Genomic DNA, 102,501 nt, shown 5'->3' on the forward strand with positions numbered 1-102,501 from the left:
ACCAGCCCGATCGATTCGTAGTGCCGGATCATCTTGGCCGACACGCCCGAGGCCTGCGCCGCTTCGCCGATATTCATCATTTCCCTCCCTGCGCCGTGGCAGCCCCGGCCTGCGGGCGCCAGCGGCGCAGCAGCAGCGCATTGCTGACCACGCTGACGCTGGAGAATGCCATCGCCGCACCCGCCACCACCGGGTTCAGCAGCCCGGCCGCCGCCAGCGGAATGCCTACCACGTTGTAGAAAAACGCCCAGAACAGGTTCTGCCGGATCTTGCGCACGGTGCGGTGCGAGACCGCCAGCGCATCCGCCACCAGCGCCGGATCGCCGCGCATCAGCGTGATGCCGGCCGCATGCATGGCCACGTCGGTGCCGGTGGACATGGCGATGCCCACGTCCGCCGCGGCCAGCGCCGGCGCATCGTTGATGCCGTCGCCCACCATCGCCACCACCGCGCCGCCCCGCCCCAGCGCCTGTATGCGCGCGGCCTTGTCCTCGGGCAGTACCTCGGCCTGCACCTCGTCCAGGCCGAGCGCCTGCGCCACGCGCGCCGCCGCGCCGGCGTTGTCGCCGGTCAGCATCACGGTACGCACGCCGGCGGCCCGCAGCCGTGCAATGGCTGCCGGTGCGCCGGGCTTGATGGCGTCGCCAAATGCAACCAGGCCGATGACGCGCGGCGGCGTGGTTTCGACCAGCCACGAGACGGTGCGGCCTTCTTCGCGCAACTTGTCAGCCACTGGCGCCAGCGTACCCGCTTCAGCACCCAGCGTTTCGCGCAGGCGTTCGCTGCCGAGCTGCAGCGCCTGGCCCGCCACCACGCCGGCGATGCCGCGCCCGGGCAGGGCCTGCACCTCGGTGGCCGGCGCCACGGCAATGCCGCGCGCCTGTGCCGCGGCCAGCACCGCGCGGGCCAGCGGGTGCTCGCTGCCGGCCTGCAGCGCGGCCAGGCGCGTCAGCAGCGCGCTGCCATCGCCATCTGCCGGGTCTGCCGCGTGCAGCGCCACCACGTCGGGCTTGCCCACCGTCAGCGTGCCGGTCTTGTCGAACGCCACGACGCTGACGCGGTGGGCAATCTCCAGCGCCTCGGCGTCCTTGATCAGAATGCCCGCGCGCGCGCCGGCGCCGGTACCGGCCATGATCGCGGTGGGCGTGGCCAGCCCCAGTGCGCACGGACAGGCAATCACCAGCACCGCCACCGCATTGAGCAGCGCCGCTTCCCAGTCGCCGGCAAAGAGTCCCCACCCCAGCACCGTCACCAGCGCGATGCCCAGCACCACCGGCACGAATACCGCGCTGACCTGGTCGACCATGCGCTGGATCGGCGCCTTGGCCGCCTGCGCGTGCTCGACCATGCGGATGATGCGCGCCAGCACGGTCTCGGCGCCCACCGCAACGGTGCGCGCGACCAGCAAGCCTTCGAAGTTGATGGCGCCGCCGGTGATGCGGTCGCCGGGCTTCTTCGGCACTGGCACGCTTTCCCCGGTCAGCATCGACTCGTCGGCGTGGCTGTTGCCTTCGATCACCTCGGCGTCGACCGGAATGCGTTCGCCGGGGCGCACCACAACCTCGTCGCCCACGCGCACCGACGCCAGCGGCACGCTCTGCTCCTGCCCGCCGCGGCGCACGCGCGCGGTATCCGGGCGCAGCGCGGCCAGCGCGCGGATGGCATCGGCGGTGTGGCGCTTGGCGCGCGTCTCCAGCCACTTGCCCAGGCGCACCAGCGTGATCACCACCGCGGCGCTCTCGAAGTACAGGTGTGGCATGGCATCGGCCGGCGTGCGCCACATCAGCCACAGCGACAGCCCGTAGGCCGCCGTGGTGCCGAGCGCCACGAGCAGGTCCATATTGCCCGCACCCGCGCGCACGGCCTTCCAGCCCGCCTTGTAGAAGCGCCAGCCGAATACGAACTGCACCGGCGTAGCCAGCAGCCACTGCACCCAGGCCGGCAGCATCCAGTGCACACCGAACCATTCCAGCACCATCGGCGCCACCAGCGGCAGCGACAGCGCCGCCGAGATCGCCACCGGCCACGGACCGTCCCGGAACGCAGTGGTGCGCGCGGCCTGCACTGCCTGCGGGGCCGCTTCTGTGACCGGCGTGGCACCGTAGCCGGCGCGCGCGACCGCGGCCGCCAGCGCCGCGGTGTCCGCCGCGCCGCGCAGCACGGTGACGCTGGCACGTTCGGTCGCCAGGTTGACCTGCGCGTCCATCACGCCGGGCACGGCGCGCAGCGCTTTCTCCACGCGCGCCACGCACGAGGCGCAGGTCATGTCGGCAATATCCAGTTCGATGGTGTCCTGCGGCACCGCATAGCCGGCATCGGCCACGGCGCGGGCGGCGGCGGGCAGCACCGCGCCGGAGTCGGCGCGCAGCGTAGCGGTTTCGGTCGCCAGGTTCACGGCCACGTCGTGCACGCCCGGCACGCGCGCCAGCGCGTTCTCCACGCGGCGCACGCACGAGGCGCAGGTCATGCCATCGACCGGCAGGCGCCACTCGGGCGCATCAGCCGCCGGGCGCACGGGCTGGGAAGGAAGGACAGCGCTGGAACTTGGCATGGTTCTGGATCATCGGCAGTGGCTATGACTGCATGATGGACCTTACCATCATAGGAAGGTCAAGGCCGGATGCCATGCCGCGGGCGCCATTTTCGTCCATAGCAGATTCCGCTTGCGCTTCCCACGATAGGAAGGTTCAAACTATGTCTGTCGCGGCGTCCTGCCGCCCTTCCATCTTCTTCAGGAGATTCCAGCCATGATCCAGTTCCAGGTCGAAGGCATGTCGTGCAGCCACTGCATCGGCGCCATCACGCGCGCGGTGCAGGCAGTCGACCCGGCCGCGAAGGTGAGCGCCGACGTACCCACGCAGGCGGTGCGCGTGGAAAGCGGCGCCGATACGCTGGCCCTGCGCCAGGCCATCGAGGAAGCCGGCTACCCGGTCAAGTCCTTGGCGTAAACCGCAAGCGTTGCCGAAGCAAAAAGGGCGCCCGGGCGCCCTTATGCTTTGTCCGTGTGTCGCGCTCAGAAGCGGTAGCCCACATTCAGGAAGGTCACCACCGGATCGATCTTGATCTTGGTGTGCGACACGATCGTTACCGGGCCCGCCTGCGTGGTGAAGGTGGCGCGGGTCGACAGCGGCAGGTACGACACCGACAGGCCGACGAACCAGTTGTCGTCGATGGCGTAGTTGGCGCCGATATTGAACACCGGGTTCCACGACGGCTTGGCGCTGGCGGTCATGTTGGCGCCGGGCAGGAACTCGTGATTCACGAAGTTCTGGTTGGTGATGGTCTCGTCGGTGAACCAGGTGTAGTTCACGCCGATGCCGACGTAGGGACGGAATTTGGTCTTGGCGTCGAAAAAGTGGTACTTGACCAGCAGCGCCGGGCTCCACTGCTTGACCGAACCCAGCTTGCCATACTGGGCGTAGTTGCCGGTGCCCTTGACGTCATGCTTGGGCGGAATGCCGGCGACGATTTCGCCCGAGATGTTGTCGGTGAAGTAGTGCGTAAAGGCCAGGCCCACGGTGTCGGCGGATTCGATATCGGCGCCGGTGTTGGGGCGGGTCATGCCGACCGGGCGGCCGTTGATGCTGTCAACGGTCAGCGGATCGGCCGAGCTGTTCGGCATCACGCGGAACCAGCCCATGCTGACGATATTGCTGCCGGCGGACTGTGCTTGGGCGGCGCCAGCCAGGGCCATGACAGCGCCAGCCACCAGCATCTTCTTATTGGTCGATTTCATAGTCCTCTTACTCCTCATTCGGTTACTGCGGCATGCATTATCCGACTTGCGGGAGCAGAACTGTTTCACCAACGATACAGAATCGTAGAGGCCGAGCCCTAAAGAAAGGGTTAACCACTAAGTAAACACCCGAAAACCGGCGCGAAGGCCAGTGCTGCGCTGCATCGACGCAACGGCTTGTATCGCACGCCGGAAAAAACCCCTCATGTCGATGAGGTTTTATGGGGCAAGCATGCGATCGACCGCCTGCCCCATCGCAATGCACTCAGGGCGTCACGATGCCGAAGTTCGGCTCGAACTTGTCCATCAGCGCCACCCACGCACCCAGCGCCTGCGGGTCGCCGTCCACGCGTGCGCGGCCGGCCTGGGTCTCGCGCACCTGCGCGCCGCGGATGGTGTACAGGTTGTGGGTGGCGTCCTCGGCGGCGCACAGCGCTTTCCACTGCGGCAGGTACAGCAGCATCTCGGCCGGGGCTTCGGTGCCGGGCGCCATCAGGAACTCGATCTGCACACCGTCGATGGTGCGGGTCTCCGTCGCGGTGAGCGGATCAATCAGGATCAGCCCGGTCTCGCCCTCGATGATCGTCATGTTGGAGATGTCGAAGCCGCGTACCTGGTAGATGCGGTCCGTCACCTGAAACCGCGAGTTCGGCCAGGAGCTCGCCCTGGACCGGCATGCCGGCAAGACGCCGGCGCAGCGGCTGGAAAACATATTCGACGAGGTGGCGGCGTACTTCGCCGCGAATCCGGAAGCCAAGGGCGTGGTGCTCGCGCAGCTGTTCTCGGGCAGCGTGCGCCAGGAAATCCGGCGCAGCTGGGACGCGCACGTGCAAGCGCTGGCCGAGGCGCTGTCAGAGCCCGGCCAGCCAATGTCCGCGGACATGGCGCGACTGATGGTGGCGACCATCCACGGCTGCTACTGCCACTGGTACGCCAGCGACCGCAGCGAACCGATGGCCAGCTTCCTGGCGCCGGCGAGCGAGCTGTTCAACGGCTGGCTGCGCGGCCGCGAGCCACACGAGGCTGAAGGCAAGGCCGGCACCACGCGCCGGCGCTCATCAATCTAGTGGTTCAGGCGGCGCCAGCCCGGCTGGCCAGCACGCAGGCCGCCAGGTCCCACAGCGCATAACCCACGCTCTTGAACACCAGCGGGCTGCCGGCGCGGGCGCGGATCGCATCGGCCTGCAGGATCGCGGTCTCGAACGGCTGCACCGTGGCCCAGTCGATGCCAGCCTGCAGCAGGTCCCCCGCCTCGTCTTCGATGCCGAACAGCGTATCGGCCAGCAGCCGGCCGTTGTCCGCAGCGGCATGGCACAGTGCCGGCGGCAGTTCGCACATATCGGGCCGGAAGGCGCCGACCGCGGCGACGAAGTGATGGTCGCGCCAGAGGCCGCTGTCGAGATCCGGCAGCACCGGCGTGCGGCTGGACGTGACCGTCACCACCATCGACACGCGCGCGAGCACCGCCGCGACCGCATCGGTCACCTCGGCTTCGACACCCAGCGTGCGCGCGTGCGCCGCCAGCGCCTCCACCTTGTCGCGCGTGCGCGAATGCAGCCACACCTTGCGCACGCCCAGCCCCGCCACGAAGGCCTCCAGGTGCGTCAGCGCCTGCACGCCGGCGCCGACGATCAGCAACTCGCCCTCCGGCCGTGCGGCAAAGCGCTGCGCCGCCAGCAGCGAGACCGCCGCGGTGCGCCGGCCCGTCACGGTGGGACCGTCGAGCATGGCAACGCGTTCGCCGGTGTGCGCATCGGCCACCACCACTTCGCCGAGGATATTGGGCAGCCCACGCTGCGGGTTGCCGGGATGGACGGTGATGTTCTTGGTCATCACCAGGTCGCGGTTGCGCGCCGGCATCACCAGCAGCGTGCCCTCGCCGCGCTCGGCATCGCCTACCGGCAGTGCGATGCGCGGCGGCGCCATGGCGGTGCCGTCGCGTAGTTCGGCCAGCATATCGGAGATGGCCTGCGCCAGTTCGGGATATGGCAGGCGCGCCGCGGTGCTGGCGGCATCGAGGGGGACCAGGGACATGCGCTCACTCCGGCAAGACGTTGGCGAAGCGCCATTATTGCGCAGCCCCGCCCCCTCAGCGCGCCAGCAGGCTCATCACTTGCGCGGCGTAGCGCGTACCCGCCGCTGCGCCGGCCGGGAACACCGCGGCGATCCCGGCCAGGTCCCGCGCATCGAGCCGCACCGCGAGCGCGCCCAGATTGTCTTCCAGGTTGGCCACGCGGCGCGTACCCGGGATCGGCACTACCTGCGGCCCGCGCGCCAGCACCCAGGCCAGCGCCAGCTGTGCCGGCGTGCAACCCTTGTCGGCCGCCAGTGCGCGCACCTTGTCGACCAGCGCCAGGTTGTGCGCGAAGTTCTCGCCCATGAAGCGCGGATTGGTACGGCGGAAATCGTCCTCGGCGAAATCTTCCGGGCTGCGGATGGCGCCGGTCAGGAAGCCGCGCCCCAGCGGGCTGTACGGCACGAAGCCGATGCCCAGGCGCTCGCAGGTGGCGAGGATGCCGTCCTCGTCGACATCGCGGCTCCACAGCGAGTATTCGCTTTGCAACGCGGTAATCGGGTGGACCTTGTGTGCGCGCTCGATAGTCGCAGCGCTCGCTTCCGACAGCCCCAGCCAGCGCACCTTGCCGGCCTTTACCAGCTCGGCCATCGCGCCCACGGTTTCCTCGATCGGCACTTCCGGGTCGACGCGGTGCTGGTAGTACAGGTCGATATGGTCCGTGCCCAGCCGCTTCAGGCTGGCCTCGCAGCTGGCGCGCACATACTCGGGGCGGCCGTTGACGCCGCGCGCGATCGGGTTGGCGGGGTCGCGCACGATGCCGAACTTGGTCGCCAGGACCACCTGTTCGCGCCTGCCGGCAATGGCGCGGCCCACCAGTTGCTCGTTGGTGTGCGGGCCGTAGATATCGGCGGTGTCGAGCAGATTGATGCCGCGCTCGAGCGCGTGGTGGATGGTGCGGATCGATTCGGCATCGTCACGCGCGCCGTAGAAGTCGCTCATGCCCATGCAGCCGAGGCCGAGGGGGAAAACCTTGGGGCCGGTATTGCCGAGCTGGCGATGTTGGACGGATATGGCGCTTGCGGTCATCGAGAGGCTCCTGTTGGCCGGCAGCCTGCCGGCGTGTACGTCGGATGCAGGCAAGTATGGCCACTCGACCCGCGCGGAAACAGCGTGGTACGCTGCATGCATCATGAAGCCAGACTTCACAATCGACGCCGATTCACTGCCCGCCATGGCCGCATTCACCCGCGTGGCGCGGCTGGGCAGTTTCACCGCCGCCGCAACCGAGCTGGCGGTGAGCCCGTCCGCGATCTCGCAGACCATCCGCCAGCTGGAAGCGCGGCTGGGCGTGCGGCTGCTCCAGCGGACGACCCGCAGCGTGGGGCTGACAGAAGCCGGCGCCGCGCTGCTGGCACGCGTCGAGCCCGCGCTGGCCGAGATCGGCGCCGCCACCGACGATATCCGCCAGCAGCGCGACATGCCCGCCGGCACGCTGCGCCTGACCACGCCGACCACCGCCGGCGCGCTGGTGCTGCGTCCGCTGCTGGCCGAATTCATGCGCGCCTGCCCCGGCATTACCGTCGACGTCGTCACGGACGACCGCTTTGCCGACCTGATCGCCGAAGGCTTCGACGCCGGCCTGCGCCTGGGCGAAGCGCTGCAGCGGGATATGGTGGCCATCCCCGTCACCGGCCCGCTGCGCATGGTGGTGGCTGCCGCACCCGCCTACCTGTCGCGCCACGGCACGCCGCGCCATCCGCGCGAGCTGCACGCGCACGCCTGCCTGCAGTACCGCTTCGGTCCGCACGGCAGCGTCTACCGCTGGGAGTTCGTGGAGGACGGTCGCACCTTTACCGTCGATACGCGCGCCGCGCTGATCGCCAACGACAAGACGCTGCTGCACCAGGCGGCGCTCGATGGCATGGGGCTGATCTACGAGTTCCCGGTCCATATCCAGGCCGCGCTCGACAGCGGCCGGCTGGTCACCGTGCTCGATGCCTGGCTGCCGCCGTTCGACGGCTTCTACCTGTACTACCCGGGCCGCGTGCTGATGCCGACCAAGCTGCGGGTGTTCGTCGACTTCCTGAAAGCGCGCGCGCCGGTTTCAGCGCTTTGAGGCAGTGGCCGGCGCGCGCACCGATGCGCCGCGCACTTCGATGCCGATACGGTCCACCACCTTGCCCGCGGCATCGAGCAGTTCCACCTGGTGCCGCCCCGGCCACGGGAGCCAAGCCACCTCGCCGCCGCGGCCCAGCGGCTTGCCGTCCATGCGCCAGCTGACCGCGCGCGCGGCCTGCCCCGCCACGCCCTCGGCCTGGAACCACACGCGCTGCGACGCGGGCGGCATGTCGGGATCGAGGGCAAACACGGTGCCGTCGGCCGGGTTGGCGATCACCGGTGCGCTCGGGCGCGCGGCGGGGGCGCCGACGCTGACGCGCGTGATCGCGGTGCCGGTCAGGAAGACTTCTTCGCGCGAGGGTTCGAGGCCATCGGCAAAAGTCAGCGCCGCGCGCTCCACGCCCGCGGGCGCCGCGGGCGCGCGGCTGCCTTGCGCGCGGTGCAGCGCTTCCATGACGTCATGCCACACCGGCGCCGCGCCCGACACGCCCGAGACATCGTGCATGCTGGCACCGCTGGCATTGCCGACCCACACGCCCACCGTATAGCGCTGCGACCAGCCGATGCACCAGTTGTCGCGCATGTCCTTGCTGGTGCCGGTCTTGACCGCGGTCCAGAAGCGCGTGGTCAACGGGCTGTCGAGGCCGAAGGTGCGCGCACGCGCGTGGCGATCGGACAGGATATCGGCGATCACGTAGCTCGCGGCCGGCTGCATCACCGGTATCATCGCCGGCGCGGGCATGCCTTGCCTGAGCCGCGGCGGCGCGTAGCGCCCGCCGTTGGCCAGCGCGCGATAGGCATTGGTCAGCGCCAGCAGCGATACATCGGCGCTGCCCAGCGCCAGGCTGTAGCCGTAGTAGTCGCCCGCCTCGGTCAGCGGCAGCCCGAGCGCCACCAGCCGCTTGTGGAAGCGGTGCGGGGTCACCATCACCAGTGTGCGCACCGCCGGCACATTCAGCGACGCGGCCAGCGCCGCGCGCGTGCTGACCCAGCCGGCGTAGCGGTGGTCGTAGTTCTGCGGCACGTAGAGCCCGCCGCCAACCGGCAGGTTGACGGGCCGGTCGTCCAGCAGCGATGCCGCGGTGATCCGCTTCTCTTCCAGCGCCTGTTCGTACAGGAACGGCTTGAGCGTCGAGCCCGCCTGCCGCAGCGCGGCAGCATGGTCCACCTGCGCCGCAGCCGACAGCGCGCCAGACGAGCCCACGTAGGCCAGCACATCGCCGCTGGCGTTGTCGATCACCACCACCGCGCCGTCTTCGACATTGCGCCCGGTCAGTTCGCGCAGGTGCCGGTCGAGGCTGGCCATGGCCGCGCGCTGCAGGCGGGCGTCGAGCGTGGAGGCGATGCGCGCGGGCATCGGCGCACCGGGCGCCAGTTGCGCCCGCGTTTCGCCGACCAGCCGGCGCGACAGGTGCGGCGCAAACTGTGGCGATGCCGAGGTCGCCATCGCTGCCGCCGCGCGCTGTGCCACCGGGCCGGTACGCAGCAGCGCGAGCTGCGCGAAGCCTTCCAGCCCGTCGCACTCGCGCGGCACCCGCATCTCGCGCAGGATGCCGCAGGCGCGGCTCGCCACCTGCGCCGCCTTCGCATTGGGCGCGCGCACCAGCGCCACTGCCAGCGCCGACTCGCGCGCGTTGAGCCCTTCCGGATACTTGCCGAACAGCACCTGCGACATCGCCGACAAGCCCACCAGCTCGCCGCGGAAAGGCACCAGGTTCAGGTAGGCCTCCAGGATCTGGTCCTTGCTCCAGCTACGCTCCAGCGCGGCTGCGCCCGCGGCCTGTCCCAGCTTCTGCGTGAAGCTGCGCCCCTGCCCCGCCGCGCCGGGCCGGCGCAGGTCGTCGTCGAGCAGCCCCGCCAGCTGCATGGTCAGCGTCGAGGCGCCGCGCGTGCGCGTGTTCCACAGGTTGGCCCACGCGGCGGCGGCCACGCCCTGCCAGTCCACGCCGCTATGCGCATAGAAGCGCCGGTCCTCCGACAGCACGATGGCAGTGCGCAATGCCGGTGAGGTATCCGCCAGCGCGACCCAGTCGCCGCGGCGCGCGCGGAAATCGTCGCGCACGCGGCCCACGGTATCGCCGTGGCGGTCCAGCACCACCACGTCGGCACTGCGCCAGTCGGTGCGGACCTGTTCGAAGGAAGGCAAGGCCTCAGCCGGCGCGGACCAGGCCACTACCGCGATCAGCAAGGCGCGACGGCAATGTGGCCTCATGCCTGCGCGCGTCCCGACACGATGCCCGCTACCAGCAACAGCTGCGCGGCGGCGTAGGTCCACCAGATGCTGAGGTGGAAGTTATCGAACGGCAACAGGAAGCGCGCGATGCCGATCATCAGGTCCGATGCGGCAAAGCACAGCGCGCCCAGAGCCGCCAGTGGCGTAGGCAGCCGCGCCACCAGCGCGCTGCACACCATCGCCGTGAGCACGATCACGTACACCACCACAGGCAGCATCAGCGCGCCCAGGTTGGGCCAGAAGCGGCCGAGCATGGTGCCGGCCACGCCCATGATGGCGCCGCACGCGATCAGCCGGTGCGCACGGTAGTCACCCGCACGCGGCACCAGCACGCACATGTAGGCCAGGTGCGCGAGCAGGAAGGCACCCAGGCCACCGACAAACGAGACCGACAGCGACGGCACCGCCAGCAGGAAGTCGCCCTGCGCCGAGAACACCAGCGCCGCCACCATCCAGTTCCGCTCGGCCACGGGCCGGTGGAACCACGCAGCGCGCGCCAGCAGCAGCGCCATCGCGCTTTTCCATATCGGCTGCATGGCGATCTGCCCGGTCAGCGGCGCGCCTTCGGGCAGTTCCATCGCCACCTGCACCAGCAGCGCGCCGTAGACCACGCCGGCGACCGCCCCCGCGAGCCACCACTCGCGCACGCGTGTCGGCATCCTCAGCGCCTGCCAGCTCATGGACGCGCCCCCACCACCAGCCGCGCGTTCGGCGCCACGCCGAACACGTCGGGGGCATACAGCGCTTCGACGCGCGTGGGCGGCAGCGCGAAGTCGCCGGCGTTGTTGAGCCGCACGGTGTATTCGACCGAGGCCGTGCCCTTGGGCAGATAAGCGAAGTACTCGCGATAGGCCTGCGGCGTGCGTTCGGTATAGGCCGGCCAGGCCATGCCCTTGCGCTTCTCGCCGCGCGTGGCAATCTGGGAATCCCGCCCCAGGCCGCTGCCAAGGATGGTCGCGCCGGCCGGCACCGGATCGCTGACCACCACCCAGGTCATCTCGGCCTGCGCATCGATCTCCAGCTTGACGCGGTACACATCGCCGCGCGACCACTTGCCCGCCACCGCCTGTTCCTGCGGCGTCACTGTGCGCTTGATGCGGTAGCCGGCGGCCAGCGGCGCGGTCACCGGCACTGCGGCCTGCGCGCGCACCGTAGTCCAGGGATGGCCGGCACCGGCGTGGTCGACCTGCAGCGTGCCACCGTCAGCGCCACCCGGCCAGGGCAGGTCGACGCCGCCCTGCGCCACGCCATCGGTACGCTGCGCGCGCGCCCAGTCGAAGCTGCGCGTGGCATCGGCGGCATTGCTGACGCTCACGCGCGTGCTGCCCGCCACCGGCGTCTTCTCGAACACCTGCGCGAAGCGCGTCACCGCCAGCATGCCCCACGCGTTGGCTGTGGTGGTACCCCAGGCGCCGCGCACTTGCCGGCCCAGCAGCCCGGTCGCAAGTTGCGGTGCGTCGTCCTTCCAGCCCGGCAGTTCGGCAGCCAGCGCCAGCAGGCGCGCGGCGTTGGTGTCGCCGCCGGCCATCATCCACCACCAGTCGTCATTGCGCTCGGTAGAGAAGGCCAGCCGCGTGCCCTGCACCGTCAGGCGCGAGCGCAGCAGTTGCTGGGTTTCGGCCAGCCGTTGCTCGCGCTGCGGGATGTCCTGCATGCGCGTCAGCAGCAGGGTCCAGTCGAGCAGCGCGGACGTGGGCCACTGTGCCGGCAGGATCTGGATCGAGCCGAGCATGCGTGCCTGCGCATGGCCGGTGCGCGACAGCGCCTCGAGCGCCGCCAGCTTGCGCACTTCCAGGTACTGCGTGCCGCCAACCGGGGCCCAGCTGTCGCGGCGGATGCGGCCTTCGACAAAGTCCGTCAGCCCGCGCTCCATCTGCGCGCGCTGCGCGTCGGGGATGCGCAGCAGCAGGCCGGCGCGCGCGGCTTCGTCGGTCACCGACAGCAGGTAGGCGGTCAGCACCTCGCTGCCGAAGTCGCCATCGGCATTGAGCGGGAAGTACGAGGCCAGCCCGTTGGCATCGAGGTAGGACGGCAGTTGCGTCATCAGTGCATCCCACGCGGCCGTGTCGTTCAGGCCAATGGCCTTCGATGCGCGCTGCTCCAGGCAGGTGAACGGGTAGTTGAGGAACCAGTCGCGCACGCCCGGCATGCCGCCCGCCAGCGACGACTGGAAGTTCACCTGCAACCCGCCGCGCAGCTTGCCGGAGGGATCGGTCAGCGCGCCCGGCGGTGCCTTGACTGGCACCGACAGCGACGGCGCCACCTGAGCCAGCGTGGCCTGCTGCACCGTCACCGGTACGGCGGGCACGATCTGCTGCGACACCTTGATGCGGTCGGCTGCGCCGCCCGTGCCCTGCTCGCTCGCCTGCACTTCCCACTGCACCGTGCCGCTGCGCGAATACGCCAGCAGCGCCGGCGCGGTCACGTCCCAGCCGATCTCGCGCGCCTCGCCGGCGGGAATCTGCACGGTCTGCGCGGGCAGCGCGGCCTCATTGCCGACCAGCGTGCCGCGCGCGCTCGCCTGCACCGTCATCGCGCGCTTGGTGGTATTGCGCAGCGTGAACATGGCGCGATAGCGGTCATCCTCGCGCACCAGCAGCGGCAGGCCGGAAATCACCTGCAGGTCCTGGGTCGCGGCGATGGTCGCGCTGCCGGTACCGAAACGGCCCACGCCCAGGTCGGCCACGGCGACGATGCGGAAGCTGGTCAGCGAATCGTTGAGCGGCACGTCCAGGCTGGCACGGCCCTCGGCATCGAGCTGCACGCGCGGGTTCCACAGCAGCAGCGTGTCGAACAGCTCGCGCGTCGGGCTCTTGCCACCGCCGCCGCCCGCAGGCACCGCCTTACGGCCGTAGTGACGCCGGCCGATGATCTCCATCTGCGCGGTAGAGGTCTCCACGCCGTAGCCGCGCCGCTGCAGCATCGCGTCGAGCAGATCCCAGCTGGTGTTGGGCATCAGCTCCAGCAGCGCCTGGTCCACCGCGGCCAGCGCCACCTCGCCGTTGGCGGCGGGCTTGCCGTCGGGCAACTTGACCTGGATCGCCACGCGCGCCTTGCCGCGCACCTGGTATGTCGTCTTGTCCGGCGTGACGGTGACGTCGAGCCGGTGGCCGGCATTGCCAACGCGAATCTCGGCCAGCCCCAGCCGGAAGGCCGGCTTGGACAGGTCCACCAGCGCCGTCGGCGCGGCGTAGTCGCGGCCTTCGCTGCGGAACGCGCGCCACCACTCGCCCGGCTGGCGCCAACCCCAGGTGAAGAAGGAATACCAGGGCACTTCATGCAGGCGCCCGCGCAGGGCCAGCACCGACACGTAGACGTTGGGGCCCCATTCCGGCTTCACCTGCACGCGCACGGTGGGATCGCTGCCGTGCAGCTCGACCACCTGGGTCTGGTAGATGCCTTCGCGCTCCACCGCCACCAGCGCGATGGCGTGGCGGAACGGCATGCGCACCTGGAACACCGCGGTGTCGCCCGGGGCGTAGGACTTCTTCTCGGGCAGCAGGTCGATGCGGTCATGGTTCTCGCCGCCGAACCACAGCTCGCCCTGGCGCGTGACCCAGACCGTCGACGCGGCCTGCGCGGTGCGACCGTCCTTGTCGCGCGCGCTCGCCACCAGTTCCACCTGGCCGGCCTGGTCCAGCGCCACTTCGCAGCGCGCGCGGCCCTGCGCGTCGGTGCGCGTCTCGCAGACGGTGCCAAGGTCGCGCGTCTCCCTGCGGTTGTCATAGCGGTAGAAGCCGCCCACCACGCGCTTGCGCGCCGAGGTGGTGATGCGCGCCCGCGCGCTGACCTTGACCGGCGCGTCCGCCACCGGCTTGCCGTTGACGTCCAGCACCACGCCATGCACGGCCAGCTTCTGCTTGATCGAGACCCAGCCTTCGGTGCGGATGCCGGCCACCACCGCCGCCGGCCATACCGGCACGGTCTGGCGCAGCGTCTGGATCTCGCCGTTGGGATCGGCAAAGCCGGCTTCGAGCACCAGGTCGCGCGGCGCTTCGGTCTTGGGCAGTTCGCGCAGCGTCACGCTGCCATTGCCGTTCTTGTCGAGCGTGACCGGCAGCTTGTCGGCGACCAGCTTCTGGCTGTCGGCATTGCTCTGCTCATCCTGGTCCATCTCCTCGTCGCCCCTGGTGCTTTCGCGCTCCGCGCGCGGCGGGTTGAACGAGAACTCGTCATAGCCGGGGAAGCTGACGTACTTGTCGCGCAGCAGCGCGGACACGCGCACTGGCAGGCCGGCGGCGCCACCGCCGGAGAGATAGTGGATCTCGACGCCGACCGGCAGTTCGGCGGGCGCGATCACGGCGCCCGGCTTGCCGGCAACCTGCAGCGTGCCGGCAAGCACCGGCAAGCGGAAAGCCTCGACGCGGAAACTGCCGCTGGTGTAGCTGCGCGCGCCGCCATCGTCCTGCGCGCCTTCGCCTTTCTGCGTTTCCAGCTCGACGGTGTAGACACCGAGCTTCGCCGCCGGCGGCACCTGGAACGTGCTTTCCGCGCTGCGCCCGCCGGTCGCGGTCTGGCGCCATTGCAGCGGCAGCTCGTAGGTCTGGCCGCTGCCTTCATGGCGGATGACTGCGCGCATGGGCAGCGGCCGGCTGGCCGGCGGCAGCGCAAAACCCTGCAAGGTTTCGGCGCGGATCAGGTGCTTCATCGATACGGTTTCGCCGGCGCGCAGCAGCGTGCGGTCGAAGATGGTGTGCGCGCGCACCGTGGGCGCCGTGCTGGTATCGGTCGGCACATGGAAGCGCCAGCTCTCGATGCCTCGGTTCCAGTCCGACATCACGAAGGCCATGTCGGCCTTGCCGCGCGACTGCGGATGCCCGGCGGCGATGCGCGCCGAGACGAAATAGCCCGACAGGCCGTTCTGGTCGCAACTGGCCTCAGGCGCGGCGCCGAGCTTGCCAAAACGCACCACGCCGCTGGCATCGGTACGCCCCTCGCCCAGCAGGCGCCCGTTGCAATCGCGCACTGCCACGGCGGCATCGGCCACCGGCTTGCCGTCATCCAGCGTGGTCACCCACGCCAGTCCGCTGCGGCTGCCGTCGTCCTCGTTGCCGGTGCTGCGCCCCAGCTTGAAATGCACACCAAGGTTGGTCACCAGCGCCGCGGTGCGCACGTACATCGGCGCGCGCTTGCCGAGCAGCGCCTCGCCCAGCATCGGCGAAGCGATCTCGACCACATGGAAACCAGGTTCCGGCAGCGGGATGCCGACCACCTCGAACGGCCGCGGCGCATCGCCCGAGGGCTTGGGCACGGCCAGCTTCTGCACGCCGGGGGCGTGCTCGAGCAGCGTCACCGAGCGCGTCTCGATCGCCACGGCGTTGCGCGGATTGTTGACCCGGTATGGCGAGCGGCCCGCCAGCACGGCATCGAGCTCCGCGCGGGTATAGCTGCTCTCGTGCATGCGGCGCACCAGGCCGAACCAGTGCATCACCGCCGCATCGTCATCCAGCTTCAGCTTCATCACGGTGCCGGCCTGCGCCTGCACGCCGCGCACCGCGAGATCGGCCTCGACATTGCGCAGCGTCACCGGCAGCAGCGGCGGATAGTCCGCCGGGGATTTGCCGCGCGGCAGCTCGCCAAAGCGCTCGACCACGCCAAACGGCGCCGCGGCGAACTTGGCCAGCGGCGGCATCGCCGCGGTGGTGACCTTGAGCGGGAACAGGTCGGCATTGGCCAGCGTGCGGCCGCTGTCGTCCTTCAGGTCTTTGGGCACATCGATGGTGAACTGGGCCTTTTCCGCGAACGGCGCGGCAAAGGTCAGCACATTGAGGCTGGCATCCGGCGCCAGGTCGGGGTCGAACTTCGGCGCGCGCGGACCCGCGGAGCCCTTCAGCACCACGCGCTCGGCCTGCTTGCGCGATACCGGCGAGGAGAAGGTGACCGACATCGGTCGCAGCGGCGTGCAGGGCGACTGCGCGTGCTCGCGCTCGCAGCTGAAGCTGGCGGTAAAGGGCTCGCGCACGGTGTAATCGAAGCGGCGCTCGTCGCGCGTGGCGACACCGGACGGGGTGGCAATGCCCGCGCCCAGCACCAACTGCACGCGCGCCGCGGCCGGCAGGCGCTGCTGGCAGGCGAGCAGGTGCACGGCATCCGGCGCCTGTTTGGCAATGCGTTCCCAGTAGATGGCCTTGAGCACTGCCTCGCGCTCGTGGCCGGACAGCAGCCGCACGGGGATGCGTTCGCCCAACCCCTGCGCCTGGCACCAGGCATGTTCGCGCACCGAGGCCGGCGTGGCCACGCCGTTGAAGCGCAGCGCGAAGACCTGGTCTTCCTCGATCTCGCCGCCCGAGGGACGGCTGGCGATGACGGTGGGGCCGCCGGTCTCGAAGCGGTATTCCGGCTTGCCGGCGTAGGCGGTGCCGGCCGCGCTGCGCAGGTCGGCGCGCATGCGCACGCTGCAGCGCACGCCGGGCGGCAGGTCGCTGGTGAAATCGTAGACCCAGTTTTTCGCATCGACCCAGCGGGCCTGCCCGCCGGTGCTGGCGCCGGTGCAGGAAACCGTCGCGGGCGCTGCGGCCTGGACATCGCCCATCGGCACCATCGCCTCGTCGAAGCGGAACGCCACCTGCCTGACCTGCCCGACCGTGCCTTCCGGCGAGAAGCGGGTCACCTGTGCCGCCTGGGCGCCGGCGCCCGCCAGCGATGCGAAAGCGCCCGCCAGGGCCAGTGCAGCGGCGGCGCGCCGTGCGTGCGGTTGCTGCGGCGCCTTGCCAAGGCCCCGATCTGCTCGGGCAACGATTCCCTTCATCCTGCCAGCCTCCGGTTATGGCACCCGGCGAGGGTGACACGCACGCCACAGGAGTGCAAGACCGGTACGCAATCCTGCAACGGGCCGCGGGAAAAGATTCAGCGCAGGTGGGACAGCGGCAGCGCGCCCTCGCACTTGATCGCGGTCAGCACGATATTCGAACGCACGCTTTCGACACCGGGCACTCGCATCAGCCGCTTCATGGTGAATTCGGCCAGCGTGGGCAGGTCGGCCACGACCACGCGGATCAGGTAGTCGGCCTCGCCCGCCACCGAGTAGCACTCCTGCACTTCTTCCAGCAGCAGGATCTCTTCGCGGAAGCGCTCGACGATGGTGTCGCCGTGGTGAGCCAGCTTGACGCTGATAAAGACCAGCACGCCCAGGCCCAGCGCTTGCGACGACAGGCTGACCCGGTAGCCGGTGATTACGCCGTCGGCCTCCAGCCGCGCCAGGCGGCGGCCGACCTGGCTGGGCGACAGGTGTACGCGCTCGGCCAGCTGCTGATGGGTGGAGCGCCCGTCGGCCTGCAGCGCGGCCAAAAGGGCCAGGTCGAAGGGGTCGAGGGAGACGTTCTGGGCAGTCATACACAAATCCCGCATTCTGTGATCGCACGATGCACATTATATGCACGCATACCCAGAAACAAGCGGATTATGCGGCCAGTTTGCGCGTGTCGATGTCTAAACTACGCAGTAAATCCGCATTCTTGCTGCCGACGATGCAGCAGCCACGCATTCCAAGGAGACGCTCCCCCATGTCCGCCACCGCTACGGCCGCACAAGCCCCCGACAGTGCCTTCCAGGGCACCCTGACCGACAAGCTCAAGGAACAGTTCGACGCCGGCCTGCTGTCCGGCCAGTCGCTGCGCCCCGATTTCACCATCGAGCAGCCGGTGCACCGCTACACCAGCACCGACCACGCCATCTGGCGCAAGCTGTACGAGCGCCAGGCCTCGATGCTGCAGGACCGGGTCAGCGACGAGTTCCTGCAAGGCCTGGCCACGCTCGGCATGGAAAAGGACCGCGTTCCCGAATTCGACCAGCTCAACGAAACGCTGATGCGCGCCACCGGCTGGCAGGTCGTGGCCGTGCCGGGGCTGGTGCCGGACGAGGTGTTCTTCGAGCACTTGGCCAACCGCCGCTTCCCGGCGAGCTGGTGGATGCGCAAGCCCGAGCAGCTGGACTACCTGCAGGAGCCGGATTGCTTCCATGATGTGTTCGGCCATGTGCCGCTGCTGATCAACCCGGTCTTTGCCGACTACATGGAGGCCTACGGCAAGGGCGGCCTGAAGGCGGCCGGGATGGGCGCGCTGGACATGCTGTCGCGCCTGTACTGGTACACCGTTGAATTCGGCCTGATCCGCACGCCGCAAGGGCTGCGCATCTACGGCGCGGGCATCCTCTCCAGCCAGGGCGAGTCGATCTACAGCCTGGATTCGGCCAGTCCCAACCGGATCGGCTTCGATGTGCGCCGCATCATGCGCACGCGCTACCGCATCGATACCTTCCAGAAGACCTACTTCGTGATCGACAGCTTCGAGCAGCTGTTCGACGCCACCCGGCCCGACTTCGCGCCGCTGTACCAGGAACTGCGCGCGCTGCCTACGCTGGGCGCGGGCGACGTGGCGCCGGGCGACCAGGTGATCAACGTCGGCACCCGCGAAGGCTGGGCCCAGACGGACGATATCTGAGCGGCAACGCCCGCAATCCCGGGCCTTCGAGCCCTGCCCCACCTCCCGCTTTGTGAAACAATGCCGGCATGCCCGCCGCCACGGCGCGGGCGGGCCGGCTGTCCGCATTTTTGCGGACTTCGTTTTCCTACGACCAGATCGAGCCCTCTATGACCCCTCTTTCTCCGCAAGCACGCGCCACACTGCTGGCCGACCTGCCCGGCTGGACCCCCGTCCAGGACCGCGACGCGATCTTCAAGCGCTTTACCTTCCACGACTTCAACGCCGCCTTCGGCTTTATGACGCGCGTGGCGATCCAGGCCGAAAAGGCCGACCACCACCCGGAATGGTTCAACGTCTACAACCGCGTCGATATCACGCTGTCCACGCATGACGCCAACGGCCTGACGCAGCGCGACATCGACCTGGCGCACTTTATCGAGCGCGCCGCCGCCGCGGTGGCGCAGGACTGAGGGGAGCGCAGCCGGGCAGGCATGGCTGCGGGCGCGGCTGTAGGCTAACCGTAAGGAACCGGCCGCCCGCGCCTTGTACAATCTGCGGCAGGCCCGCACCTCATGTGCGCCAGGGGCCTTCCCTCCAGCCATGCCCAATTTCCTGCCCGAGCCGCCATGCGTATCCTGCTGATCGAGGACGACCGCCAGATTGCCAGCGGCGTTGAAGCCGGCCTGTCCCGCGCCGGCCACCAGGTGCGCGTCGTCCATGACGGCGTCTATGCCACCGAACACCTGCTGCGCGAGCAGCATGACCTAGTCATCCTCGACCTGGGCCTGCCCGGCATCGACGGCATGACCCTGCTGGCGCGCTACCGCGCCCGCAACCGCACCACCCCCGTGATCATCCTGACCGCTCGCGACGAGCTGGAAGACAAGCTCTCCGGCCTGAATGCCGGCGCCGACGATTACCTGATCAAACCCTTCGCGCTGCCCGAGCTGGAAGCCCGCGTGCGCGTGCTGCTGCGCCGCAGCCAGCACGGCGAGGCCGCGCCCGAACGCGATGTGCGCCTGGGGCGCCTGCGCCTGTCGGGCAACGACCGCCGCATGTTTATCGACGCCCGCCCGCTGGAACTGTCGCCGCGTGAGTTCGCTGTGCTCGAGCTGCTGCTGCAGCGCCAGGGCCGCGTGGTCAGCAAGGCGCAGCTGCAGGACCACCTGGCCACCTTTGCCCACCCCGCCGGCGAAGGCGGCGACACCGTGGGCGACACCGCGATCGAGGTCTATGTGCACCGCGTGCGCAAGAAGCTCGAGGACAGCGATGTCGAGATCGTCACCGTGCGCGGCTTCGGCTACCTGCTGCAGAACCGCGCCGGCCAATGAACCCCGACCGGCCGCAGGCAGCGTTGCGGCCGCGCCTCTCGGTCTAGCCGGCAATGTGGCCAAGATCCCGTAATTCCCGTTCCGCCTCTGCCGCCGAGCCTGTCGCCGGCCGCAGCGCGGCCGTGCCCGGCGCCGAGCCCGCTGCACCCGCCATGCGCCAGGCCACGCGCCCCGGCTCCAATCCCAGCCTGCGCGTGCACCTGCTGCGCGCGCTGGCCACGCCGCTGTTTGCACTGGTGCTGACCAGCGGCTCGCTGTCGTACTGGCTGGCGGCGCACTACACCACGCAGGTGTTCGACCGCGCGCTGTACGGCGTGGCCAACAATATCGCCCAGCAGATCCACATCGCCGGCCCGCGCCTGGAGCAGGACATCCCGATGATCGCGCAGACGCTGGTCGAGGCCGAGGGTACCGACCGCATCTACTGGCGCATCCACGGCCCCGACGGGCTGATCGGCGGCATGGACACGTGGCTCGGCTACGGCACCGGCCAGACCACGCTCCACGACGCCCGGCTCTTCTACGCCTGGTTCAGCGGCCGCCAGGTGCGCGCGGTGCGCCTGCCGGTGATGCTGCCCAGCCCCGCCGTGGACGAACTCGGCACCAGCGAGGCAGGCAAGGCCGCGCGCGGGCCGATCGTGGTGGAAGTGGCCGAACTGCTGGACCGGCGCGAGACGGCCGCCAACGAGATCCTGCTGTCGGTCTCGGTCCCGTTGATCCTGCTGCTGCTGGTGGGCAGCCTGATCCTGTCGCACGTGCTCAAGGAAGAACTGGTTCCGCTGCAGATCCTGGCCGACAAGCTCAACCGGCAGACCGCAAGATCGCTGGCGGCGCTGGACGAAACCCAGGTGCCGGCCGAGGTCGCGCCGCTGATCCGCGGCCTGAATGCGCTGCTGGCACGGCTGCGCGATGCGCTCGACGCCCAGCGCAAATTCATCGCCGACGCCGCGCACCAGCTGCGCACGCCGCTGACCGCGGTCAAGCTGCACGCCGACCGGGCCATGGAGGCCGATTCGCTGGAGATCACCCGTCACGCGCTGCGCGAGGTGCAGACCGCGGCCGACCGCGCGGTGCGGCTGTCCAACCAGCTGCTGTCGCTGGCGCGCGCCGAGCCCGGGCTGTCGCTGGAACGGCTGGGGCCGGTGGAACACTTCGACCTGGCCGAGCTTGCCTTCGAAACCGGCGCCGAGTGGGTGCCGCAGGCGCTGGCGCGCCGCATCGACCTGGGCTTCGAGGTGCTGCCCGGCCCTACCTTCACCGGCAGCGCGCCGGCGATCGTGCGCGGCAACCGGCTGCTGATGCGCGAGGCGCTGTCCAACCTGATCGACAATGCGGTGAAATACGTGCCCGCGGGCGGGCGCATCACGGTGCGCGCCGGCGGCGAGGCCATGGGCCACCGCGGCATGGCGGTGGTGATGGTGGAAGACAACGGCCCCGGCATCCCGCCGCAGCGGCGCGAGGAGGTGTTCAAGCGCTTCTTCCGCGGTGACCGCTCGCCGGAACCGGGCGGGGGCGGCCGTGCCGCACCCACCGGCGGCGCCGGCCTGGGGCTGGCCATCGTGCACGAGATCGTGACCCTGCACCAGGGCACCATCCGCATCGAGGATGTGCCGCCGGTGCCCGGCGGCGTCACGGCTCCGGCCCAGGCGGGTGACGGGACGCCGGAGCGGCGGCCGACGATGCGCTTCGTGATCCGGATTCCCTGCGAGCCGGCGGGCTCGGTGGCCTGAACCCGCTCGCTGCGCGTGCGGCGCCCGCTGGTCCGGGCGCCCGCCTTACTTGTCCTTCTTCTTCTTTTCCTTGGGCGCCAGCATCGTGCCGCGGCATTGCGGGCTGCCGCAGCGGCACTCGAACTCTTTCTTCAGCTTGGCGGTATAGCGCGCGTCGATGACCAGGCCGTAGTCATAGAACAACTCTTCGCCCTGGGCGATATCGCGCAGCGCGTGGATAAACACCCGGCCCTTCTTCTCGCGCGCCTCGCAGTTGGGCGCGCAGGCGTGGTTGATCCAGCGCGCGCGGTTGCCGCCGTACTTGGCGTCGATCACGCTGCCATCGTCAAGGCTGAAATAGAAGGTGTGGTTGGGATCGCTCGGATCGTGCGGATGGCGCTCCAGCGCCTTCTTCCACGAGATGTGCTCGCCCTTGTACTCGATCACGCGCTCGCCTTCGGCAATCGCCGCGATCGCATAGACGCCCTTGCCGTGCACACCTGACTGGCGCACCTCGATCCGGTCGCTCGCTGTCTTCTTCCTGCCCTCGCCCGCTGCCTTGCGCTTTGCCTTGTCCGCCATTTGCCTATCCGTGCGTGTCGCCTGTTGTGCCTGCCGTGCCGGCGATCGGCATGATACCGGCGCAGCCGCAACACGTATACGTGCGCCTTGCGCGTGCCAACCTCTGCGCGACCACGGTATACCTCGCGCGCTGGTATGACCACCCGGTTTGCGCGGTATACACCACGCCATTTCCCGGCGTCGCGCCGATCGTTTACGCCTCCCGCTGTGGATAACCCGGCCCCGAACTGTGGAAAAGCGCGCGGATTCGATGTGGGCTGCCTGGGGCTGGCATGGGGATGCATCAGGCATAAGTCGGAGGGGCTCCGGCACCGACCTCATCCATAGGGCTGAGTCATCCACCTCGACCAACACTGGATAAGACCACTTCTCGTTTACGTAAACCGTTGAGCAAAAAGACGTTTACGGGGTTTTCCACAGCGCAGGCGGGTGTTTACCTACTACCACTATTTGTATACATGAAAAGAAAGAGGTAAACCGAAAGAACAAGCCCGGCCCGGTGGCCCCGAAGCAAGGCTCAGCCGAAAGGAGGTGGCCGTTTACGCCAGGAGACGCTTTGGTTTTTGGAGAGGAAGTCGCGTATACGCCCCCCAGGAGGTATACGCGGCGCGGGTGTGTCGACGGCGTATACGCCGCGATGCGTGCCTGACGGAAGCGCCCGGGAGCCCATGCATGGGCCGAATACCAGCAAGGTTTCGGTGAACTGCGGCTGGGCGGGCAAACGTGCAACATAGTGCATGCCGCCTGTGAGGCACCATAGGCGGTCCCTGAGCGAGTTGAGACTTCTGGGCTACTCCGCCTGCGAAAGACGACGAGAGGCCCTCTACAGCCTCTCAGGGGCCTCTGGCGCGCTGCCCTACCCCTGCTGGTCCCGGAACGCGTCCAGGGGCCCTTAGCGGCCTCATGGAGCGTTTCCGTCACGCCTTTGCCCTTGCGCGGCAGCCCCGAACGCTGCGTCACATTCCCGCCAGGCACGGCCTGAAGCGGGCTGGCGGAAACTACCCCGTAACAATCTGTTCCCGGTGCGCCTTGTCCGACACGGTATCATGTGGCCCGCGGCGTCTTTGCCGGGGCCGTGCCAGCCTGGCCGCCCGGGACCGGGACGCCTGTGTTTTATCAACTCGATACGGAGTGAAGCATGACGAAAACCGAACTGATCGACGCGATCGCAGCCGGGGTTGACGGTCTGACCAAGGCCAAGGCGGAACAGGCACTGAACGTGACCCTGTCGGCCATCATGGACGCCGTGGCCAAGGGCGACACGCTGAGCCTCATCGGCTTTGGCACGTTCAGCAAGGGCGAGCGTGGCGAGCGCATGGCGCGCAACCCGCGCACCGGCGAAGAAATCAAGGTCGAAGCCGCCAAGACCGTGAAGTTCAAGGCCGGCCAGAAGTTCAAGGACGCGGTCAACCAGTGAGCCTGACGGGCTGCAGCACTGCACGGCCCGGATTTGCCTGACCCCGCCATGCCGCCGCCCGGTGCCCGAGGGCGCAGGTGTGCGCCAGGCGGGGGACGTTATCCACAGCAGTGTTCCGGAATTTCTGCAGTATCCGCCGCATCGCTGTAGCCGCAGCCACAGCGATCGCGCGCGAAGTCTTCCAACAGGCGTCCAGCCTTGGCCGTTGCTGGCCGGACCGGGTGCCGCAGTACGTGGGGCTCCTATGTTCGCCCGTCCGCCGCGCCGCAGATCTCCACAGCGTTATTCACAGCGCTTTCCACAGCCGATTCCACAGGTTTCTCCACAGGCATTTTGTGCCGCCGTGGCGCTTGCGCTGCTCAGCGCCTGTACCACCATCAGCGAACCCGCCCGCCCGCAGGCGCGCGCCCTGCCCGACAACGAAAGGCCGGTAACGCACCCAGGCGCCACGCCGCGCGAACGCATCGTCGAGATCGCCACGCAGGAATGGGCACGCTGGGGCGGCCAGGTGGTGCGGCTGGGCCGCGACGATAGCGCCTGCGTCACCTATAGTCCGCTGCCCGCACCGGAACTGCCCCCGCCGCTGCCCGAGCCGCCGGAGGTCCCGGGCGATAGCCCGGCCCCCGGCCAGCTTCCCACCAGCGCCGATACCGAAACCAATGCCAACCAGCCGCCGTTGTCCCACTGCCTGTCCTTCCCCGACGGCACTGGCATGGAAGCGACGCCGCTGGGCTGCACCCTTGCCCGTCGCTACTGGGGCATCGTCGGCGAGACCCCCAGCTGCGGGCAGGTGACGCAGGGCGCGTGGGCCTGGTCGGCGGTGTTCATCTCCTGGGTGCTGCGCAAGGCGGGATTGGACGAGCGCCAGTTCCTGACCGGCCAGTCGCATTCGATGTACGTGGTGGATGCGCGCGACGGCATCCTGCCCCGGCCTGCCTTCCATCTCGAGCCGGTGCCTGCCATGCCGCGTCCCGGCGACATCATCTGCGCGGGCCGCGGGCGTGACCGCTACCTGGAGGACATCGGCGAGATCGGCTTCGGCACCACGCCGATGCATTGCGACATCGTGGTCGCGGTGGACCCGGCAGCGCGCGTGATTCGCGCCATCGGCGGCAACGTGCAGCAGTCGGTGTCGTTGGAAGAGATCGAGCTGGGCGATTCAGGCCGGCTCGATGGCCTGACCAACTCGCATATGCCGTGGCTGCTGGTGATGCGCAACGACCTGCAGTAGGCAAAAATATTGTCGTGACTTATCGAGTTGGTGATTTTTTTCGGCCCGTTGATTATTCGCTTGAATAATCCATGGGGTTTAGTCGAATAATCCCAGCTGCGACGTATCCCGGTCGCTGGTCCCCACCCCGACGCCCAGCAGCCGCACCGGCAGCCCGCGGCGCGCATGCCCTTCGGCCAGCAGGCGCGCATAGACGGCGCGGTCAGGCGCATGGCCACGGCACTCCACCGTGGTCTGGCGGAAATCCGAGAAACGCAGCTTGACCGTCAGCTTGTCGATGGTGTCGTGCGCCTGCGCCCGCGCAATGCGGCCCTCCAGCATCGCGACCAGCGGCTCCAGCTCGGCCAGGCACGCCTGCAGGTCGGGTAAGTCGTCGGCATAGGTTTCTTCCACGCTGATCGACTTGCGCTCGCGCTCCGGCGACACCTCGCGCTCGTCCACGCCCCGGCACAGCCGGTAGAGCCGCGCCCCGAAGGCACCGAACTCGCGGTGCAGCCGGTCGGCCGACCAGGGCCGCAGGTCGCCGCAGGTCTCGGCTCCCAGGCGCCGCAACTTGGCCGCGGTGACCTTGCCCACGCCATGGATGCGCTCCACCGGCAGCGCGGCGACAAAGGCGTCGACCGCCGCGGGCCTGACCACGAACAGCCCGTCGGGCTTGTTCCAGTCGCTGGCGATCTTGGCGACGAACTTGCTCGGCCCCACGCCGGCCGAGACCGTCACCCCCACCTCATCGCGCACGCGTTGGCGGATCTCTTCGGCGATGCGCGTGGCGCTGCCGGCGTGGCGTGTGCAGCGGCTGACGTCAAGGTAGGCCTCGTCCAGCGACAGCGGCTCGACCAGCTCGGTGTATTCACGGTAGATCGCGAAGATCTGGCGCGACACCTCGCGATACTTGTCCATCGCCGGGCGCACGATCAGCAGATCGGGGCAGCGCTTGACCGCCTGTGCCGACGCCATCGCCGAGCGCACGCCAAAGGCGCGCGCCTCGTAGTTGCAGGTGGCGATCACCCCGCGGCGGTCGGGCGAGCCGCCCACGGCCATCGGGCGGCCGCGCAGCGACGGGTCGTCGCGCATCTCGACCGAGGCGTAGAAGCAGTCGCAGTCGCAATGGATGATCTTGCGCTGGAGCGCGGGCGTGGCATCAGGCGGGGCGGACAGGTGGCCAGGCACCGTATCGTTATCCGTGTGAAGAATGAAGTGGTCCGATCTTCAGACTGACTCATTAGTCGGTTGGATGGCCGCTGGCTTCTGCCGCGCGCTCATCCACAGTCCCTCGGCCGCATACAGCGCCAGCGAGATCCAGATCAGCGCGTAGCCGACCTGCTTCTGCGCCGGGAACGGCTCGTTCCACAGCCATACGCCCAGCAGCAGCTGCAGCGTCGGCCCGGTGTACTGCAGCAGGCCCAGCAGCGACAGCGGGATGCGGCGCGCACCGGCCGCAAAGAACAGCAGCGGCACAGCCGTCACCGGCCCCGCCATCAGCAGCAGCAGCTGCGTACCCGGCGCTGCGTGGGTGAAGCCGTCCTGCCCGATGGCGAACAGGTAGCCCAGCACCGCCGCCGCGATCGGGAACAGCAGCAGCGTTTCCAGCGACAGCCCTTCAAGCGCGCCCAACGCCCCGGTCTTGCGCAACAGCCCGTAGCCCCCAAAGGAGGCCGCCAGCCCCAGCGCGATCCACGGCAGCTGGCCCGCCGCCACCGTCAGCCAGGCCACGCCGGCCGCGGCCACCGCGATCGACAGCCACTGCACCGGGCGCAGCCGCTCGTGCAGGAACACCACGCCGAGCAGCACGCTGAACAGCGGGTTGATGAAGTAGCCCAGGCTGGCATCGACCACGCGGTTGGCCGACACCGCCCAGATATAGAGGAACCAGTTGCCGCACAGCAGCGCCGCACTTGCCGCGAACGCCAGCAGCAGGCGCCGGTCGCGCACCACCTGGCCCAGCCACCCCCACTGGCGCCGCCAAGCCAGGATCAGCCCCAGGAAGACCAGCGACCACACCATCCGGTGCAGCAGGATTTCCACCGGCGCGATGCCGGGCAACGACTTGATGTAGAGCGGGAGCAGCCCCCAGATGACATAGGCCAGGAGGGCGTAGAGGATGCCGAGTTGCATGGGGAATTCCGGTAGATGCCGGCGATTCTACCGGCGCCGGCCAGATCGCGCCGCGCAGGCGAGGCAAGGCGGACCAAGGCGGGCCAAAGGCAGGCCGGCAACAAAAAACCCCATGCTCCCGGAGGAACATGGGGTTTGCAGGTCGGCCCGGGGTAACCCGGGCGGCGTGCCGCTTACAGCTTGCGCGCGTAGCTGAACTGCGCGAAGCCCTGCTCGGCCACGTTGAACCAGGCGGCCTCGTTGTTGCGGAACACACGCCAGTCGTCGTAGATCTTCTTGAACGACGGGTTCTTGGCGGTTTCGTCGGCGTAGGCGTCCTGGGTCGCCTTGAAGCACGCTTCCATGATCTCCTTGGAGAACGGGCGCAGCTTGACGCCGTTCTCCAGCAGGCGCGCCAGCGCCTGCGGGTTGACCGTGTCGTACTTGGCCATCATGTTGGTGTGGGCCTCGATGGTGGCCGTTTCCAGCGCGCGCTTGTACAGCGCCGGCAGCTTCTCGTACTCGCTGGCCGAGGCGTAGAACGACAGCTGCGCGCTGCCTTCCCACCAGCCTGGGTAGTAGTAGTAAGGCGCCACCTTGTAGAAGCCCAGCTTCTCGTCATCGTACGGGCCCACCCACTCGGCCGCGTCGATGGTGCCCTTTTCCAGCGCGGGGTAGATGTCGCCGCCAGCGATCTGCTGAGGCACCACGCCCAGGCGCGACAGCACCACGCCGGCAAACCCGGCGATGCGGTACTTCAGGCCCTGCAGGTCGGCCACGGTCTTGATTTCCTTGCGGAACCAGCCGCCCATCTGCGCACAGGTGTTGCCGCCCAGGAAGTTGACGACGTTGTATTCCTTGAAGAATTCGCGCAACAGCTTCATGCCGTTGCCCTGCAGCATCCAGGCATTCTGCTGGCGCGCGGTCAGGCCGAACGGGACGGTGGTGTCGAAGCACAGCGTCGGGTTCTTGCCGAAATAGTAGTAGCCGGCGGTGTGGCCGAGCTGCACGGTGTTGTTCTGCACCGCGTCCAGCACCTGCAGGCCCGGCACGAGTTCACCGGCGGCGAAGACCTTGATATTGAACTTGCCGTCGGTCAGTTCCTTTACGCGCGTGGACAGCAGTTCGGCGCCGCCGAAGATGGTGTCGAGCGACTTGGGGAAGCTTGAGGCCAGGCGCCATTCCACGGCGGGATTGCTACCGACGACGGCCGGCGCTGCCGGGCCGCTGGCGGCAGCAGGCGCTGCCTTTTGTTCACCCTTGCCGCACGCGGCCAGTGCCCCGGTGGCGGCCACGGCCGACGCCTTCAATAGAAAGGAACGACGTTCCATCTCCACTTCTCCTCTTATAGATATTGATTCGGATGCAGGCGCGCGGCTCGCATGAGGCCGCGCACCAGACCGTGACGCACTGGCCGCCGGGGTACGGTGGCCTGCGCAACGCTGTGCCTGTTGCGAACGGGCACGGCGGCGTGCCCCCAGTGCCGGACACTGGTCGCGGCAGCCACGGACTTGTCCGCCCGGGAGAGCGGCGTGCGCGGCGAGGGCTGTCTTACCCGAAAGACAAGCCCGCCGATTATAGCGGTGGCCCTTTCGCCACGGGGCCCTGCGCGAGTGCGGGTTTTCGCTAGTCGATCACGCCAGTCCCAAGTGCTTTTCGCATTGTGAGACGAGCAACACTGCGATGGATTTTGTAACCCGGCTTGCGGTCAAATGAACCGGCTGATAAAAAACAGACCCCGCCCCCGGAGGGTTTGTCTGCTCCGGCCACCATTGCTGCATGCCTGAATTGTTGTCCGCCTCCCGCCGCATCACCGCTTCGCCGCCCTGCCCGCGCATCCCGGCCGGGCGCGGCGGCCTGCCCCTGCGCCGCTTCGGCTTTGCCGTGCTCGCCGCATGGGGACTGGTGGCGTGCGCGCAGACCGGTGGCTCGATGATCAGGACGAGCACAGACACGACCACGCCGCCGCCGCGCTTTGAGCCGCGGCCAGAGCTGCCCCCGGTGGTGTCCGCTGTCGGCCCTGCCGCTGCGCAGCCAGCCGCGGCCAATGTGCCGGCCGCAGCGGCCCCGCCCGCCACGGCAGCGGCCGTGGATGATCCGCTGGCCGCGCTGATTGGCGGCGACGCGGCACCAGCGCCAGGCGCTGCCCCGCCTGCACAGGCCCAGGCGCAGCCTGCCCAGCCCGCTCAGTCCGACCAGCCCGCACCGGCCGCTGCGCAAGCTGACGTCAGCGCTCCCGCAAGCGTTGCCGCCACCAACCCGGCAGCCGATCCGAACTTCGTCGGCCCACCCGAGCCACCGCCCCCTGCGCCGCCGCCGCTGGTACTGTTCCCGCCCCGGCTCGGCGAGTTCCAGGCCGAGCCGCCCGCCCAACCGGCGCAGGCCAGGGCCGCGGCCCCCGGGGAGGCGCCACCCGACGCGCCACCGGTGCTGCGCTCGCAGTTGCCCGCCGACGATGCCGCGGTGGACACAGTGTGGCGTTTGAGCTACAGCGGCCGTGCCGCCGTCGAGGAGCGCCCGGCCACCATGCACGCCTGCCCCGGCGGCGCGCTCTCGACCGGCATCGGCAGCGGCCTGGCTTGCCGCAGCGCCGGCGAGGTCAAGATCCGCGAATCCGTGCTCGCCCTGGATGGCGGTGCGCAGGTGATGCTGATCGCCCAGGCGCGTGGCACCGATGCCACCACGGTCAACGGCCGCCCGGAGGCGATCGACCCCTATGCGCTGGTGCCGCAGTTCTATACGGCAGTCAGCGGCCTCGCGGTGCTGGACGGCGCCACCATGTGGGCCGGTCGGCGCGACAATGCGCCCTTCCTGATGTCGTCGGGCCTGCTGCCGCCCAATTCCACCGCGATGCGCTTCGGCGTGGACAACGCCAAGGTGATCGGCGATATCGGCCTGAGCTACCAGTACACCGCGCGCGCCGACCAGAAAGGCCAGAACCTGCCGAGCTACCACTCGGTGCGTACCGTGCCGATCAACACCAATGAAAAGGGCTCGGTCCAGCTCGGCTTTACGCGCGTGGAAGCGCAGCCAATGGTGGAAGACACCGGTGGCGCCTGGTGGGCATCCGCCCTGCATGAGCAGAAAGGCGTGCTGTTCGGCACCAACCGGCTCGGCCTGCAGTTCGGCTCGGGCTCGCGCAACGCCATGACTGGCTATACCGGCATGGGCCCGTCGCTGTCGCGCATGCGCGTGGCCGAATCGATCGAATGGAAGGGGCGCTCGGGGCTCAGCGGCGCGGTGGAACAAAGCCTGCAGTTCGACCGCTCGCCAGTCGGCACGATGCAGTGGACCACCACGCGCCTGCGCCCCGCCTATGTGGCCAGCGACCAGTTCCGACTGAATTTCGAGGTCTCGCACGACCAGATCTCTTCCGGCTTCGGCGTCAGCGGCCAGCGCACCGCGCTTACCGTGGCGCCGACGCTGACGCTGGGCAAGTCGGCGGGCAACGCCAATCTGCGCGCTTTCTACACCTACAGCCGGGCCTCGGACGTGGACGGCATCGGCTACACCGCGCCCGCGGACGCCTGGGCCTCGCAGCCCAGCGGCTCGATCTTCGGCGTGCAGCTCAATCGACGCTGGTAGGCGCGGCGCGCCAGTCGCGGCGCGAGCCCTTGATAGCGCCAGCCGCAGGCACAGGCTTGCGGCACAGCCAGTGGAACAGCAGCGTCGCGGCCAGCCCGCCGCCGATCTGTGCCAGCACAAAGCCCGGCACATCCTCCAGGCGGATCCCGGTAAAGGTATCGGTCAGCGCACAGGCAATGGTCAGGGCCGGATTGGCGAACGAGGTCGACGACGTGAACCAGTACCCCGCCGTGATATAGCCCGCCACCACGAACGGCACCAGCTGCGGCCGGCTGCGCAGCGTGCCGATGCCCACGCCCACCAGCCCGAAGGTCGCCACGCACTCGCTCCACCACATCGATGCGCCGGTACGGCTCTGCGCCGACCACGCCAGCGCCGGTTCGCCGAACATCGCATGCGCGGCCAGCACGCCGCAGACGCCGCCGGCCACCTGCACCAGCACATAACTCAGCGCATCGCGCGGCGACAGCGCGCCCTGCACCAGCGCCGACAGGCTTACCACCGGGTTGAAATGCCCGCCCGACACCGGGCCCAGCGACACCAGCAGCGCCACCAGCCCGGCCCCGGTGGCCAGCGAATTGGCCAGCAGCGCCAGCGCTGTGTCGCCTGCGGCGAGGCGCTCGGCGCGGATGCCGGAGCCCACCACGATCGCCACCAGCAGGGCCGTGCCCAGGCCTTCGGCCACCAGGCGGCGTGCGAGCGTACTCATCGCTGCGCTCCGCTGGCGTCGCGCCGGGGCGAACGAAGGTGGCACGGGATCGGCCGCAAATTCGCGGCCAAAGCGGTGGAAGAAGCGATGGAAAAAGCGTGCAGCGGCATGGAAAACGTCGCCTGAGACGACGCCTCGGAGGTGTGGCGGTACAGTGGCAAGCCCGCGCGCACAGGCTGCGCGCGGACGCGACAGTGTTCCGCTCGCGCACCGGGTGCGTCAATGCGCAGCCGCTTCGTTGTGTGCGGACGCTAGGTATCGAATCGCCGGGATCGCCGCGCGGCCGCTGACCTTGCCGTTACCGGTTGCTGGCCGCCAGCCGCAGGCCGAAGCCGATCAGCGCGATCCCGGCCAGGCGCGTTGCCAGCGTGCGCGCGAACGGCAGTGCCCGCAGCCGGCTGGCCACCGCGTTGCCCGCCAGCACCAGCGCCGCCTGGTAGGCAAAGCTGAGCACCGTGACGTGGGCCATCATCGCCGCCAGCGTGGCCGGCGACGCATCCGGGCGCAGGAACAGCGGGAAGAACGCGACAAAGAACAGCACCACCTAGGCTGACCGTGAAGCCCTGGCGCAGGGTCACGCGCGCGGACTTGCGCGGCTCAGGCACGCCGGCGTCCGCGGCAAGGCGCGTACGCAGCAACTGCACGCCCATCCAGCACAGGTACGCGGCACCAAACCACTGCAAGCCGTGGAACAGCAGCGGATTGGCCTGCATCACCGCCGCCAGCCCCGCCACCGCGGCGAGCATGTACACGAGATCGCCCAGCAGCGTGCCGCAGACGGCGCCCATGCCCGCCGCCACGCCATTGCGCGCGGTGGCGTTGAGGATGGCGATCGTGCCCGGGCCGGGGATCAGCTGGAACACCAGGATGGCGAGCACGAAGCTGGTGTAGTTCTGGATGTCGAACATGGCGTTGCGCGGGTTGGATGGCAGGGCGATAGGAGTTTGCACGCGAAGCCAGGCGCCAGCAGCGCGACGGCAACCCATGTCAGTGCTGATGGTCGATATCGACTTCTTCAAGAAGATCAACGACCACTGGGGTCACGGCAGCGGCGACCGCGTGCTCAAGACAATGGCGCAGGCGTTGCGCAACGTGCTGCGCGCAGCCGACCTGCCTGCGCGCCTTGGCGGCGAGGAGTTTGCCGTGATGCTGCCGCAGACCGGCCTGGCCGACGCGGTGCAGACCGCCGAACGCATGCGCCAGGACATCGCCGGCTGCGTCGTCGAAGCCGAGGCCGACACAAGCCGGCTTCAGCGGGCTGAGCCGTGCTCCGTTGCGTGTGCCTCAGCGTAACAGGAAAGCGATGTCCTCCACGCTGATCTGCGAAACCGGGATGCCCTTGCGGCGTTGGAAGAGGATGTGCTGCTGCACGCGGCTGCGCTGCTCGGCGAATGCCGCCGCATCGATCGGCGTACCAAGGCGCATGTAGTGCTGGACCAGCAGCTTGTAGGCGCGGTGCCGCACCTGCATCGCCTCGGCCTCCCCGCGCAGCCGTTTCATCTCTGCCGGGCTGCGGTCGATGGCTTGGTGCAGTTCGTCGACGGTGCGGGCGTGCAGTTCGCGGTAGACATCGCGTTCGGCTTCCGCCTTGTGGAGTTCGTCGCGCAATTCGCGGATCTTGCGCTGCAGCTTCAGCGTCTGCGTGACCGCCTGCTGCATCCGCCCGGCCGCGCCAAGCGCGTGGCTGGCCGCGGCCATGGTGCTCTTCCACAGACCGCGCTCGCTGCCCGCGCCTTCCGGCGGCCAGCGCTTGTCATCCCCGATCAACGTATCCATCAGACCCCCGGTAGAGAAACGATAGTCCTGGGCCGGCGTTGTCCGCTCTATTGGCGCGGCTAGACCGGCTCGGCACGCGCTGCCGGGTGGCAGGGCGTCAGGGAATCGTAGAGATACATATAACGGGTGCCAAGTAGAAGATATTTACTTCTGGATTGTCTGTTGCAAGTTGTGCAAAGGTATTGTCTTGTCGGCCGGACAGCGCCCAATGCAAAAAGCCCGGCTGCAGGAGCCGGGCTTTTCTTGTTCTGGTGGCCTGGGACGGAATCGAACCGCCGACACAAGGATTTTCAATCCTCTGCTCTACCGACTGAGCTACCGGGCCAAAGAAGCGAAACTATAACTGGACTTTTTTGGCCAGTCAAGCGTCATCTGCGTCACTGCCTCATTGTTCGGCAGGCTCGGGCTTGTTGCGGCCCAGTTCGACGCCGAGCTGCTTGAGCTTGCGGTACAGGTGGGTGCGTTCCAGGCCGGTCTTTTCGGCCACGCGGGTCATGCTGCCGTGTTCGCGCAGCAGGTGGTATTCAAAGTAGGCGCGCTCGAACAGGTCGCGCGCTTCGCGCAGCGGCATGTCGAAGGAGAACTGCATCTCGGCCTCGGGCACGCGCGCGGGGCTGCCGTTGGTGGCGGCCTCGGCGGTGGGCTCGGGCGCGGCGCCGACGGTGCCGGCTTCGGCCAAGGGCGCGGTGGCCGGCGCGGCCGCGGCGGCCGGGGCGCTGCGTGGGCGATCGACGCCGCGCGCCAGGCCCTGCTCGACCGCGGACAGCAGCTTCTGCAGCGCGATCGGCTTCTCCAGGAAATTCAGTGCGCCGATCTTGGTCGCCTCGACTGCCGTGTCGATGGTGGCGTGGCCCGACATCATGATGACGGGCATCGTCAGCTGGCCCTGCGCGGACCATTCCTTGAGCAGCGTCACACCATCGGTATCGGGCATCCAGATATCGAGCAGCACGAGGTCAGGCGTGCCGGCCGCGCGGTATTCGCGCGCCTGGTGCGCGTTTTCCGCGAGTTCGACCACGTGGCCTTCGTCGCTGAGGATCTCCGAGAGCAGCTCCCGGATTCCCATTTCGTCATCGACTACGAGGATCGTTGCCATACTTCCCCTCTTAACCCCACCGCAGCGTTCCGGGACCGGACGCCAATGTTGACTATGCCAGCTTAACGAACAGGATCGAGATCTGTGCACCGACGATCTCCGCACCTTCCATGCGATTGCGCAGCTCGATGCGCGCACCGTGTTCGTCAATGATCTTTTTTACCATCGCGAGCCCGAGACCCGTGCCCTTGGCTTTCGTGGTCACATAGGGCTCGAACGCACGGCTCAGGATTCGTGGTGCAAAGCCGGGACCATTGTCCGCAATGGTGAGCTTGACGGCCTGCCGGTTTTCGCCAGCAGAATCTTTGTATTCTACAGTCTCGGTGTTCAGAGTGATATGGGGCGCCGCCCTACCCGCCGCCACGTTCTCCGTGGCCGCATCCTGCGCGTTCTGCAGCAGGTTGTGGATGACCTGGCGCAGTTGCGTGGGATCACCCTTGATTTCAGGCAGGCCCGCGCCCAGCGTCGGATGGATCACCGGGTGCTCGTGCACCGCCGCATCGTCGATGCCGTACAGGTGCAGCACCTCCGCCACCAGGCTGTTGAGCTGCAGCGATTGCAGCACCGCCGGCGGCGTGCGCGCGTAGTCGCGGAAGTCATCGACCATGCGCTTCATCGCCTGCACCTGGTTAACGATCGTGGCCGCGCCGCGCTTCAGCACATCCACGTCGGTGCCTTCCAGCTTGGGCGAGAGCTTCATCTGCAGCCGCTCGGCCGAGAGCTGGATCGGCGTGAGCGGGTTCTTGATCTCGTGGGCGAGGCGCCGCGCCACTTCGCCCCATGCCACTGAGCGTTGAGCGGAAATCACATCGGAAATATCGTCGAACACGACCACATAGCCGGGCTCGTCGCGCTCGCCGCCGGGCAGGCGCGCGCCGCGCACCAGCAGCGTGAGCGGCTGTTCCTCGATGCCTGCATTGCCGTGTGGCAGTTCGATCTGCTTCTGCCAGTGTTCGGCGCCGCCCAGCACCTCGCTGGTGTTCTGGTCCGAGAAGGCCTGGCGTACGATCTCGCCGAAGGGCCCCATGCCAGGGATCTGCTCCACCGGCAGGCCCAGCACCGCGCCAAACGGCTGGCGGAAGATGCGCTCGGCGCCGGGATTGGCGGTGATCAGCACGAAACGGCGGTCGAACACCAGCACGCCCGCGGTCAGGTTCTGCAGCACGCTCTCCAGGTAGGCCTTGGACTGCTCCAGCGCGGCGCGGTTTTCTTCGACGGCCAGGCGCGCCTCGGCCAGCTGTCGCGTCATCTGGTTGAACTGCTGCGTCAGCATGCCGAGTTCATCGCGGCTCTTCAGTTCGCGCTTGGGCGAGAGGTCGCCCTCGGCCACTTCCTTGGTCCCTTGCAGCAGCATCAGCAGCGGCCGCGCCAGCTGTCCGCCCAGCAGCAGCGCCAGCATCACCGCGATAAACACCGCCAGGAACAGCGTCAGCGTCAGCGTGCCGATATACATCTTGCGCAGGCCGGTGCGGCCCAGCGCCTTTTCCTGGTATTCCTGGTACGCGCGCTGGACCTCGTCGGCATTGCGCGCGAGCACCGCCGGCACCGGGTGCAGCACCTGCAGGTAACGCTCTTCGCGCACGGTCTCGCCGACCAGGCCGAAGCCGCTGGAGGGCGATTCTTCCGGTCGGCGCTCGACCGACAGGCCGGAGCCGGCCCAGCGCGACTTCGGTGCCGCGCGCGGCACGCTGGCGCCCTCGACCATGTCCTGCGTCGCGGTCGGCGCCGCGCCCAGCGGGATGATCACGCGCAGCCGGTACAAGTGGCTGCTGTCGACGCGCTCGGCGCCCTGGCCGCTGTCGGTGGATGGGTCGGTGCCGCCCTCCACCGCCGCGAAGCCGCCGGCCAGGCGTGCCTGCTCGGCCAGCACGCCCGAAGGCAGGTCTGGCACCAGCGAGGCATAGTTGCTCGACGCGGTCGCCAGCACGCGGCCGCTGCCGGTGAAGATCGCGGCTTCCTGGATGCCGTACTGCTCGCGCAGCCGGTTCAGCTGCAGCGAGGTGGCTACGCCGGTGGAACCGGAGAGCTGGTCGGCCATCAGTCGCGCCTTGACCTGCAGGTCGGCGAGCGAGCTGTCGATGGTGGAACGGCCCAGGTTCAGGCCCGCCTCGAGCGCGGTTTCCACGCGCACGTCGAACCAGGACTCGATGCTGCGCGAGACGAACTGCAGCGATACCAGGTAGATCAGCACGCCCGGCAGCACGCCCACCACGCCGAAGAACACGGCGAGCTTGGTCATCAGCCGCGTGCCGAACTTGCCGCGGCGATAGCGCAGCCACAGCGTCAGCGCCAGCGCGCCAATGGTCAGCACCAGCAGCGCGCCGATCACCAGGTTCACCTTGAACAGCAGCGTGAAATAGCGATCGAAGAATTCGGTGTTGGCCGACGCGCCGGCCAGCAGTCCCACCAGCACCAGCGCCAGGAAGGCGATGATCCCGGCCACGACGCGGTACAGCACGCGCCGGAACCGGCTGTCCCACAGCGAGGTGTTCATGGCTGGCTCGAGGCGGGCTGCGCCAGCAGCGTGGGCGACAGCGCGGTCGACGCTGCTTGCATGAAGACGGTGCCGCGCGCATCGTTGGCGGCGGCGGGCGCGCCCGGCACCGATGCCGGCGCGGGCACGGCGGGCGAAGCCGGCAGCGGCGGCGATGCGGGAGCCGGGGGCGGTGCGGGCGGCGCAGGCGGTGGCGGCTGCGGCGGCGGTGGTGGCGGTGGTGGCGGTGCCGCGTTGAGGTCCGTCGGCACCGTGTAGGTAAAGCGCCGCCAGTCCGACGCCAGGTTCCAGTCGCGCGTATTGACGGCATTGATCTGGAATGGCTTGGGCAGCTGCGACAGGTCGAGCCGCATGCGCACTTCAGCGTGGTAGCTCTCGCCCGGCTTGACCGCATTGCGCTCGAATACGCGCCAGCCGCGCACGCGCTGGATGAATTGCAGCGCGCTCTTCAGGCGCGTGAACGGCAGCTGCAGGCCGCCGGTGGAGACGCGGTACTGGCGTGTCAGCGGCTGGTATGACAGGCGCACGTTGCGGCTGATGTTGACGGGCTTTTCGTCGAACCAGTACCAGCGCGGACGCGTGAGCTGAAAGTCGACCGCGAAATAGAGGGAGATGCCCTTGTGCAGCGCGTCTTCGAGCGCGGGCGGCAGGTCGAAGTCGAAACTGGCAGCGAGTTCGAAACCGCCATCCTGGTATTCGATGCGCGCTTCGGTGGCTTCGATGACTTGCGCCTGCACCGCAGGCGGCTGCAACAGCAGAGTCGCCAGCGCCAGCACGAGGGCCAGCCACCAGCGCGCCAGTGCGCCACGCCTGGCTGCGCCGTGGTGGGGCGGATGCAGGCGCGCCTTGCCCGCCGTAGTGTCCACGGTCGCGCGGCAGTCTGACAGGCGCGGCATGCTCGGCATCGGATCAGATCAGGCGCGTTTCTGAAAGCGGGCGTAGAAAAAGCCATCGTGATCCGATGGCAGGCCGGCCTGGCCGGCTTCCTTTTCACCTTGTTCGCCAGCCATTTGCGTGGTTCGGGTGCCGGGCAGCAGCTGCCCCGGCGCCTGCAATCGTATCGCATCTGCCAGCTGTGCACCAAACCAGCGCGCCTGCTCCTCGCCTTCCGTTGGGAAAATAGAACAGGTGACGTAGACCAGGATGCCGCCCGGTTTGAGCAGCGGCCACAGCTGCGAGACGATGCGGCGCTGTTCGGTGATCAGCTTGGCGATATCGGTGTCGCGGCGCAGCCAGCGGATATCGGGATGGCGCCGCACGATGCCCGAGGCCGAGCACGGCACGTCGGCCAGGATGCGGTCGAATGGCTGGCCGTCCCACCAGTCTGAGGGCCGGCTGGCATCGCCCACCACGATCTTTGCTTCCCTGCCCAGGCGGGCCAGGTTCTCGCCGATGCGAACGGCGCGTTGCGGGTCGCTCTCCACTGCGGTCACGTCGATATCGGCGAGCTCCAGCAGGTGGCCGGTCTTGCCGCCGGGCGCGGCGCAGGCGTCGAGCACGCGCATGCCGTCGGCCACTTCCAGCAGCGGTGCGGCCAGTTGCGCGCCGGCATCCTGCACCGACACCACGCCTTCGGCAAAGCCCGGCAACTGCGTTACCGGCACTGCGCGGATCAGCCGCACGGCCTGCGGGCCGACCACGGTGCCGGCCAGGCCGGCATTGGCGAGGTCGGTCTGGTATTGCTGGACCGAGGTGCGCGCGGTGTTCACGCGCACCGTCATTGGCGGGCGCACGTTGGCGCTGGCGGCAAGCGTCATCCATTGGTCGGGGTAGGCCTCGCGCAGCATGCGCAGCCACCACGGCGGCAGGTTCCAGCGTGCCTGCTCGTCGCGGTTGACGTCGGCCAGCAGCGCCTTGCGTTCGCGCAGGAAGCGGCGCAGCACCGCATTGACCAGGCCGCGCGCGTGCGCGGTCTTGGGTTCGGAGGCGGCGGCGCTCACCGCCTGGTCGACGACCGTGAAGGTGCTGTAGCCGGGGCGGCCCGCGCCCCCGTCCTGCTGGTCTTTGTCTGCATTGTCCTGCTTGTCGCGCGGGCCCGGCGCGTGTTCCAGCAGCAAGGCCAGCGCCACGGCCAGCAGCGAATCGACCTGCGCGCCGGGCGGGCGCGTGACCAGCTTCGTCACCAGCGCGCGCGCGGTGCCGAACTGGCGCATGGTGCGATAGGCGATGTCCTGCAGCGCACCGCGCGTGGCAGCATCGCGCACGCGGTCCAGGCGCAGCTGCGCAGCGGCGTCCTCGATCGCCTGCGGCAAGGCGGTGCCTTCGCTGACGGCACGTACCGCGGCGGCGGCGCCGAGCATCTGGAAGGCAAGCGAATCGGGAGGCAGGCGCATATCGGTCAGGCAGCAGCTAAGGCAGTAAAGTGAGTGGTGGGATCGCGCCGCACGGCGCGGGCCATGAAAAAGCCCGCCGGTCCATGCGGAAACAGCGGGCAGTTTACCCTGTGCGCGGGCCGGGGCCGGTTTTCCGGCCAGCGGGCAGAGGCGATCAGGCCGGGTACGTACCCGTCTGCGCCATCTGCATCAGGCGTGCGATGCGCTCCTCGGTGGCCGGGTGGGTCGAGAACAGGTTGGCGATGGCGCCGCCCGACAGCGGGTTCATGATCATCATCTGCGCCGTGGCCGGGTGCTCCTCGGCCGCCTGGAACGGGACGCCCTGCGCGTAGCGGTGGATCTTGTCCAGCGCGCTGGCCAGCGCCTGCGGGTCGCCGCAGATCTCGGCACCGCCGCGGTCGGCTTCGAATTCACGCGCGCGCGAGATCGCCATCTGGATCAGCGAGGCCGCCAGCGGCGCCAGGATCGCCACGGCAATGCTGGCGATCGGGTTGCTGCGGTTGCCGTTCTCGTCGCGCCCGCCAAAGAACATCGCCATATTGGCCAGCGCGGAAATGGCACCGGCCATGGTCGCGGCGATGGTCGAGGTCAGGATGTCGCGGTGGCGCACGTGCGCCAGTTCATGCGCCATCACCCCCCGCAGTTCGCGCTCGGACAGCACGCGCAGGATGCCGGTGGTGGCGGCCACGGCAGCGTGTTCCGGGTTGCGGCCGGTGGCAAACGCGTTGGGCGCGTCTTCATTGATCAGGTACACGCGCGGCATCGGCAGCCCGGCGCGCTGCGCCAGCTCCTGCACCATGCCGTAGAACTGCGGCGCGCTGCCGGCGTCGACTTCCTGCGCGTTGTACATGCGCAGGACCATCTTGTCCGAGAACCAGTAGGAGAAGAAGTTCATGCCCAGCGCGATCAGCAGCGCCAACATCATGCCGCTGCGCCCGCCGATCATGCCGCCGATGACGATGAACAGCGCCGTGATGGCCGCCATCAGCATGAAGGTCTTGACCCAGTTGAACATTGCGGTGATCTCCGTGTAATCGCGAATCGCGTGACTCGCGCCCGGCCGGGAAAGCTGGCGCGATGACCGTTAGATAGGGGCCGATACCGGAAAATTCAACGGTTGGGCGAGGTCCGGGCCTTGCGCGCCACGCGATGGCGAGCCGCGCACCCGGCGCGATGCGTAGCGTGTCTGCCGGGCGATCCCGCCAGCACTTGCGCCACCAGGCCCGCCTGATTATGCCTGTGCCGTCCCGGCCCCGGGCACCGCGCAACGCGCACCCGGCACCAGCGGCATGCCCTGCAGGAACTGCTGCGCGGGCTGGCGGCGCCCGCCCGGCCTCTGCAGCTCGGTGACCAGCAGCGCGCTGCTGTCGCCGCAGGCGATGAGGATGCCGGCGGCATCGGCCGCGAGTACCGTACCAGGCGAATGCGGCAGGCTGCTGGCCGCGGCAAGCGGCGCGGCCTGCCAGCACTTGATCACGGTGTCGCCGACCTGCACCGTCGCCCCCGGGAACGGATTGAACGCGCGCACCTGGTTGGCCAGTTCCACGGCCGGGCGGCGCAGGTCCAGCGGCGCCTCGTCCTTGGCGATCTTATCGGCGTAGGTGACGCCCTCTTCCGGCTGCGGCGTAGCGGTCAGCGTCTGGCCCGCGGCCAGCGCCGTCAGCCCCTCGACGATCATGCGCGCGCCCAGCGCGGCCAGCGTGTCGTGCAGCGTGCCGGTGGTGTCCTCGGGGCCGATCGGCACCGCTTCGCGCGTGAGCATGTCGCCGGTGTCCAGGCCCTCGTCCATCTGCATCAGCGTGATGCCGGTCTCGGCATCGCCCGCCTCGATGGCGCGGTGGATCGGCGCCGCGCCGCGCCAGCGCGGCAGCAGCGAGCCATGGATATTGAGGCAGCCCAGGCGCGGCAGCGCCAGCACCTCGGCCGGCAGGATCAGGCCGTAGGCGGCCACCACCATCACGTCGGGCGCGATCTCAGCCAGTGTGTCCACCGCGGCCGCGGCTTCTTCCGGGTACTTGCCCTGGCGGCGCAGCGAGCGCGGCTGCAGCACCGGGCCGAGCCCGTTGGCGGCGGCGTACTGCTTGACCGGGCTGGCCTGCAGCTGCATGCCGCGGCCGGCGGGACGGTCCGGCTGCGTGAGCACGGCCACGACGGGAAAGCCGGCTGCGTGGATGGCTTCAAGCGCGACGCGCGCGAACTCGGGCGTGCCGGCAAAGGCGACACGCAGGGATCTGGCTTGGGAGGCTTTCGACATGGCAGGTTCCGGGCTTGCTAGCGTCAGGACCGGTGGGCCCTAAAGCAGAACCGGCCGCTATAGCGGCCGGTACCTTCGTTCTTCGGAAGTCATAAAGATAACAGACCCCCGCGCGCGGGCCATGCGCCGGTGGCTGGATTCCGGCGGGCTGTTACATCTTTGTGAGGGGCGCCGCTTACATGCGCGTGCGTTCGCGCTTCTGCAGTTTGCTCTTGATGCGATTGAGCTTGAGCGGCGACAGGTACTCGACAAACACCTTGCCGCGCAGGTGATCGATCTCGTGCTGGATGCACACGGCCAGCAGGTCGTCGGCGTCAAGCTCGAAGGTCTCGCCCTTCTCGTTGAGCGCGCGCACGCGCACGCGGTCCGGGCGCTCGACGCGGTCGTAGACCTCGGGCACCGACAGGCAGCCCTCTTCCCACACCTTGCGGTTCTCGCTGGCCCAGATGATCTCCGGGTTGATAAAGACCTGGAGCTGGTCGCGCGTCTCGGAGACGTCGATCACCACCACCTGCTCGTGCACGTTGACCTGGGTGGCGGCCAGCCCGATGCCAGGCGCTTCATACATGGTTTCAGCCATGTCCTTGACCAGCTGGCGGATGCGGTCGTCCACCGCGGCCACGGGTTTGGCAACGGTGTGCAGGCGGGGATCGGGGTAAGTCAGGATGTCGAGTTTTGCCATGATGCTAGGGCGCAACGCCAGGCGCTGCCGGCGCACCGGTCGCGTTGCGGTGGCCAGTGTTTACATGCAGAATCGGGGCGCAAGTACAAAAATTCAAGGCGCGCCGCAGCAGGCACGCTCTCCCGGGTCAATCCGGCCGAACCACCGGCTGGTCAGGAAAATGCGCGATCTTACCAAAGAACACCAGGCGGCGTCGGGCCGCAGGCTGCACGCGTTCACCCTCCTCTTGCTGAGTGCTGCCGGCCTCACAGCCGCGGCCAGCCTGCCGGCATTGGCAGCGGACCTCACGGTCACGCCAGCGCAGCAGGCCGAGGCCCAGCGCACCGCCCAGCAGGGCATCCCCGTTTCAGAACTCGCCCCCAGTGCGCCGTCGCAGTACACCGTGCGCACCGGCGACACGCTGTGGGGGATCTCGGGCCGCTACCTGCGCCAGCCCTGGCGCTGGCCCGAGTTGTGGGGCATGAACCAGCAGCAGATCCGCAACCCGCACCTGATCTATCCAGGCCAGATCCTGTACCTGATCCAGCGTGACGGCCGCGCCTGGCTGTCGACCACGCCTGGGGGCAGCGGCACGGTGCACCTGTCGCCACGCACGCGCGGCGGCGACGCCGACAGCGCCGCCATCCTGAGCATCCCCGCCGGCGATATCGAGCCTTTCCTGATCCGCCCGCTGGTGGTCGACGAAGGCACGCTCGCCACCTCCGCACGCATCGTCGCGGTGCCCGAGTCGCGCGTGTACCTGGGCCGCGACGACAATGCCTACGCGCGCGGCATCGCCGTCGACGCGCCGCCGGGCAGCGACTGGCAGGCCTATCGCCCGGTCACCCCGGTGCGCGACCCCGTCACCAACGCCGTGCTCGGCTACGAAGCCGAGTACGAAGGCAACGCCCGCCTGGCGCGCGGTGCGCAGGGCCCGGACGCGGTGTCGACGCTGCAGGTCACCCAGGCCCAGCAGGAGATGGGGGTGGGCACGATGCTGATGCCGCAGCCCGCGCGCGAAGCGGTGCGCTACGTGCCGCACGCGCCCGACGCCGAGGTCGACGGCCGCGTCGCCAAGGTCTTCGGCGGCGTGCAGTACGGCGGCGCCAAGCAGGTGGTGGTGCTCAACGTCGGCAGCAAGGCGGGTCTCGAACCCGGGCAGGTGCTGGCGTTGTCGCGCGCCGGCGAGATCGTGCACGACAAGACTGACAGCAACCGCAACATCCGCCTGCCGGACGAACGCTACGGGCTGGCCTTTGTCTTCCGCGTGTTCCCTGGCGTGGCGTACGCGCTGGTGACCGACGCCTCCAACGTGATCGCGGTGGGCGATCGCGCCACCTCGCCACGCTGAGCCGGCCTTGCTCGCAACCTGGCTGGCGGCCGCCGCTGCTCCAGGCGACGCCGCCGCCGGTCCGGGGCGGCGCGACAGTACGCGCGACCCCGATGACGTGATGGCGTGGCTGCGGCTGGCCTGCGCGCCCGGGGTCGGCCCGGTGGCCGCGCGCCTGCTGCTGGCCGCGTTCGGGCTGCCGCAGCAAGTGCTGGCGCAGAGCGTCGAGGCGCTGTCCTCGGTGGTGCCGCAGAAGCAGGCGCGTGCGGTGCTGGCCGCGCCCGGCGCGGCGCTGTCGGGGCTGGCCGCGCGCACGCTGGCCTGGCTCGACACGCCCGGCAACCATCTCGTCACGCTGGCTGACGACGCCTATCCCCGTCGGCTGTTCGACCTGCCCGATCCGCCGCCGCTGCTATATATCAAAGGCGATCCCGCGCTGCTGGCGCGCCCCGCGGTGGCCATCGTCGGCGCGCGCGGCGCCACCCCACCCGCCCAGCCGGGCCGACCGGACTTTTCTGACTTTGCCGACCCTTCCGACCCCCTGCTGGCCGCACTCGGCTACGATCCCGTTACGCTGGACGCGCTGTGCGAGCGCAGCGGCCAGCCCCCGGAAGCCGTCGCCGCGCGCCTGCTCGAGCTGGAACTGGCCGGCCACGCCGAGCGTCTACCGGGAAACCTGTTCCGCCGCCTTGGCTGAGCCGCCCGCGAGGCGTCCCGAGGGGGCCGGTGCGCAATACCGATACAATCGCCGGCTGTCCGCGTGCCGCGGGCGCCTCATGTTTCCGATGCCATGACCGTTTACTTCCCCGAGCGTGATGCCGACGCCATCGCCGAGTGCCTGGCGGCGCGGCCGCAGGGCCGCCTGGTTGCCTGCCTGTGCGCGCAGTGGTGCGGCACGTGCCGGGACTACCTGCCGGCGCTGACGGCCCTGGCCGGGCGCCATCCGGAGGATTGCTTCGTCTGGATCGACATCGAGACGCATGCGGACGCGCTCGGCGATGTCGATATCGAGAACTTCCCGACGGTGCTGGTGCAGCCGGCGTCGGGCGGCACGCCGCAGTTCTATGGCACGCTCCTGCCGCATATCGAGGTGCTGGAGCGTATGCTGACGCGCGGCGCAGCGATGCCGGCAAGTGCCGACGATGTGCCGCAAGTGCTGGACTGGTTACTTGCCGGAAGCCGTGGTGCCGCCTAGGTTAAGTTCTGGCGGCGCGGTAAGCCGCGACGGGGCTTGCTTGCACCGCCGTTGATACCGCGCTTATTATTGGCGCCTCAAAGCCTCCCGGCGTTCTGATTACTTCGTTTGCAGTGCATTAGCGGGTTGCCGGAAGCGGCTCGCAAGGACCCTTTCCAATGTCAAAAGCCCTCATCATCGCGGAAAAGCCGTCGGTCGCGGCGGATATCGCCCGTGCCCTCGGGGGGTTTACCAAGCACGACGAATATTTCGAGAGCGACGACTACGTGCTGTCCTCGGCAGTCGGCCACCTGGTCGAGATCGCCGCTCCGGACGAATACGAGGTCAAGCGCGGCAAGTGGAGCTTTGCCAACCTGCCGGTAATCCCGCCGCATTTCGACCTGCGCCCGATCCCCAAAACCGAGTCGCGCCTGAAGGTGCTCAACCGCCTGATCAAGCGCAAGGACGTCACCGCGCTGATCAACGCCTGCGACGCGGGGCGCGAAGGCGAGCTGATCTTCCGCCTGATCGCGCAGCAGGCCAAGGCCAAGCAGCCGGTGCGCCGGCTGTGGCTGCAGTCGATGACGCAGCAGGCGATCCGCGACGGCTTTGCCAGCCTGCGTGAAGACGAAGACATGCTGCCGCTGGCCGATGCCGCGCGCTGCCGCTCCGAGGCCGACTGGCTGGTCGGCATCAACGGCACCCGCGCCATGACCGCCTTCAACAGCAAGGGCGGCGGCTTCTTCCTGACCACCGTGGGCCGCGTGCAGACGCCGACGCTGTCGATCGTGGTGGAGCGCGAAGAGAAGATCAAGCACTTCGTGCCGCGCGACTACTGGGAAGTGCACGCCGAGTTCATCGCCGCCGCCGGCCTGTATGAAGGCCGCTGGTTCGATCCCAAGTTCAAGAAGAACGAGTTCGATCCCGAGGCACGCGAGTCGCGCCTGTGGAGCGAGGCCGAGGCCAAGAGCATCGTCGCCGCCTGCCGCGACAAGACCGGCACGGTCACCGAGGAATCCAAGCCGTCGACGCAGCAGTCGCCGGCGCTGTTCGACCTGACCACGCTGCAGCGCGAGGCCAACTCGCGCTTCGGCTTCTCCGCCAAGAACACGCTGGGCCTGGCGCAGGCGCTGTATGAGAAGCACAAGGTCCTGACCTACCCGCGTACCGACGCGCGCGCGCTGCCCGAGGACTACCTGGACACGGTCAAGCAGACCATGGACATGCTGGCCGACAGCTCGCCCAACTACCTGCCGCATGCCAAGAAGATCCTGGCGCAGGGCTGGGTACGGCCGAACAAGCGCATATTCGACAACAGCAAGATCAGCGACCACTTCGCCATCATCCCGACGCTGCAGGCGCCCAAGAACCTGTCCGAGCCCGAGCAGAAGCTGTACGACCTGGTGGTGCGCCGCTTCCTGGCGGTGTTCTTCCCGGCGGCCGAGTTCCAGGTCACGACCCGCATCACGGAAGTTGCCGGCCACCACTTCAAGACCGAAGGCAAGGTGCTGGTCAACGCGGGCTGGCTGGTGATCTACGGCCGCGAGGCGCAGGGCGACAAGGACGCCGCAAACCTGGTGCCGGTGGCCAAGGACGAGAAGGTCAAGACCGACAAGGTCGAGAGCGTCGGCCTCACGACCAAGCCGCCCGCGCGCTACAACGAAGCCACGCTGCTGTCCGCCATGGAAGGCGCCGGCAAGCTGGTGGACGACGACGCGCTGCGCGAGGCCATGGCCGGCAAGGGTCTGGGCACGCCGGCCACGCGTGCGGCCATCATCGAAGGCCTGCTGACGGAAAAGTACCTGGTGCGCGAAGGCCGCGAACTGATACCGACCGCGAAGGCGTTCCAGCTCATGACGCTCTTGCGCGGCCTGGGCGTGCAGGAACTGACGCAGGCCGAGCTGACCGGCGAGTGGGAACACAAGCTCTCGCAGATCGAGCGTGGGCGCCTGAAGCGCGACGAGTTCATGCTCGAGATCGCGCAGATGACGCAGCAGATCGTCAAGCGCGCCAAGGAGTACGACAGCGACACCATCCCGGGCGACTACGCCACGCTGGACACGCCGTGCCCACAGTGCGGCGGGCAGGTCAAGGAGAACTACCGCCGCTTTGCCTGCACCGCGTGCGAGTTCTCGATCAGCAAGATCCCGGGCGGGCGCCAGTTCGAGATCGATGAGGTCGAGGAACTGCTGCTTAAGAAGGAGATCGGTCCGCTGCAGGGCTTCCGCAGCAAGATGGGCCGCCCGTTCGCGGCCATCCTGAAGCTGGCCAAGGACGACGAAGGCCATTACAAGATGGAATTCGACTTCGGCCAGAACGACGAGGAAGGCGACGGCGAGCCGGTCGACTTCAGCGGCCAGGAGCCGGTGGGCACCTGCCCGAAGTGCGGCGGCGCGGTGTTCGAGCACGGCATGAAGTACGTCTGCGAGAACAGCGTGGCCAGCCCCAAGAGCTGCGACTTCACCACCGGCAAGATCATCCTGCAGCAGGAGATCAGCCGCGAGCAGATCGGCAAGCTGCTCAACGACGGCAAGACCGACCTGCTGACCGGCTTCAAGTCGTCGCGCACGGGCCGCAACTTCAAGGCCTTCCTGGTCAAGCAGCCGGACGGCAAGATCGGCTTCGAGTTCGAGGCACGCGAGCCCAAGGCGGGCGCCAAGACGGCGGCGAAGACCGCCGCCAAGCCGGCTTCGCGCGGCGCGGCCGAGGCCGAGGCCGAGGCGGCGCCAGCCACCAAGACGGCCGCCAAGACCGCGGCAACCAAGACGGCAGCGACCAAGGCACCGGCCAAGAAGGCGGCGGCCACCAAGACCGCCGCCAAGAAGGCACCCGCCAAGACCCCAGCGGCGAAGAAGTCTCGCGCCGCGGCTGCCGGCGAATAAGCGCCACAGCGCGCCACAGCGCCTGTCAGCGCCCCGAAAGCAAAAGCGCCCGGCATGTCCGGGCGCTTTTGCCTTGCTGGCTGGCTACGGCGTGGCGTCAGGTCCGCACGGCCTGGGCATCACGTCCAGGGGCCGGCTCAGGCTGTGTCTCCCTGCCGCGCACCTGCCCTTCTTCCAGCAGGAAGTCGATAAAGGCGCGTACCTTGGTCGGCAGGAACTTGCGGCTGGGATACACCACGCTGACATCGCGCCGCGGCAGCTGGTATTGCGGCAGTACATGCACCAGCTTGCCGGATTCGATGTTCGGGCGCGCCAGGTACGAGGACAGCATCGCCACGCCCATGTCGGCCAGCGCCGCCTGGTGTGCCAGCTCGGCGTCGTTGCACAGCAGCCCCGGGCGGATCGGCACGGTCACCTCGCCCTCGGGGCCCAGCAGCGTCCATTCATGCTCGACATTGGGCAGCCGCATGGCGATGCAGCGGTGGTGGGTCAGTTCATGGGCATGGCGCAGCGGCGCGTGCGCGGCCACGTAGCCGGGTGAGGCACACAGGATCACCTCGGCCGACAGCAGCGGGCGCGCCACCAGGTGCGAACCCAGGCCCAGGTCGGACAGCATCACGGCCACGTCGCGGCCTTCTTCGACGATATCGACATTGCGGTCCGACAGGATCACGTCGAACACCACATCCGGGTATTGCTGCTGAAAGCGCGCAAGCAGATCGGGCAGCAGGTGCAGCCCGAACATCACGGGTGTGACCAGCCGCAGCGTGCCCGACAGCGACTGGCTGCGCGCGGTGACCACGCTCTCGGCTTCTTCCACGTCTTCCAGGATCTGCTGGCAGCGCTGCAGGTAGGTCTCGCCGGCGTCGGTCAGCGACAGGCTGCGCGTGGTGCGGTTAAGCAGGCGCGTACCGAGGTGGCTTTCCAGGTCGGCCACGTAGCGCGTGACCACCGCATTGGACATTTCCAGCTGCTGCGCTGCACGCGCGAAGCTTCCCAACTCCACCACCTTGGAAAACACACGCATCGATTGCAGGCGATCCATGACATAGTCTCCCGGTTCTGCGCTGAATTTTTACGCAATCAGCTTGCTTTATTGTTCGAAGTAAAACTAATCATTGTGGCTCCTGATATTTATTGATATGAGGGAAATGCCTAATATCTAGCCATTGGATGCCGCAACGCAACATAGTCTTTCGTCGAAGTGACGGCTCAGGCATCCGCGCTACACAGAAGGCTGAACCATGAAAACCAACCGCTACGCCCTGATCACTGTCGCTACCCTCGTCGCCGCCCTGTCGGCCGCACCGGCCTTTGCCAAGAACGGCAAGTTCGACGTCTACAGCGACGGCGCCAAGGTGGGCAAGTTCGACCCGTACACCGACGGTGCCAAGGCCGGCAAGTTCGACGCCTTTACCGACGGCGCCAAGTACGAAACCACTACCGATCGCGCGCCGCTCTGAGCGGCCACCCTCCTGCGCCGCGCAGCCACTGCCAGCGGCACCTGCAAGCGCGATCCGGGGTCGCTCCCTCCCCAAGGGCGGCCCCTTCTGTTTCAACCTGGTCTCCACAGGTCTTTAGGAGAGTGCCCCGACGGCCTCTCCCACTTTATTGGAGAAGAAGCCCGCTCCGGCCGTCGCCGGTTGCGGGCTTCTTTGTTTCAGCTCCCGGCAGGCGGGCGAGGTAGTTCGAACGATTATGCCAGACGCCGCAAATGAAAAACGGGCCATTCCGGCCCGTTCCCTTTACCGCTGCTGCGACTTAATCGTGGTCGTGGTGGCGGTGGTGGTGATGCCTGTGCTTCTTGCGCTTGTAGTGGCTCTTGTAATAGCCGTGGTGGTGGTCATTTTCGTACGAGTTGCTGCGCGAGATATTGCCGCCCAGCGCGGCACCCGCACCGCCACCCAGGCCGGCACCGATCAGGCCGCCGGTGCGGCCGCCCATGGCGTTGCCCGCCGCGGTACCGGCACCGCCACCCAGCGCGCCGCCGATGATGGCGCCCGTGCGCTCGCGGCGGTTGGACGTCACTGCGCCGCCGGCGCCGCCACCCACTGCACCACCGATCACCGCGCCGGTGCTGCCGCCCAGCGCGCCGCCCACCGCGGCACCGGCGACACCGCCGAGTGCGCCGCCCAGGGCGTTGTTCATGTCGCCCGCGAAGGCTGGCAGCGCGCTGGCCGCCAGGGCGAGGGCAATAGTCAGGTTGCGAACGGGATGGCGAGTCATATGTTTTTTCCTCGAATTGCCATGATGTGACGCAAGTGTAGATAAGGAGCCCTACCCTTGCTGTAACTACCTGTAAAGCCCTGTAACCCTCTACAGAAACAGCCTCCGTGGGTTACAAATGCGCGGCGAAAATACAACACTTAATAAAAAGACAGGCGATCGTGTGATCGCCTGTCTGCTTTGTCTGCAGCCCACCATCGGCGGGCCGCGTGTCAGCGTGTGCTCAGCAGCACTTGCCCTGCCCGCCGCCGTAGCGTGCCTCCTGGCGCTCGCGGAAGAATTCCTCGTAGCTCATCGGCTCACGGTCCGGGTGGGTGCTTTCCATGTGGGCCACATAGGTCTGGTAGTCAGGCAGCCCGACCATCAGCCGCAGCGACTGCCCCAGGTAGCGCCCCATGGTTCCGAGTTGTTCCAGCATGGCGGGCTCCCGGGTTACTGGGCCGAAGCGGCGCCCGGCAGGGGCTCGAACGGCGTTTCCTTGTCGGTCGGGCGGTTCACGGCGCGTGCCTGCATCGCAGTCTTGAAGCCGTAGAACACGATCGACAGCACCACCAGCATGAACAGCGCGCACAGGCCGGCATCCAGGTAGTCATTGAAGACGATGCGGTGCATCTGCTCCATCGACTTGGCCGGGGCCAGCACCTTGCCCTCGGCAATGGCGGCGCTGAACTTGGCGGCGTGGGTCAGGAAGCTGACCTTGGGATCGGCATGGAACAGCTTCTGCCAGCCGGCGGTCAGCGTGCAGATCAGCAACCAGATGGTCGGCAGCAAAGTGACCCAGGCGTACTGGCCGCGCTTCATCTTGACCAGCACGCAGGTGCCCAGCACCAGCGCCACCGCGGCCAGCATCTGGTTGGAGATGCCGAACAACGGCCACAGCGTGTTGATGCCACCCAGCGGATCGACCACGCCCTGGTACAGGAAGTAGCCCCAGGCCGCCACGCACAGCGCGGTGGCGGTCAGGTTGGCAACCAGCGAGTCGGTCTTGCGCATCGACGGGATAAAGCTGCCCAGCAGGTCCTGCAGCATGAAGCGGCCGGCGCGGGTGCCCGCGTCGACAGCGGTCAGGATGAAGAGCGCCTCGAACAGGATGGCAAAGTGGTACCAGAACGCCATCATGGCCTGGCCGCCCACCACCTGGTGCAGGATATGGGCGATGCCCACGGCCAGCGTCGGCGCGCCGCCGGCGCGCGAGATGATGGTGTTCTCGCCGACGTCCTTGGCGGTCTGCACCAGCACGTCCGGCGTGATCACGAAGCCCCAGGTCGACACGGCGTGTGCCACTGCTTCCGGCGTGGTGCCGATTACCGCGGCCGGGCTGTTCATGGCGAAGTACACGCCCGGCTCGATCACCGAGGCGGCCACCAGGGCCATGATGGCGACGAAGGACTCGGCCAGCATCGCGCCGTAGCCGATAAAGCGCGCGTGCGATTCATTTTCCAGCAGCTTGGGCGTGGTGCCCGACGAGATCAGCGCATGGAAGCCCGACACCGCGCCACAGGCGATGGTGATGAACAGGAACGGGAACAGGTTGCCCGTCCACACCGGCCCGCCGCCCTTGGCGAACTGCGTGAAGGCCGGCATCTTCAGCTCCGGCGCGACGATCAGGATGCCCACGGCCAGCGCGATGATGGTGCCGATCTTCAGGAAGGTCGACAGGTAGTCGCGCGGCGCCAGCAGCAGCCACACCGGCAGCACGGCGGCGATAAATCCGTAGATGATCAGCATCCAGGTCAGTGCCTTGCCGTCGTAGGTGAACAGCGGCGCCAGCGTGGCGCTTTCATGCACGTACTGGCCGCCGATGATGGCCAGCATCAGCAGCACGAAGCCGATGACCGACACCTCGCCGATCCGGCCCGGGCGGATGTAGCGCGTGTAGATGCCCATGAACAGCGCAATCGGAATCGTCACCGCCACGGTGAAGGTGCCCCACGGCGAGTCGGCCAGCGCCTTCACCACGATCAGCGCTAGCACCGCCAGGATGATGATCATGATCATGAAGCAGCCGAACAGCGCGATCATGCCCGGCACCGTGCCCATCTCCGACTTGACCAGGTCGCCCAGCGAGCGGCCGTCGCGGCGCGTGGAGATAAACAGCACCATGAAATCCTGCACCGCGCCGGCGAACACCACGCCGGCCAGGATCCACAGCATGCCCGGCATATAGCCCATCTGCGCGGCCAGCACCGGGCCGACCAGCGGGCCGGCGCCTGCAATCGCCGCGAAGTGGTGGCCGAACAGCACCGCCTTGTTGGTCGGCACGTAGTCCAGGCCGTCGTTGTGGCGCCAGGCGGGCGTCATGCGTTTGGGATCGAGCTGCATCACCTTGTCGGCGATAAAGCGGCTGTAGTAGCGGTAGGCGATCAGGTAGATGCAGAGCGCGGCAACCACGATCCACAGCGCGCTGACGGCCTCGCCGCGCGCCAGCGCGACGGTGCCGAAGGCAAACGCGCCGAGCACGGCGACGGCCAGCCACACCAGGTGTTCTCCGATGCGATTCATAGTGAAGGTCTCCTCAGACCGGGATGTCTTGGATAGCCTGCGGTGGCGAAGGACGGGAACGGCGAACAGCGGTGGCATGCGCCCCGAAGGCGGGCAGCTTGCGGTGAATCCGGCGGTGAGGGCGTCTCCTGGGATCTGCTGCTGCACGCCCGGTTTGTCGTCGTTTCCGGATCTCGTCTTGCAGGCAGGCGATGCACCGTCCAGGGGTGTCCGGTGCACCAGCTGCGTCGACTCGCGCGCCCTGCTGGGGCGGTGGCGTGTCCGGCGTGTAGTATTGACACCCGCCAAACCCCGCACAAGCGCGTAACTACGCAGCACATCTGCGTAGTACTACGCAAATCGACGGTGGCATGCCGCCTGCGCGGCGTCGGTGTTTACCCCCGGTCCCAGATGAAACTCCGCCAGAAGATCCTGTTGCTAGCCGTGGCGCCGCTGGCGGTGGCCATGCTCGGCATCGCCATAGCCGTGCGCTACCAGGCCACCCAGCTAGCCCGGCATGAACGCGCGCTGGTCGAAGCCGCCTACCTGCAGAGCAAGGAAATGGAGCTGCGCCACTACGTGGAACTGGCGCAGAGCGCGATCGCGCCGATGGTGCGCTCCGGCCGCAACGACGCCGATACCCGGCGCGCGGCGATGGAGGCACTGGCGCGGCTCGACTACGGCCCCGACGGCTACTTCTTCCTGTACGACCTGCAGGGCCGCAACCTGATGCATCCGCGCCAGCCCGAACTGGTCGGCCAGGACCTGTGGACCATGCGTGACCCCCAGGGCGCGCTGACCATCCAGCAGCTGATCGCCGCGGCAAAAAGTGGCGGCGGCGCGGTCCGCTACCTGTGGAGAAAGCCCTCGTCGCAGCAACTCGCGCCCAAGCTCGGCTACGTGGTCGCGGTGCCTGAGTGGGGCTGGATGCTCGGCACCGGCATCTACCTGGATGACGTGGAGCGCACGCTGCGCCAGCTTGACGCCCGCGCCGAGACCGATATCCGCGAAACCATGGCCTGGATCGGCGTGATCGCCGCGATCAGCATCCTGCTGGTCGCCGCCAGCGGCCTGGCGCTGAACGTCAGCGAACACCGCGAGGCCGATGCCAAGCTGCGCCAGCTGGCGCAGCGCGTGGTGCAGTCGCAGGAAGAGGAACGCGCGCGGCTGTCGCGCGAGCTGCACGACGGCATCAGCCAGCTGCTGGTGTCGGTCAAGCTGGTGCTGGAGACCGCCACCAACCGCCTGCGCCTGGCGCCCACTGAAGGCGCGGCGGTGGCGCCGGTGCTGGGCATGGCGCTGAACCGGCTCGACACCGTGTTCAACGAAGTGCGGCGCGTGGCGCGCAACCTGCGCCCCGCCCTGCTCGACGACCTGGGCCTCTACGCCGCGCTCCAGCACCTGGCGCGCGAGATGCAGGGCGGCAGCCGGCTCGAGATCGCGGTGACGCAATCCGGTACGCCGCGCGAACTGGCGGATGAACAGGCCACGGCACTGTTCCGCATCGCGCAAGAAGCGCTGACCAATGTGGAGCGCCACGCCCGTGCGCGGCGCGTGAGCGTGTTGCTGGCGTTCGATGCCGACGCCACGCGCCTGACCGTGCGCGACGATGGCAGCGGCTTCGATGTGGCGCGCATGCAGCTCGACCCGCAGCGCGGCATCGGCCTGCGCAACCTGCGGGAGCGTATCGCCGCGCTGGGCGGGCAGTTCGGCATCGTTTCCGGCGTCGGCGGCACCGAGCTGGTCGCTTCGCTGCCGCTGGCGAAGCCTGCAGCAAAACCCACTGCAATTTCGCACGATCCCGTTTCCGCAGGACCCTCGCAGTCATGACCCAGTTTCCAGACTTCGCCCCCGGCAGCGCCGACGCACCCGCCCGCGTGCTGCTGATCGACGACCACGCGCTGGTGCGCGACGGCATGCGCATGCACCTGGCGCTGCAGCCGAGGCTGCGCGTGGTAGGCGAGGCCGACGACGGCGAAGCCGCGCTGGCGTGGCTGGACCGTGCCGCTGAAGCCGAGCTGCCGGACCTCGTCATCACCGATATCGGCATGCGCGGCATGGGCGGCATCGCGCTGGCGGCGGCGTTGCACGACCGCTATCCGGAACTGGCGGTGCTGATCGTGTCGATGCACGACAACCTGGAATACGTGCGCCAGGCGGTGCGCGCCGGCGCGCGCGGCTATGTGCTCAAGGACGCGCCGGCTGACGAGCTGATGGCGGCGATCCAGTCGGTGCTGGCCGGGCGTGTGTTCTACAGCGCGCGCATCGCGCGCGGCATGGCCGAGCAAAGCCCTGGCCCGCTCGACGCGCTGACCCGGCGCGAGCGCGACATCCTTGGCTGCATCGGGCGTGGCATGGCCAACAAGGAGATTGCGGTGCAGCTCGGCGTGTCGGTGCGCACGGTGGAAACGCACCGGCTCAACCTGAAGCGCAAGTTGGGGATCGAGGGGCGGGCGGGGTTGGTGAAGTATGCGGTGGAGACGTTGGGGGATAGCGAGGCGGGATAAAAAACGCCCGCCTCCGGAGAGACGGGCGTTGGTTTGCCGACCAAACCTGGCACAGCGTGCCAGCTTTGTCAGCACGGCTGCGAGAGCATCAGCCCTCCAGCCGCTTGCCCAGCGCAACCCGCGTTTCCGCCAGCGCCTGCGGCAGGTTGTGCTTCAGCTGCGTAAACAGCTCGTCATGCAGCGCCAGCTCCTTCTGCCACGCGTCACGGTCGATCGAGGTCACCTGCTCGAACTGCGCCGGCGAGAACTCAACGCCGTTCCAGTTCAGGTCCTCGTAGCGCGGCGTCGTGCCGAACATGTGCTCGGCGCCCTGCCCCTTGCCTTCCACGCGGTCGATCATCCACGACAGCACGCGCATGTTCTCGCCAAAGCCCGGCCACACGAAGTTGCCCTCGGCATCCTTGCGGAACCAGTTGACGCAGTAGATCTTCGGCAGCTTGGCCCCCGACGCTTCCAGCTTCTTGCCCAGTTCCAGCCAGTGGCCGAAGTAATCGCTCATGTTGTAGCCGCAGAACGGCAGCATGGCGAACGGGTCGCGGCGCACCACGCCTTGCTGGCCGGCGGCCGCGGCGGTGGTTTCCGAACCCATGGTGGCGGCCATGTAGACGCCTTCGGTCCAGTTGCGCGCCTCGGTCACCAGCGGCACGGTGGTCGAGCGGCGGCCGCCGAAGATAAACGCATCAATGGGTACGCCGGCCGGGTTGTCCCAGTTATCGTCGATCGACGGGCACTGCGCGGCCGGCGCGGTGAAGCGGGCGTTCGGGTGCGCGGCCTTGGCGCCAGTGGCCTTGGCGATTTCCGGGGTCCAGTCCTTGCCCTGCCAGTCGACCAGGTGCGCCGGCGCTTCCTTGGTCATGCCCTCCCACCACACGTCGCCGTCGTCGGTCAGCGCCACGTTGGTGAAGATGACGTTTTCCTTAAGCGTCGCCATCGCGTTGAAGTTGGTCTTCTCGCTGGTGCCCGGGGCCACGCCGAAGTAGCCGGCTTCCGGGTTGATCGCGTACAGGCGGCCGTCCTTGCCCGGCTTGATCCAGGCAATGTCGTCGCCGATGGTGGTGACCTTCCAGCCCTCGAAGGCCTTGGGCGGGATCAGCATGGCGAAATTGGTCTTGCCGCAGGCCGAAGGGAATGCGGCGGCAACGTGGTACTTCTTGCCCTCGGGCGAGGTCACGCCCAGGATCAGCATGTGCTCGGCGAGCCAGCCTTCATCGCGGCCCATGGTCGAGGCGATCCGCAGCGCGAAGCACTTCTTGCCCAGCAGCGCATTGCCGCCGTAGCCCGAGCCGAACGACCAGATTTCGCGCGTTTCCGGGAAATGGACGATGTACTTGGTCGGGTTGCACGGCCACGCCACGTCCTTCTCGCCGGCGGCGAGCGGCTTGCCCACGGTGTGCACGCACGGCACGAATTCGCCGTTGCTGCCCAGCACTTCATACACAGCCTTGCCCATGCGCGTCATGATGCGCATGTTCACCGCCACGTACGGCGAATCCGACAGTTCCACGCCGATATGGGCGATCGGCGAGCCCAGCGGGCCCATCGAGAACGGCACCACATACAGCGTGCGGCCGCGCATGGAACCCTCGAACAGGCCGTTCAGCGTCTGGCGCATCTCGGCGGGAGCGGTCCAGTTGTTGGTCGGGCCGGCGTCTTCCTGCTTTTCGGAGCAGATGAAGGTACGGTCTTCCACGCGGGCCACGTCGGAGGGGTCCGACAGGGCCAGGAAAGAGTTCTTGCGCTTGGCCGGGTTCAGGCGCTTCATGGTGCCGGCGGATACCATCTGCTCGCACAGGCGGTCGTATTCTTCCTGCGACCCGTCACACCAGTAGATATTGTCGGGTTTGGTCAGGGCGGCAATTTCCGCGACCCAGGACACCAGCTTCGGGTGCTTGACCCAGGCCGGTGCATTGACTGGCGCCGTGCCTTGCATCGTGGGGTGGTTCATACTGCAACTCCGGTTCGTAAAGGGAAGTAAGGGAATGGGGAAACCTTGCAAAGCCTTGGCCGGCGGGAGGCAAATCCGAGATCGTCACAGGATGTGGGTAACATCAGGCCGTGATATCCGAATCGTCACATCCCGTTACAACTCCGCGGCGACCCGGGTTGTGCAAAGGTCGCGGCGGTCCCTGCGGCTGCGCTAAAGTTGCGCTTCGCCCGCGCAGGGGTGGCTGCGCGCGCCGGGTGGGCTTTGTCCGGATGGGGCAGCGTGACGGGAGCTGGGCTCGACCGACAATCCGCGGCGACACCGGAGCAGGCAAGGATACCACTGGCGCACCCCCCTGTTTTTTGCTGCGCAGCAATTGCCGCGGCCGGCTGGCGCGGCATCCCCGTCGCTCGGCGGGTATCGTTGCGTAGCGCCGGCGAGGGGTATTCAACAATACTGTTGACCGGCGCGCGGCTCCGTTGCCGCGCGCACCAACCGGCACTAAGGCCGGTAGACAACCAGAGTTGCCGATGAAGATTGCCGTACTCGACGATTATCAGGACGCCGTGCGCAAGCTGCCGTGCTTCAGCTTGTTGGAGGGGCACGACGTCAAGGTGTTCAACAACACCGTCAAGGGCGTGGGCCAGCTGGCCGCGCGCCTGTCCGACGTGGAAGCCGTGGTGCTGATCCGCGAACGCACCCGCATCACCCGTCAACTGCTGGAAAAACTGCCCAAGCTGAAGCTGATCAGCCAGACCGGCAAGGTCGGCGCGGGCCCGGGCAGCCATATCGACCTGGATGCGGCCACCGACCGCGGCGTCGCGGTGCTGGAAGGCGTGGGCTCGCCGGTGGCCCCGGCCGAGCTGACCTGGGCGCTGATCATGGCGGCGCAGCGGCGCATCCCGCAGTATGTGGCGAGCCTCAAGCACGGCGCCTGGCAGCAGTCGGGCCTGAAATCGACGACGATGCCGCCCAACTTCGGCCTCGGCCAGGTGCTGCGCGGCCAGACGCTGGGGATCTGGGGCTACGGCAAGATCGGCCGGCTGCTGGCCGGCTATGGCCGTGCCTTCGGCATGAAGGTGCTGGTCTGGGGCCGCGAGGCCTCGCAGGAAGCCGCCCGCGCCGATGGCCTGGACGTGGCCGGGTCGAAGGAGCAGTTCTTTGCCGACAGCGACGTTTTGTCGCTGCACCTGCGCCTGAACGACGACACCCGCGGCATCGTCAAGCTGACCGACCTGACGCGGATGAAGCCCACCGCGCTCTTCGTCAACACCAGCCGCGCGGAGCTGCTGGAAGAGAACGCGCTGGTTACCGCGCTGAACCGGGGCCGGCCCGGCATGGCAGCGGTCGACGTGTTCGAGTCCGAGCCGATCCTGCAGGGCCACGCGCTGCTGCGCATGGAAAACTGTATCTGCACGCCGCACCTGGGCTATGTGGAGCGTGACAGCTATGAGCTGTACTTCCGCACGGCGTTCCAGAACATCCTGGATGTGCTGGGCGGCAAGCACGACTGCATCGTCAATCCCAAGGCGCTGACGCCGGCACTGTCGCGCTGAGTTGTTGCGGCCGGATTGCCGCGAGGTAACCTCGCCATGAGGCCCTGTTCGCCCCTGTTCCGCGATGCGGGACAGGGGCGTTTCATATCTGGGTAGCAATTTCCGGGGGAAAACGCGAACGCCGCGAAACCGCTACACTCGGGACTTCCCTCACCGCCCGGCCGCCCTGGCCCGCGGCAGCCCAGACAACAACAAGGCGCCTGCGCGCTGAACACCTCCCCAAGGCCGGCATGGACCCCAGGCTAGTGACGCTCTGCGTCGGCAATTTCGTCATTGGCACCGGTGCGATGATCGTTACCGGCATGTTGAACGACATTGCCGGCGATTTCGGCCTCGGCGCGGCCAGTGCTGGCCAGCTGGTGTCCGTGTTCGCGCTGGCGACCTGCGTCGGCGCGCCGCTGTTCGCCACGCTGGGCTCGCGCATCGACCGTCGGCTGCTGCTGGCCGGATCGCTGTTGATCTACGCGGTCATGCACCTCGCCGCGGCGTTCGCTCCCAGCTTCGCGGCACTGATGGCGATCCGCTTCCTGACGGCCATCGGCGCGGCCATCTACACTCCCCAGACCGCGGCCACGCTGCCGCTGCTGGTCAATGCGCAGACGCGCGGGCGCGCCATCAGCTTTGTCTTCCTCGGCTGGAGCATCGCCAGCGTGGTGGGCGTGCCGCTGGGTACCTGGATCTCTTCCACGCTGGGCTGGCGCGTCAGCATGGCGCTGGTGGGCGTATTGGCCCTGCTGGTGTCGGCGGCGGTGTGGCGCGCGCTGCCGCGCGGGCTGTATGTGCCGCCGGTCGGGCGCGAGGCCTGGGGCGCGGTGCTGCGCCACAAGCCGATCATGCTGGTGGTGCTGACCACCATGATCTCGTCGGCCGGCATGTTTACGGTGTTTACCTATATCGCCCCCCTGCTGCGCGACCAGTACGGCATCAGCGGCGGCACGCTCAGCCTGATGTTCCTGGCCTACGGCGCCTGCGGCGTGTTCGGCAACGCCGTGGCCGCGTCGCGCATGGACCGGGTCACGCCGAGCCGGATCGTGCAGGTCACGCTGCTGACCTCGATCACCGCCATGGTGCTGTGGCCGCTGGCCGGGCTGGGCGGCGTGGCGCTGGTGCTGCTGTTCATGCTGTGGGGCGTGGGCGGGTTTGCCACCAACAGCGCGCAGCAGGCGCGCCTGGTGCTGCTGGCGCCGGAGCGGGCCTCGGTATCGATCTCGCTCAATTCCTCGTCGATCTACCTGGGCCAGGCGGCCGGCGCCATGACCGGTGCCGCGATCTACACCCTGGCGGGGGCGGATTCGCTGCACTGGGGCGCGGCGGCGCTGATGCTGGCGGCGCTGGCGGTGTCGCAGCGTGCCCGCGCGCTCGGCTGCCAGGAACAGCGCCAGCAGGCGCCGCAGCAGGCCTGATCCCCAGGCGGTGCGGGCCCGACGGCCGCGCCGCCAGCCTGCCACAAGCGCGCCAGCCCTTGCCACCGCGTCTGGTGAGGCACCGCACCAAGCCTTTTTCCACAGCGTTATCCGCCCGTTATCCTCAGGGATATCCGCAGCTTATCCACATCCCTTTCCACAACCACCGAAGCGGGGGCTCACGTGAGCGATTCCAGACCCTGGCAGGCCCGTGCACGCGTGCTGGCGGTGAGCCTGGGCAAGGCCATCCCGCTGGTGGTGGCGGGCGCGGGCACCGAGGCGGTGGTGCTCTCCGGCATCCGCAAGCACCCGGTCAGCACGCTGCTGCACCCGATCTGCGTACAGGTGCTGGCGCTGGGCATGGCCGGCGACGAGCAGGCCGACCTGACCGTGCACGGCGGCCGGGACAAGGCGGTCTACGCCTATCCGGCCGAGCACTACCCCTGGTGGAACGCGCGCCGCCGCGCCTGCTCGCAGCCGGAGTCGGGCCAGCCGCTGCCCTATGGCGCGCTGGGCGAAAACCTGACGCTGGAAGGGTTGGTCGAGGCGGACCTGTGGGTCGGCGACCTGCTGCGCGTGGGCACCGCACTGCTGCGGGTGGAATCGCCGCGCCAGCCCTGCTACAAGTTCAACGCGGCCATGGCTTACCGCCATGCGGTGCGGGACATGGTCCAGAGCGGTTACACGGGCGTTTACCTCAGCGTGGTGCGGGCGGGTTCAGTTCGCGCCGGCGATGCCGTCATTGTGCAGGCCGGGCCACGCGAACTCTCGGTCGACAGCGTCAATCAGTGGCGCCGCGATGGCCGGCGGCAGCTTTTCTGATAATGTTTGTCTAACCATACAAGCGCCCCGCTACACACATCCCCGGCCTCCTCCGTGGTCCGGACGGCGTTTGCTGGCGCCGTCCCGTCACCCGACCCTTGCAGGTCCTGTAACGGACTGTAATACGCGGCGCTGGCCCCGGGCGGCGAAGCGCGGTACTAGTAGAGTCTTTGCGCAACACGCACCGGCGGCATGTCATGACAACAAGCCGGGCGGGTCACGGGGAGTGGCGCGAAGTCGGGTGCAGAGGGTCCACAACATGAAAACTGACAGGATCGACCAGCCCAAGGGCTTCGTCGACAGCAACTGGAGTGCGGCTGCCGGGACCGGGCGCGGCCGTGTATCGCCGTGGGGGATGGTGGCCGTGGTGCTGGTGATAGCCGGCCTTGGCTGGCTGGCCTGGCGCACCTGGCTCGCGCCCAAGCCGGAGCCCAAGGCGCCTGCCGCCGTGGTGGTGTCCACCGCGCGGGTGCAGCAGGGCGACGTGCCGCTGCAGGTCTCGGCCAACGGCAATGTCACCGCGTTATCCACGGTTGACGTGCGCCCGCAGGTATCCAGCACGGTGCGCACGGTGCATATCAAGGAAGGCCAGACGGTCAGGCCGGGCGACCTGCTGTTCTCGCTCGACACCCGCATGGACGAGGCCAACCTGGCCAAGGCCCAGGCCCAGCTGCTGAAGGATCAGGCCGACCTGGCCGATGCCCGTCGCACGCTGGCGCGCAGCCAGGAACTGCTCGAGCGCAACTTCATTTCGAAGAGCGCGGTCGACACCGCCCAGGCCAAGGTCGACGGCTTTGCCGCCACCGTGCGCGCCGACCAGGCCGCGATCGAAGCCAGCCGCGTGGCGATCAGCTACGGCGTGATCCGCGCCACCATCAGCGGGCGCACCGGCGTGATCAACGCCTTCCCGGGCTCGCTGGTGATGCCCGGCAGCACCGTGCCGATGGTCACCGTCGCCCAGGTGCAGCCGATCGCCGTGACCTTCACCCTGCCCGAGCGGCAGCTGGCCGCGCTGCGCGAAGCAATGCGGGCCGGCCCGGTGCAGGTCACCGCGCAGCCCAACGACGGCAGCAAGACCCCGGTGACCGGCAAGATCACCTTTGTGGATAACACCGTCGATCCGCAATACGGCACCATCCGCGTCAAGGCGCAGTTCGACAATGACGAGCAGCGGCTGTGGCCCGGCACCTACGCCACTGTGAGCGCCGTGGTGCAGACCCTGAAGGGCGCGCTGTCGGTGCCGCCGCAGGCGGTGGTGACCGGACCCGAAGGCCGCTTCGTCTACGTGGTCCAGCCCGACAGCAAGGTCGCGCGCGTGCCGGTGCAGGTGGTGACCACCACCGCCGCCGCCGCCGTGGTCGAGGGCGTGCAGCCCGGGGCCCGCGTGGTGGTGGAAGGCACGCAGAACCTGCGCCCCGGCGCGCTGGTGCGCGAGGCGCCCGCCGCAGGGGCGTCGGCCGCCGCCGCGTCCCGCACGGCCAACGGCGCAGCGGGGCACTGAGCCATGACGCTCTCGGAACTCTGTATCCGCCGTCCGGTGATGACGGTGCTGCTGTGCCTGGCCGTGGTGGTCACCGGCATCGTGCTGTACCCGACCATCCCGATCGCCGCGCTGCCCAGCTTCAACTCGCCGGTGATCCAGGTCACCGCGACGCTGCCCGGCGCCAGCCCGGAGACCATGGCCGCATCGGTCGCCACGCAGCTGGAAAAGCAGTTCGCGACCATCCCCGGCGTGACGGTGATCAGCTCGCAGAACACGCTCGGCAACTCCAGCATCACCATCGAATTCAACAACGACCGCGATATCGACGACGCGGCCGTGGACGTGCAGGCGGCGCTGTTCCGCGCGCAGCGTTCGCTGCCGATCGAGATGACCGTCCCGCCGTCGTACCGCAAGGTCAATCCGGCCGACGCGCCCGTGCTGCTGCTGGCGATCAATTCCCCGGCAATGAGCCTGGCGGACCTGAATGCCTTCGGCGACAACCTGATCTCGCCCACGCTGGCCACGCTGCCGGGCGTGGCGCAGGTGCAGATCTTCGGGCAGAAGCGCTTTGCCGTGCGCGTGCGCGCCCACCCCGACGCGCTCGCCGCGCGCGGCCTGACGCTGGACGAGTTGGCCACGGCGCTGAATCGCGCCAACGCCAATACGCCGGTGGGCACGCTCGACAGCGCGCGCCAGACCCTGACCATCCAGGCCAACCGGCAGCTGACCAGCGCCGACGCCTTCCGCAACATCATCGTCGCCAGCCAGCCCAACGGCGCGCTGGTGCGGCTCTCTGACGTGGCCGAGGTCGAGGACAGCGTCGAGACCATCAAGACCGGCAGCTGGCTCAACAACGAGCGCTCGATCGTGCTGGCCGTGCTGCGCCAGCCCGACGCCAACACCGTGGCGGTGGTCGATTCGATCAACGCCGCCCTGCCCCGCCTGATCCACCAGATGCCGGGCTCGGTCAGCGTGTCGGTGGTCAACGACCGCTCGCGCTCGATCCGCGAATCGATCCACGACGTGCAGTTCACGCTGGCGCTGACCGTGGCGCTGGTGGTGATGGTGATCTTCCTGTTCCTGCGCCGTGCCGCGGCCACGCTGATCCCCACCGTGTCACTGCCGATCTCGCTGATCGGCACGGTGGCGCTGATGAAGGCCTTCGGCTACAGCCTGGACAACGTCTCGCTGCTGGCGATCACGCTCGCCGTGGGCCTGGTGGTTGACGATGCCATCGTGATGCTCGAGAACATCGTGCGCCATATCGAGGAAGGCGTGCCGCCGCTGAAGGCCGCGCTGGTGGGCTCGCGCGAGATGGGCTTCACCATCCTGTCGATCTCGATTTCGCTGGTGGCGGTGTTTATCCCGATCTTCTTCATGCCGGGCGTGATCGGGCTGTTGTTCCATGAATTTGCCGCGGTGGTGTCGCTGGCGATCCTGGTGTCGGCGCTGGTGTCGCTGACGCTGATCCCGATGCTGTGCGCGCGTTTCCTGTCGGCCGAGAACGTGCCGGTGGATGAATCGCACCATGCCTACGGCGACCACGCGTCGGCGCAGCCTGCCATCGTGCAGAAGCAGACCTTCGGCATGCGCTCCACGCAGTGGTTCGAGAACCTGTTCGAGTTCACGCTGCACCGATATGCGCGCGGGCTGGACTGGTGCCTTGCGCACCGCCGCACGGTACTGGCGGTCGCAGGGCTGACCTTCGTGCTGACCGCGGTGCTGTTCATCACCATCCCCAAGGGCTTCTTCCCCGAGGAAGACATCGGCCAGATCCGCGTCAACGCGGAAGGTCCGCAGGACATTTCCTTCGACGCCATGGCCGAGCGCCTGCGCGACGCCGCCGAGCGCATGCGCGCCAACCCGGCGGTGAAGAGCATCGTGGTCGCCATCGGCGGCGGCCCGTCGCCAGCGATCAACACCGGCCGCATGTTCGTCGAGCTCAAGCCGCGCGGCGATCGCGACGCCATGCCCAAGGTGATCGAGTCGCTGCGACGCGACGTCGCCGGCGTGCCCGGCCTGGCGGTCTACTTTGCGCCGGTGCAGAACCTCCAGCTCGGCGGGCGCCAGAGCAAGAGCCGCTACCAGTACACGCTGCAGAGCGTGAAGGCCGGCCAGCTGCAGGACTTCTCCGACAAGCTGATGGCGAAGATGCGCGCCGACCCGATCTTCCGCGACGTCACCAGCGATTCGCAGCAGTCGGGCCTGGAGGCGCACCTGTCGATCGACCGCGACAAGGCCAATGCGCTCGGCGTGCAGATGCAGGACGTGCGCACCGCGCTGTACTCGGCGTTCGGCGAGCGGCAGGTGTCGACCATCTACACGCCGATCGACAACTACTACGTGATCCTGCAGGCGGCCGACATCGACCGCGTCGACGAGACCGCGTTCGCCAAGCTCTACGTGCGCAGCAAGACCGGCCAGATGGTGCCGATCTCCGCCTTCGCCACCACCGAGCGCCGGGTCGGGCCGATCGCGGTCAACCACCAGGGGCAGCTGCCTTCGGTGACGGTGTCGTTCAACCTGGCACCGGGCGCGGCGCTGGGCGATGCGTCGTCGCGCATCGACCGCTACCGGCAGGAGATCGCCATGCCGACCTCGATCTTCACCAGCTGGGGCGGTGACGCGGCGGTGTTCCAGTCGTCGCAGGCCACGCAGATCGTGCTGCTGGTGGCGGCCATCGCGGTGATCTACACGCTGCTGGGCGTGCTGTACGAGAGCTATATCCACCCGCTGACGATCCTGGCAGGTTTGCCCTCGGCGGCGGTGGGCGCGTTGCTGACGCTGTTTATCTTCAATATCGAGCTGTCGCTGATCGCCGTCATCGGCGTGCTGATGCTGATCGGCATCGTCAAGAAGAACGCGATCATGATGATCGACTTCGCGCTGGCGGCGCAGCGCGAGCAAGGCATGATGCCTGCCAAGGCGATCCGGCAGGCGTGCCTGCTGCGGTTCCGGCCGATCATGATGACGACCTTTGCGGCGGTGATGGGGGCGTTGCCGCTGGCGCTGGGCCTTGGTGCCGGTGCCGAGCTGCGCCAGCCGCTGGGTCTGGCGGTGGTTGGCGGCCTGCTGTTCTCGCAGGTGATCACGCTGTTTATCACGCCGGTGATCTACCTGGCGCTGGACCGGTTCTCCGGCACCGGGCCGTTGCAGATCGATTCGGAAGGCAACAAGCTGCCGGAGAAGGCGCCGGGCGAGACGGTGCATCAGCGCTGAGGCCTGCTGCGTCCTGCCCGCTGCGGGTTTGTTCCCCTTTCCCGCTTGCGGGAGAAGGGCGCGTTTGCAAGGGTCGCTGATGAAGTGGCTGGCCGAAGCGGTGAAAGTCGCCGCCGCGCAGCCGGAGCCCGACAACGTGGTCGCCGCCAACACGCGCGCCGTGCGCGAACGGCTGGCGAAGCTCAACGTCCCTGCCGATCGCCTCGATGCCTTGGCGGTCACGCGCATCTTCGCCAGCGAATCGGGCAACTACGGCACCGGCCTGAACGACGCCACCATGGCCACCGATACCTTCGGCAGCGGGAGAGAAGCCGATGCGAAGCTCTACCTCGCGCGCATGCAGTACGCCTACGGCCCCGACGAACAGCACTGGGGCGAGGCGCTGCCGCAGGTCAACCTCTATGCCGAGAACCTGAAGGGCGTCGATGCCGCGCTGCTGGCGCGCAGCGCCAACCTGTACGGTATGCTGACCACCGACGATCCCTTCCAGTACCTGGGCGGTATCGGCCTGGCAGTGCGGTACCTGACCGGCAAGGCGCCGGAGCTGTTGATCTCCAACCTGCGCGATGCGAACAACGCGCGCACCGAGACCGCCACCGGCTTCCTTGCCAGCGAACTGCGCACGCGCTACTTCCATTCCTCGACACCGTCAACCTGATCGACGTGTTCCTGGTGGTGATCGCCGCGCTGTTGGTGGCGATCGCGCAGAATCCGGCCAACCCGTTCACGCATGACGACTTGACATCCTCCCCGACCTGAAGGCCGGAGATTCCTACGGCGCTCAGACGCGGCATTGAGCCGCCCCTGAGTCGCTTCGGTGGGTTCCTGATGCTGACGCCGCTACCGCAGCGTTCACTTCACAGGCTAACCGGGCGTGTCCCGCCCTTAGAACATTGATTGCGCCGACCACATCGGCATTTTCCTCGAAACCGCATTCCACGCACTCGAACCGGGCTTGCGTCTGGCGGTTGTCGGCCGAGACATGGCCGCAGCACGGACAGGTGCGGCTCGTGTTCTGCGGTGGCACGGCGATGAGATAACCACCGTTCCAAGCCAGCTTGTAGTCCAGTTGGCGGCGGAACTCGAACCAGCCTTGATCGAGGATGGCTTTGTTCAGGCCGGACTTGGCCTGAACCTGCTTGCCCGGCTGTTCGGTGCTGCCTGCCGCCGACCTGGACATATTCCGTACCTGCAAGTCCTCGATACACACCATCGCGTGGTTTTGGCTGATCGTGGTGGAGCACTTGTGGAGGTAGTCGCGGCGGGCATTGCCGATGCGGGAATGGATGCGCTGGACGCGGGCTTTCGCCTTCTTCCAGTTGCTGCTGAACTTCTTCTTGCGGCTCATCGCCTGCTGCGCTTTGCGCAGCGCGGCCTCTTGCCGCTTGAAACAATTGAGCGGGGCGTAGAACGTCCCGTCCGAAAGCGTGGCGAACCGGGCAACACCCATGTCGATGCCAACCGCGCTCGCGGCCTGTGCCACCGGCTGTTCGACCTCACGCTCGGTCTGGATCGACACGAACCACTTGCCGCAGGACTGCCTGACTGTGACGTTCTTCACCACCCCCAGCACCTTCCGGCTGTTGCGGTATCGTAGCCAGCCCAGCTTGGGCAAAAACAGGCGGCTGCTGGCCTGGTCGAGCTTGATTTGCTTGGGGTCGGGATAGCGGAAACTGTCGCCCTGGCCCTTCTTCTTGAAGCGCGGAAAGTCGGCCCGCTTGGCAAAGAAGTTGCCGTAGGCCCGCTCCAAATCTTTGAGCGTCTGTTGCAGCGGATGAACCGGCGCATCGGCCAGCCATGCGGTTTCCGTGCTGTTGCGCCACTCGGTGAGCAGCTTGCACAGTCCGGCGTAGCCGTGCTTCTTCTCGCCTTGCTCGTAACGAGCCTTCTGCAACGCCAGTGCCTTGTTGAAGACGAACCGGCACGAACCAGAAAAGCGACGCATGTTGCGTTGCTGCTCGCCGGTCGGCATCAGTTCGTACTTGTAGGCTTGAAGTCGCTGCATGGCTCAATCATACTCTTGGCCTATGAGCGATGACAACGATATTAGACACGGAAGACACTGTGTTTTCAAGATGCACGTCCATTTGGTCTTCGTGGCGAAATACCGCCGCAGAGTGTTCGACGGCGACGCCATCAAACGGCTGCACGCCATCTTCGACAAGGTATGCGCCGACTTCGAGGCGAACTTGATCGAGATGGACGGCGAGGACGATCACGTTCACCTGCTGGTGGAGTACCCGCCAAAGGTCGCGGTGTCGAATCTGGTGAACAGCCTCAAGGGCGTGTCCAGCCGCCTGCTGCGCAAGGAAAGACCCGACATCCAGAAACGCTACTGGAAGGGCGTGCTGTGGTCGCCTTCCTACTTCGCATCATCCTGTGGCGGCGCACCGATCGCCATCGTGCGCCAGTACATCGAACAACAGCAGACCCCACACTGAAAAACCAACAGCAAGGACGGCTACGCCGTCCGCGCTATCCTTCCCCACCATGAGTGGCGGGGCTTGCCGCGCACTGGGTCACCATCATCACCAACCCGGGCAAGCCGAACATGGAGATCGTGTCGCGCCAGGGCGAGAAGGTGGTGCGCTACCAGGCCAGCGGGCAGGTCGGCAGCGGCGACGGCATCAAGGCCGGGGTGGCGTACCGGTTGAAGGACGGGTCGATGGTGTATGTGCCGGAGCAACCGGGACAGCAGGCCGCCGCCCCGACGACTCAGACGAAATAAGGAGCTGCGTGATGTCATTCCGTTTGCGCGTTATGGGCATGCTTGCCGCCACCGTCACCGTGCTCGCCGCCGGCTGCGCATCCACGGCGCCCGCGCCCGACGCCGTCAGCGCCGCCTTCGCCGGCAAGTCCTACGTACTGCTGGGCGAAGTCCACGACAACGCCGCGGCGCAGCAGCAGCGGCTGGCTGCCCTCAAGCGCGCCGTCGAGCTGGGCTGGCGCCCCGCCATCGCCATGGAGCAGTTTGACCGCGAGCGCCAGGCCGATATCGAGCGCGCCCGCCGCGAGCGCCCGCGCGACGCCGACTACTTGATCGCCCAGGCTGGCGGCGGCGCCTGGCAATGGCCGCTGTACCGCCCGGTGGTGGCGCTGGCGCTGCAGTACGACTTGCCGCTGGTGGCCGCCAACCTGTCGCGGGCCGATGCGGGCAAGATCGTGCGCGGCGGGCTGGACGGGCTCTTCTCGGCGGACGAGCGCAGGCAGCTCGGCCTGGACGGCGCACTGCCACCCGACCTCGTTTCAGCACAGACCGCGGTGCTGGATCGCGGCCACTGTGGCAACTTCCCCAAGGCCATGCTGCCCGGCATGCTGTCGGCGCAGGCGGCGCGCGATGCGGTAATGGCGCAGGTGTTGCGTCCCCATGCGCAGCGCGGCGCGGTGCTCGTCGCCGGCAACGGGCATGTGCGGCGCGATATCGGCGTGCCGCGCTGGCTGGCGGCGGATGCGGGCAAGGTGCTCAGCGTGGGGTATGTGGAAAGCCCGCCGGGGGATTGGGAATTCGATATGGCGGTGGTGGTGCCGGCGGTGGCGCGGAAGGATCCGTGTTTGCAGGCGAAGCCGGCGGGGTAATTGGGCGCGCCGGCGGGCACCCGGCGACCGCGCCTGTCACCCGCAAAGCCAAGCCAGGCCTCGCTATCCACGTAAACCCCGACCCCTTCTCCCCCCTTTTGACAGCCTTTTGACAGTTTCCGCGTCCTAGAATCCGCCCCATGACCGGTAACCCCGGTCTGATGTTCACCAAAAGTCCAAGAACAGTTCCGGCCACGCCCCGCCGCGCCGGACAGGAGACAACAACCGGCACTGCGCCCTTCTCGCGCAGCCGCCTCGCTGTGTTCCCGTCCGCTTGCAACGCACTGGCTGCCGCCGGAATCCCCGGGTCGGATCGCGGCTGCCAGCCGGCTGCCATGGCGATCACCGGTACTACCAAGGAGACCGCTATGCGTCGTTCGATTTCCCGATTGGCCCATGCCGTGATGGCATCGGCTGCCGTTGCCGCCACCGTTGCCGCCGCGCCCGCTTTTGCGCTGGACAGCGTCAAGTTCATGATCGGCGCCAATCCCGGCGGCGGCTATGACCAGACCGGCCGTTCGCTGGGCGCGGCCATGATCGCCGCGGGCCAGGCCAAGACCGCTTCATACGACAACAAGGGCGGCGCCGGCGGCACCATCGGCCTGACCCAGTTCGTCAACACCGACAAGGGCAATCCCAATGCGCTGATGGTGGTGGGCGCGGTGATGGTCGGCGCGATCGAGACCAACAAGCCGCCGGTCACGCTGAAGAACGCCACGCCGATCGCGCGCCTGTTTGCCGACACCATGGTCATCACCGTGCCGGCCAGCTCGCCGATCAAGTCGATCAAGGACCTGACCACGCAGCTCAAGGCCAACCCGGGCAGCGTCAGCTGGGGCGGCGGCTCCAAGGGTTCGATCGACCACATCCTGGCCGGCCTGGTCGCCAAGGAAAGCGGCGTCGACCCGAAGAAGATCAACTACGTGCCCTTCCAGGGCGGCGGCGAAGCCTCGGCCTCGATCATGGGCGGCCACGTGACGGTCGGCATCGCGGGCGTGTCCGAGTTCCTGCCCTTTATCAAGAGCGGCAAGATGCGCGCGCTGGCGGTGACCTCCAAGGACCGCACCGCCGACATCCCGACCCTGAAGGAACAGGGCGTCAACGTCGAGATCTACAACTGGCGCGGCGTGTATGGCGCACCCGGCATCAGCGCCGACCAGCGCAAGGCCATGATCGACGCCGTGGTCAAGGCCACCGAGAGCAAGGCCTGGAAGGACACGCTGCAGAAGAATGACTGGACGCCGTTCCTGCTGACCGGCGACGAGTTCGGCAAGTTCGTCGACAGCGAATCGGCCCGCCTGGGCGGCACGCTGCGCGAGCTGGGCGTCGCCAAGTAAGACCCGCGGGCGCGCTGACGCCGGCGCGCCCGCCCTGGCAGCACCCTGCAATACCGTACCAACCGCATCCACTGCTTTACCTGTCGTGCCTGCCAACCCCGCCGGCTGATCCCGGCGGCAGGAAAAACGGCGCGGGGCCCGGTGTCCACCTGCGATACCGACGACTACAACCATATGTCACCGGGCCCCGCAGCCGCGCGGGCAATATAAAGCCAGCGTCGCGGACGCCAGCGCCCTTCGCTGGCGACAAAGGCCAAGGAGTCTCCATGAAACCCTCGCACCTTGCCATCGGCGTTGCCGTCCTGGCGCTCTCGCTGTTCTTCTTCCTCGGCCTCGCCGGCATTTCCGGTGAGGAGGGCTATGCCGGCCTGTCGCCGCGCTTCGTGCCCACGCTGGTCGCCATTGGCCTGGCCGTGTGCGGCGCGCTGCTGACCTGGCAGGGCGTGCGCGGCGGCTTCCGCAACATGCCGGAGGAAGATGCCGAGCTGCCCAATGCCCCGCACAACTTCAAGGGCTTCCTGTGGGTGGCGGCCGGCCTGCTGCTGAACATGGCGCTGATCGGCACGCTCGGCTTCGTGTTTTCCTCCACGCTGCTGATGGTGTGCGTGGCACGCGGCTACGGCAGCCGCCGCATCGTGCGCGACGCGCTGATCGGCCTGTGCATCACGGTGCCGATGTGGGCGCTGTTTGAATTCCTGCTCGGCATCAACCTGCCGCTGCTGCCTATCGCCGGCTTCTGAGCCTGCTCGCCCGTCCAGCAAGGAGTCTTCGAATGGATACCCTGAACCAGCTGATGCACGGCTTTGCCGTCGCGATCACGCCGATCAACCTGATGTGGGCCCTGGTGGGCTGCTTCCTCGGTACCGCCATCGGCGTGCTGCCGGGCATCGGCCCCGCCCTGACGGTGGCGATGCTGCTGCCGCTGACCGCCAAGGTGGAGCCCACCGCCGCGCTGATCATGTTCGCCGGCATCTACTATGGCGCGATGTACGGCGGCTCGACCACCTCGATCCTGATGAACACGCCGGGCGAGTCTTCCACCATGGTGACAGCCATGGAAGGCAACCTGATGGCCAAGAACGGCCGCGCCGGCCCGGCGCTGGCCACCGCGGCGATCGGCTCGTTCGTGGCCGGCACCATCGCCACCGTGCTGCTGTCGATGTTCGCGCCGGTGGCGGCCGACGTGGCGCTGCAGTTTGGTCCGGGCGAGTACTTCATGATCATGCTGCTGGCCTTCACCACCGTCTCGGCGGTGCTGGGTTCGTCGCTGCTGCGCGGCATGACCGCCCTGTTCCTGGGCCTGGGCATCGGCCTGATTGGCATGGATTCGCTGTCGGGCCAGACGCGCTACTCGATGAACGTGCAGGAGCTGTACGACGGCATCGACATCGTGGTCGTCGCCGTGGGCCTGTTCGCCGTGGGCGAGGCGCTGTTCAACGCCTTCTTCCCGCAGCCGGAGGGCACCTTCAACAAGCTCAGTTCGATCCACATGAACAAGTCGGACTGGAAGCGCTCGATCCCGGCGTGGATCCGCGGCACCATCATCGGCTTCCCGTTCGGGCTGATCCCCGCCGGCGGCGCCGAGATCCCGACCTTCCTGTCGTACGCGTCCGAGAAGAAGCTGTCGAACCACAAGGAAGAGTTCGGCAAGGTCGGCGCGATCGAAGGCGTGGCCGGCCCCGAGGCCGCCAACAACGCCGCCGTGACCGCGACGCTGGCGCCGCTGCTGACGCTGGGCATCCCCACCTCCAACACCACCGCGATCCTGCTGGCCGCGTTCCAGAACTACAACCTGCAGCCGGGCCCGATGCTGTTCCAGACCTCGGGCGACCTGGTGTGGGGCCTGCTGGCTTCGCTGTATATCGGCAACGTGATGCTGCTGGTGCTGAACCTGCCGGCGATCGGCCTGTGGGTGCGCATGCTGCGCGTGCCCACGCCGCTGCTGTACGGCGGTATCCTGATCTTCGCGGGCCTGGGCGCCTATGGCATCCGCCAGTCGTGGTTCGACCTGCTGCTGCTGTTCGTGATCGGCCTGCTGGGCATGGTGATGCGCCGTTTCGACTTCCCGACCGCGCCGGTGATCGTCGGCATGATCCTGGGGCCGATGGCCGAGAAGCAGCTGCGCAACGCGTTGTCGATCGGCCAGGGCGACTGGACCCTGTTCCTGCGCCAGCCGATCTCGGCCAGCATCCTGGCGCTGACCGTGGCCGTGGTGGTGATCCCGCGCCTGCTGCGCTGGCATGCGTTACGCAGCACCGCGCACGCGCAGGCTGACAACGCGGCCTGATGCGCGTTAGCATGCGGTAGTTCCTGAGGCCCGACGCCCTGGCGTCGGGCCTCTTGTCTTTCTCTCTTGCGTTTCATCGTCAAGAACAACAAGCCGCCGGTGCCCCCGCGCCAGGCTGCTGACCAATGAGTCTTTCCACCAACCGCTGGCTGTCCGCGGTGCCCACGCTGGCACTGGGGCTGGCCGCCGCGCTGCTCTGCAGCCTGCTGCATACCCCACTGCCGTGGATGATCGGCCCGCTGCTGGCCGTGGCCGCCGCGCGCATGGCCGGGGCCGACCTGCGTGCGCCGTCGCAGGCGCGCAATGCGGGCCAGTGGGTGATCGGCGCGTCGCTCGGGCTCTATTTCACGCCCGATGTGGTGGCGCGGCTGCTGGAGTTCCTGCCCTACATCATTGCCGGCTCGCTGTTCGCGCTGGTGCTGGGCGCGGGCGGCGCGGTGATGCTGCAGCGGACCACCGGGGTGGCGTTCAAGACCGCGTTCTTCTCCACCGCCATTGGCGGCGCCTCCGAGATGGCCAACCTGGCCGAGCGCAACGGTGCGCGCATCGACCAGGTGGCGGCGGCGCATTCGCTGCGGGTGCTGATGGTGGTGGTGACGGTGCCGGCGATCCTCCAGTACGGCGGCATCCACGGGCTCGATCCCTATATCCCTGGCCCGCGCGTGGTCAGCGCGCCGGGGCTGCTGGCGCTGATCGCGATCACGCTGGGCGTGGCGCTGCTGATGCAGCGGCTGAACATGCCCAACCCGTTCGTGATCGGCACGCTGCTGGCCGCGGCGGTGCTGACCGCGTCCGGCGTCGAGCTGTCAGCCATTCCCACCTGGATGAGCCGCGCCGGCCAGCTGCTGATCGGCGTGTCGCTGGGCGTGCGCTTCTCGCGCGAGTTCCTGCATACCGCGCCGCGCTTCCTGTCGGGCGTGGCGCTCTACACACTGGTGGCGCTGGCGGTGTCGGCGCTGTTCGGCTGGGGGCTGTCGGCGCTGTCCGGCGCGCACCCGGCCACGGTGATGCTCGGTACCACGCCGGGCGGCATCGCCGAGATGTGCATCACCGCCAAGGTGCTGGAGCTGGGCGTGCCGCTGGTGACGGCCTTCCATGTGATCCGGATGGCCTTCGTGGTGCTGGCCACCGGGCCCCTGTATCATTGCCTCAAACATCGCGTCGCGCCGGAGGAGACAGAGTAGAGGTCCGCCACAGGACAGCTACGGTGCGGCCAGCCAGAACAAGGACTGCCAATGCCTGAAGCCGTTGTAGCCACGCCAGCGCAGCTGACCCTTGCCGACATCGATGCCACGCTGGAGCGCGTGCTGGCCCCCTGGGTACGCCAGCTCGGCCTGCGTGCCGAAGCCGTCGATGCGCAAGGCGTAACACTGCGCCTGCCCTTCAGCGAATCGTTTCGCCATGCAGGCGGCGTGGTCTGCGGCCAGGTGCTGATGTCGGCGGCCGATACCGCGATGATCGTCGCGGTCGCCAGTGCGCTCGGCGCCTTCCGCCCGATGACCACGGTCTCGCTGACCACCAACTTCATGCGCCCGGTGATCGATGGCGACGTGCTGGTACGCGCCAACGTGCTGCGCCTGGGCAAGACCGTGGTGTTCGGCGAGCTCGAACTGACTGGCAAGGACGGCAAGCTGGCGGTGCAGGCCACCACCACCTACGCCCTGCTCTGAGCCCCGCGCCTTCCAGATCGCGATGCGCTCCGGCCACGCCAATCCCTTCGACCAGGTCGTCTTCGCCGGCGGCGGCAACCGCTGCTGGTGGCAGGCGGGCTGGTGGGACGCGGTCGCGCCCGAGCTGCAGCTGCGCCCGCGCGTGATCGCCGGCATCTCGGCCGGGGCCGCCACGGCATGCATGGTCTATGCGCACGACTCGCACCAGACCATGGACTACTACCGCGAGGTGCTGTCCAACAACCGCCGCAATGCCTACTGGGGCAACCTGCTGCGCAACGAGCGCGTGTTCCCGCACTACGGCATCTACCGCACCGCGCTGCTGACGATCTTTGCCGACGGGCGCCTGGCGCACCTGCAGCAGGCGCCTGAAATCCGCATCGGCGTGGCCCATATCCCGCGCTGGAGCGGCCCGCGCCTGGCGGTGGCGGCGGGGCTGCTGGCGTACAACATCGACAAGCATGTGCTCAAGACGCTGCATCCGCGGCTGGGGCGCAAGCTTGGTTTCCGGTCGGAGTTCGTGCGCGCGCAGGACTGCGGCTCGCCCGAGCAGCTGGCCGACCTGCTGCTGCAGTCGTCCTCCACGCCGCCGTTCACGCCGGTGCTGCGCCGCGACGGCCGCCCGGTGCTCGACGGCGGGCTGGTGGACAACGTGCCGGTGGACGCGCTCGACGCCGCGCCGGGCAATGTGCTGGTGCTGGTCACGCGGCTGTATCCGCGCCCGCGCCATTTCGTATTCGAGCAAGGCGGCCAGCGCCGCCTGTACCTGCAGCCCTCGCAGCGCGTGCCGATCTCGAGCTGGGACTACACCCGCCCCGATGCCATGACGCACGCCTACGAGCTCGGCCGCCTCGACGGGGAAACCTTCCTGCGCGAGTGGCCGTCAATCCTGAATACCGAATTGCGGCCGGCTGCCTAGCTTCGTGGCGTGGCGCCGGCCAGATCGTTGTCGATGCGGCCCGCGTGCCGCGACAGGAGGCATGGATGACTAAGCGCCAGACAACCCCCGCGGGGACCAGGGAACCGCGGCGTGCCCGCGAGGTCAGCGCGGCGCCGCCGGTGGAGCAGGTGCCGCGTGCCCGCGGCAGTGGCGCCCGTCGCAACGACAGGGTGCGCAAGGCGGACCTGGTCGTGATCGGCGGCGGCTCCGGCGGCGTGGCGTGCGCGCGGCGCGCGGCCTCGCACGGCGCGCGCGTGATCCTGGTCGAGCGCGACGCCATCGGCGGCACCTGCGTCAATCGCGGCTGCGTGCCGAAGAAGATGCTGTCCTACGGCGCCAGCTGGGCGGCCATTTTGTCGGGCTGCCTGTCGCATACCGGCGGGCATGAGGACTGGCGCGACGCCATCGTGCGCGTCAACGCCGAGGTCGCACGGCTGAACGCGGGCTACACCCAGCGCCTGCACGAATCCGGCGTGGAAATCCTGCGCGGCGACGCACTGGTCACCGGCAAGAACGAAGTGCGCGTCGGCGACGAGACCATCCACGCGCGCCGCATCCTGATCGCCACCGGCGCGCGCCCGCGCGCGCTCGAAGTCCCCGGCGGCGAACTGGCCGCCAGTTCCGACGACGTCTTCACCTGGCAGACCGTGCCGGGCTCGATCGCGGTGATCGGCGGCGGCTATATCGGCGTGGAGCAGGCCTCGATCCTGTCGCGCTATGGCGTCAAGGTCGACCTGATCGTCGCCGGCGACCGGCTGCTGCCGCGCTTCGACCACGAGATCGGCACGGCGCTGGCCGATGCGCTGACCGCGCGCGGCGTGCGCCTGCACCTGAATGCGGAGGTGAACCTGCTCAGCCAGGCCAACGGCGCGGTGGAAGTCTGCTACCGGCCCACCGATCGCCCCGGCCAGACCGAGGCGGTGCGCGCGCAGGCGGCGCTGGCGGCGATCGGGCGCGTTTCCAATGTGCAGGGGCTGGGGCTGGAAGACCTTGGCGTCGAGTTCGGTGACAAGGGCGGCATCCGCGTCGACCGGCAGTTCCGCAGCAGCGTGCGCGGTATCTATGCGCTGGGGGACGCCATCGAAGGCCTGCACCTGACCCCGGTGGCCACCGCGCAGGGCCGTTGGCTGGCCGACCGGCTGTACGGGAAGCGCGGCGATCGCGCGGACTTCGACTTCGTGCCCACCGCGGTGTTCTGCGAGCCGGCCATCGGCGCCGTGGGCCTGACCGAGGCGCAGGCGATCGAGGCCGCCGGCAAGCCCGATCGCGTCCGCACGGTCGTGAAACGCTTTGTCTCGCTGGAGAACCGCTTCGGCGGCTCGCAGCACCAGTCCGTGTTCAAGCTGGTGCTCAATGCGCGCAGCGGGCGCGTGCTGGGCGCGCACCTGATGGACAACGCCGCGCCCGAGATCGTGCAGACGCTGGCGGTGGCGCTGCGGCTGGGGGTGCGTGAATCGCACCTGCAGACCACGGTGCAGCTGCATCCGACGGTGGCGGAGGAATTCTTCGGCTAGCGCTATTCGCCGACGGGCAGCTTCAGCACGGCACGCACGCCGGTGCCCTGCGCGCCCTCGCCCAGTTCCACCGTGCCGCCGAAGCGCGCGGCCATTTCGCGCGAGATTGCCAGCCCGAGCCCCGAGCCGGGCTCGGCATTGCCCACGCGGCGGTAGAAGCGCGCGAACACCTTCTCGCGCTCCTCCGCCGGGATGCCGGGCCCATCGTCCTCGACCACCAGGCAGGCGGTCTGGTCTTCGCGCGTGGCCGACAACGTGATGCAGCTGCCCCGCGGCGAATACTGGATCGCGTTGTGGACCAGGTTGGCGAGCGCCTCGCGCAGCAGCGCGGGGTCGGCGCGCACCGGCAGCTTCAGCCCCGGCATCGGTTCCCAGCCGAAGTCCTGCTGCTTGCCGCGCGCCAGCGGCAGGTAGTCCAGCGCCACCTGCTCCGCAACGGCAACGGCATCGATGATGTCGATGGCGTCGACTTCCTGCGCGGATTCGCCGCGGTGCTGGCGTACCCGCGCCAGCGCCAGCAGCTGGTTGGTCAGGCGCGCGGCCTGCTCGAGCTGGGTGACGATGCCGCCCACCGCCTCGCCGGCGGCCTGGCGCGCGGCTTCGGGGTCGGGCGCGCGCAGCTGGCGCTCGGCGTATTCGGCTTGTGTCTTCAGGATCGCCAGCGGCGTGCGCAACTGGTGCGCGGCATCGGCGATGAACTGCGCCTGCGACTGCGCCATGGCCGCCGAGCGCGACACGTGCAGGTTGACCGCGTCGACCAGCGGCCGCACCTCGGCCGGTACGCGCTCGAAAGTGAGCGGCGTCAGGTCGTCCGGCGAGCGCGCCTCGACGTCATCGCGTACCCGCGCCAGCGGGCGCAGCACGTAGGTGACGCCACCTACCAGGATGGCCGCGCTCAGTACGATCAGCAGCAGGTCGCGCGCCAGCGCGCTGCGCCAGACCGTGCCGATCAGCGCCGTGCGGGGCTCGGCGGTCTCGGCCACCTGGATGATCACGCGCATGCGCGCGTCGGGCCGGTACACGGGGCGCGCCATGGCGGCGATGCGCACGGCTTCGCCCAGGTATTCGGCATCGTAGAAACGCGGCTGGTTGTTCGCCAGCGTGCCGGCGGGCAGCGGCAGGTCGCCGTAGCCGGTGATGGTTTCGATGCTGCCGGCGCGTTCCAGCGAGACGCGGTAGAACACATGGGTCTGCGCCGCGGTCTCGAACATCTCCATGGCGGCGTCGGGCAGCGTCAGCTGGATGCTGTCGCCGGCCATGCCGATGGCGTTGTCGATGGCGCGGATCGAGCCGTACAGCGAACGGTCATAGGCCGTGTTGGCGGCGTCGCGCAGGGTGCCGTAGGTGAGCCAGGTGTCGATCGCCATCATCACCGCCAGCGCCGGCAGCAGCAGCAACAGCAACTGGCGGCGCAGGCTGCCGCGGCGCCACAGCAGGACCGGATGGCGCGGCCACATTGCTAGCGGCCGGCCTCGGGCTCCAGCAGGTAGCCGAAGCCGCGCAGCGTGACGATGGTGACGCCGTGCCCGGCCAGCTTCTTGCGCAGGCGGTAGACCAGCACCTCGATGGCGTCGGGCGAGACGTCGGCGTCCAGCGAGAACACCTTGTCGAGCAGCTGCGCCTTGGTCAGCGGCTGGCCGCTGCGTGCCAGCAGCGCACCCAGCAGCGTCGATTCGCGCGGCGTCAGCGCCAGCGGCGCGCCGTCCAGCGTAAAGCTGCGGGTCTCGCCGTCGAACACCAGCGTGCCGCACTGCAGGCGCGGATGCGCGCGCCCGCGGCTGCGCCGGATCAGCGCCAGCAGCCGGGCTTCCAGTTCGGCGATGGCGAAGGGCTTGGGCAGGTAGTCGTCGGCGCCCAGGTTCAGGCCGCGCACGCGTTCGTCCAGCGTGTCCTGCGCGGTCAGGATCAGCACCGGGGTGCGGTCGTCGCGCCCGCGCATGGACTTGAGCACGGCCAGCCCATCCTTGCCGGGCAGGCGCAGGTCCAGCACCACCGCGTCGTATTCCTCGGCCTGCAAGCGCGCCTCGGCCTGCAGGCCGTCGGCGACGTGCTCGATCACGAAGCCGCCCTGCTCCAGCGCGCGGGCGACCCAGCGTGCCAGTTCGACTTCATCCTCCACCAGCAGGATGCGCATTGCCGGTCCTCCTCCGCCGGTTGGGTTTATTGTGTCGGTTGCGGCGGCCGTACACGAGGTGGCACGAGGCGCCACACAGGGTTCAGCACGCTGGAGCGCGCCCGCCGCGGGCGCCTATAATACCTCCGCCCCGCCGGTCCTGGCGCGCGATGCAAGCGCGCCCACTCCTTTCCACAGGCAGTTTTTCCGTTCCGACCACCGTGCCCACGCGTCCGCCCCTGCCGTCCGCTCCTGTGCCGTCCGCGGCCGATGGTGCAGCCGACGGCGCGCCCGCCTCGGACCTGCGCCGCCGGCTGCTCGGCGCCTCGCTGCTGGCCGGTGCCGCGCTGCCCGTCGCCTCCCCCCTCCATGCCCAGTCTATGCTGCCCGCGCCGCCGCCGGGCTACCCCTCCGGGTATGACGTCACCATCGCCCGGGCGCTGCGCGAAGGCGAGGTCGTGGTCTATGCCTCGACCGACCTGAGGGTCGCCCAGCCGCTGATCGCCGCGTTCGAGGCGCGCTACCCGGGCATCCGCGTGCGCTACGAGGATCTCAACACCATCGAGCTGAACCAGCGCTTCCTGGCCGAGACCGCGGCGCTCGGCGGCGGCCGGCCCGCGCCCGGCGCGTTCTACGCCGACGTGCTGTGGAGCACAGCGATGGACCTGCAGATCAAGCTGGTCAACGATGGCCACGCGCAGCGCTACACCTCGCCCGAGCGCGCCGGCCTGCCCGGCTGGGCGGTATGGCGCGACGAGGCCTGGGGTACCACCTTCGAGCCCGCGGTGATCGTCTACAACCGCCACCACTTCGCCGGCATGCGCGCGCCGCGCAGCCGCAGCGGGCTGGCGCGGCTGCTGCAGGAAAATGCACCGCGCTGGCGCGCCAGGGTGGTGACGTACGACGTGGAGCGTTCGGGCGTGGGTTACCTGCTGGCGCAGCAGGACGCGCGCATGGGCAGCGAGTTCTGGTACCTGGCACAGGCGCTGGGCCGCGCCGGCGTGCAGCTGTCGGCGTCCACCGCCGACATGATCGAGCGCATCGCCAGCGGCGAGCTGGTGATGGGCTACAACCTGCTGGGCTCGTACGCGCTGTCGCTAATGGAACGCGGCGCGGCCATCGACGTGATCGCCCCCCGCGACTACACGCTGGTGATGTCGCGCGTGGCCTTTATCAACCGGCGCGCGCCGCGGCCCAATGCGGCGCGGCTGTGGCTGGACTACCTGCTGTCGCGCGACGGGCAGGCGCTGCTGGCCAAGTCGACCTCGCCGCTCTATACCATCCGCACCGATACCGACAGCGTGCACACCGCGGCGGCGCTGTCCGAGCGCCTGGGCTACGCGCTCAAGCCGATCAGCGTCGGCCCCGGCCTGCTGGCGGCGCAGGATGCGATGCGCAAGCGCGCGTTCCTGGCGCGCTGGCGCGAGGCCATGCGCGGATAGCGCGAACCAAGACGCATGCGCCGGCCCTCAGCCGGCGCGGCGCATCAGGGCACCAGGTCGCCGGTATCCAGGCCGCCGGCCCCGGCAGCGTCCTTGCAGGCCTGCTCGCACAGCGAGGACAGCTCTTCGTCGAGCTGTGCCATCGGCCGCGGCACGTAGCCATGGCGCAAGGCGGGGGAATATTTCAGAGTATCGATAAAGACGTCCGACATGCGCTCGGCATTGGCGTCGAGGTCGAAGTCCTCGGGCGAGAACAGCCAGTGCGCCAGCACGCCGCCGATCGCGGCATGGAAGGCGTTGACGGACAGGTCCAGGTCCAGCTCGGCGGGCAGCTGGCCGCGCTCCATGGCCAGGCGCAGGTGCTCGCGCATCTTGACCAGCCCTTCCTGGTGAGACTGGCGCTGGCGCTCGAAGATGGCGCCGTTGTCCTGCACCATCTCGCACTTGTGGAAGATGATCTCGAAGACACGGCGCCAGCGCGGATTGACCACGGTCTGGCGCATGACATAGGCGCAGATGTCGCGGATGCCGCCCAGCGGGTCTTCCTGGCGCGCGAGCCGCTCGGGGTCGCACAGCGCCTCAACCGGCAGGTTGACGCGGTCGCACATGGCGGCGAACACATCGCTCTTGTTCTTGAAGTGCCAGTAGATCGCGCCGCGGGTGACACCCGCCGCTTCGGCGATGTCGGCCAGCGACGGGCGTGCCACGCCGCGGGCGTGGAACACCGCTTCGGCAGCGTCGAGAATCCGGTGGCGCGTCTCCAGCGCCTCTTCCTTGGTGCGTCTGACCATCTCTCTCTCTGATGCCGGCGTCATGGCCCCGATGGGTAGTTCATGGCCGGCTTGTTGGGGATTTCCCTGGCGCCGGTGCCGCATGCGGCAGGCGCTCTGGCCGGTGCAGGGCACCGGCGGGTCGTTGTCATCACATGGCAATGCCTTCGTGGAGCCGTGCGGCCGACAGGACGGCGCGCATCCTAACCCGAGTCGGCCGTTTGCGCCGCAATCCCGGGCGGTCCCTTGCCGTTGCAGACAAATCCGATGGATAAAACCGGATGCGCGCTGCTAGTCGTGCAGTGGCCGGAGACGCTGATGTGCGTCCAAAAACCCCTGCGAAGGGAACCACTTAACATACATTCTTGAATGTATATATAATACGCGCTCGCCCGGCTTTCGGCCAGCCGCCCATCCTGTGACATAGCCAGCACAGCTGGCGTTTGCTGCGGGGCCAGCCGGTCGTATATCCAGTCGTCATAGAAGAGCCACCGTTCGTCGCAAAGGACATCGCGACGCCGCGAATTGTGGCTAGCATCACGCTTTTGTCCGCCGCAAACCGTGCGGCGGGCTGTGTCGTTTCCGTTTGCCACAAGATGGCAGGTCGGGACGATGCGGCAGATCTCAAATTGCCATCATGGGGTTATCGATGAGGAAGTCCCAACGTATCAGTTGCGTTGCCGCCTATGCAGTCGCTGCGCTGTCGGCGCTGGCGCTTGCCGCCTGCGGCGAGAAGAAGGCCGAAGGCGGCCCCCCGCCGCCGCCGGAAGTGGGCGTGGTCACCGTGACGCCGTCGCCCGTCGCCGTCGTCAATGAACTGCCGGGCCGCCTGGAAGGCGTGCGCACGGCCGAAGTCCGTGCCCGGGTGGAAGGCATCGTGCTGTCGCGCAACTACACCGAAGGCGGCGAAGTGAAGGCCGGCCAGGTGATGTTCCGCATCGACCCGGCGCCCTACCAGGCCACGCTGGCTTCGGCCCAGGCCGCGCTCCAGCGCGCCGAGGCCAATGCCGTGTCGGCGCGCCTGAAGGCCGACCGCTACAAGCCTCTGGTGGCCGTCAACGCGGTCAGCAAGCAGGAGTACGACGACGCCGTGGCCTCTGCCGGCCAGGCCAACGCCGACGTGGCTTCGGCCAAGGCGGCGGTGCGCACCGCCCAGATCAACCTGGGCTACACCACCGTGACCGCGCCCATCAGCGGCCGTGCCGGCCGCGCGCTGGTGACCGAGGGCGCGCTGGTGGGCAAGGGCGAGGCGACCAAGCTGGCGCTGGTGGAGCAGGTCGACCCGATGTGGGTCACCTTCACCCAGCCGGCTTCGGAAGTCACGCGCCTGCGCCGCGCCATCGAATCCGGCGCGGTCAAGGGCGTCAACGGCGGTGCCAACGTGCACCTGTTCGTCGAAGACGGCCGCGAGTACGAGCACACCGGCAAGCTGCTGTTCTCGGACATGACGGTGGACCCGACCACCGGCGCGATCACGCTGCGGGCGCAGTTCCCCAACCCCAACCGCGAGCTGCTGTCGGGCACCTTCGTGCGCGTAAAGATCGAGCAGGGCATGGATGAGAACGCACTGACCGTGCCGCAGCGGGCGCTGATCCGCGGTGCCCAGGGCGCCAGCGTGCTGGTGGTGGGCGCGGACGGCAACGTCGCGGCGGTGCCGGTCAAGGCGCCGCAGGCCATCGGCGACCGCTGGGTCGTGACCGAAGGCCTGAAGGGCGGCGAGAAGGTGATCGTCGAGGGCCTGCAGAAGGTCAAGGTCGGCGCGCCGGCCAAGGCGGTGCCGTTCGTCCAGGCAGGTGCCTCGGCACCGGCCGCTACTCCGGCCTCGGCTTCGGCAGCCCCTGCCTCTGCCCCCAAGGCCGAGGCGAAGCCGCAGCCCAAGGCTGAAGCCAAGCAAGGCTGAAACAGGCCGTATCACCACTACGGCAAATACGGCTAGACAAAGAGGGAGCCAGTCTTATGGCCAAGTTTTTCATCGACCGGCCGGTGTTCGCGTGGGTGCTCGCGCTGATCATCGTCCTGGGCGGGCTGTTGTCGATCATGCAGTTGCCGATCGCGCAGTACCCGAACATCGCCCCGCCGACGATCTCGGTCACCGCCACCTATCCGGGTGCGTCGGCCAAGACGCTGGAGGATTCCGTCACCTCGGTGATCGAGCAAGAGCTGAATGGCGCGCCCAACCTGCTCTACTACAACTCGACCAGCGAATCGACCGGCCTGGCGTCGATCACCATCGCCTTTGCGCCGGGCTCGAACGTCGACCTGAACTCGGTCGAAGTGCAGAACCGCCTCAAGCGCGTGGAAGCGCGCCTGCCGGCGGAAGTGCGCCAGCAGGGCGTGCGCGTGGACAAGGCCGGGAACAACTACATGATGTTCCTGACCGTGTCGTCCAAGTCCGGCACGGCTGACGCGATCCAGCTCGGCAACTATGTCTCGGCGCAGGTGATCGACTCGATCCGCCGCGTGCCGGGCGTGGGCCAGGCCGACCTGTTCGGCACCGAGTACGCCATGCGGGTCTGGCTGGACCCGGCCAAGCTGACCGGCTACAACCTGACCCCGCTGGACGTCACCGCCGCGGTGAGCGAGCAGAACATCCAGGTCGCCGTGGGCGAACTGGGCGGCACGCCCTCGCCCAAAGGCACCGAACTGAACGCCACCGTCACCACGCAGAGCCGCCTGTCGACGCCCGAGCAGTTCGCCGACATCCTGCTGCGCACCAACCCTGACGGTTCGTCGGTACGCATCAAGGACGTGGGCCACGTGGAACTGGGCGGCGCCGACTACTCGACGCTGGCCCGCACCAACGGCAAGCCGTCGGCGGCCATCGCCATCAAGCTGGCCCCGACCGGCAATGCGCTGGCCACCGCCACCGCGGTGCGCGCCAAGATGGAAGAGCTGTCGAAGAACTTCCCGGCGGACTACCAGTACTCGGTGCCTTACGACACCTCGGCCTTCGTCAAGATCTCGATCGAGGAAGTGATCAAGACGCTGCTGGAAGCCGTGGTGCTGGTGTTCCTGGTGATGTACCTGTTCCTGCAGAACTTCCGCGCCACGCTGATCCCGACGCTGGTGGTGCCGATCGCGCTGCTAGGTACCTTCGGCGCGCTGCTGGCATTCGGCTTCTCGATCAACGTGCTGACCATGTTCGGCATGGTGCTGGCCATCGGTATCCTGGTGGACGATGCCATCGTGGTGGTCGAGAACGTCGAGCGGATCATGAGCGAGGAAGGACTCTCGCCACGTGAAGCCACGCGCAAGGCCATGGGCCAGATCACCGGCGCCATCGTCGGCATCACGCTGGTGCTGACCGCGGTGTTCATCCCGATGGCATTCTTCTCGGGCTCGGTGGGCAACATCTACCGCCAGTTCTCGCTGTCGCTGATCGCCTCGATGGCGTTCTCGGCGCTGCTGGCGCTGACGCTGACCCCGGCACTGTGCGCGACGCTGCTCAAGCCCGTCGAAGCCGGCCATCATCATGAGAAGAAGGGCTTCTTCGGCTGGTTCAACCGCACCTTCGCGCGCGCGTCGACCAGCTATCAGGGCGTGGTGGCGCGCATCCTCAAGCGCACCGGCCGCTACCTGATCATCTACGCGCTGATCATCCTCGGCGTGGTGGTGCTGTTCAAGCGCCTGCCGTCGTCGTTCCTGCCCGATGAAGACCAGGGCTACATGATCACCGTGGTGCAGCTGCCCAACGGCGCGACCCAGGACCGTACCATCGGCGTGCTCAAGCAGATCGAGGACTACTACCTGCAGAAGGAAAGCAAGGTGGTGGACCAGATGATCACGGTGGCGGGCTTCTCCTTCTTCGGCCGCGGCCAGAACGGCGGTATCGCGTTCGTGCGCCTGAAGGACTGGAAGGAACGCACCGGCGAGGGCGAGAACGCGCAGGCGCTGGTCGGCCGTGCCTTCGGCGCGCTGTCGTTCATCAAGGACGCGATCATCTTCCCGCTTAACCCGCCGGCGATTTCCGAGCTGGGCAACTCCTCGGGCTTTGACTTCCGCCTGCAGGACCGCACCGGCCAGGGTCACGCCAAGCTGATGGAAGCGCGCAACATGATGCTCGGCATGGCCGCGCAGAGCCCGGTGCTGATGGGCGTGCGCCCGGAAGGCCAGGAAGACGCACCGCAGCTGCAGATCGACATCGACCGCGAAAAGGCGCGCGCGCTTGGCGTCTCGGTGGCGGAGATCAACTCGACGCTGTCGATTGCGTTCGGCTCAAGCTACGTCAACGACTTCATCTATGAAGGCCGCGTGCGCAAGGTGATCGTGCAGGCCGACGGCAGCGACCGCCGCCTGCCCGACGACCTGACCAAGCTGCGCGTGCGCAACGCCAACGGCGACATGGTGGCGTTTGCCGCGTTCGCGACGTCCAAGTGGATCATGGGCTCGCCGCGCCTGGAGCGCTACAACGGCATGCCGGCGGTGAAGCTCGCGGGCCAGGCCGCGCCCGGACGCAGTACCGGCGAAGCCATGCGTGTGATGGAAGAGAACTTCGCCAAGCTGCCGCCGGGCTTCGGTTTCGAGTGGTCGGGCCAGTCGTACGAAGAACGCCTGGCCGGCGCGCAGGAACCGATCCTGTACACGCTGTCGCTGATCATCGTGTTCCTGTGCCTGGCCGCGCTGTATGAAAGCTGGTCGATCCCGTTCTCGGTGCTGCTGGTGGTGCCGCTGGGCGTGCTCGGCGCGCTGCTCGGCGTGACGCTGCGCGGCATGCCCAACGATGTGTACTTCAAGGTGGGCCTGATCGCGACGATCGGCTTGTCGGCGAAGAACGCCATCCTGATCGTGGAATTCGCCAAGGACCTGCAGGCGCAAGGCAAGGGCCTGGTCGAAGCCACGCTCGAGGCGGTGCACCTGCGTTTCCGCCCGATCCTGATGACGTCGATGGCGTTCATCCTGGGCGTGCTGCCGCTGGCAATCGCCACTGGCGCGGGTTCGGGCAGCCAGCGCGCCATCGGTACCGGCGTGATGGGCGGGATGATCACGGCCACGGTGCTGGCGATCTTCCTGGTGCCGGTCTTCTTCGTCGTGGTGCGCAAGCGCTTCAAGGGCAGCGAGCGCCAGCGCATGCTGGACAAGAAGTGGCATGAGCCGCAAGAGGAAATCTGACAATGACCAAGACTCTGACCACGCTGCTGCTGGTGGCCGGCGTTCTGACCGGCTGCACGCTGGCGCCCCACTATGACCGCCCCGCCCCGCCGGTGGCGGGCAGCTACCCGGTGGCGCCCGAGGGCTACGCCACCGCTGAGGTGAAGAGCGGCGAGACCCGCCGCGCCGTCGATATCGGCTGGCGCGAGTTCTTCCGCGACCCGCGCCTGCAGGTGCTGATCGCCAACTCGCTGGAAAACAACCGCGACCTGCGCACCGCCGCGCTGCGCATCGAAGAGGCGCGCGCGCTGTACCAGGTGCAGCGCGCCGACCTGCTGCCCACGGTGGACGTCAACGCCGGCTACACCCGGGCCCGTACCACCGCCGCCCAGGCGGCAACGGTGCTCGGCCAGCCCGGCGTGACCGAGGTCTACCAGGTCGGCCTGGGCATCGCGTCCTACGAGCTCGATTTCTTCGGGCGCGTGCGCAGCCTGTCCAATGCCGCGCTGGCGCAGTACTTCGCCACCGAGGAAGCGCATCGCTCGGCGTATATCTCGCTGGTGTCGGAAGTCGCCAAGGCCTACCTGGCCGAGCGCTCCTTTGCCGAGCAGTACGACCTGGCACGCGACACGCTGAAGGCGCGCGAAAGCACCTATGGCCTGGCCAAGCAGCGTTTCGAGGCGGGCGCCACCTCGGCGCTGGACCTGCGCGACAACGAATCGCTGGTGGCGCAGGCCCGCGTCGCGGCGGCCCAGCTCGCACGCCAGCGCGCGCAGGCGCAGAACGCGCTCGAAGTGCTGGTGGGCAAGCCCATCGGCACCATCGAGAACCTGCCCGAGCCGGTGCGCCTGTCGGATGAGCGCATCATCAGCGATATCCCCGAGGGGCTGCCGTCCGACCTGCTCGAGCAGCGTCCCGATATCCGCCAGGCCGAGCAACTGCTGCTGTCATCCAATGCCAATATCGGCGCGGCGCGCGCGGCGTTCTTCCCGCGCATCACGCTGACCGCCAGCGCGGGCACCATCAGCCCGACGTTCTCGGGGCTGTTCGATGCCGGCACGCGCGCATGGTCGTTCGCGCCGCAACTGGTGCTGCCGATCTTCGACTATGGCCGCAACCTGTCCAACCTGGACCTGGCCAACGTGCGCAAGAACATCCAGGTCGCCAACTACGAGAAGACCATCCAGACGGCCTTCGCGGAAGTGGCGGATGCGCTGGTGGCGCGTGGCACGCTGGAAGACCAGGTCACCGGCCAGGAAGAAGTGCGCAATGCGGAAGCGGCGCGCTATGAGCTGGCGCGCCTGCGCTTCCGCAGCGGCATCGCCAGCTACCTGGACGAGCTCGATGCGCAGCGCCAGTTGTTCACCGCGGAGCAGGCGCTGATCCAGGCGCGGCAGCTGCGGCTGAACAATTCGATTGACCTGTATCGCGCGCTGGGTGGCGGGTTGCAGGAAACCAGTCCGGTGGCGCGGCAAGGTACGCCTGCGCAACAGGGAACGGTGACGCAGTAAGGGTGTGCTGACGACGTCAGCATGCTTGCGGTTTGCTCCCTCTCCCGCTTGCGGGTGAGGGAGCAAACAGTCGGTCGATCAGGACGCCAGCGGTACTGCCGCTGGCTTTTTTCTTCCCGCCTCAGAACTTGTAGGAAGCCGGCAGAAAGAACACCAGCGGATTCGGCTCCAGCTTCGTCTTCGACGTCGACCCGCGGCGCGAGCGCTAGGACCGGGCGCGCATTCGCATCCAGTCATCCAGCGGGTTGCTGGGGAAGCTCACGCCATGTTCGCGCGCGCGGACCGCAACGCTGGCCACGGCGGTGCGACTGGTGCCCTCATTGCGCACGGGGCGTGCGCTCATCCGGGTCTTGCCGATGGTGGCCGCGGTGACGGCGGCCGTATGGCCGGCCTGTTCCTGCACCGTTGCCTCCAGCGCGCTGGCGCGCTGCCCGGCCTGCTGCTGCTCGCCCAGCTCGAACACCGACTGCAGCGCCGACAGCTCGTCCGCGCCCGGCTGCGCCACCGTCATGGCCGCCTCGACCATGGCGGTGAGCTGCGCCAGCACATGCGCATCGCTCATCTGCTTGCCCTGCGTGAAGGCCGGCAGCAGGTTGGCGAGTTCGTCGCCGGCCAGCACGCCCGCCAGCGCTTTCAGCGCGAACTGCAGGCGCCAGCCGAGCTCGCGCCGCGGCAAGGCCGGGATGGCGCGCGCGAAGGCGTCGAAGAAGCGCTCGTACACCGGTGCGTAGTGCTCCAGCAGGTAGTGCTGGATAAACGGCGAGGTATCCGAATACACGCGCCCGAGCAGCCGCAGGAACGACGGCCCACCGACTGCGGGTTCGCGCGCCATTTGCAGCGCGGGCACGAACAGTGCGCCCAGCACGTGCTCGCAGCGGATGCTGCTGCCGGGCCAGCGGGCTTCGCACGCATCGAGCAGCGCCAGGCGGCGCGCGTTGAGCGGATCCAGCCGCCGGCTCAGCACGGCGTGCATCATGATGTCTTTGCTGCGAAAGTGATAGTTCACGGCCGCCAGGTTGACGATGGCGCGCGAAGTTACCTGCCGAAGCGAGGTGGCCTCGTAGCCGACCTCGATCAACAATTTTTCCGTGGCGTCGAGAATCCGGGCCTTGGTGTCTCCTGCCGTGCTTTTGCCGGTCTTCATGGGGGCGTCTCTCTTCTTTGCTGCAGTGAACCCCTTTGCAATTCGCTGCGCTGCGTCGCTCCCGGCTCTGACGGCATACGGATGCTTGAAACAGCTGTACGAAGCCTATCCACTGCTTCGAGCGTTTCACAAGCGTTGAATTGGACTGGCAGCTCTAATCCCGGGCCTGATGTTGGCAATCGCACCACAATGACCGCGGCGCGATGCCTTCCACTGGAAGTGGTCGGAGGCGATGGATTGTGGCGCGCCATAACAGGGATCAATGTGATCCGGAATTTTCGCGATGATGATATTCATAGAATGGATAAATGTGCGGACGCCCAGCCGTCCATGCGGGTCCGGCATGCGCGAGCGCAGCCGATAATGAGGGCATCGCTGCTTGACCTTCACCTGTCCGCTTCCATGCACATCCGCTGGCTCGAAGACTTCGTCTGCCTGGCCCAGGCCGGCAGCCTCGCGCGCGCCGCCGAACTGCGCAACGTGACCCCGCCCGCGTTCGGCCGGCGCATGCAGGCGCTGGAGGTCTGGGCGGGCGCACCGCTGATCGACCGCAGCGCGTTCCCGGTGCGGCTGACAGCAGAAGGTCGCCAGTTCCTGGAAGCGGCGCAAAGCGCCTTGCGCACGCTGGATGAAACGCGCCTGGCGCTGCGCGCCGCGCACCGGGCCGATGCCAGCACCCTGACCATCGCCACCGGCAAGACGCTGGCGCGCTCGATGGTACCGGCCTGGCTGGCGGGCCTGCGCGAGGCGCTGCGGCATGACCCCGATGCGGCCGGCTTCCGCACGCGGCTATCCGCCTTCCCCATGCATGACGCGCTGGCGATGTTCGCCGAGGGCGATGCCGACTTCCTGCTGTGCTATAGCCCGCCGGACCTGCCGGTGATGCTGGACGATGCCCGCTACCAGTTCCACCTGGCCGGCGTGGAGCGGCTGGTGTGCGTCAGTGCCACCGACGCGCGCGGCGCGCCGCTGCACCGGCTGGGCACCGGCAAGTCCGCGGGAAAGGCCGCCGCAAAGCCGGTGCCGATGATCGCCTACGCCGAGACCCTGACGCTCGGCCGCATGGTCAACCAGGAGATCGCGCGCCGCAGGCTGGCGCCCCGGCTCGACGTGATCGCGGTCAGCGACTTTGCCGAGTCGGTGCACGAGATGGTGCGCCAGCGCATGGGGCTGGCCTGGCTGCCGGCGCGGCTGATCGCCGACGACCTGCACGCCGGGCGGCTGGTGCGCGCCATCGCCGGCGCCGAGGGTGACGACCTGGCGCTCGATATCCGCCTGTACCGCCCGCGCGCGCCGATGCGCCCGCTGGCCGAGGCGTTCTGGCGCACCGCGGTGCAGGCACCGCGCTGAGCCGCACCATTGCCGAAACGGCAATCCCCCTTGCCAAAGCCGCACGCAGGTCCGGTCTCGCGCTCTCTAACATCAGGCCACACCATCCAAACCTGGATCCCCCAAGCCAAGACCATGAAGACCATCCTGCGCGCGGCCGCTGCCGCACTCTGCGTCGCCACCTTCACCGGCGGCGCCGTTGCCGCCACCTGGCCCGCCAAGCCGATCACGCTGGTGGTCGGCTACACCGCCGGCGGCAGCGTCGATCTCGTCGCCCGCACCATCGCGCCGGAGCTGGGCAAGCGCCTCGGCCAGAGCGTGGTGATCGAAAACCTGGGCGGCGCCGGCGGCACCATCGGCGCGTCCAAGGTGGTCAAGGCCGAGGCCGACGGCTACACCCTGCTGATGGGTTCCGGCAGTGAGGTCTCGATCGCGCGCCTGACCAACCCGGCCGTGCGCTACGACGGCGAGAAGGACCTGGCGCCGGTGACCTTCGTCGGCACCCAGCCGATGGTGCTGGTCGGCAAGCTTGGCCTGCCGGCGAAGAATGCGGCCGAGCTGATCGCGCTGGCCAAGGCGCAGCCGGGCAAGCTCTCGTATGCGTCGTCGGGCGTGGGCACGCCGCTGAACCTGGCCGGCGAGCTGATCAAGCAGCAGGGCAAGGTCAATATCACGCACGTGCCATACAAAGGGGCGTCGGCCATGGCCACGGACCTGCTCGGTGGCCAGATCGACCTGGCGGTGATGGTGCTGTCGTCGGCGCTGCCGCATATCCAGGCCGGCCGCGTGCAGGCCTACGGCGTGACCGCTGCCAAGCGCTCCGCGGTGGCGCCGAACGTGCCGGCACTGGCCGAGACGCCGGCGCTGAAGGGCGTGGACATGGGCGTGTGGTTCGGGCTGATGGGGCCGGCCAACCTGCCCAAGCCGGTGGTGGATCGCCTGAACACGGAGATGCAGGCCGTGCTGGCGCTGCCGGATGTGAAGAAGAAGCTGGCTGAGGCTGGCGTGGAAGTGACGCCGGCAAATCCGGCGCAGTTTGGCAGCTTTATCAAGCGCGAGACGGGGCGTTATCGCACGATTGTGCAGACTGCTGGCATTCACGAGTAAGTGAGGTAGTGGGCAGGCGCTGGAAGCATCCATAAGCCTTCACCAAAGCTGATCGACACAAATACGACCCGTCGGGCACCGACCCGCCAGGCACCCTGAGAGCACCGATCCCCATGACGCAGCAACCCGCCCCACTCGACGCCTACCCCGTCGACGTCGAATTCCCCGACATCCGCCCCTACGCCGCCGGCAACACCGGCGTGCCCTACCTCTACACCTTCGACAGCGGCCAGCCCGGCCCGCACGTGATGGTCAACGCCCTGACCCACGGCAACGAGGTCTGCGGCGCCATCGCCGTCACGGCGCTGCTCGACCACGGCCTGCGCCCGCGCCGCGGCCGGCTGACGCTGGCCTTTGCCAACGTCGACGCATACCACCGCTTCGATCCCACAAAGCCTGACGCCTCGCGCTTCGTCGACCAGGACTTCAACCGCGTGTGGACGGCCGCGACGCTGGACGACACCAGCCGCGATTCGTCCGAGCTGCGCCGCGCGCGCGCCATGCGCCCGGTGATCGACACCGTGGACCTGCTGCTCGACCTGCATTCGATGCATGAGAAAAGCCGGGCGCTGATCGTCTCCGGCCCGCTCGACAAGGGCATCGCCCTGTCCCGCGCACTTGGCGCGCCTGCGGACGTGATCGTCGACGAAGGCCACCCCGAAGGCCGCCGCATGCGCGACTACGACGGCTTCGGCGACCCCGCCAGCCTGCGCAATGCGCTGCTGATCGAATGCGGCCAGCATTGGGAGCCGGCGGCGGTGTCGGTGGCGCAGGACAGCACCGCGCGTTTCCTGCTGCATGCCGGCGTGGTGGACGCAAGCGATTTGCCCGCCGGCTGGCTGCACCCGCTGCCCGCTACGCAGCGGGTGGTACGCGTGACCGAGCCGGTGGTGGCCACCAGCATGGATTTCCGCTTTGCCGGCCCTTTTACCGGCCTGGAAACCTTTGCCGAGGCCGGCACCGTGATCGCCTGGCGCGATGGCGAGCCGGTGGTGACGCCCTATCCCGATTGCGTGCTGGTAATGCCGTCGCTGCGGCAGTTGCGGCCCGGGGTTACCGTGGTGCGCCTCGGCCGGCTGGAGCGCTGATCGGGCCGTGCTGCCCGCTCAGCTGTTCGGCCCCGCATACGTCACGGCTGGCGCCGAAGGCGGCAGCAGCATGCCCGGGAACAGCTGCTCGACCAGCTCCTCCAGCTTGGACGCCGGCCGCACCAGGTTGCTCAGGTTCAGTCCGCCCGCGCTGCGGTTGGCGTTGTAGATCGCCTTGCCGACGCGCTCGCCATTGTGGAACACGGTGATGTCCACGCTGCTCAGGAACGAGGCCCAGTACCAGGCGCTGCGCGCGCTGTACAGCGCCACCATCGGGCACGCGGCCACGGACGCATCCGGCCGCACCAGCTTCACCTCGAAATTGCGCTGCTCCAGCGAGGCACGGAACGCCTCCACATAGTCGTTGCCGGTGACCGGGTTCACCACCACGCATAGCAGCGTGCCATTGGCGCCATAGTTGCCGCGCGGACCGCCTCCAGCCGGCTGGAACGCGGCGGAGGCGTCGGGGAGGTCAGGACGGTCGACCGGGGTCACTGCCTGGTAGGTCGAGCAGCCGGTGAGCAGCAGGCCGAGGCTGGCGGCCAGCAGAGCTTTGTTCATGGGTTTCCTGGATGGCATGGGGCGGCGCGGCGCGCAATGCGGGCAGCCCGCCTTCACACTGTAGGCGCCGGCGCGCCCATCCGATCGGCCGAACAGAACAGCAAAACCCGTGCTTTCGGCCCGGCGGGGCGCCTTAGCCGCCCGCCCCGCCCTGCGCCAGCCGGCCCACCAGGATCAGGCAGAGCCCGGCCAGGCAGATGCCTATGATCGCCACCTGCAGCCGGGTGACGGGTTTGCCGCCAAGCAGCGTCTGGCTGAGCCAGGCGGGCGACACCACGCCCACGATGGTGGCAACCGCGATCAAAATGGCGAGGACGGACAGCACGGATTGCATGGCGAAGCTCCGGAGTGGTCGATGCAGCGATCAGTTCGCGCCGCCGCGCAGCAGGCAGTCGCGCAGCAGCGGCGAACCGTCCGCCAGCCCCGCGCCATTGCATTCCAGCGCCACCTTCTGGCCGCGCCGCACCATCGTGGCCCGCGCCTCCACCTCGCACACCCGGCCCGCCGGCCCGCAGATCTGGCGTGGCAGCAGCAGCGCGCGCACATTCACCCCCGGATCGTTCGTGCGGATATCGACAATGACCTGGTCGCCCTCGCGGCGAATGCCGCTGGCGACGCCTTCGACGATCAGGTACTGCCCGACGTAGCGCTCGTCCGCGGCCTTGGGGTTGGCGCGATAGTCGTCCTGCATCGTGCTGGCCTGGTATTGCGGCAGGCGGTCGGCAGGCCGCTCGGGATCGATGCTGATAGGCTCGAGCGTGCCGTCGTGCGGCACGCCGCGCACGTCGCTGGCCGTTGCCGGGACCGCCGCGCTGGCTTCGGCCTGCGCCTCGGGCTGGGCACCGCCGACGTCATCACGCCGATCATTGCCGGCAAACCACAACATGCCAAGCACAGCTACGGCAACGATGGCAACGAGGATTTGCTGGGTACGGTTCAACATCTGGAGATCCTGCCTGGGTGAAATGCGAAAGTCGGAAGCGGATTATGCCTCGCGCCGGCCGCAGAAGCGTTCGATTGCCGCCACGGCATTGTCCACGCCGCGCTCGGCGGCGATCGCGCGGCCCAGCGTGGCGGCCTTCTCGCGCGTGGCGGCCTGCTCGGTAAAGCCGATCATCGACGCCAGCCGCACCGCGTCGATCTTGTGCCCTTCGACATAGCGCGGCGCCACGCCCAGCGCCGCCAGACGGCCCGCCCAGAAGAACTGGTCGCCGGCAAACGGCAGCACGATCGACGGCACGCCCGCCGCCGCCACCGCATGCGTGGTGCCCGCGCCGCCATGGTGGATCGCCGCCGACACGCGCGGCAGCAGCCAGTCGTGCGGCGTGGCGCCGATCACGTGGAAGCTGGCCGGCAGCGCGGACACGTCGATGCCGCTCCAGCCCGGATAGAACAACGCGCGCCGGCCATCGACCGCCTGCACCAGCGCCGTCACCACCTTCTGCCGGTCAAAACCCGCCATGCTGCCGAAGCCGATATACAGCGGCGGCTCGCCGGCAGCGAGGAAGTCCTGCAATGGCGCAGCCGGCTGCCAGTCGTGCTGCGGCGGCATGGTCCATGCGCCGCTCACCAGCCAGTCGGCATGCCAGTCCTGCGGGCGCGGCACCAGGTGCGGCGAGATCGCGTACAGCGTGGGGAAATCGCGCCACATCGCCTTGCGCGGCGGCACGCCGAACAGCTTGCCGCGCGCGGCGTTGGTGGCGGTACGGAACATGCGCCACAGCACGTGGTTGATGACGTGATGGCTGGCGCGGTTGGCCCACCCCGGCATCCTGAACGGCGGCAACAGCGCGGACGGGAAGGCGCGCGTCGGCGAGATCGGGAACATGGCCGCGGCGATCACAGGCTTGCCCAGTTGCTCGGCCACCGCGAGCGCCACGTAGCCCGTCAGGCCCGAGAACACGATGGCGTCGGCATCGCGCGCGGCCTCGGCCAGTTGCGCCATCCACGCCTCGGTGTTGTCCTCGGCAATACGCGCAAACGCGCGCGTGGCCTCGGCCACATTGCCGCCTTCAGTCATCAGCTTGTGCAGCGCGCCACCCGGCGCCAGCGTCTGCTGGATATCGCCCGCCATCGGCGCGAACGCCAGCCCATGTTCGGCGGCCAATGCCGCAGCCGAGCGCTCGCCCAGCATCAGCATGTCATGGCCGGCATCGCGCAGGCCCAGGCCCAGCGCAACGATCGGGCGGCAGTCGCCCTGGGTACCGAAGGTGATGAGGATCAGGCGCATCGAGAGGGGGCGCCGCAAGCGGCCGGCGCCTGGCATGAGGAGGCGGCCTGCAGTTTACCTGCTGCCGGCGGGGTGCGTGCCGCAGCATGGTGCCGCGCGGCCGCACTCACTTGCCGATGCAGAAGCGCGTGAAGATCGTACCCAGCAGGTCGTCGCTGGTGAACTCACCCGTAATGCTGTTCAGGCACTCCTGCGTCAGCCGCAGCTCCTCCGCGAACAGATCCAGCGCCTGCGCCTGGTGCTCGGCCTGCTCCGCCGCGATATCGAGATGCGACTGCGCACTGCGCAGCGCCGTCAGGTGCCGTTCGCGCGCAAGGAAGGTGCCTTCATTTCCGGACTGCCAGCCGACCAGCCGCAGCAGTTCGCGGCGCAGCAACTCGATGCCGGCGCCGGTGCGCGCTGAGATCCAGATCTCGGTCGGGTTGGGTCCATTGGCGGCGACCACATGGGGCCGGTTGCCGCCGAACATCATGCCACCCACCGCCGGGGCCTTGTCGATCTTGTTGACCACGCGCACGATCGGCGAGCCCGGCGGCAGCTGGCCGCTGAGCTGGTCGTCGATGGCGTCGTCGATCTCGGACAAGCCGTGGCGCAGGTAGTCGGTGGCATCCACCAGGTGCAGCACGACGTCGGCGCGGCGGATTGCGTCCCAGGTACGCTCGATGCCGATGCGCTCGACTTCGTCGGAGGCTTGCTCGCGCAGGCCGGCGGTGTCGATGATATGCAGCGGGATGCCGTCGATCTGGATGGTCTCGCGCACGCGGTCGCGCGTGGTGCCGGCGATCGGCGTGACGATGGCGAGTTCGGCGCCAGCCAGCGCGTTGAGCAGCGACGACTTGCCGACGTTCGGCTGGCCCGCCAGCACTACCGACAGCCCCTCGCGCAGCAGCGCGCCCTGGCGCGCCTGCGCCAGCACGGCGCCGAGTTCATTGCGGATGGTGGCGAGCTGCCCGCGCGCGTCGGACTGCTCCAGGAAATCGATCTCTTCCTCGGGGAAGTCCAGCGTGGCTTCCACCAGCATGCGCAGGTGGATGACCTTATCCACAAGCTTGCGGATCGCATTGGAGAACTCGCCCTCCATCGAACGCGCCGCCGAGCGCGCCGCGGCCTCGGTGCTGGCTTCGATCAGGTCGGCCACGGCCTCGGCCTGGGCCAGGTCGAGCTTGTCGTTGAGGAAGGCGCGGCGCGTGAACTCGCCCGGCTCGGCCAGGCGAAGGCCGATGCCGTCGCCGGCCTGCAGGCAGCGCGTCAGCAGTATCTGCATCACCACCGGGCCGCCGTGGCCCTGCAGCTCGAGCACTTCCTCGCCGGTATAGGAGTTCGGTGCCGGGAAGTACAGCGCCAGCCCGTGGTCGATGACCTTGCCATGGGCGTCGAGGAACGGCAGGTAGGTGGCGTGGCGCGGCTTGAGCGCCAGGCCGCAGACGGCGCGCATCACGGGGCCGACATCGGGGCCCGACACCCGCACCACGCCGATGCCGCCGCGTCCGGGCGCGGTGGCGATGGCGGCAATGGGAACCTGGGGAGCAGTCATGGCGGTATTGTCGCAGATCGGGTGCGGTTGGCGTGGCGCGGTGTGGCGCCAGCGGCGCGCGGTGGATTGGCCGCCGTGGCTGGCGGGGCGTCAGCTTGCGCCGGGCAACTGCAGCGGCGCTTCATCGGGGAGCGTTTGCACTTGCAGGCAGTCGGCCATCAGCCGGCGCGCGACCATGGCATCGACAAAGCTGCCGAGCTTTGTCTGCCGTTTCACCAGCTTGCGGTGCAGGCGTTTGGTGATGCGCGACGGCAGTACCGGCTCGAACGCCTCGATCGTATAGCGCAGCCGCTTGCCGGCGATGCGCTGGGCATGCACCGCGCGCGCATCGCCGCTGCGTGCGGCCCGGGCCAGCTTGCGCAGGCTCTGGCGTCCGCGGCGCACGCGCTTGCGCGCAAACGGCCCGAGGCGATCGCCGCTGTCTTTGCGTGCCTTGGCCGCCAGATGCCCCAAATGCGCGAGATCGCGATGCAGCGAGGGCAGCGGCCAGTCACGGTAGCCGGCCAGCGTTGCCAGCATGGCTTCGCGCGCGGCGTCACGGCGCTCGGCGGCGGTGTCGGCCACGGCCGCCAGGACCGGTTCGTCCGGCTCCAGCTCGCGCGCCGGGGCGATGGTCTCGGCCAGGAACACGTCCCAGTCGCGCACCTCGCTGGTGGCGCGGGCCAGCGCGCGCAGGTCGCGCTTCCAGCGCTCGCGCTCCGGCCGTGGCAGCGCTGGCCCCAGCGCCCACACCACCGCGCGCGCATGGCGCAGCGACACGCGTAGTTCGTGCAGGTCTTCCGGATCGTCGCGGCGCGTCAACTGGTCCAGGCACGCGTCGATGCGCGCCAGGCTCGCTTCGGTCAGCGCGGCAAAGGCAGCGGCAGGCCGCATCTTGCGGCGCAGTGCGGGACGTTTGGCGTCGGCGGTCATGGCGGTCTTCATGCGGTCAGGCGCGCACGCGGGACGCAGATGCTTCCAGTGTAGGTGACAGCACGCGGCAGTGCGGGCATGCGGCGTACAAGGCCCATGGGCGGTTGACAGCCTTGCTCCTTCGCGTTGCAATGCGCACACCGCCTGGTGATGCAGTGACCGTACGAGGAACAGCCATGACCACAGAACAGGAGCGACTCCTGCTGCGCGATACCGTCGAGGCCGGCTTCCGCCAGGCCGCGTTCGTCAACGACATCGGCATCGCGCTGGCGGACTGCGGCCCCGGCTGGTGCGAATCGATGCTGGCCATCACGCCACGCCACCTGCAGCAAGGCGGCATCGTCCATGCGGGCGTGCAGGCCACCATGGCCGACCACACCGCGGGCGCGGCGGCGTCCACCATCCTCGAAGCGGGCCAGCATGTGGTCACCGCGGAATTCAAGATCAACCTGCTCAGGGCCGTGCGCAGCGACCGGCTGCGCTGCTGCGCCGACGTGCTCAAGTCCGGCCGCTCGATCATCGTGGTGGAGGCGGATGTGTTCGCCGACGTCCATGGCGAATCCGTGCTGGTCAGTCGCCTCAACGCGACCATGAGCGTGCTGGACCTGGCCTGAGCGCCAACCTGGAAAGGAAGCGAGCCATGATCGACCATACCGGCGTGAACGTCAGCGACTACGGCAAGAGCCGCGCTTTCTACCTGGCGGCGCTGGGCGCCATCGGCTACGGCATCGTCAAGGAATTCCCGGCCAGCGTCACGGGCAGCACGGACGTGGCGGGCTTCGGGCCGCCGGGCAAGCCCGATTTCTGGGTCATCCGCGGCACGCCCAACCAGCCGCCGATACATGTCGCGTTCCGCGTGGACAGCCGCGAGGCAGTCGATGCGTTCTATCGCGCGGCGATTGCCGCGGGCGGGCGCGACAACGGCGGGCCCGGCATCCGGGCGCACTATCACCCCGACTACTACGGTGCCTTCGTGCTGGATCCGGACGGGCACAACATCGAGGCGGTGTGCCACAAGCCGGGCTGATCCCCGGCGGCCCGGGTTTGCGCGACGAGCTCAGCGCGTCGCCACGATAAACAACCGCGGGAACGGCAGCAGCACAGATCCGTCCGCCAGCGGCGGATAGGCCTTGGCGATCTCAGCCTCATAGCGCGCCAGGTACGCGGCGCGCCCGGCCTCATCGAGCGGCTGCAGGAACGGCCGCAGGCCGCTGCCCTTGAACCACTCCACCACCGCGGCCGGGCCGCCGGCCAGCGGATGGTGGTACGTGGTCAGCCACACGTCCACGCGCTGGCACAGGGGACGCAGCAACTCGTAGTACCACTGCGCAGAAGCGCGTTCGGCGCGCGCCTTGCTGGCGCCAGCAAGCTTGTCGGCCCACGGGCCTTCCGCCGCCACCTGGCGCATCAGCCGGTGCGCGGGTTCCTCCAGGTTGTCAGGCATCTGCACGGCCAGCGTGCCGCCGGGGGAAAGCTTCGATACCAGCGCCGGGAACAGCCCGGCGTGGTCGGGCAGCCATTGCAGCACGGCATTGGCCAGGATCACGTCATAAGGCCCGGCCTCGTCCCAGGCGCCGATATCCGCCACGCGGAACTGCACATCGGGCAAACGCTTGCGCGCCGCCTCGACCATGTCGTCCGAACTGTCCAGCCCGGTCACCGACGCACCCGCATAGCGCGCCAACAGCACCTCGGTGGAGTTGCCCGGCCCGCAGCCGATATCCACCGCGCTGCGCACGATTTCGTTGGGAATGGCGGCGACCAGGTCGCGGACCGGTCGGGTGCGTTCGTCTTCGAAGGCGACGTATTGGCGGGCGGACCAGCTCATCGGGAATCTCCTGAATAAGGCGCATGCAGCGTCGGTACAGCCCGAAAGCATACGCCCGCTGCAAACAAAAAGCCCGGCATCGCTGCCGGGCTTCATGGTTACCGCATGGTCCTGTAACCAGAATCAGCTCTTGGCCACCACCGCCGCCTTGCCCTTGCCGAGCATGCGGTTGATCTGCCATTGCTGGGCGATCGACAGGATGTTGTTCACCACCCAGTACAGCACCAGGCCGGCCGGGAAGAAGAAGAACATCACCGAGAACACCAGCGGCATGATCGTCATGACCTTGGCCTGCACGGGGTCCGGCGGGGTCGGGTTCAGCTTGGTCTGCACGAACATCGACACGGCCATCACGATCGGCAGGATGTAGAACGGATCCGGCACCGACAGGTCATGGATCCAGCCCAGCCACGGCGCGCCGCGCATTTCCACCGACGACAGCAGCACCCAGTACAGCGCGATGAACACCGGGATCTGGATCACGATGGGCAGGCAGCCGCCGAGCGGGTTGACCTTCTCGGTGCGGTACAGCGCCATCATCTCCTGGTTCATCTTCTGCGGGTCGTTCTTGTAACGCTCACGCATCGCGGTCATGCGCGGCTGCAGGTCCTTCATCTTGCCCATGGACTTGTAGCTTGCCGCCGACAGCGGGAAGAACACCAGCTTGATCAGCACGGTCAGCGCGATGATCGACCAGCCCCAGTTGCCCAGGAAGCCGTGCAGCTTCTCCAGCAGCCAGAACAGCGGCTTGGCCAGGATGGTCAGCCAGCCGTAGTCCTTCACCAGTTCCAGGCCCGGCGCGACCTTCTCGAGCATGTGCTCTTCCTGCGGGCCGGCGAACAGGCGTGAATCGGTGGTCACCGTGGCGCCCGGGGCCACTTCGCCCAGCGGCTGCTGGATGCCCACGCGGTACAGGTTCGGGTCGATCTGCTGGACGTAGAAGGTGTGCTCCTTGCCGGTCTGCGGGATCCAGGCCGAGGCAAAGTAGTGCTGCACCATCGCCACCCAGCCGTTGTTGGCGGCGGCCGGCACGGTGGCCTTGCCCTTGGCGACGTCTTCGAAGCTGATCTTGTGGTACTTGTCGGCGTCGGTGTAGATCGCCGGACCGGTGAAGGTGCTGTAGAACTGCGACTGCTCGATCTTGCTGCCGTCGCGCGCCAGTTCCAGGTACAGCGTCGGCGAGACCGGCGCGGTGCCTGCGTTGGTCACGGCGAACTTGGTGTCGACGACGTAGCTGCCCTTGCGGAAGACGTAGGTCTTGGTGAACTTGACGCCGTTCTTCTCGGCGGTCAGCGCCACTTCCAGCTGCTCGGCGCCGTCCAGCGAGCGCGGGCCCGGGGCGGCGGTGAACACCGTGGTGTGGTTGGGCAGGTCGCCGCCGATCAGGCCCGAGCGCGCCATGTAGGTGCGCACGTTGTCACGCTCGAACAGCACCACCGGCTTGCCGTCCTTCTCGTGCTCCTTGAGCAGCTCCAGGCGCGACACGATGCCGCCGGCGGTGTCGATCTCGGCACGCACCGTGTCGGTGGTCACCACGATCTTCTCGCCGGTGGGCTGGGCGGCGGCTTGCGGGGCAGCGCCTGCGGCCGGGGCGGCTGCGCCCGGCTGCACGTTGGCCTTGGGCACGTCGCCCTGCGCGGCCGCGCCGCTGGCGGCCGGCGCCGAGGCGGCCTGCTGCTGCGTCGTGCCCGGGAAGAACATCGAGGCATGGCCTTGGGCGCGTTGCCAGTTGTCGTAGAGCAGCACAAGGGACATCGAGAAGATGACCCAGAGGATGGTGCGTTTGATATCCATGTCTGGCTGTGGTCGGAGAAATCAGGGTCTGGGCAGACGGATCGCGGCAGGCGCATGGCCTGTCGCGGCATGGACGGAACGGCCCGTGCGGGTGTCCGGCCTGGCAGTGTCGGCTTCCGTGCCCGGCACGGGATCATACCCGCCTTCGGTGAAGGGATGGCAACGGCACAGCCGGCAGGCGGCCATCCAGCTGCCGCGCGCGGCGCCGTGATGGACGATGGCGTCGCGGGCGTAGTCGGAACAGGTCGGCAGGAAGCGGCACTGCGAGCCCAGGTAGGGACTCAGGGCGATCTTGTAGATGCGCAGCAGGGCTAGCAGGATTCGCTTCATGGCGGGGCGGTTCAGGCCGGAAGGCCTGGTGGCTGGCTTTGCGAGGTGCCCGCCGGTGGCGCCGCGGAAGGCGGTGCCGAGGGCGAGGCAGGCGGTGCGGGTGGCGGCAGTGGCTTGGCCGCTACCTCGAGCAGGCTGGCGATTTCCGCCGCGCACGCTCTTCGGACCGCAGCGCGCGTCGCAAATTCCGCGCGCGGGAACTTGGCTTGCAGCCGCAGTAGCACGTCGCGCCCCGCCAGTTCGTCGCGGCGCTGGCGGAACAGCTCGCGCGCCATGCGCTTCACCAGGTTGCGCTCGGCCGCGCGCGGCGCGAACTTCTTGCCCACCACGACGCCAAGCCGGCCTTCCGGCCGGTCATTGGCGCGCACGTACAGCACGAAATGCGGGCTGCGCCGCCGGGGCCGCAAAGCAAAAACGGATGAAAACTCATCCGTCTTTGTGAGCCTTGCGGCTTTGGGGAAGGCATGGGCTGACACGCTGGGTAACACTTGCGAGCGCTGGCGAAGACTACTGCTGGCGCAAAAGCGGCGCCCTGCGGCAAGCTGCTGGCCGTCCTGAAGCCGAGGCGGGAGGCATTGACGGCTGCGCGGCACGGCTGCGGTACGCTGCAGCCGGCGCCGGGCGCGCCGTCAGGCCGGTCGCCCGGGCCTCAGATGGCCAGGCGCTTGCGGCCCTTGGCGCGACGTGCGTTGATGACGGCACGGCCGCCGCGGGTCTTCATGCGCACGCGGAAACCGTGGGTACGCTTGCGGCGGGTAACGGAAGGTTGGTAGGTACGTTTCATGTTGCACTCTCTGGTTGATCTGGGCTTGCCCGACTCCGGCCGGTGCCGGGCTGCCGTGGCCGCCGCGTATGGTTCGCATGGGGGTTGCCACCGGCAAGGAACTGCCGCGGCTTGTCCGACGATTCTGGTTCTGTCTTTGCTGCCGGCCGTGTGGCGCGCGCTGCAGGCTATTGACCTGTGGGCGCGGACGGCACGGACAGGCCAGACCCGGCGATGCGCATACGTGATCCCCTGCCGCATCGCAGAACCCGCCATTTAAACGATTTTCGCGCGCACTGTCAAGCAAACAGCATGTGCGCCGGCACAATTACCACATTACCGGTTGCGCTGTCGGTGCCTCATTGTCCACAACAACCGGTGAGTAACTACATGTGCTCCGGGCGGCACGAAACAATAGGACAACCTAGGCCGAAGTCCCTGTTTTGCCAGAGGAATTACCCCTTCCAGCTTCCCGCAAAGCCGCATCCCAGCAAGGGTTGTGCACAGCAATCCACTGAATTTGCACAAGTTGTCCACAGACTTATCCTTTGTGGATAACTCGGGGGCAGGGGTACAATCCGGGTCCAAACACAACACGGGCTGCGTGGCGCAGGCGCAACCCGGGCCCCCACCGCGGCAACGCATGATCGAACGCACGCCAGTGCGGCGAGCCTGAAGGCTCGCTGGCGGCTGCATTGGCATGCCGCGGCGGCCTCGCCGACTGGAATTGATTCCTAGTACGGTGAAGGCGGCCCGGATCGCGCGACGTATGCGCAACCCGTGGCGTGCCCCGGACGCGATCCACGGGTGCGATTACTAAACAACAAACA

At 68.2% G+C, this 102,501-nt stretch carries 86 protein-coding genes, 1 tRNA gene and 3 pseudogenes (1 of these 90 running past the window's edge); 43 read left to right on the plus strand and 47 right to left on the minus strand.

Annotation, left to right across the window (positions count from 1 at the left end):
- Both cueR and AC10V3_RS20260 read right to left on the minus strand, forming a co-directional pair.
- Positions 1-77: the beginning of a Cu(I)-responsive transcriptional regulator gene (cueR, locus tag AC10V3_RS20255; protein WP_022537027.1), read on the minus strand. 352 nt of this gene lie to the left of the window's left edge; the window shows 77 of its 429 coding nt (coding positions 1-77); the start codon lies at positions 75-77; its stop codon lies off the left edge, out of view.
- Complete coding sequence (locus AC10V3_RS20260; RefSeq protein ID WP_022537028.1) at positions 77-2,551, minus strand: heavy metal translocating P-type ATPase; 2,475 nt, start codon at positions 2,549-2,551, stop codon at positions 77-79. Before AC10V3_RS20260 ends, cueR begins: the two co-directional genes overlap by 1 nt.
- A 196-nt stretch (positions 2,552-2,747) precedes the next feature.
- On the opposite strand from AC10V3_RS20260, the gene AC10V3_RS20265 reads away from it, so the two are divergent.
- Positions 2,748-2,948 carry a heavy-metal-associated domain-containing protein gene (locus tag AC10V3_RS20265; RefSeq protein ID WP_022537029.1) on the plus strand — a complete coding sequence of 67 codons (201 nt, stop codon included), beginning with the start codon at positions 2,748-2,750 and terminating at the stop codon, positions 2,946-2,948.
- A gap of 65 nt (positions 2,949-3,013) precedes the next feature.
- On the opposite strand, the gene AC10V3_RS20270 is transcribed toward AC10V3_RS20265, so the two are convergent.
- Together AC10V3_RS20270 and AC10V3_RS20275 are read right to left on the minus strand one after the other, a co-directional pair.
- Positions 3,014-3,736: an OmpW/AlkL family protein gene (locus tag AC10V3_RS20270; RefSeq protein WP_022537030.1), complete on the minus strand. Its 723-nt coding sequence runs from the start codon at positions 3,734-3,736 to the stop codon at positions 3,014-3,016.
- Between the two features lie 265 nt (positions 3,737-4,001).
- Positions 4,002-4,385, minus strand: a pseudogene (locus AC10V3_RS20275) (alkyl sulfatase C-terminal domain-containing protein); the annotation flags it as partial.
- A gap of 73 nt (positions 4,386-4,458) precedes the next feature.
- Between AC10V3_RS20275 and AC10V3_RS20280 the strand changes: the two are divergent.
- Positions 4,459-4,803, plus strand: a complete 345-nt coding sequence (locus tag AC10V3_RS20280; protein ID WP_022537032.1) for a hypothetical protein — start codon at positions 4,459-4,461, stop codon at positions 4,801-4,803.
- A 4-nt stretch (positions 4,804-4,807) separates the two neighbouring features.
- Here AC10V3_RS20280 and AC10V3_RS20285 read toward each other — a convergent pair whose 3' ends face one another.
- Both AC10V3_RS20285 and AC10V3_RS20290 read right to left on the minus strand, forming a co-directional pair.
- Positions 4,808-5,770: a delta(1)-pyrroline-2-carboxylate reductase family protein gene (locus AC10V3_RS20285; protein WP_349608336.1), complete on the minus strand. Its 963-nt coding sequence runs from the start codon at positions 5,768-5,770 to the stop codon at positions 4,808-4,810.
- 55 nt (positions 5,771-5,825) lie between these two features.
- Complete coding sequence (locus AC10V3_RS20290; RefSeq protein ID WP_349608338.1) at positions 5,826-6,839, minus strand: aldo/keto reductase; 1,014 nt, start codon at positions 6,837-6,839, stop codon at positions 5,826-5,828.
- 103 nt (positions 6,840-6,942) lie between these two features.
- Here AC10V3_RS20290 and AC10V3_RS20295 point away from each other — a divergent pair, with 103 nt between their 5' ends.
- On the plus strand, positions 6,943-7,869 hold the full coding sequence (locus AC10V3_RS20295; RefSeq protein ID WP_454752531.1) for a LysR family transcriptional regulator: 927 nt from the start codon (positions 6,943-6,945) through the stop codon (positions 7,867-7,869).
- Here the strand turns inward: AC10V3_RS20295 and pbpC are convergent.
- The 4 genes from pbpC to AC10V3_RS20315 form a co-directional block, all read right to left on the minus strand.
- Positions 7,858-10,083 carry a penicillin-binding protein 1C gene (gene pbpC / locus AC10V3_RS20300; protein WP_454752532.1) on the minus strand — a complete coding sequence of 742 codons (2,226 nt, stop codon included), beginning with the start codon at positions 10,081-10,083 and terminating at the stop codon, positions 7,858-7,860. The genes AC10V3_RS20295 and pbpC overlap by 12 nt on opposite strands.
- A complete protein-coding gene (locus AC10V3_RS20305) occupies positions 10,080-10,784 on the minus strand; it encodes a lysoplasmalogenase (RefSeq protein WP_490922852.1) in 705 nt (234 codons plus the stop codon). The genes pbpC and AC10V3_RS20305 overlap by 4 nt, the downstream gene beginning before the upstream one ends.
- Positions 10,781-16,852, minus strand: a complete 6,072-nt coding sequence (locus tag AC10V3_RS20310; RefSeq protein WP_490922853.1) for an alpha-2-macroglobulin family protein — start codon at positions 16,850-16,852, stop codon at positions 10,781-10,783. The genes AC10V3_RS20305 and AC10V3_RS20310 overlap by 4 nt, the downstream gene beginning before the upstream one ends.
- A 98-nt stretch (positions 16,853-16,950) precedes the next feature.
- Entirely contained in the window at positions 16,951-17,436 is a 486-nt protein-coding gene (locus AC10V3_RS20315; RefSeq protein WP_490922855.1) for an Lrp/AsnC family transcriptional regulator, read from the minus strand.
- A 170-nt stretch (positions 17,437-17,606) separates the two neighbouring features.
- Between AC10V3_RS20315 and phhA the strand changes: the two genes are divergently transcribed.
- The 4 genes from phhA to AC10V3_RS20335 all read left to right on the plus strand — a co-directional run bounded on the left by phhA (position 17,607) and on the right by AC10V3_RS20335 (position 21,585).
- Complete coding sequence (gene phhA, locus AC10V3_RS20320; protein ID WP_490922856.1) at positions 17,607-18,542, plus strand: phenylalanine 4-monooxygenase; 936 nt, start codon at positions 17,607-17,609, stop codon at positions 18,540-18,542.
- A gap of 149 nt (positions 18,543-18,691) precedes the next feature.
- Complete coding sequence (locus tag AC10V3_RS20325) at positions 18,692-18,994, plus strand: 4a-hydroxytetrahydrobiopterin dehydratase (protein WP_041681643.1); 303 nt, start codon at positions 18,692-18,694, stop codon at positions 18,992-18,994.
- Between the two features lie 156 nt (positions 18,995-19,150).
- Positions 19,151-19,855, plus strand: a complete 705-nt coding sequence (locus AC10V3_RS20330; protein ID WP_022537042.1) for a response regulator transcription factor — start codon at positions 19,151-19,153, stop codon at positions 19,853-19,855.
- Positions 19,856-19,908: 53 nt separating this feature from the next.
- Positions 19,909-21,585: a sensor histidine kinase gene (locus AC10V3_RS20335; protein ID WP_022537043.1), complete on the plus strand. Its 1,677-nt coding sequence runs from the start codon at positions 19,909-19,911 to the stop codon at positions 21,583-21,585.
- A 45-nt stretch (positions 21,586-21,630) separates the two neighbouring features.
- On the opposite strand, the gene AC10V3_RS20340 is transcribed toward AC10V3_RS20335, so the two are convergent.
- The gene (locus AC10V3_RS20340; RefSeq protein ID WP_022537044.1) at positions 21,631-22,146 is read right to left on the minus strand and encodes an SET domain-containing protein; all 516 of its coding nucleotides are present in this window, start codon (positions 22,144-22,146) and stop codon (positions 21,631-21,633) included.
- Between the two features lie 1,138 nt (positions 22,147-23,284).
- On the opposite strand from AC10V3_RS20340, the gene AC10V3_RS20345 reads away from it, so the two are divergent.
- Both AC10V3_RS20345 and AC10V3_RS20350 read left to right on the plus strand, forming a co-directional pair.
- The gene (locus AC10V3_RS20345) at positions 23,285-23,563 is read left to right on the plus strand and encodes an HU family DNA-binding protein (RefSeq protein ID WP_012354324.1); all 279 of its coding nucleotides are present in this window, start codon (positions 23,285-23,287) and stop codon (positions 23,561-23,563) included.
- 244 nt (positions 23,564-23,807) lie between these two features.
- On the plus strand, positions 23,808-24,794 hold the full coding sequence (locus AC10V3_RS20350; RefSeq protein ID WP_454752538.1) for a DUF2272 domain-containing protein: 987 nt from the start codon (positions 23,808-23,810) through the stop codon (positions 24,792-24,794).
- Between the two features lie 78 nt (positions 24,795-24,872).
- Here AC10V3_RS20350 and dinB read toward each other — a convergent pair whose 3' ends face one another.
- The 3 genes from dinB to AC10V3_RS20365 all read right to left on the minus strand — a co-directional run bounded on the left by dinB (position 24,873) and on the right by AC10V3_RS20365 (position 28,219).
- A complete protein-coding gene (gene dinB / locus AC10V3_RS20355) occupies positions 24,873-25,952 on the minus strand; it encodes a DNA polymerase IV (protein ID WP_490923693.1) in 1,080 nt (359 codons plus the stop codon).
- Positions 25,953-26,003: 51 nt separating this feature from the next.
- The gene (gene rarD, locus AC10V3_RS20360) at positions 26,004-26,909 is read right to left on the minus strand and encodes an EamA family transporter RarD (RefSeq protein WP_454752539.1); all 906 of its coding nucleotides are present in this window, start codon (positions 26,907-26,909) and stop codon (positions 26,004-26,006) included.
- A gap of 173 nt (positions 26,910-27,082) precedes the next feature.
- Positions 27,083-28,219 carry a TRAP transporter substrate-binding protein gene (locus tag AC10V3_RS20365; RefSeq protein ID WP_454752540.1) on the minus strand — a complete coding sequence of 379 codons (1,137 nt, stop codon included), beginning with the start codon at positions 28,217-28,219 and terminating at the stop codon, positions 27,083-27,085.
- 448 nt (positions 28,220-28,667) lie between these two features.
- On the opposite strand from AC10V3_RS20365, the gene AC10V3_RS20370 reads away from it, so the two are divergent.
- Entirely contained in the window at positions 28,668-30,473 is a 1,806-nt protein-coding gene (locus AC10V3_RS20370; RefSeq protein WP_490922859.1) for a carbohydrate porin, read from the plus strand.
- Here the strand turns inward: AC10V3_RS20370 and AC10V3_RS20375 are convergent.
- The 3 genes and pseudogenes from AC10V3_RS20375 to AC10V3_RS20385 all read right to left on the minus strand — a co-directional run.
- Positions 30,457-31,182, minus strand: coding sequence for an aquaporin (locus AC10V3_RS20375; protein ID WP_490922861.1), 726 nt, complete (start codon positions 31,180-31,182; stop codon positions 30,457-30,459). The two genes, AC10V3_RS20370 and AC10V3_RS20375, sit on opposite strands and share 17 nt — an antisense overlap.
- Before the next feature lie 298 nt (positions 31,183-31,480).
- Complete coding sequence (locus AC10V3_RS20380; RefSeq protein ID WP_454752542.1) at positions 31,481-31,726, minus strand: LysE family transporter; 246 nt, start codon at positions 31,724-31,726, stop codon at positions 31,481-31,483.
- A 61-nt stretch (positions 31,727-31,787) separates the two neighbouring features.
- Positions 31,788-32,168, minus strand: a pseudogene (locus tag AC10V3_RS20385) (LysE family transporter); the annotation flags it as partial.
- On the opposite strand from AC10V3_RS20385, the gene AC10V3_RS20390 reads away from it, so the two are divergent.
- Complete coding sequence (locus tag AC10V3_RS20390) at positions 32,089-32,475, plus strand: diguanylate cyclase (protein ID WP_490922863.1); 387 nt, start codon at positions 32,089-32,091, stop codon at positions 32,473-32,475. The pseudogene AC10V3_RS20385 and the gene AC10V3_RS20390 sit on opposite strands and share 80 nt — an antisense overlap.
- Here the strand turns inward: AC10V3_RS20390 and AC10V3_RS20395 are convergent.
- From AC10V3_RS20395 to def, 9 genes are all read right to left on the minus strand, one after another.
- Positions 32,467-32,958: a hypothetical protein gene (locus AC10V3_RS20395; protein ID WP_022537052.1), complete on the minus strand. Its 492-nt coding sequence runs from the start codon at positions 32,956-32,958 to the stop codon at positions 32,467-32,469. The genes AC10V3_RS20390 and AC10V3_RS20395 overlap by 9 nt on opposite strands.
- Positions 32,959-33,207: 249 nt before the next feature.
- Positions 33,208-33,283, minus strand: a tRNA-Phe gene (locus AC10V3_RS20400).
- 60 nt (positions 33,284-33,343) lie between these two features.
- Positions 33,344-34,054, minus strand: coding sequence for a response regulator (locus AC10V3_RS20405; protein ID WP_454752543.1), 711 nt, complete (start codon positions 34,052-34,054; stop codon positions 33,344-33,346).
- A 52-nt stretch (positions 34,055-34,106) separates the two neighbouring features.
- The gene (locus tag AC10V3_RS20410) at positions 34,107-36,548 is read right to left on the minus strand and encodes a sensor histidine kinase (RefSeq protein WP_022537054.1); all 2,442 of its coding nucleotides are present in this window, start codon (positions 36,546-36,548) and stop codon (positions 34,107-34,109) included.
- Positions 36,545-37,453, minus strand: coding sequence for a DUF4390 domain-containing protein (locus AC10V3_RS20415; RefSeq protein WP_349608360.1), 909 nt, complete (start codon positions 37,451-37,453; stop codon positions 36,545-36,547). Before AC10V3_RS20415 ends, AC10V3_RS20410 begins: the two co-directional genes overlap by 4 nt.
- Before the next feature lie 9 nt (positions 37,454-37,462).
- A complete protein-coding gene (rsmB, locus tag AC10V3_RS20420) occupies positions 37,463-38,881 on the minus strand; it encodes a 16S rRNA (cytosine(967)-C(5))-methyltransferase RsmB (protein WP_490922865.1) in 1,419 nt (472 codons plus the stop codon).
- Positions 38,882-39,035: 154 nt separating this feature from the next.
- Positions 39,036-39,896: a zinc metalloprotease HtpX gene (gene htpX / locus AC10V3_RS20425; protein WP_490922867.1), complete on the minus strand. Its 861-nt coding sequence runs from the start codon at positions 39,894-39,896 to the stop codon at positions 39,036-39,038.
- A 216-nt stretch (positions 39,897-40,112) separates the two neighbouring features.
- On the minus strand, positions 40,113-41,135 hold the full coding sequence (fmt, locus tag AC10V3_RS20430) for a methionyl-tRNA formyltransferase (protein WP_454752545.1): 1,023 nt from the start codon (positions 41,133-41,135) through the stop codon (positions 40,113-40,115).
- 175 nt (positions 41,136-41,310) lie between these two features.
- Entirely contained in the window at positions 41,311-41,817 is a 507-nt protein-coding gene (gene def, locus AC10V3_RS20435; RefSeq protein WP_022537059.1) for a peptide deformylase, read from the minus strand.
- Between the two features lie 160 nt (positions 41,818-41,977).
- Between def and AC10V3_RS20440 the strand changes: the two genes are divergently transcribed.
- The 4 genes from AC10V3_RS20440 (at position 41,978) to AC10V3_RS20455 (ending at position 47,182) form a co-directional block, all read left to right on the plus strand.
- Entirely contained in the window at positions 41,978-43,147 is a 1,170-nt protein-coding gene (locus tag AC10V3_RS20440) for a LysM peptidoglycan-binding domain-containing protein (protein ID WP_022537060.1), read from the plus strand.
- A gap of 7 nt (positions 43,148-43,154) precedes the next feature.
- Positions 43,155-43,823 carry a DprA-like winged helix domain-containing protein gene (locus AC10V3_RS20445; RefSeq protein WP_374063632.1) on the plus strand — a complete coding sequence of 223 codons (669 nt, stop codon included), beginning with the start codon at positions 43,155-43,157 and terminating at the stop codon, positions 43,821-43,823.
- A gap of 93 nt (positions 43,824-43,916) precedes the next feature.
- Positions 43,917-44,321 carry a thioredoxin family protein gene (locus tag AC10V3_RS20450; RefSeq protein WP_349608367.1) on the plus strand — a complete coding sequence of 135 codons (405 nt, stop codon included), beginning with the start codon at positions 43,917-43,919 and terminating at the stop codon, positions 44,319-44,321.
- Between the two features lie 158 nt (positions 44,322-44,479).
- Positions 44,480-47,182 (plus strand): DNA topoisomerase III, encoded by a 2,703-nt coding sequence (locus AC10V3_RS20455; RefSeq protein WP_022537063.1) that lies wholly within the window; start codon positions 44,480-44,482, stop codon positions 47,180-47,182.
- Between the two features lie 97 nt (positions 47,183-47,279).
- On the opposite strand, the gene AC10V3_RS20460 is transcribed toward AC10V3_RS20455, so the two are convergent.
- Entirely contained in the window at positions 47,280-48,227 is a 948-nt protein-coding gene (locus AC10V3_RS20460; RefSeq protein ID WP_022537064.1) for a LysR family transcriptional regulator, read from the minus strand.
- A gap of 199 nt (positions 48,228-48,426) precedes the next feature.
- On the opposite strand from AC10V3_RS20460, the gene AC10V3_RS20465 reads away from it, so the two are divergent.
- Positions 48,427-48,645: a hypothetical protein gene (locus tag AC10V3_RS20465; protein WP_490922868.1), complete on the plus strand. Its 219-nt coding sequence runs from the start codon at positions 48,427-48,429 to the stop codon at positions 48,643-48,645.
- A 298-nt stretch (positions 48,646-48,943) separates the two neighbouring features.
- On the opposite strand, the gene AC10V3_RS20470 is transcribed toward AC10V3_RS20465, so the two are convergent.
- From AC10V3_RS20470 to AC10V3_RS20480, 3 genes are all read right to left on the minus strand, one after another.
- The gene (locus AC10V3_RS20470) at positions 48,944-49,408 is read right to left on the minus strand and encodes a hypothetical protein (protein ID WP_022537066.1); all 465 of its coding nucleotides are present in this window, start codon (positions 49,406-49,408) and stop codon (positions 48,944-48,946) included.
- Positions 49,409-49,631: 223 nt separating this feature from the next.
- Positions 49,632-49,826: a YbdD/YjiX family protein gene (locus tag AC10V3_RS20475; protein ID WP_010811333.1), complete on the minus strand. Its 195-nt coding sequence runs from the start codon at positions 49,824-49,826 to the stop codon at positions 49,632-49,634.
- A 14-nt stretch (positions 49,827-49,840) separates the two neighbouring features.
- Positions 49,841-51,910, minus strand: coding sequence for a carbon starvation CstA family protein (locus AC10V3_RS20480; protein WP_022537067.1), 2,070 nt, complete (start codon positions 51,908-51,910; stop codon positions 49,841-49,843).
- Positions 51,911-52,300: 390 nt separating this feature from the next.
- On the opposite strand from AC10V3_RS20480, the gene AC10V3_RS20485 reads away from it, so the two are divergent.
- Together AC10V3_RS20485 and AC10V3_RS20490 are read left to right on the plus strand one after the other, a co-directional pair.
- A complete protein-coding gene (locus AC10V3_RS20485; protein ID WP_041681183.1) occupies positions 52,301-53,719 on the plus strand; it encodes a cache domain-containing protein in 1,419 nt (472 codons plus the stop codon).
- Positions 53,716-54,396: a response regulator gene (locus AC10V3_RS20490; protein WP_022537069.1), complete on the plus strand. Its 681-nt coding sequence runs from the start codon at positions 53,716-53,718 to the stop codon at positions 54,394-54,396. Before AC10V3_RS20485 ends, AC10V3_RS20490 begins: the two co-directional genes overlap by 4 nt.
- A gap of 88 nt (positions 54,397-54,484) precedes the next feature.
- On the opposite strand, the gene AC10V3_RS20495 is transcribed toward AC10V3_RS20490, so the two are convergent.
- Entirely contained in the window at positions 54,485-56,341 is a 1,857-nt protein-coding gene (locus AC10V3_RS20495; protein WP_490922870.1) for a phosphoenolpyruvate carboxykinase (GTP), read from the minus strand.
- 509 nt (positions 56,342-56,850) lie between these two features.
- Between AC10V3_RS20495 and AC10V3_RS20500 the strand changes: the two genes are divergently transcribed.
- The 6 genes from AC10V3_RS20500 to AC10V3_RS20525 all read left to right on the plus strand — a co-directional run bounded on the left by AC10V3_RS20500 (position 56,851) and on the right by AC10V3_RS20525 (position 65,461).
- Positions 56,851-57,876: a D-2-hydroxyacid dehydrogenase family protein gene (locus AC10V3_RS20500; RefSeq protein WP_022537071.1), complete on the plus strand. Its 1,026-nt coding sequence runs from the start codon at positions 56,851-56,853 to the stop codon at positions 57,874-57,876.
- 230 nt (positions 57,877-58,106) lie between these two features.
- A complete protein-coding gene (locus AC10V3_RS20505; RefSeq protein ID WP_022537072.1) occupies positions 58,107-59,279 on the plus strand; it encodes an MFS transporter in 1,173 nt (390 codons plus the stop codon).
- Between the two features lie 183 nt (positions 59,280-59,462).
- On the plus strand, positions 59,463-60,101 hold the full coding sequence (locus AC10V3_RS20510) for an MOSC domain-containing protein (RefSeq protein WP_022537073.1): 639 nt from the start codon (positions 59,463-59,465) through the stop codon (positions 60,099-60,101).
- Between the two features lie 259 nt (positions 60,102-60,360).
- Positions 60,361-61,602, plus strand: a complete 1,242-nt coding sequence (locus AC10V3_RS20515; protein ID WP_022537074.1) for an efflux RND transporter periplasmic adaptor subunit — start codon at positions 60,361-60,363, stop codon at positions 61,600-61,602.
- A gap of 3 nt (positions 61,603-61,605) precedes the next feature.
- Positions 61,606-64,803, plus strand: coding sequence for an efflux RND transporter permease subunit (locus tag AC10V3_RS20520; protein ID WP_490922872.1), 3,198 nt, complete (start codon positions 61,606-61,608; stop codon positions 64,801-64,803).
- Positions 64,804-64,882: 79 nt separating this feature from the next.
- Complete coding sequence (locus tag AC10V3_RS20525) at positions 64,883-65,461, plus strand: cobaltochelatase subunit CobN (protein WP_022537076.1); 579 nt, start codon at positions 64,883-64,885, stop codon at positions 65,459-65,461.
- A 123-nt stretch (positions 65,462-65,584) separates the two neighbouring features.
- Here the strand turns inward: AC10V3_RS20525 and AC10V3_RS20530 are convergent, their stop codons facing one another.
- Positions 65,585-66,808: an RNA-guided endonuclease InsQ/TnpB family protein gene (locus AC10V3_RS20530; protein ID WP_374063633.1), complete on the minus strand. Its 1,224-nt coding sequence runs from the start codon at positions 66,806-66,808 to the stop codon at positions 65,585-65,587.
- A 22-nt stretch (positions 66,809-66,830) separates the two neighbouring features.
- On the opposite strand from AC10V3_RS20530, the gene tnpA reads away from it, so the two are divergent.
- The 10 genes and pseudogenes from tnpA to AC10V3_RS20580 all read left to right on the plus strand — a co-directional run bounded on the left by tnpA (position 66,831) and on the right by AC10V3_RS20580 (position 76,127).
- On the plus strand, positions 66,831-67,244 hold the full coding sequence (gene tnpA / locus AC10V3_RS20535; protein WP_374063612.1) for an IS200/IS605 family transposase: 414 nt from the start codon (positions 66,831-66,833) through the stop codon (positions 67,242-67,244).
- 77 nt (positions 67,245-67,321) lie between these two features.
- A pseudogene (locus AC10V3_RS20540) lies at positions 67,322-67,531 on the plus strand (DUF2149 domain-containing protein); the annotation flags it as partial.
- A gap of 11 nt (positions 67,532-67,542) precedes the next feature.
- Positions 67,543-68,379 carry a ChaN family lipoprotein gene (locus AC10V3_RS20545; RefSeq protein ID WP_490922875.1) on the plus strand — a complete coding sequence of 279 codons (837 nt, stop codon included), beginning with the start codon at positions 67,543-67,545 and terminating at the stop codon, positions 68,377-68,379.
- A 368-nt stretch (positions 68,380-68,747) separates the two neighbouring features.
- Positions 68,748-69,716 carry a Bug family tripartite tricarboxylate transporter substrate binding protein gene (locus AC10V3_RS20550; RefSeq protein ID WP_022537081.1) on the plus strand — a complete coding sequence of 323 codons (969 nt, stop codon included), beginning with the start codon at positions 68,748-68,750 and terminating at the stop codon, positions 69,714-69,716.
- Positions 69,717-69,982: 266 nt separating this feature from the next.
- The gene (locus tag AC10V3_RS20555; protein WP_022537082.1) at positions 69,983-70,456 is read left to right on the plus strand and encodes a tripartite tricarboxylate transporter TctB family protein; all 474 of its coding nucleotides are present in this window, start codon (positions 69,983-69,985) and stop codon (positions 70,454-70,456) included.
- A gap of 32 nt (positions 70,457-70,488) precedes the next feature.
- Positions 70,489-72,003 carry a tripartite tricarboxylate transporter permease gene (locus AC10V3_RS20560; RefSeq protein WP_022537083.1) on the plus strand — a complete coding sequence of 505 codons (1,515 nt, stop codon included), beginning with the start codon at positions 70,489-70,491 and terminating at the stop codon, positions 72,001-72,003.
- A gap of 125 nt (positions 72,004-72,128) precedes the next feature.
- The gene (locus tag AC10V3_RS20565) at positions 72,129-73,187 is read left to right on the plus strand and encodes an AbrB family transcriptional regulator (protein ID WP_490922876.1); all 1,059 of its coding nucleotides are present in this window, start codon (positions 72,129-72,131) and stop codon (positions 73,185-73,187) included.
- A gap of 51 nt (positions 73,188-73,238) precedes the next feature.
- Positions 73,239-73,673 carry a PaaI family thioesterase gene (locus AC10V3_RS20570; protein ID WP_022537085.1) on the plus strand — a complete coding sequence of 145 codons (435 nt, stop codon included), beginning with the start codon at positions 73,239-73,241 and terminating at the stop codon, positions 73,671-73,673.
- A gap of 22 nt (positions 73,674-73,695) precedes the next feature.
- Complete coding sequence (locus tag AC10V3_RS20575; RefSeq protein WP_490922878.1) at positions 73,696-74,592, plus strand: patatin-like phospholipase family protein; 897 nt, start codon at positions 73,696-73,698, stop codon at positions 74,590-74,592.
- A 65-nt stretch (positions 74,593-74,657) separates the two neighbouring features.
- Positions 74,658-76,127 (plus strand): dihydrolipoyl dehydrogenase family protein, encoded by a 1,470-nt coding sequence (locus AC10V3_RS20580; RefSeq protein ID WP_022537087.1) that lies wholly within the window; start codon positions 74,658-74,660, stop codon positions 76,125-76,127.
- Positions 76,128-76,129: 2 nt separating this feature from the next.
- Here AC10V3_RS20580 and AC10V3_RS20585 read toward each other — a convergent pair whose 3' ends face one another.
- Together AC10V3_RS20585 and AC10V3_RS20590 are read right to left on the minus strand one after the other, a co-directional pair.
- Positions 76,130-77,584 carry a sensor histidine kinase gene (locus tag AC10V3_RS20585; protein ID WP_022537089.1) on the minus strand — a complete coding sequence of 485 codons (1,455 nt, stop codon included), beginning with the start codon at positions 77,582-77,584 and terminating at the stop codon, positions 76,130-76,132.
- A 2-nt stretch (positions 77,585-77,586) separates the two neighbouring features.
- Positions 77,587-78,261: a response regulator gene (locus AC10V3_RS20590; protein ID WP_022537090.1), complete on the minus strand. Its 675-nt coding sequence runs from the start codon at positions 78,259-78,261 to the stop codon at positions 77,587-77,589.
- Between the two features lie 326 nt (positions 78,262-78,587).
- On the opposite strand from AC10V3_RS20590, the gene AC10V3_RS20595 reads away from it, so the two are divergent.
- Positions 78,588-79,682 (plus strand): ABC transporter substrate-binding protein, encoded by a 1,095-nt coding sequence (locus AC10V3_RS20595; protein ID WP_490923694.1) that lies wholly within the window; start codon positions 78,588-78,590, stop codon positions 79,680-79,682.
- 44 nt (positions 79,683-79,726) lie between these two features.
- Here the strand turns inward: AC10V3_RS20595 and AC10V3_RS20600 are convergent, their stop codons facing one another.
- The gene (locus tag AC10V3_RS20600; RefSeq protein WP_022537092.1) at positions 79,727-80,473 is read right to left on the minus strand and encodes a TetR family transcriptional regulator; all 747 of its coding nucleotides are present in this window, start codon (positions 80,471-80,473) and stop codon (positions 79,727-79,729) included.
- A gap of 628 nt (positions 80,474-81,101) precedes the next feature.
- Here AC10V3_RS20600 and AC10V3_RS20605 point away from each other — a divergent pair.
- Genes AC10V3_RS20605 through AC10V3_RS20615 form a run of 3 tightly spaced genes read left to right on the plus strand, consistent with a single transcriptional unit; the run spans position 81,102 to position 87,051 of the window.
- Positions 81,102-82,352: an efflux RND transporter periplasmic adaptor subunit gene (locus tag AC10V3_RS20605; protein ID WP_022537093.1), complete on the plus strand. Its 1,251-nt coding sequence runs from the start codon at positions 81,102-81,104 to the stop codon at positions 82,350-82,352.
- 56 nt (positions 82,353-82,408) lie between these two features.
- Positions 82,409-85,561 carry an efflux RND transporter permease subunit gene (locus tag AC10V3_RS20610; RefSeq protein WP_022537094.1) on the plus strand — a complete coding sequence of 1,051 codons (3,153 nt, stop codon included), beginning with the start codon at positions 82,409-82,411 and terminating at the stop codon, positions 85,559-85,561.
- A 2-nt stretch (positions 85,562-85,563) separates the two neighbouring features.
- On the plus strand, positions 85,564-87,051 hold the full coding sequence (locus AC10V3_RS20615) for an efflux transporter outer membrane subunit (protein ID WP_490922880.1): 1,488 nt from the start codon (positions 85,564-85,566) through the stop codon (positions 87,049-87,051).
- A gap of 205 nt (positions 87,052-87,256) precedes the next feature.
- On the opposite strand, the gene AC10V3_RS20620 is transcribed toward AC10V3_RS20615, so the two are convergent.
- Positions 87,257-88,195, minus strand: a complete 939-nt coding sequence (locus AC10V3_RS20620; RefSeq protein ID WP_490922882.1) for a TetR/AcrR family transcriptional regulator — start codon at positions 88,193-88,195, stop codon at positions 87,257-87,259.
- 402 nt (positions 88,196-88,597) lie between these two features.
- On the opposite strand from AC10V3_RS20620, the gene AC10V3_RS20625 reads away from it, so the two are divergent.
- The 3 genes from AC10V3_RS20625 (at position 88,598) to AC10V3_RS20635 (ending at position 91,719) form a co-directional block, all read left to right on the plus strand.
- Positions 88,598-89,545, plus strand: coding sequence for a LysR family transcriptional regulator (locus tag AC10V3_RS20625; RefSeq protein ID WP_041681184.1), 948 nt, complete (start codon positions 88,598-88,600; stop codon positions 89,543-89,545).
- Between the two features lie 114 nt (positions 89,546-89,659).
- Positions 89,660-90,631 (plus strand): Bug family tripartite tricarboxylate transporter substrate binding protein, encoded by a 972-nt coding sequence (locus tag AC10V3_RS20630; RefSeq protein ID WP_490922883.1) that lies wholly within the window; start codon positions 89,660-89,662, stop codon positions 90,629-90,631.
- 113 nt (positions 90,632-90,744) lie between these two features.
- On the plus strand, positions 90,745-91,719 hold the full coding sequence (locus AC10V3_RS20635; protein ID WP_022537099.1) for a M14 family metallopeptidase: 975 nt from the start codon (positions 90,745-90,747) through the stop codon (positions 91,717-91,719).
- Positions 91,720-91,737: 18 nt separating this feature from the next.
- Here AC10V3_RS20635 and AC10V3_RS20640 read toward each other — a convergent pair whose 3' ends face one another.
- From AC10V3_RS20640 to AC10V3_RS20665, 6 genes are all read right to left on the minus strand, one after another.
- Complete coding sequence (locus AC10V3_RS20640; protein ID WP_022537100.1) at positions 91,738-92,280, minus strand: Sbal_3080 family lipoprotein; 543 nt, start codon at positions 92,278-92,280, stop codon at positions 91,738-91,740.
- Between the two features lie 133 nt (positions 92,281-92,413).
- A complete protein-coding gene (locus tag AC10V3_RS20645; protein ID WP_022537101.1) occupies positions 92,414-92,614 on the minus strand; it encodes a hypothetical protein in 201 nt (66 codons plus the stop codon).
- A 30-nt stretch (positions 92,615-92,644) separates the two neighbouring features.
- A complete protein-coding gene (locus AC10V3_RS20650) occupies positions 92,645-93,223 on the minus strand; it encodes an OB-fold putative lipoprotein (RefSeq protein ID WP_022537102.1) in 579 nt (192 codons plus the stop codon).
- Between the two features lie 42 nt (positions 93,224-93,265).
- On the minus strand, positions 93,266-94,510 hold the full coding sequence (locus AC10V3_RS20655) for a glycosyltransferase (RefSeq protein WP_490923695.1): 1,245 nt from the start codon (positions 94,508-94,510) through the stop codon (positions 93,266-93,268).
- Between the two features lie 106 nt (positions 94,511-94,616).
- Positions 94,617-96,044: a tRNA uridine-5-carboxymethylaminomethyl(34) synthesis GTPase MnmE gene (gene mnmE / locus AC10V3_RS20660; protein WP_490922885.1), complete on the minus strand. Its 1,428-nt coding sequence runs from the start codon at positions 96,042-96,044 to the stop codon at positions 94,617-94,619.
- Between the two features lie 90 nt (positions 96,045-96,134).
- On the minus strand, positions 96,135-96,956 hold the full coding sequence (locus tag AC10V3_RS20665; RefSeq protein ID WP_490922886.1) for a CHAD domain-containing protein: 822 nt from the start codon (positions 96,954-96,956) through the stop codon (positions 96,135-96,137).
- A 176-nt stretch (positions 96,957-97,132) separates the two neighbouring features.
- Between AC10V3_RS20665 and AC10V3_RS20670 the strand changes: the two genes are divergently transcribed.
- Entirely contained in the window at positions 97,133-97,570 is a 438-nt protein-coding gene (locus AC10V3_RS20670; RefSeq protein WP_349605279.1) for a PaaI family thioesterase, read from the plus strand.
- A gap of 26 nt (positions 97,571-97,596) precedes the next feature.
- Positions 97,597-97,983, plus strand: coding sequence for a VOC family protein (locus tag AC10V3_RS20675; protein WP_022537107.1), 387 nt, complete (start codon positions 97,597-97,599; stop codon positions 97,981-97,983).
- A 30-nt stretch (positions 97,984-98,013) separates the two neighbouring features.
- On the opposite strand, the gene tam is transcribed toward AC10V3_RS20675, so the two are convergent.
- From tam to rpmH, 5 genes are all read right to left on the minus strand, one after another.
- A complete protein-coding gene (gene tam / locus AC10V3_RS20680) occupies positions 98,014-98,784 on the minus strand; it encodes a trans-aconitate 2-methyltransferase (RefSeq protein ID WP_349605277.1) in 771 nt (256 codons plus the stop codon).
- 123 nt (positions 98,785-98,907) lie between these two features.
- The gene (gene yidC / locus AC10V3_RS20685; RefSeq protein WP_349605276.1) at positions 98,908-100,578 is read right to left on the minus strand and encodes a membrane protein insertase YidC; all 1,671 of its coding nucleotides are present in this window, start codon (positions 100,576-100,578) and stop codon (positions 98,908-98,910) included.
- Between the two features lie 21 nt (positions 100,579-100,599).
- A complete protein-coding gene (gene yidD / locus AC10V3_RS20690) occupies positions 100,600-100,908 on the minus strand; it encodes a membrane protein insertion efficiency factor YidD (protein WP_022537110.1) in 309 nt (102 codons plus the stop codon).
- An 11-nt stretch (positions 100,909-100,919) separates the two neighbouring features.
- Positions 100,920-101,384: a ribonuclease P protein component gene (gene rnpA, locus AC10V3_RS20695; RefSeq protein WP_349605274.1), complete on the minus strand. Its 465-nt coding sequence runs from the start codon at positions 101,382-101,384 to the stop codon at positions 100,920-100,922.
- Positions 101,385-101,557: 173 nt separating this feature from the next.
- Entirely contained in the window at positions 101,558-101,692 is a 135-nt protein-coding gene (gene rpmH / locus AC10V3_RS20700; protein WP_008650850.1) for a 50S ribosomal protein L34, read from the minus strand.
- Between the last annotated feature and the right edge of the window lie 809 nt (positions 101,693-102,501).

Source organism: Cupriavidus sp. PB-02 (assembly GCF_058252315.1).

Bases quoted from the DNA above. Each gene is read 5' to 3' on its own strand.
- AC10V3_RS20260 (WP_022537028.1), bottom strand. From the start codon at position 2,551: ATGCCAAGTTCCAGCGCTGTCCTTCCTTCCCAGCCCGTGCGCCCGGCG.
- AC10V3_RS20265 (WP_022537029.1), top strand. From the start codon at position 2,748: ATGATCCAGTTCCAGGTCGAAGGCATGTCGTGCAGCCACTGCATCGGC.
- AC10V3_RS20270 (WP_022537030.1), bottom strand. From the start codon at position 3,736: ATGAAATCGACCAATAAGAAGATGCTGGTGGCTGGCGCTGTCATGGCC.
- AC10V3_RS20285 (WP_349608336.1), bottom strand. From the start codon at position 5,770: ATGTCCCTGGTCCCCCTCGATGCCGCCAGCACCGCGGCGCGCCTGCCA.
- AC10V3_RS20290 (WP_349608338.1), bottom strand. From the start codon at position 6,839: ATGACCGCAAGCGCCATATCCGTCCAACATCGCCAGCTCGGCAATACC.
- AC10V3_RS20295 (WP_454752531.1), top strand. From the start codon at position 6,943: ATGAAGCCAGACTTCACAATCGACGCCGATTCACTGCCCGCCATGGCC.
- pbpC (WP_454752532.1), bottom strand. From the start codon at position 10,083: ATGAGGCCACATTGCCGTCGCGCCTTGCTGATCGCGGTAGTGGCCTGG.
- AC10V3_RS20305 (WP_490922852.1), bottom strand. From the start codon at position 10,784: ATGAGCTGGCAGGCGCTGAGGATGCCGACACGCGTGCGCGAGTGGTGG.
- AC10V3_RS20310 (WP_490922853.1), bottom strand. From the start codon at position 16,852: ATGAAGGGAATCGTTGCCCGAGCAGATCGGGGCCTTGGCAAGGCGCCG.
- AC10V3_RS20315 (WP_490922855.1), bottom strand. From the start codon at position 17,436: ATGACTGCCCAGAACGTCTCCCTCGACCCCTTCGACCTGGCCCTTTTG.
- phhA (WP_490922856.1), top strand. From the start codon at position 17,607: ATGTCCGCCACCGCTACGGCCGCACAAGCCCCCGACAGTGCCTTCCAG.
- AC10V3_RS20325 (WP_041681643.1), top strand. From the start codon at position 18,692: ATGACCCCTCTTTCTCCGCAAGCACGCGCCACACTGCTGGCCGACCTG.
- AC10V3_RS20330 (WP_022537042.1), top strand. From the start codon at position 19,151: ATGCGTATCCTGCTGATCGAGGACGACCGCCAGATTGCCAGCGGCGTT.
- AC10V3_RS20335 (WP_022537043.1), top strand. From the start codon at position 19,909: ATGTGGCCAAGATCCCGTAATTCCCGTTCCGCCTCTGCCGCCGAGCCT.
- AC10V3_RS20340 (WP_022537044.1), bottom strand. From the start codon at position 22,146: ATGGCGGACAAGGCAAAGCGCAAGGCAGCGGGCGAGGGCAGGAAGAAG.
- AC10V3_RS20345 (WP_012354324.1), top strand. From the start codon at position 23,285: ATGACGAAAACCGAACTGATCGACGCGATCGCAGCCGGGGTTGACGGT.
- AC10V3_RS20350 (WP_454752538.1), top strand. From the start codon at position 23,808: ATGTTCGCCCGTCCGCCGCGCCGCAGATCTCCACAGCGTTATTCACAG.
- rarD (WP_454752539.1), bottom strand. From the start codon at position 26,909: ATGCAACTCGGCATCCTCTACGCCCTCCTGGCCTATGTCATCTGGGGG.
- AC10V3_RS20365 (WP_454752540.1), bottom strand. From the start codon at position 28,219: ATGGAACGTCGTTCCTTTCTATTGAAGGCGTCGGCCGTGGCCGCCACC.
- AC10V3_RS20370 (WP_490922859.1), top strand. From the start codon at position 28,668: ATGCCTGAATTGTTGTCCGCCTCCCGCCGCATCACCGCTTCGCCGCCC.
- AC10V3_RS20375 (WP_490922861.1), bottom strand. From the start codon at position 31,182: ATGAGTACGCTCGCACGCCGCCTGGTGGCCGAAGGCCTGGGCACGGCC.
- AC10V3_RS20390 (WP_490922863.1), top strand. From the start codon at position 32,089: ATGGCGTTGCGCGGGTTGGATGGCAGGGCGATAGGAGTTTGCACGCGA.
- AC10V3_RS20395 (WP_022537052.1), bottom strand. From the start codon at position 32,958: ATGGATACGTTGATCGGGGATGACAAGCGCTGGCCGCCGGAAGGCGCG.
- AC10V3_RS20405 (WP_454752543.1), bottom strand. From the start codon at position 34,054: ATGGCAACGATCCTCGTAGTCGATGACGAAATGGGAATCCGGGAGCTG.
- AC10V3_RS20410 (WP_022537054.1), bottom strand. From the start codon at position 36,548: ATGAACACCTCGCTGTGGGACAGCCGGTTCCGGCGCGTGCTGTACCGC.
- AC10V3_RS20415 (WP_349608360.1), bottom strand. From the start codon at position 37,453: ATGCCGAGCATGCCGCGCCTGTCAGACTGCCGCGCGACCGTGGACACT.
- rsmB (WP_490922865.1), bottom strand. From the start codon at position 38,881: ATGCGCCTGCCTCCCGATTCGCTTGCCTTCCAGATGCTCGGCGCCGCC.
- htpX (WP_490922867.1), bottom strand. From the start codon at position 39,896: ATGTTCAACTGGGTCAAGACCTTCATGCTGATGGCGGCCATCACGGCG.
- fmt (WP_454752545.1), bottom strand. From the start codon at position 41,135: ATGTCGAAAGCCTCCCAAGCCAGATCCCTGCGTGTCGCCTTTGCCGGC.
- def (WP_022537059.1), bottom strand. From the start codon at position 41,817: ATGGCAAAACTCGACATCCTGACTTACCCCGATCCCCGCCTGCACACC.
- AC10V3_RS20440 (WP_022537060.1), top strand. From the start codon at position 41,978: ATGCGCGATCTTACCAAAGAACACCAGGCGGCGTCGGGCCGCAGGCTG.
- AC10V3_RS20450 (WP_349608367.1), top strand. From the start codon at position 43,917: ATGACCGTTTACTTCCCCGAGCGTGATGCCGACGCCATCGCCGAGTGC.
- AC10V3_RS20455 (WP_022537063.1), top strand. From the start codon at position 44,480: ATGTCAAAAGCCCTCATCATCGCGGAAAAGCCGTCGGTCGCGGCGGAT.
- AC10V3_RS20460 (WP_022537064.1), bottom strand. From the start codon at position 48,227: ATGGATCGCCTGCAATCGATGCGTGTGTTTTCCAAGGTGGTGGAGTTG.
- AC10V3_RS20465 (WP_490922868.1), top strand. From the start codon at position 48,427: ATGAAAACCAACCGCTACGCCCTGATCACTGTCGCTACCCTCGTCGCC.
- AC10V3_RS20470 (WP_022537066.1), bottom strand. From the start codon at position 49,408: ATGACTCGCCATCCCGTTCGCAACCTGACTATTGCCCTCGCCCTGGCG.
- AC10V3_RS20475 (WP_010811333.1), bottom strand. From the start codon at position 49,826: ATGCTGGAACAACTCGGAACCATGGGGCGCTACCTGGGGCAGTCGCTG.
- AC10V3_RS20480 (WP_022537067.1), bottom strand. From the start codon at position 51,910: ATGAATCGCATCGGAGAACACCTGGTGTGGCTGGCCGTCGCCGTGCTC.
- AC10V3_RS20485 (WP_041681183.1), top strand. From the start codon at position 52,301: ATGAAACTCCGCCAGAAGATCCTGTTGCTAGCCGTGGCGCCGCTGGCG.
- AC10V3_RS20490 (WP_022537069.1), top strand. From the start codon at position 53,716: ATGACCCAGTTTCCAGACTTCGCCCCCGGCAGCGCCGACGCACCCGCC.
- AC10V3_RS20495 (WP_490922870.1), bottom strand. From the start codon at position 56,341: ATGAACCACCCCACGATGCAAGGCACGGCGCCAGTCAATGCACCGGCC.
- AC10V3_RS20500 (WP_022537071.1), top strand. From the start codon at position 56,851: ATGAAGATTGCCGTACTCGACGATTATCAGGACGCCGTGCGCAAGCTG.
- AC10V3_RS20505 (WP_022537072.1), top strand. From the start codon at position 58,107: ATGGACCCCAGGCTAGTGACGCTCTGCGTCGGCAATTTCGTCATTGGC.
- AC10V3_RS20515 (WP_022537074.1), top strand. From the start codon at position 60,361: ATGAAAACTGACAGGATCGACCAGCCCAAGGGCTTCGTCGACAGCAAC.
- AC10V3_RS20520 (WP_490922872.1), top strand. From the start codon at position 61,606: ATGACGCTCTCGGAACTCTGTATCCGCCGTCCGGTGATGACGGTGCTG.
- AC10V3_RS20525 (WP_022537076.1), top strand. From the start codon at position 64,883: ATGAAGTGGCTGGCCGAAGCGGTGAAAGTCGCCGCCGCGCAGCCGGAG.
- AC10V3_RS20530 (WP_374063633.1), bottom strand. From the start codon at position 66,808: ATGCAGCGACTTCAAGCCTACAAGTACGAACTGATGCCGACCGGCGAG.
- tnpA (WP_374063612.1), top strand. From the start codon at position 66,831: ATGAGCGATGACAACGATATTAGACACGGAAGACACTGTGTTTTCAAG.
- AC10V3_RS20545 (WP_490922875.1), top strand. From the start codon at position 67,543: ATGTCATTCCGTTTGCGCGTTATGGGCATGCTTGCCGCCACCGTCACC.
- AC10V3_RS20550 (WP_022537081.1), top strand. From the start codon at position 68,748: ATGCGTCGTTCGATTTCCCGATTGGCCCATGCCGTGATGGCATCGGCT.
- AC10V3_RS20555 (WP_022537082.1), top strand. From the start codon at position 69,983: ATGAAACCCTCGCACCTTGCCATCGGCGTTGCCGTCCTGGCGCTCTCG.
- AC10V3_RS20560 (WP_022537083.1), top strand. From the start codon at position 70,489: ATGGATACCCTGAACCAGCTGATGCACGGCTTTGCCGTCGCGATCACG.
- AC10V3_RS20565 (WP_490922876.1), top strand. From the start codon at position 72,129: ATGAGTCTTTCCACCAACCGCTGGCTGTCCGCGGTGCCCACGCTGGCA.
- AC10V3_RS20570 (WP_022537085.1), top strand. From the start codon at position 73,239: ATGCCTGAAGCCGTTGTAGCCACGCCAGCGCAGCTGACCCTTGCCGAC.
- AC10V3_RS20575 (WP_490922878.1), top strand. From the start codon at position 73,696: ATGCGCTCCGGCCACGCCAATCCCTTCGACCAGGTCGTCTTCGCCGGC.
- AC10V3_RS20580 (WP_022537087.1), top strand. From the start codon at position 74,658: ATGACTAAGCGCCAGACAACCCCCGCGGGGACCAGGGAACCGCGGCGT.
- AC10V3_RS20585 (WP_022537089.1), bottom strand. From the start codon at position 77,584: ATGTGGCCGCGCCATCCGGTCCTGCTGTGGCGCCGCGGCAGCCTGCGC.
- AC10V3_RS20590 (WP_022537090.1), bottom strand. From the start codon at position 78,261: ATGCGCATCCTGCTGGTGGAGGATGAAGTCGAACTGGCACGCTGGGTC.
- AC10V3_RS20600 (WP_022537092.1), bottom strand. From the start codon at position 80,473: ATGGTCAGACGCACCAAGGAAGAGGCGCTGGAGACGCGCCACCGGATT.
- AC10V3_RS20605 (WP_022537093.1), top strand. From the start codon at position 81,102: ATGAGGAAGTCCCAACGTATCAGTTGCGTTGCCGCCTATGCAGTCGCT.
- AC10V3_RS20610 (WP_022537094.1), top strand. From the start codon at position 82,409: ATGGCCAAGTTTTTCATCGACCGGCCGGTGTTCGCGTGGGTGCTCGCG.
- AC10V3_RS20615 (WP_490922880.1), top strand. From the start codon at position 85,564: ATGACCAAGACTCTGACCACGCTGCTGCTGGTGGCCGGCGTTCTGACC.
- AC10V3_RS20620 (WP_490922882.1), bottom strand. From the start codon at position 88,195: ATGAAGACCGGCAAAAGCACGGCAGGAGACACCAAGGCCCGGATTCTC.
- AC10V3_RS20625 (WP_041681184.1), top strand. From the start codon at position 88,598: ATGCACATCCGCTGGCTCGAAGACTTCGTCTGCCTGGCCCAGGCCGGC.
- AC10V3_RS20630 (WP_490922883.1), top strand. From the start codon at position 89,660: ATGAAGACCATCCTGCGCGCGGCCGCTGCCGCACTCTGCGTCGCCACC.
- AC10V3_RS20635 (WP_022537099.1), top strand. From the start codon at position 90,745: ATGACGCAGCAACCCGCCCCACTCGACGCCTACCCCGTCGACGTCGAA.
- AC10V3_RS20640 (WP_022537100.1), bottom strand. From the start codon at position 92,280: ATGAACAAAGCTCTGCTGGCCGCCAGCCTCGGCCTGCTGCTCACCGGC.
- AC10V3_RS20645 (WP_022537101.1), bottom strand. From the start codon at position 92,614: ATGCAATCCGTGCTGTCCGTCCTCGCCATTTTGATCGCGGTTGCCACC.
- AC10V3_RS20650 (WP_022537102.1), bottom strand. From the start codon at position 93,223: ATGTTGAACCGTACCCAGCAAATCCTCGTTGCCATCGTTGCCGTAGCT.
- AC10V3_RS20655 (WP_490923695.1), bottom strand. From the start codon at position 94,510: ATGCGCCTGATCCTCATCACCTTCGGTACCCAGGGCGACTGCCGCCCG.
- mnmE (WP_490922885.1), bottom strand. From the start codon at position 96,044: ATGACTGCTCCCCAGGTTCCCATTGCCGCCATCGCCACCGCGCCCGGA.
- AC10V3_RS20665 (WP_490922886.1), bottom strand. From the start codon at position 96,956: ATGACCGCCGACGCCAAACGTCCCGCACTGCGCCGCAAGATGCGGCCT.
- AC10V3_RS20670 (WP_349605279.1), top strand. From the start codon at position 97,133: ATGACCACAGAACAGGAGCGACTCCTGCTGCGCGATACCGTCGAGGCC.
- AC10V3_RS20675 (WP_022537107.1), top strand. From the start codon at position 97,597: ATGATCGACCATACCGGCGTGAACGTCAGCGACTACGGCAAGAGCCGC.
- tam (WP_349605277.1), bottom strand. From the start codon at position 98,784: ATGAGCTGGTCCGCCCGCCAATACGTCGCCTTCGAAGACGAACGCACC.
- yidC (WP_349605276.1), bottom strand. From the start codon at position 100,578: ATGGATATCAAACGCACCATCCTCTGGGTCATCTTCTCGATGTCCCTT.
- yidD (WP_022537110.1), bottom strand. From the start codon at position 100,908: ATGAAGCGAATCCTGCTAGCCCTGCTGCGCATCTACAAGATCGCCCTG.
- rpmH (WP_008650850.1), bottom strand. From the start codon at position 101,692: ATGAAACGTACCTACCAACCTTCCGTTACCCGCCGCAAGCGTACCCAC.